Source organism: Yersinia vastinensis (assembly GCF_902726565.1).
Lineage (GTDB): Bacteria > Pseudomonadota > Gammaproteobacteria > Enterobacterales > Enterobacteriaceae > Yersinia > Yersinia vastinensis.
The window spans coordinates 288,357-403,699 of the sequence record NZ_CACVAF010000003.1 but is presented as its reverse complement, the minus strand read 5'-3'; the positions used below and the strand labels follow the sequence as shown (position 1 = coordinate 403,699).

The window sequence follows — 115,343 nt, the reverse complement described above, 5'->3', positions numbered from 1 at the left end:
GGTATTCACCGTCATTGAGCTGGCTGGAGGCCACAATCAGACCATCGACTTGACGCTGCACCAGACTGTTAACGGCCATCATTTCCTGTCCGGGATTTTCATCCGTACAGGCGATAAGTAGCTGTAACCCTGCTTCACGACATAGCATTTCCAACTCACGAGAAATCAGGGCAAAACCGTGGTTGGTCATCTCCGGCACCACAAGCCCGATAGTATGGCTGCGGCTTGAGCGTAGTGAACGGGCGTGGAAACTGGGTTGATAATTGTGTTCGCTTGCCAAGGCAATAATACGATCCCGCGTTTCATCTGAAACACGATATTCCTTGCTGCGTCCATTGAGCACCAGGCTGGTGGTCGACTTCGACACACCCGCCATCTTGGCAATATCGTTGATGGTAATACGTTTGTTGTTTTTCACCGGTTATTGTTTTTCACTGAGTGAATCTGTCGCCTTGAAAGATAGCTCATTCTAACATGGGCGAAGACAACAACCAGTGTTGCAGGCACAGTTCGGCACTTCCGGTCAATATTGCCTGCGGCGGCTCTGGTGGGAAGTAACTTGATGTCATTACGGCTTCCCCCTGATTAATAAAGATTTCTATGCTGCAACGATCGCAAAGTAATTGTAATTGCTGCAACTGTCCACGCCAGTAGCGGAACTCCCGTAACCCGGTGCGCAGGTTATTGCGGCTTAACGTTATGCGAGAGCCATCCCATTCCAGCATGAGCGTTTTGCCTAATTCAAGAGCAAAGGGCGCGTTCACGTCGATAACCATTTCAGCGCTACTGATGGAAAAATGTGGTGCATCTTGAGCGCGACCTTGCCACTGGCGATATTCGCGGCGCAGCGCGGTTAATTCGCGAGCGGGTTGCTGAGTCAGTTTGCCTCCTTGCAAACTTAACTCGCGCGGGCAGGTCATGGTGTGGATCCAGCCATAGGCCACGGTTGGCTGATATAGCTCATCTTCATCTGGAATACCCATCCAGCCGAATAGCAGACGACGACCATCTGCGGCTAGTGTGGTTTGTGGTGCATAGAATTCAAAACCAGCATCCAGTTCATGAAAATCTTGATGATTGAACGTTGCATGAGAATAATCCAATTTGCCGAGCAGATAGCCCGCTTGGAAAGTATTACGATAATGTTCAGCTTCAGCCGGAATGCCTTGTGGGCAGAAGAGCAAAACATCCTGCTCAGCTAACCTAAATAAGTCCGGGCACTCCCACATATAACCAAAAGGCCCAAGACCACCGAGGCCAGAGCCAGCAATCTCGCCTAAATTATGCCATTGATGCAAATCATCTGAACGTAGTAGTAAAACTTTGCCTTGCAGTTGCTTATCTTGCGCCCCTAGCACCATGTACCACAGGCCGTCGTGCTGCCAGACTTTGGGGTCGCGGACATGGCCGGTATAACCCGCCGGTAGTGGGAGCACAGGCCCCAGTTTGTCGAATTCTCCCCGCTCATTTTCCTGTGCCAGACATTGGAATGCGGTACGAGAGCCATCGGGATATTTCACATTGCCAGTGTAAATCAGGGTGATGAGGCCATCAGCAATGACGGCAGAACCAGAGTAACAACCGTGACTTTCGTAGGTTTCACTAGGCACTAAAGCCACGGGTTGATGTTCCCAATTCACCAGATCAGTGCTGCGCCAGTGGCCCCAATATTTACTGCCGTGGCGGCAATCCAGTGGGTTCCATTGATAGAACAGATGATAAAAGCCAGCATGATAAATAAACCCATTGGGATCATTTAGCAGCCCGACACAGGGGGCCAGATGCCAGTCTGGCCGATGTGGGTCTTGGGATGCGCGAATCTGACCGCGCATCACTGCCAGCGTAAGATGTTTAAGTAAACTGGCTTCTTGCATTATTCGCTGTCCGTTTTGTATTTAAGGAGCAAAGAAATAACGAAGGCGGTGCCAAAGGCAATCACCAACCCAATCAGATAGTTAACAATAGAGTTGCCCTGAACAATGGCGATACCCGGAATTCCGGTTAAGCCAACGGCCGTCATATTGACATGATTTGCTACCACCCATGCGCCACCGAATGCCCCACCTGCCAACGCCGCCAAGAACGGTTTTATAAAGCGCAGGTTAATCCCGAAAATAGCCGCTTCGGTAATCCCCAGCATGGCAGAAAATGCCGACGGGATCGCAATCGCCTTAATCTTGGCATCACGAGTTTTAAAATAGACCGCCAGACAAGCCCCGCCTTGTGCAACGTTCGCCATTGACCAAATCGGCAGCAGGAAGTTAACGCCGATATTCGGATTGCCCAGTAAGCCTGCTTCGATAGCATGAAAACTATGATGGATACCGGTTATGACAATCACCGAATAAAGCCCACCGAACAGTAATCCGGCCAGCCAACCGGCATGCGTAATTAATGTGCTGAGTATGAGTGAGATTCCATCCCCCAGTACTCGCCCGGCAGGGCCGATAAACAGCAATGCAACGAAGCCGGTGATGATCACGGTGAGGAACGGCGTGAGGATCAAATCCAGTGCATCTGGAATGACTTTGCGCAGGCGCTTTTCCAGTATGCTCATAAACCACACCGCGAGCAGCACTGGGAATACCGTGCCTTGATAGCCAATCATCGCCACCTCCATACCAAAGAAATTCATGGTATGGAACCCGCCAGCGACTCCCCAAGCATTGGTGAGTGCCGGATGGGTTAAAATGCCGCCCAGTGTTGCGCCCAGATAAGGGTTGCCACCAAATTCTTTAGCGGCGGTGAAACCAATCAAAATCGGCAAAATGATAAAGGCGGCGGAGCTGAACATATCCAGCATAATAAATAGCGCGCTGTTAGCGTCGGCCCAGCCATAGGTTTTCACCATGCCGAGCAAGCCCATCAACAGGCCAGAGGCTACAATTGCTGGAATAATAGGAACAAAAATGTTGGATAACAGGCGAGCAATGCGCTGGAATGGGTTCAGTTTCCGCGCTGCGGCATCAGCCGCTTCTGATTTACTGGATTCATTGATGCCCGCGACTTTGATAAATTCAGCATAAACTTTATTCACCAGCCCGGTGCCGAAAATAATCTGTAATTGCCCAGCATTACTGAAGCAGCCCTTCACTCCCTCAAGTTTTTCTACTGCCGATTTTTGTACCAACGTGTCATCAGCCAGCACTAAACGCAGGCGGGTAGCGCAATGGGCTGCACTGACAATATTTTCTTTACCGCCGAGCAACGGGAGTAGAGCCTTTGCGGTCTCATTAATATTCATTATATCCCTCGCATAATCATTCCGCGTCCTGTGCCGTGGTTTATCTACGCCCGCAGGATATTATCGCGAAATTGTCATCAATTAGGTTTCCCGTCGCAGCAGCCAACCCCCTGCACACGACGGGGGATTATCAGAACCAGGTTTCCATTTGAATACCGAAGTTCCACTGGCCACCGGCTGCGAAATCGCTTTTACCGAAGGCATCATCCTTGGCGTAGTTATCCAAGTCTTGGCTCCAATCCATATAGGTGGCAAAGACACGTATTTCTGGTCGACTAAAGAAATTACTGATATCTCCAGCTTTAAAGGTTGGGGCAAAGGTCAATTTATAAAAACCGCCACTGACTTTGTGATAATCCTTATAACCTTGCGGGTCCAGATTCATATACTGGTAACTGCCCTCATAAGCCAGTGCAAAGTTTTCGGTGATCTCTTGGAGCAGACGGGCATTGAATGTCACCCATTTATAGCTATCGCCCGCAACATAACGATCTTTACTTTGCTGGGCTAAAATAGCGGGTGCCAGGCTCCAATTCTTGCTCAGTGCCGTAGTACCGTAAGAGGCCAGACGCCAAGTATCGGCACCGCTGGTCAGATTGCCATCGGAACCAATGGATTTCACCTCGGCCCCTAAGCCATGACCATACAGTAACGCGGTTTTCGACGTTCCTTCGCGTAACCCATAGAAGCTGTCGCCGTGGTAGGCCACCATGCTGTGGACACCTTTATCCGCCGCATGAGTATTGACGGTTTCGCCGCTATTCTGACGTGCTTCATTATCTTTGGCGCGTAGACCACTCAGCATCCACTGGAACTTACCACCGCCATTATTTACGGCAATATAGTTATTAGTGGTGAAAATATAGCTTTGAATATCACTGTTAACATTTTCAATCTCACCATAATTACGGCCATATAACGAGAAGTTGCTTTTCAGATTATCAGTCCACTTGATGTCATAAATACCGCCACCGGTGCCGGCGAGGAAGACGACATCAGAATCGAGCCAATGAATATCAAAGTTATCGCGATCGAAACGTTTACCTGCCCATAGGGTACTGTCTTTGAAGATACCGTTGAACGTTGGCAAGGTGCCCAACTCGACAAAAGCCTGACGGACATTGAGGTCGCTGCTGTCGGCTGTCCAGTCGTTATAGCTACGCTGGCCATCGGCCAGCATCACTTTGTAGCGAGTGGTCGCGCCATTATCCAGCGTCTGTTTTTTCTCTAAATTGACTTCAACATAAGTATCGGGTTCATTGCCTAAACGGCCTATGGCTCCACCGGTGCTACCGGCTGGGGAAACATAAGGGCCACCTTGTGTACCGGTACCGGAGCTGTTCATCAGCAAACCGGAACGGGCATAGCCGTGAAACTCAAAACCATTGTCGTTCTGTGTTTTGCTTTCTAATTTCTCGGTACGCTTAGCGACTTGAACGGTTTTTTCTTCCGCCGCCAGTGTGCGAGTTTCTAGTTTTTGCGCTTGTTTTTCTGCTATTTCGGCACGTAATTCTGCATTTTTTGCTCGAAGTTCAGCTTGTTGTAGTCGCTGTTCTAAAGCATTAAGACGGGCTTCGATATCCCTGTCCGAAGAGGAGGCTGCTGAGGCGGAGGTCGCTGCACAAGAAAGGATAAGTCCTATTGATACAGCAAGATAGCTTGGTTTTATCATCATTTTTATATCACTCGGTATGTGATTGATTGTATTTATGCTAAACAGCTAAACCGGTTTTTCATGGCTAACATAAGGGTGAACCTTGGGGATTAGCAAAACATTTTGCTAACCCGATTCAGCTATTGTGATCTGGACTGCAAATCGAGTGATATGGCGTGTGACATGAGGTGGTGAAAGGGGGAGATATCAGGCAAAACAGGGTGTTTAGCAAAATTGACCAAGTTAAAGAGGAAGCCGGATGCTGACTCAGGACGGCATCCGGTCACTTTTTAAGTGGTTAGCGATTGCATTGTAAGAATGAGGCCAGTTCTTGCGCATTCGGCAACGCGGTCATAGCACCTTTGGCAGTCGTGGCTAAAGCACCACAAGCCTGTGCCTGGCTGATGACGGCAGAAAGGTCTGGGCTAAGATGCCAGTCTGGTTTTTGTGCCAGCGCTGCCAGCAGCCCAGCAACAAAAGCATCGCCCGCGCCGGTGGTGTCTATCGGGGTTATCTTCCTGCTCGGATATTTTTGCAGGCCACGGCGGTTATGTACCCAAACCCCCTCAGCCCCTAATGTGACCAGCAGTAATTTACAAGAATAGTCAGCCATGAGTTGCTCCATAGCCGTCGCGATATCCTGCTGTGGGCAGATAAAATTCAACTCCTCCAAAGACAGCTTGACTACATCAGCCAACTGCAATGCGTGTTGCAGGCAGGGGAGTAACTCCTGTGGTTGACGCCAAATATCAGCACGAATATTGGGGTCAAAACTGACCCATCCCCCATCAGCTTTAATACGACGCATAGCCTCAAATGCGGTACTGCGGCAAGGTTCCTGACTTAAAGCGATAGAGCACAAATGTAACCACTGGTTAGGTTTAAATTCAGGTAAATCATCAGGTTGTAGGAATAGATCAGCACTTGGCGTTACCATGAACGTGAAAGTGCGTTCACCGTGCTCATCTAAATCAACCACCACCGTCGAAGTATGATGCTGTGGATCCAGCTTCATTGCGCGGGTATCAACATTTTCCTGCTGCAACACCTGCTGCATAAAGTGGCCAAAGCTATCTTGCCCAACCCGACCAATAAAGGCACTTTTCCCGCCAAGTCTGGCAATACCGACAGCAACATTGGCTGGCGCACCGCCCGGACACTTTAGGTAACTATTTGAATTTTCTGGGACAAGATCAATAACTGCATCGCCTAAAACCCAAATGGTATTTTCCATGATAAACCCCTACTTTCATCAATTCTATTTGCTGCTAAAAGTAGAAGAATCGGTTTAGCAAAGCAACAAAATATTCTGTGATGGAGAAAAACACCGGTAAATGCCATTAAAAAGAATTTATCGCCATAGCGCAGAGAATGATTCAAGTTATGAAATGATATGGATTATCATTCTCCTCATCATTTTTTAAAATGCAGAGCTGTTGTCTGCCATTATTTGCCCAATTCATTGAGTTATCTCAACTTGTTGAGTTCGCTCAGTTGTCGCTAGGCGACAACTCGGAATCTGTTGGGGAAAGCATTTTATTTTTCAAAGGACATTTCATGCTAGGTCATACTGTCAGCCGATTTTTATTATCCGTCGCTATATTTTTCACGATAACGGCCTCATTTTCTGTTTTAGCCACACCTATTGTGGTGACTGATATTGCTGGCCGGCAGGTGACATTAGCCCAGCCAGCTTCTCGCGTGATATTGGCTGATGCCAGAGCTTTGATGGCACTGAATATTCTTCACCCGCAAACCCCACTTAAAAGTATCATTGCTTGGGATAATTCACTGAAAGTGAAAGCCGCCGACTTGGTGGAGGCATATGCCAAAAAATTCCCGGAAGTGAATGATATCCCTATGTTTGATAACCCCTACGTGACGGATTTTAGCGTCGAACGAGCGGTATCATTGCAGCCTAACCTCATCATTTTTGATACCGGATTGCTGGCAAAGCTTAAAGCCAGTGGTGTATTAGCCCAACTGGATAAGTCCGGTATTCCTGTACTGTTTATTGATTTTCGCCAGCAACCGTTGACCAATACTGTCCCCAGCATGCAGCTACTCGGCAAAGTGTTTGGCGAAGAAAAGAACGCTGAAGATTTTGTGCGGTTCTATCAGCAACGCCTTGATTTAATTCGACAACGAGTGGCAACGCTGAAACCGGAACAGCGTCCTAGTGTCTTCATTGAACGCCATGCCGGGATGACCGGTGAGGAATGTTGTTCTACTTTCGGTAAGGGGAGTTTTGGGCAATTTATTGCTGAAGCGGGCGGAAATAATATTGGTAGCCAACTGTTTGCGGAAATGGGCGGAGAGATTAACGTCGAGCAACTTATTGTCAGTAATCCTGATTTCTATTTGATGACAGGGGCTGACTGGAGTCGCGGTCACAAAGGTTCGGTCGCTGTACCTTTGGGCTACAACACGGATGCAGGGACAACACAGAAAAAATTGGCACATTTGATGGAGCGTACGGGCGTTAGCGTATTGAAATCGGTGCAGGATAAGAAAGTGATGGCGGTCTATCATCAGTTCTATGACAGCCCGCTCAATGTGGTTGCGGTGGAAGCGATTGCCAAGTTTCTTCACCCGGAATTATTTGCAGATCTGGATCCGCAGGCCGATTTGGAAATGATTCATAAAAAATATACCGCGATTGATTATTCCGGGGTGTTTTGGGTGACTTCCCATCCCTAAATTGAATAAGAACGTCATTCTAATTATTCACAGTAACGGCCTATAACCATTTAATTTTTAATGGTTATTATTATTTGCCGCCCTTTGAAGATGGCGGCAAATAATCTCCCTCTCTGCGACAAAATTGATTTACTTGGTAAGCGTAATCATTAAGATTAGCGTTTCCAAAAAAACAATTAGACATACCTCCTTTCGCAATAGGCTCAAAATGTTAACGTTTTCCCGTCTGTCCCTGCTGGCTGCTTCTGTCATGCTGGCATTACCTGCTGTTGCCGCGGAGAAGTCTTCCCAGCCCGTTGCTGCTCAGTCAGCCGAACCTAAAACAGATAAGAATGACCAGCTTTCTGTCGTCGGCAACTGGCTTGATAATACCGACAACAGCACTGTTGTTCTGAATCACCCCGGTGCTCGTACTATCGTGACCCAACAACGTATTCACGAAAAGGGCGCTCAGACTATTGGGGATTCGCTTCGTGGTATTCCTGGGGTACAGGTGCGCGAAAGTAATGGTACGGGAGGGAGTGATATCTCGCTGAATGTCGGCGTGCGTGGGTTAACCTCTCGTTTGTCTCCTCGCTCGACGATTCTGATGGACGGCATCCCGCTGGCCGTGGCCCCTTATGGTCAACCCCAACTTTCGATGGCCCCTTTATCCATTGGTAATCTGCAATCGGTCGATGTGATTCGTGGCGGCGGCGCGGTGCGTTATGGGCCGCAAAATGTGGGCGGAATCATTAACTTTAATACCAAAGCTATCCCACAGGATTTCAGTGGAGCAGTCAGTGCGCAGACACAAGGTGCCAATCATGGTGGGTTAAAAACCCTGAGCAGTGCTTCACTCGGTGGTACCGCAGATAATGGTTTTGGTGCAGCAATACTCTATTCTGGTTTGCATGGTCAGGGATATCGCGACAATAACGACAACACTGATATTGATGATTTCATGTTGAAAACGCGCTATCAATTAACTGAACATGATGAGCTACAAGCTAACTTCCACTATTACGAAGCCCATGCCGGCATGCCGGGTGGGTTGACCCGCGCGCAATACGCTGAGAATCCTTTCCAGTCCACCCGACCTTATGATCAATTTGATGGACGTCGTCGTGATATGTCATTCAAATATACTCATCAGGAAGATGATAAGCAGTTTGAGTTACTGACGTATTTCACCAAAAGCTTCCGTGGTAGCAACATTGAATCTGAAGGCACTGGGGCTAATCAGGGCCAAAAACGCATGGTGGCTTATCCACGTAATTACACCACCTATGCTATTGAGCCAAGTTATTCACAGTTATTCAGAATGGGTAGCAGCGCCCATGAGGTGACGGTAGGGTATCGCTACCTGAATGAAACCATGGATGAGAAAGCCTATCGCTCCCCTTGGTATAGTCCGGCAACAGTGACCTCCACGCCGGCTACACCACAGTATTATCAGCATACCTCCGGCGGTACTGAAGCCCATGCTGTGTATATTGATGATGCAATCAATATCTCTGACTGGACTATCACACCGGGTCTACGTTATGAAAATATACGCACCAATGTGGATGATTCTTTTGCTAATACTCGACGTGAAAAGCAATACAGCGAGCCATTACCTTCACTGAACGTCATGTACCATCTGTCCGATGAGTGGAAGTTGTTTGCTAATGCCAACACCTCCTTCGGCAGCATGCAGTATTTCCAACTCAGTAAAGGGGGCAATGGTAACGCGCCCGCGCCGGGTCTGACGGCGGAAAAAGCCCATAGCTATGAAGTGGGTACCCGTTTTGATGATACAGTAATGACCGGTGAATTGACGTTGTTCTACATCGATTTTGATAACCAACTGCAATACATCAGCAATGATATTGGTTGGACAAATTTGGGTGCGACAACGCATGAAGGTGTGGAGTTGGCGTTTAGCTATGACTTAAGTGAAGTGAACCCGCTGCTGAATGGGGTGAGTGTTTACTCCAGCTACACCTATACCAAAGCCACTACCAAAAGCGGTGATTTTGCCGGTAAGGATTTGCCGTTCTATTCACGTCAGGTATATACCGTCGGTACGCGTTATGAGACGGGTAACTGGGTCTGGAATTTGGATAGTTATGCGCAATCTCAACAGCAGTCTCCAGGAGCAGGTCCGCAGTATATTACTGCCGAAAGTGCTGATGGTCAGTTTGGCCGCATTCCGGGATATATGGTGTGGAATACCCGCGCTGAATATAATTTCGGACCAGCTTGGTCTAATTTGACAATTGGCGCAGGGGTGAAAAACGTGTTTGATCAGCGCTATTTCACGCGTTCTAACGACAATAACTCCGGGAAATATGTGGGAGAACCGCGCACCTTCTTCGTCCAAGGGTCTGTGGCATTCTGATCCCATCATTGCAAGCGGCTGTACAACAGCCGCTTAAACCCAGCGGCTATGCCATTTGCTGGGCTGAGTATTCACCTCGTGTTCTCCCTGCGTAGTGGGTTCTTTTACTTGAATTATCCATTATTTATATAAATGATAATCATTATTGCACTCGTATTATCGAGTGTGAATATTATTCATCTTCTTAACCGATATGTAAGACAAGATCACTTGGTCGACGGATAGGAATAATGGAGTGAATTATCAATAAAAAGCTAATTATGTGCTAAACGAAATGACTATAATGATTAGCTTAAATAGAGGTATCTACCAATAAATTAGCCGACCATTTATTTTTACCTATGACATGGAGCGATTTAATAACAGAATTAAAGATAAATATAATAGTGCCAAACTCAACTATTAACTGAAGAAATAATAGTTGAGTATTGTGCTCGGTGATTTTATCAGGGCGAAGATTCAACCTTAGATAATTTATCTTCGGCAAAGGCAACTTTATTGCGTCCATCCTTTTTAGCCCGATACAGTGCTTCATCTGCGGCTTTGAGTGACGATGCCAGATCATAGGATTGTAAGGGCGAAATCCCAGCACTCAATGTGACTGTCGTAGAGACTTTGTGGTTAAAAACATGTGGAATATCAAGGCCTAAAACTTTCTGTCGGACTCTTTCAGCCAACTGGCTTGCGTACTCTTCGCTCACATGTGTCAATAATACCAAAAACTCCTCACCACCATAGCGCACAACGATGTCCCGTGAACGAACAGCATCGCGAATAGCGGCAGCAACCCGCACCAATGCTTGATCTCCCATGGTATGACCATAGTTATCGTTATAAGCCTTGAAATGATCGATATCGAGTAGCAGTACGTAATGATTGCCAGGAGACTGCGCTAATAGTGTTTCAAGTTTATTTTCCAATCCCCGGCGATTATACAAGCTGGTTAAAGGGTCTATCATACTTAAATCACTGAATTTTTCTCTTTCATTATAAAGGCGTGCGACAAGTTTTCGAGTGAAGTCATCGCTGCGGCGTAGCATCAAATGATGTAAAGAGAAGCCAATGAGCGGCAGCATGATAGTAAATATAATGCGGGAAATATTTTGAAAATCATCCAGAAAAATAACGGTTAGTGCCGAAGGTGCCGTGTGCAGACAAAAGGCAAGAAAGTTATCTGATAGCGCAATCGTGCTGATGAAGAAAATCGTAAACAAGCTGAGTAATAAGTAATTATTTTCATTGGTTCCCAAATATTCATATTTAAGAATGATTTGCCAGGCCCAGAGTACGCCCATGATAATTGCAAATAAATTCAATTTATCGGCATAATTCTTCGAAATAAAATATAAATAAGCAGCAGAACCGAGGCTGATAACGGTGATCAGCACGACAGGTAATGTGATCGCCGGTGTTTCTGACGAGGGTAATATCATACTGAAAATAGCTGACGCCGCATTAAGAAATAGAAAAAGCAGTAAAGAGAGCCGATGCTTACTTTTCAAAAGCTGATCGTAGGAATGGCTATTCATATTCAATTCACTCTGCATAATGGCGTGCTGTCAGTAGACAAATAAACAATATCCTCATGAAGCCATTTTATTCAGGCATCACGATAAATAGTTCTTATAAGTAATTATCTTTGTTTGAATCGTTTTTATGGCTTTAGGAATTTTCTTAGTCAAAATTACCATTTTTGTTTCAGCCTGTCATCATGATGTCGATCAACTCATCAATTTACTCTTCGAAATCTGATATCCCGGTCGTGTCAACAAGGCTATTTCAGTTAAATAATGCTTTTTTTAATGACAACTTCCTGGTGCAGATTGCTCAGTAGTGATATATGATATTAGTTATCATTATCATTTCTATTATCATTTGAGCGAGGCGTCATGATGATTACAGCCAGATTAGCAGCTTATCGTTCATGGGGAATCAGCGGTGTTTTGAGTCGCTTAATGTCCAGTGGTTGGGGAATTTTGCTGCCTTTTGCTTTGCTGCCGGTGCTCGAGTGGGCTGATATTACGGTGGGGCAGTTGCGGGTGCTGATCATTATCGCGATGCTAGCAACGGTCAGTATGCTGTATCACTCTCGATTACGGCATTTCCTGTTATTACCCTCTTGCATAGCGCTATTGGGCGGTCTGGCTGCCATATTGATGCACAACGGAATTCATTGATTGATGGTATTGAAAAGTAGTGTGTCTGGCCTGAAGTCGCTAAGAGATTTGACGAGTTTGCGGACAGTAATAATTGAAATCATCGTGGTGCGAAGGGAGGGACTTGAACCCTCACGTCCGTAAGAACACTAACACCTGAAGCTAGCGCGTCTACCAATTCCGCCACCATCGCATGTGCTGTGCAATATAAATCTTTACTGCTGAAGTTGTTCATTGAGAAAGAAATGTTTGGTGCGAAGGGAGGGACTTGAACCCTCACGTCCGTAAGAACACTAACACCTGAAGCTAGCGCGTCTACCAATTCCGCCACCATCGCATGTGCTGTGCAATATAAATCTTTACTGCTGAAGTTGTTCATTGAGAAAGAAATGTTTGGTGCGAAGGGAGGGACTTGAACCCTCACGTCCGTAAGAACACTAACACCTGAAGCTAGCGCGTCTACCAATTCCGCCACCATCGCGTACCGGAAACATGACTTTTTGATGCAACCACGGAGGCGAATTCTAGAGATTTTCACGTACAGGTCAATACTTATTTCCCCTAAGCGGGACGTTTGCTGTAAAAAGCATCATATGTTGAGTAATTGCTTTGATTACTCAAGCATTTCAAATTTTAAGCGCTGTTCTCTATATCGGAAGGGCTGGGTGGGTAATGAGCAAATAGCGCGATTAGCCAGTCTATAAGGACTCTAACGCGCGGGGCCAAAAAACGCCCCGGTGGGAACATAATAAACAATGGCATTGCCGGTGGCGGCATATCGGGTAATACCTCTATCAGTTCACCTTGTGCTAATTGGTGATGAATTCCAGGGGTAGGTGCTTGAATCAGGCCCAGACCCGCGACACCTGCGGCGATATAGGCATCAGCACCACTAACACTCAACATACCGGGCAATACGCGGCGTTCAACTTTCCCTTGGTGAACAAATTCCAATGGATAATCACGGCTATTGAGTTGCGAGAAATACCCTACGGCTTGATGGCCCGCTAAATCCTCAAGTGACGTCGGAACGCCATATTTTTCGAGGTACGCAGGAGAGGCGCAGGTTATTTGGGGTTGCTGACCAATATTGCGCGCGACGAGTTGTTCATCATGGGGGATCCAGGCACGTAATACACAATCCGCGCCTTCACGCATTAAATCGATGGTGCTGTCATTAGCGCTGAGACTCAGTGTGATATGGGGATAGCGCTGGTAAAAGTCACTCAGTGCTGGGATAACCACATTGCGCGCCAGTGAATGTGGCATATCGATGCGCACTTTTCCTTCTGGTTGCAGCCGTTGATGACTGAATAGCGCGTTTGCTTCTTCAAATGCGGAGAGTAATTGTAAACAGCGCTGATAATAGAGCGAGCCTTCAGCGGTGATATTCACTTGCCGGGTGGTACGAACCAGCAAGCGGACACCGAGCCGCTGCTCGAGCCTCTTTAAGGTATGGCTGACCGTGGCGCGTGGCAACTGCAGTTTTTCTGCCGCTCGACTGAAACTGCCCAACTCAACAATGCGAACAAAAATCTGCATGGCTTGTATTTGGTCCATAATCGTGTCCGCCTATTGTTGGTGTTTTTTGAACAGTGATGAGCTATCTGCATTATTTATCTTTCTCTACGAAACAACCACACTTTCCTCCGACATCACTAATGGGGAATATCACAATGCAACAACGCCAATTAGGTTCGAATGGCCCTCTGGTTTCTGCTCTTGGCCTTGGCTGCATGGGCATGAGTGATTTTTACTCAACCAATCAGGACGTCAATGAGTCCATTGCGACTTTGCATCGAGCACTGGAACTGGGTGTCACGTTACTGGATACCGCGGATATGTATGGCCCGTTTACCAATGAAGAGTTGGTGGGGCGGGCAATCAAAGGAAAGCGAGAGCAGGTCTTTTTAGCCACTAAGTTTGGTATTGTGCGTGATCCAGCAAACCCAGCGGCTCGTGGCGTGAGCAGTCATCCTGATTATATCCGCAAATCTGTTGATGGCAGTTTGAAGCGGTTAGGTGTTGATGTTATCGATCTTTATTATCAACACCGTGGTGATCCGAGTGTGCCGGTGGAGGACGTAGTAGGGACGCTGGCTGATTTGATCACCGCCGGTAAAATTCGGTATATCGGCCTGAGTGAAGTCTCGGCGGCAACATTGGAAAAAGCTCATCAGGTACATCCGATTACTGCTGTACAGAGTGAATACTCACTGTGGACGCGAGATGTAGAAACGTCAGTCTTGGCAATGTGCGAACGCTTAGGTGTGGGTTTTGTTGCCTATAGCCCGTTGGGTCGTGGTTTTTTGACTGGGGCTATCCGCAGCCCAGAAGATTTAGCTGCTGATGATTTCCGTCGTAATAATCCACGTTTTCAGGGGGATAACTTTGCCTTGAATCTGGCACTGGCGGATACCGTGATAAAAATGGCGCAAGAGAAAGGGGTTAAACCATCACAATTGGCATTGGCATGGGTACTGGCACAACGAAGTTTCATTGTCCCTATCCCCGGAACCAAGCGCCGAACCTATCTGGAAGAGAATTTAGCGGCAGCTGATGTGCTACTCAGCCCACAAGAGTTGGCAACACTTGATGCAGTATTCCCCTTCCATGCCGCAGCAGGTGAACGCTACGGCGCAGAAGGGATGGTCTATCTTAACGCCTAATATTAACGTTTTTTCTTAGGATCTCGTGGTGGGCGCCCGACCGTTGCCTGATACACCTTAAAGCGGCCATTCTGTGCCAGTACTTCATGGCTGCCAAATGCAGCATCCAGCAGCGCAGGATAAGGCAAGAAGGCGTTCGCCACGATACGTAATTTACCGCCGACATGCAGGTGCGCGGTCGCCCCTCGGATCAACATCTCCGCCGCTGTCAGGCTGGTTTGAATTCCATCATGGAACGGCGGATTTGAAATAATCATCTCGAAACGGCCTTTAATGTCAGAGTAGACATTGCTGGCAATCACTTGCGCTTCAATATTATTCGCCGCCAATGTTGCTCGGCTAGATTCAATGGCTGCCGCACTGACATCACTCAATGTCCATTTGATTTTCGGCGATTGCTGCGCCAGAACTGATGCTAGCACCCCGGCACCACAGCCAACATCTAACACGCTGCCTTTAAACGGCTCGCTGAAAGTGGACAGCAGCAGGTGACTACCAGAATCAAGCGAATCACGGCTGAATACGCCCGGCAAGGTTTTTACTGTTACATCACCGATCTGATAGCTTTCCCACCAAGCATCGGCATCAAATTCGGGCTGCTTATCCAAACGGCCATGATAGAGACCACAGCGGCGAGCACTGTCAATTTTGGTCAGTTGCGCAAACTCAGACAGCATTTCTTCTGCACTGCGCACACCACTACGGTTCTCACCCACCACAAAGATATCGCTACCCACCGGCAATAAAGAGAGCAGATTAGCCAGTTGGAACTGGGCTTCTTGCTTGCTTTTTGGCCAGTAATAAACCAGCGTATCGCAGGTTGCGGCCGTTTCCGCTGTTGCCAAAAGACCGAATTGAACATTCTCTTCCAGCGTATTGCTCAGTAATTGCCAGTGGTGATATTGATTGGTGTGAACCCGTACCCCGGCGGCATCAAATTGCGCTGGCAGCGCATCCTGCAGGTCACCGGCAAATAACACGTGGCGGGCTATAAATTCATCACTATGGCGCAGTATCACTTCACTGGCTGGGGTTAATGCTGACATCAGTCTTTGGCTCCTCAATAATATAATCGGGGATTATAGAGGTTTGTTGGCGCATGTTCGATGGGTTTGCTAGCATAGCGCCGAAATAGGGGTCGCTTTGATAGGAAAGGGCATGGCATCAAGACGAGACTTGCTGTTACAACAGCTTGGCATTACGCAGTGGACATTGCGCCGCCCGGCCGTTTTGCAGGGGGAAATCGCCATCCGCTTGCCTGAAGATACCCGTCTGTTGATTGTGGCAGACCCGCTTCCTGAATCAGATGACCCGCTGTTGTGCGACGTATTGCGTAGCTTAGGGCTGACTCCGCATCAGGCTTATGCGCTGACGCCTGATCAGGTTGCGATGTTACCCGAAGAAACACAGTGCAACAGTTGGCGATTGGGCATCAGTGAACCTCTTGCCGTTGCAGGCGCACAATTACACAGTCCGGCACTGGCCGGGCTTTATCAAGACGCAAGCGCGAAGCGCGCACTTTGGCAGCAGATTTGTCATCATGAAGCAGATTTCTATCCTGACGCCAGCCGATCTGGCCACAGCGTATCAAATTGAACAAGCCAGCCACGCTTTTCCGTGGACGGAAAAAACCTTGGCGAGCAATCAGGGTGAGCGCTACCTCAATTTTAAACTGAGTGTTGATCAGCAAATGGTCGGCTTTGCCATTACCCAAATGGTATTGGATGAAGCAACGCTGTTTAATATTGCCATTGATCCGCAGCATCAGCGCCAAGGTTATGGCCGTTTGCTGCTTGAGCATGTGATTGCACAGTTGGAAACGCGTAATATCTTCACTCTTTGGCTTGAAGTTCGGGCCTCAAATGCAGGCGCGATAGCCTTGTATGAAAGCCTCGGGTTTAACGAGGTTTCCGTGCGCCGCAACTATTATCCAAGTGCGAATGGGCGTGAAGATGCCATTATGATGGCGTTGCCTATGGGGTAGTGCCGTTTTACGGATAATAAATTGTCTATCCCGGTTAAATCAGGGAAAATACCGCGCTATAACACTGATTCTCGCTTTCCTGAATCGCGCATGGCACCAGATGTCATGCCAGAGCAGGGGGCCTAAAAGTAGAAACTTCAAACTATGTCTCCAAGTGAATATGCACAGGAAGTCGCGAAAAGACGTACTTTCGCGATCATTTCTCACCCCGATGCCGGTAAAACCACCATTACCGAAAAAGTGTTGCTGTTCGGACACGCCATTCAGACCGCTGGTACGGTAAAAGGCCGTGGCTCTAGCCATCATGCCAAATCTGACTGGATGGAAATGGAAAAACAACGTGGTATCTCCATCACTACGTCCGTGATGCAGTTCCCGTATGGTGGCTGTCTGGTTAACTTGCTGGATACCCCGGGGCATGAAGACTTCTCCGAAGATACCTATCGTACTCTAACGGCGGTTGACTGTTGTCTGATGGTGATTGATGCAGCGAAAGGGGTAGAAGATCGAACCCGTAAGCTGATGGAAGTCACCCGTTTGCGTGATACTCCGATCCTGACCTTCATGAACAAATTGGACCGCGATATTCGTGATCCTATGGAAGTCCTGGATGAAGTGGAGCGCGAGCTAAAAATTGCGTGTTCACCGATAACCTGGCCGATTGGCTGCGGTAAGTTGTTTAAAGGGGTTTACCACCTTTATAAAGATGAAACTTACCTGTATCAGACCGGTAAAGGCCACACCATCCAAGAAGTTCGCATTGTTAAAGGACTGAATAACCCAGACTTGGATATTGCTGTGGGTGAGGATTTGGCGAAGCAGTTCCGCCAAGAGCTTGAACTGGTACAGGGCGCGTCGCATGAATTTGACCATGAAGCATTCCTGTCCGGTGACTTAACCCCAGTCTTCTTTGGTACTGCACTGGGCAACTTTGGTGTTGACCATATGTTGGATGGCTTGGTTGAGTGGGCTCCTGCGCCAATGCCACGTAAAACAGACACGCGCGAAGTGGTTGCAGCTGAAGAGAAATTTACCGGTTTTGTCTTTAAGATTCAGGCTAATATGGATCCAAAACACCGTGACCGCGTTGCTTTCTTGCGTGTGGTTTCTGGCCGTTTTGAAAAAGGGATGAAACTGCGTCAGGTACGTATTAAGAAAGATGTGGTTATCTCAGATGCTTTGACCTTTATGGCGGGCGACCGTTCGCATCTTGAAGAAGCTTATGCGGGCGACATTATCGGCCTGCATAACCACGGTACTATTCAGATTGGTGATACCTTCACTCAAGGTGAAGATATGAAGTTCACTGGTATTCCGAACTTTGCCCCTGAATTGTTCCGTCGCATCCGTTTGCGTGATCCGTTGAAACAGAAACAGTTACTGAAAGGATTGGTTCAGTTGTCAGAAGAGGGAGCGGTGCAAGTCTTCCGTCCATTGACCAACAACGATCTGATCGTCGGGGCAGTCGGTGTTCTGCAGTTTGAAGTCGTTTCTTCACGACTGAAAAGTGAATACAACGTGGAAGCGGTGTATGAATCCGTTAACGTTTCGACAGCCCGTTGGGTTGAATGTGACGACGTGAAGAAATTCGAAGAGTTTAAACGTAAGAATGAAGTTAATCTGGCATTAGATGGCGGTGATAATTTGAGCTATATCGCCCCTACGATGGTTAATTTGAATATTACGCAAGAGCGTTACCCGGAAGTTCGTTTCCGTAAAACTCGCGAACATTAATCAAGCTGCAAGCCGCATTCTATCGGGGTACTCAGTGCCCCGATTCATTAATATATCTCACTATTTTTCCTCTAAGATAACTCCGACTTAGTAATAAAATTCCTGCTTTAGTCCTATTCCGACTGTCTTTCTCCTGAGATGCTCTATCTTTATAGATACCAGCAGGATTGACTTGCATCAATTTTAGGTCAGTTAACCTGCAGTAATCGTAAAGTATTCATCAAGTACCCACCGATATAAGGTGGCGTAAGAATCAGTAAATTGGGCGTTATATCCAATTTGGGGTTCAAAACAAAAAAGGAAGAAATCGATGACAAACACAAAATTTGCCCGTTCAGTGATGGCTATTGTTTTAGGTACTGCGTTGATGAGTAGTGGCGCATTTGCTGAAGAAACGATGCTAAATAAAGCCTCCAACGCTGTGGACAGTACCGGTGCTAAACTCGATAGTTCCATGAAGAAAGTTGATAATTACATGGGGGATAGTGCAGCAACGGCAAAAGTAAAAAGTGCCTTGCTGGAAGAAAAATCCCTTAAAAGCACAGATATCTCTGTCGAAACCAACCATGGCGTTGTCACGCTCAGTGGTTTCGTTACCTCTCAGGCCGAAGCTGAAACCGCCGTTGAAATCGCCGGTAATGTTGAAGGTGTTAAATCGGTCAGCGATAAGCTCCATGTAAAAGATCAAAAAACGCAATCAGTCAGCGAATATGCTGGTGATGCTGCAACAACCAGCTCAATCAAAGCCAAACTACTGGCCGATGACATCGTCCCTTCACGTAAAGTGAAAGTAGAAACAACGGATGGTGTCGTGCAGTTATCTGGTGATGTTGAAAATAAAGCACAATCCGAGCGTGCAGAGAGCATTGCTAAAGCGGTTGATGGCGTGAAAAGCGTTAAAAACGACCTCAGCATCAAGCCTTAATTATTATCAGGCGGTTAGGTATTTCGTGGCTCCGTCATATTATCCACGAAATACCTTTAATCAGTCCGTCAGCTAAATAACCCATCCAATAAACCCAATAAAACGACTTCTGTTAAATACGCTACTGTTAAATAGACAGAGGTCATTAAAGAATGGTTCTTGAACGAGAGTTTACGAAGTCATTTTTCAAATGGTAAGGAGAAGCTTATGTTTCGCTGGGGCATTATATTTCTGGTCATTGCGTTAATCGCTGCGGCATTAGGTTTTGGTGGGCTAGCCGGTACGGCAGCTTGGGCCGCAAAAGTTGTTTTTGTCGTGGGTATTATCCTATTTCTCATCAGTTTGTTTACAGGACGTAAGCGCCTTTAGTAAAGCGTAATGGTTACAGCAAAGGTAAGAAGGGGTATCCTCGACACCTGTTGTAATGGAATTAAGGATGGATGGTGGGATACAGAATACCTATCACGCTCGGCAATATTGAGCCACTCGCCTATAAACCATACCAACCCGGTAAAATGGCGTTGGTCTGCGAGGGGGGCGGGCAGCGAGGAATTTTTACAGCCGGTGTGCTGGATGAATTCCAACGTGCCCGCTTTAACCCTTTTGATCTGATGATCGGAACCTCCGCAGGGGCACAAAACCTTTCTGCTTTTATCTGCGGTCAACCCGGTTACGCTCGCCGTGTGATTACTCGTTACACCACCACCGCCGACTTCTTCAATCCATTGCGTTTTGTGCGTGGTGGGCACTTAATTGACCTTGATTGGTTGGTAGATATCACCTCTCAGCAGTTACCTCTGGCAATCGACAGCGCCGAACAACATCTCCAGAATGGTCGTGAGTTTCTCATGTGTGCTTGCCGCAGTGAGGATTTCGAACCCACCTATATTTCTCCAACTCGGGAAAGCTGGTTACCGGCAATTAAAGCCTCCAGTGCTATTCCGGGGTTGTATCGCCAAGGCGTTGAGCTAGACGGCGTAAGTTATCAGGATGGCGGAATCAGTGATGCTATTCCTGTCGAAGAGGCTTATCGGCGTGGGGCGGATACCATTGTGGTCATTCGAACCGTACCTTCGCAGGCTTATTATACACCGCAATGGATGAAGCGGATGGAGCACTGGTTGAGTGAAAGTAGCTTGCAACAACTGGTGCGCATTATGCAGCAGCATGAGCAGAGCTATCATCGTATCCAGCAATTCATTGAGAAACCGCCAGGTGATTTGCGTATTTTTGAGATTTTCCCTCCGAAACCACTGGCGAGTAGCGCACTGGGTAGTCGGGTTGCAGCCCTAAACCGGGATTACCATTTAGGTCGTCGCTGTGGCCGCTATTTCTTGGCAACGGTTGGACACTGGTTACTGCCACAAGATCAGATGGACTCCGCTGAAATCAAAGAGAACAAGCCTTCGATCTCCCTTTCTCGCCGTATGATCCAGCCACAAGATATTAACCAGACAGATGAGATGGCCGAGTTGATCGACACTGATGAGTCCACTTTTGATATCAATCAGTCGCCAGATATCATCACATCGGTTGATACTGCAAACGCCACAGGAAATCATCTTTCTGCTCAAATGACGGTGGCAGACAGTGGGCTGATTATTCCCACCACGACACGCAATAAAAAGAAACCGCTACCCGCGGAGATCATTTTACCTGCGGGTGTGGCGAAAACTAAAGGTGATACAGCCTAATGGCGCAAACTGGCGAGCCGATGCCGTATTTTGTCGATACGCATTGTCACTTTGATTTCCCCCCCTTTAGCGGTAGAGAGGTTGCCAGTTTAGCCAGTGCTGCACAGGCGAATGTGCAGCAAGTCATTGTGCCCGCGGTCAGCGCAGCTTACTTTTCTCGTATTGTTGATTTGGCTGCGAACTACCCGCCGCTCTTCGCCGCGCTCGGTATGCATCCACTCTATATTGCCCAACATCAGGAAGCTGATTTAGCGCTGCTGGCATCATTGCTGGAGAATAAAACGGAAAAATTGGTGGCGGTGGGGGAGATTGGCCTAGATCTCTACATGGATGAGCCGCAGTTGCCATGTCAATTAGCGTTATTACGCGCTCAGTTGACGCTAGCCAAACAGCATGATTTGCCGGTGATATTGCACTCGCGCCGCTCGCATGATCAGCTCGCTTCCGCCTTGCGTAAAGCTGACTTGCCACGCACGGGCGTAGTACACGGTTTTGCCGGGAGCTTAGCGCAGGCGCAGGCATTTATTCGTATGGGCTATTACATTGGCGTGGGCGGTACCATCACTTATGAACGAGCGCAGAAAACACGAAATGTCATGGCAACATTACCGCTGTCAGCATTGTTGTTAGAGACCGATGCCCCGGATATGCCCCTTGCGGGTTTTCAGGGGCAGCCTAACCGGCCAGAGCGGGCGGCAAATGTATTTGCCGTATTATGTGAATTACGCTCAGAAACACCACAAGAGATTGCTGCCCATCTATTGGAGAATAGTCAGCGTTTATTCCAGTTGCCGCCGGTCGAGAAATGCGTTCTGTAGACTGAGCGAACACATGCAAATCACACTAATAGTTAGTCTGCTTGCACCTACCTCACCTTTATAATGTGATGTTAATCACATTAACTGTCTAACAGTTGCTTCCAGTTGTGTTTATTTGTGACAGAGATTGTTTGATAGCGAGATCATGCCAGTATAATCCCATCCACACACATTATTTAAATATAAATCATTAACAGGATTATCGACATGCTCATGAGTTTAGTCGGAATGGCAGTACTGATATTAATAGCCGTGCTTCTTTCAAGCAATTTTAGGGCGATTAATATCCGCACTGTAGTTGGGGCATTTATTATCCAGGTTGGTATTGGTGCGCTGGTGTTATATGTGCCAATCGGTCGTCGTATCCTTGGCGGGATGTCTCAAGGGGTAGCGAACGTTATTGCATATGGTAATGACGGTATTTCATTTATGTTTGGCGGGCTAGTTTCCGACAAAATGTTTGAAGTTTTTGGCGGCGGTGGTTTTGTATTTGCCCTGCGCGTATTACCCGTTATTGTTTTCTTCTCTTCACTAATCGCCGTTTTATATTATCTCGGCATTATGCAGCTTGTGATTAAGGTATTAGGTGGCGGGCTGCAAAAACTTTTGGGCACATCGCGTACCGAATCTCTTTCTGCGACGGCGAACATTTTTGTCGGCCAGACCGAAGCCCCATTGGTTGTACGCCCTTACATCTCTACCATGACGCAATCTGAATTGTTCGCTGTAATGTGTGGTGGTTTAGCCTCGGTTGCGGGTTCAGTATTGGCCGGTTATGCGCAAATGGGGGTGCCATTAGAATATCTGATCGCCGCTTCCTTTATGGCCGCCCCCGGTGGGTTATTGTTCGCGAAATTAATGGTGCCAGAAACTGAAAAAACGCACGATAAAGTCGATGCTATTACGCTGATTGATAAAGACGATCGCCCTGCTAACGTTATTGATGCCGCGGCATCTGGTGCGGCTTCCGGTATGCAACTGGCACTGAATGTCGGGGCAATGTTATTAGCCTTTATTGCATTGATTGCATTGCTCAATGGGATTTTGGGCGGGATTGGCGGCTGGTTCGACTATCCGCAGCTGTCAATGGAATTAATTCTCGGCTGGGTATTCTCGCCAATTGCTTATCTGATCGGCATTCCGTGGGATGAAGCGATGGTGGCTGGCTCCTTTATCGGCCAGAAGATCATTGTGAATGAATTTGTGGCGTTTATGAACTTTGGCCAATATCTCCAGGCCGAAGAGTTAGTGAAAGCCGCAGGTTTGCAGGTGCTTTCTGAGCATTCAAAAGCCATTATTTCTTTTGCTCTCTGTGGTTTTGCCAACTTGTCATCTGTCGCTATCTTGTTGGGTGGGTTAGGCAGTATGGCACCTAATCGCCGCCATGATATTGCACGCTTTGGTCTGAAAGCCGTAGCCGCAGGGACGTTGTCGAACTTAATGAGCGCGACTATTGCCGGTTTCTTCTTGGCTCTCTGATTAAGTTTGGTGACTTGATACTGTTCGGTCATCAGTAGGGCGAATGGACCGCGCTCATCACCGTCATATACTGTATGTATGTGACGGTTTTGTGTGTTTTCCGCGCCCAAACTTTCGGTATTACTCTCATTTATTCGTATTGTGGTTCATATCAATAATCAGGTGGATTCCTGCCCATAAGCTATTCTTGATGCGAGTGGGCATTTACTGTCTTTAAGGCATAAATCAGGTTATTTTGTGACTTTAATCACATATAATACTGTTGCGTTACAAGTTGCTATCAATTTATGTGAATTTGAACACATCTCATGACCGTGTAACGTGTTCAAATAGAGCTATAAGTTAGTGCGGTGAGATGGATCTCAATTGCTCCCCAAGGGTTATCTCCGTGGGGCTATCTTCAAGGAACCAAGTCCGCTCGCCAACGTATTGAGCAAGATAGTTTTTTTCATCATCAAAGAGGTCTAAATGATCTCTTTGTCCGCTCATAAATACATACTCAGTCTTGGTAATGTGCCGGGACTGAAATAGTGTTGGAGAGTTTTATGACCGATTTAACCGCCTGTGCGAGTCTAAAAGATTATGCTAAACGCGCACTGAGTTTGATGGATTTAACCACCCTGAATGACGACGATACCGACGACAAAGTTATTGCTTTGTGTCATCAGGCAAAAAGCCCTGCTGGCAATACGGCAGCAGTCTGTATTTATCCTCGCTTTATTCCTATTGCTCGTAAAACATTACGTGAGCAGGGAACACCTGAGGTCCGTATAGCCACGGTGACCAACTTCCCTCATGGCAATGATGATATTGACATTGCGCTGGCTGAAACCCGCGCCGCAATTGCCTATGGTGCAGATGAAGTGGACGTGGTTTTCCCTTACCGTGCCTTAATGGCGGGTAACGATAAAGTGGGCTTCGAATTAGTCAAACAGTGCAAAGATGCCTGTGCTGACGCGAACGTGTTGTTGAAAGTGATTATTGAGACTGGCGAGTTAAAACAAGAACATTTAATTCGTCAGGCTTCTGAGATTGCTATCAAAGCAGGGGCTGATTTTATTAAAACCTCCACCGGTAAAGTTCCCGTCAATGCCACGTTGGAAAGTGCCGACATCATGATGCGTACCATTCGTGACTTGGGTGTCGGGGAAACCGTCGGCTTCAAGCCCGCCGGTGGCGTACGTACCGCTGAAGACGCTGCACAATTCTTGCAACTGGCCGATAAATTGATGGGTGACGGTTGGGCTGATGCTCGCCACTTCCGCTTTGGCGCATCTAGCCTGTTGGGCAGTTTGTTGACAACTCTGGGTCATCAGAGTGAGAGCAACACCAGCGGTTACTAGCGGTTATCGCAGACTTTGAACTGAGCAGATGCATTGTGGGCTATTTTGCCCACAGTGTGGCTTTTTCCATATTTATGCCCCGGCCTCGAGTGTGAGGGGCGTATGTCAAGCAGGGGGATGCCTTGTTTCTGGCACAAGAAATTATCCGTAAAAAACGCGATGGTCAGCCACTGAGCGAAGAAGAAATTCGTTTCTTTATCAATGGTGTTCGCGACAACGTCGTTTCCGAAGGTCAAATAGCTGCTTTGGCGATGACCATCTATTTCCATGATATGAGCATGCCAGAACGTGTGGCACTCACCATGGCAATGCGTGACTCTGGCACCGTGCTGAACTGGAAGAGTCTGAACCTCAATGGCCCAATGGTGGACAAACACTCCACTGGCGGTGTCGGTGATGTCACGTCTCTCATGCTTGGCCCGATGGTTGCTGCCTGCGGTGGCTATGTCCCGATGATCTCTGGCCGTGGTTTAGGTCACACTGGCGGGACATTGGATAAATTGGAAGCGATTCCTGGGTTTGATATTTTCCCCGATGACAGCACATTTCGTAAGATAATTCAGGATGTTGGTGTTGCCATTATTGGCCAAACCAGCTCATTGGCTCCGGCAGATAAGCGCTTTTATGCCACCCGTGATATCACCGCAACAGTGGACTCCATCCCACTGATTACCGCCTCTATTTTGGCCAAGAAACTGGCTGAAGGTTTGGATGCGTTGGTGATGGATGTCAAAGTCGGTAGTGGTGCTTTTATGCCGACTTATCAGCTATCTGAAGATCTGGCGCAGGCTATCGTTAGTGTCGCGAATGGTGCAGGGTGTAAAACTACGGCGCTGCTGACCGACATGAACCAAGTGCTGGCATCCAGTGCCGGTAATGCGGTAGAGGTGCGCGAAGCCGTGCGCTTCCTGACGGGCGAATATCGTAACCCGCGGCTGCTTGAAGTGACGATGGCCCTGTGTGTGGAAATGCTGCTGTCGGGTGGATTGGCACAGGACGATGCCGATGCCAGAGCCAAGCTGCAAACGGTATTGGACAACGGCAAAGCGGCGGAAGTTTTTGGCCGCATGGTGGCGGCACAAAAAGGCCCGAGTGATTTTGTCGAACGTTATGACCATTACTTACCCGCAGCCATGTTGAGCAAGCCAGTATTTGCCGAACGCCCGGGGATTATCACTGCGATGGATACGCGTGCACTTGGTATGGCTGTCGTTTCCCTTGGGGGAGGCCGTCGCCTTGCATCAGACCCTATCGATTACAGTGTGGGTCTGACCGATATGGCCCGTTTGGGGAGCTGTGTTGACGGTCAGCAACCACTCACTGTAATTCATGCCAATAATGAAGATGATTGGCAACTGGCGGCAGATGCGGTACGAGCAGCTATTACTTTGGGTGATAAAGTGCCGGAAGAAACCCCCGTGGTTTATCGCCGTATCACTGAATAAACGCCATATTTTATGGGACGCCGCTACGCGTGCGAACCGATGCAGGAGAGAATGATGAAACGTACATTTATTATGGTATTAGACTCATTTGGTATTGGCGCTAGCGCCGATGCTAAGAAATTTGGCGACGAAGGGGCTGATACGTTGGGCCATATCGCCGAGGCCTGCGCCCGTGGTGAAGCCGATATTGGTCGTAGCGGCCCATTGAAATTGCCTAACCTGTGCCGTTTAGGTCTGGGTAAAGCTGCCGAAGAATCGACCGGTAAATTCCCGGTAGGTCTGGATAAGAATGCAGATATCATTGGTGCTTATGGTTATGCCAGTGAGTTATCTTCTGGTAAAGACACGCCATCAGGCCACTGGGAAATTGCTGGCGTACCGGTCTTGTTCGACTGGGGTTATTTCAGTGATGTGGAAAACAGCTTCCCACCAGAGTTACTGGATAAACTGGTCAAACGCGCCAATTTGCCGGGTTATTTGGGCAACTGTCACTCTTCAGGCACCGTGATCCTTGATCAACTGGGTGAAGAGCACATGAAAACCGGAAAACCGATTTTCTATACCTCTGCCGACTCGGTGTTCCAGATTGCCTGCCACGAAGAAACATTCGGTTTGGATCGCTTGTATGAGTTGTGTGAGATTGCTCGCGAAGAACTGACCGAGGGCGGTTACAATATTGGTCGTGTGATTGCGCGCCCGTTCATTGGTGATAAACCGGGCAACTTCCAACGTACTGGCAACCGCCACGATCTGGCTGTTGAACCGCCAGCACCGACTATGTTGAAAAAACTGGTGGATGAGAAGGGCGGCGAAGTGGTGTCTATCGGCAAAATCGCCGACATCTATGCGCATGTTGGGATCACGCATAAAGTGAAAGCCACAGGTCTGGATGCCTTGTTTGATGCCACTATCGAAGAGATGAAGAAAGCCGGTGACAACACTATCGTGTTCACTAACTTTGTTGATTTTGACTCTTCTTACGGTCACCGCCGTGATGTTGCAGGCTATGCCGCGGCTTTGGAATTGTTCGACCGCCGTCTACCAGAGTTAATGGCGCTGGTGAAAGAAGATGACATCCTGATCCTGACGGCAGACCATGGTTGTGACCCAACTTGGCCGGGCACTGACCATACTCGTGAGCATATTCCGGTCTTGGTTTACGGTCCGAAAGTTAAGCCGGGTTCACTGGGGCACCGTGAAACCTTTGCCGATATTGGGCAGACGGTTGCCAAGTATTTTGATTTGTCACCCATGGATTACGGAAAAAGTATGCTGTAGGGCCAAGTTGGGCGTGTCATTTTGGGCGTGGGAAGTGCTAAAAATCCTCGCGTACTGCGTGTACGCACCGGTTTTTGCGCGCTGGCCGCACCCAAACTGCCTATGCTCATCTAGGTCTTCTAGTTAATAGAATTCTACTGAATTGGGATTGTGGGAAAACACTAACATTTCAGTGATATAAATTTTAATTCTCTGATTTTTAAGGAAAGTGATTATGGCAACGCCACATATTAATGCTGAAATGGGTGATTTCGCTGACGTTGTTTTGATGCCAGGGGATCCACTGCGCGCAAAGTTTATCGCAGAAACCTTCCTGAAAGATGTGCGCGAAGTGAACAATGTGCGCGGCATGTTGGGCTTCACCGGCACCTATAAAGGGCGTCCAATCTCTGTGATGGGCCACGGCATGGGGATCCCGTCCTGCTCCATTTATGCGAAAGAGTTGATCACTGATTTCGGTGTAAAGAAAATTATTCGTGTGGGTTCCTGTGGCGCGGTGCGTGCTGACGTTAAACTGCGCGATGTAGTCATCGGCATGGGCGCGTGTACGGACTCCAAAGTCAACCGCCTGCGTTTTAAAGACCACGATTACGCGGCAATTGCTGATTTTGAAATGACCCGTAACGCGGTTGATGCAGCTAAAGCGAAAGGGATTGATGTCCGTGTGGGTAACATCTTCTCCGCTGACCTGTTCTATACGCCAGATCCACAAATGTTTGATGTTATGGAAAAATACGGCATTTTAGGTGTAGAAATGGAAGCAGCAGGTATTTATGGTGTAGCTGCTGAGTTCGGTGCTAAAGCCCTGACTATCTGTACCGTATCTGATCATATCCGTACCGGTGAGCAAACCACCGCAGCCGAGCGCCAGACCACGTTTAACGACATGATTGAGATAGCATTAGAATCTGTGTTACTGGGCGACCAAGCGTAATTTCGTTAACCTAACAGAATCGAACTACAGTATTTCGGTTCTGTTAGGCGTTATTTTAATCTTCACTAATCTATTCATCTGTCCTTTTGATTTTCACCTCCTTCCTTTACATATCATATTATTAGCGATATAAATCTATTCACAGTTCTATTCATTTTTCTATTCATGGAGCTATTCAAATGCCTTCCTTGGAAATGTTATTACGACAAGGCCCCGCTACGGCAAGCTCCTTGGCACAGGCTTTGGCCATTAGCCAGCCGACCGTATCTCGTCTAATCAATGGGTTAAAAAGTCGAGTGCTAAAGATCGGGAAAGGAAAATCGACCCGTTATGCTTTACTTCGGCTGGTTACAGGCATTAGTGAATTCCCACTCTACAGAATTGACCGCTTCGGGAATGCCAGCCATTTTGCCAATTTATACCCGATCTATCCGGCAGAAATGTGTTGTGTCCATCAATTGGATGACAATACATGGCAACAATTTGACAGCCTCCCTTGGTATCTGGCAGATATGCGGCCACAGGGGTTTCTTGGCCGAATTTGGGGCAAGTCTGTCGCTGAACATTTGCAGCTTAATAAGGATATTCGTGGGTGGAATGAAGATAATATCCTGCTCGCGCTATCTTGCATGGCGGATGACAGTAACGGCAATATTTTGCTCGGGCAAGAAAGTTATCAGCATTGGCTCGTTAAGCCCGATGCTGTTCCCATTCCACCATCAGACAAGCTGCAACGTTATAATGAATTGTCTCTAATGGCGCTTGCGGGGGAAATGGTGGGTTCCTCAGCTGGTGGGGAGCAACCTAAATTTACTTGTTATGCCGGATATGAGGAAAAGCCTCCGTCATATGTTATCGTCAAATTTACTGCTGCGCAGGATAACCCTAACGCGCAGCGTTGGGCGGATTTACTTATTGCCGAGTCTTTGGCGTTAAATACCTTAAGAAATGCAGGATATTGCGCCGCTGTCAGTCACATATTGCAATATCAGGATAGACAAACTTTTCTGGAAGTTGAGCGTTTTGACCGTTTTGGTCAGCGTGGCCGTATTGGCATGGTGTCTTTGGAGGCAGTAAATGCCGAGTTTATCGGCATACCTGTAGCCAGTTGGCCGAAAGTATGTCGAGAATTGGCCGAGATAGGTTTACTGAGTATGGTTGACCTTGAGCAAGTCAGACTGTTTTGGGCTTTCGGGGTGTTAATTGCGAATACTGATATGCACCATGGAAATCTATCTTTCCTGCATCCGGAAAATCGTCCCTTATCACTTGCGCCTATCTATGACATGTTACCTATGGCTTTTGCTCCATCAGGCACGGGGAATATGCGACAAATGGTGCCGGATATCACGTTATCGGCTGATGTGGGTCGTGAACATTGGCAGCAGGCAAAGCAACTGGCCGAACAATTTTGGGGTACTGTTAGTACCCATCCTAATATCAGTGTGAACTTTAAAGTTATAGCCAGTCAGATGCAGGAGAAGATAGCGTCATTGTCACCTATCATTGAGCGCATGGCGTAATTCCCTGTTCCTGACACCATCCCACTATTTATCATCCGGTTTTTTGTCTGCTTCTGGCGTAGCTGTGGGTGTCTCTGATGCGCCATCGTCATTATCATCTTCTTTGACGGGGGTATTGGCGGTCAGCAGATAAGGTGATTGCTGCCAACGGCTGCGGCGACCTTGTAATAGGGTTCGGGCCAGAATAATGCCCACGGCCAGCGCGACCAATATCATCAGCCGCAACAAATTGGTGGTATTATCCACTTGCTTGGATTCAGTGGCTAGCACGTGAGTGTCCAGTGTCATGCGCAAAAATCCACTTGGCCCGCTTTTACCGGGGATCAGTTCGACAATCTGGTGATTGAAATAACTGCCGGGGCGTTTGCCATCTAAAGCCAGCCGGTCGCGTACTTTTACGTTTTCTCCAGCAGCGGCGACCAGAGTCCCGTCAATCTGATATACGCTGGCATCTAATATGCGGCTTGATTGCGTCAATTGCTGGAGAATGGCATCAACTTTTTGGCTATCAATATCATCATCGCTAGTATCCATAATGGGCGACAGGCTGAAAGTGACTTGTCTTGCCAGTGTCTTCGCCAACTCTTCAACTTGTTCCGAACGGGCCAGTTGATGACTGAGGCTGAAATAGGATGCACCTTGCATAAGCAAAACCAGCAATGCCAAGCAAATCAGCACAATAGCAGTACGGTGCAATCGAAATTTTAATTTAGCCTTGGCCATTCAGGTTCCTTGCCGTATTTGATGACTTTATGTTGCCAGAAGTTATTACGATAGGATAGTTTGATGCACTATTTCTACCCTGCATATTTCACATTGCTGCGGTGTTGGCTTTCTTCACTCACACCCGTTACAGAGTGAAGTAAGCTCTTGGGGATTTTCTCTGTTGCCGCCTTGGTGCAACGCAAAATCTACTGGGTACATGTTGTCGATTTTCGTTTTCTACAGGAGTAGTTCATGTCTAATAGTCTGACCTATTGCGATCTCCCCGCAGAGATCTATCAATGGCCGGGTTTACCACTTTCACTCAGTGGTGATGAAGTCATGCCGCTGGATTATCGTGCTGGTCATACAGGTTGGCTGTTGTACGGCAGAAAACTGGATAAAAAGCGCATTACCCACTTCCAACGTCAACTCGGTGCCGCCATGGTGATTGTTTCCGCTTGGTGTGTTGAAGATTACCAAGTGATTCGCTTGGCGGGCAGTTTGACCCCAAGAATTAAAACGCTGGCCGATGAAAATGGGCTAGATGTAGCCCCGCTTGGCACTATTCCGCATCTGCGCACTCCGGGCCTGTTAGTGATGGATATGGACTCCACCGCCATCCAAATTGAATGTATCGATGAGATTGCCAAGTTGGCGGGAGTGGGTGAGGAAGTGGCAGCAGTCACTGAACGTGCGATGCAGGGTGAGCTGGATTTCTCAGCCAGCTTGCGTCAACGAGTTGCGACCCTGAAGGGGGCCGATGCCAATATTCTTAAGCAAGTGCGTGACGAATTACCCTTGATGCCGGGGTTGACCAGCCTAGTACGTAAACTTCAGGCGCTGGATTGGCATGTCGCAATAGCCTCCGGCGGATTCACCTATTACGCTGAATACCTGCGCGACAAATTGCGGTTGGTAGATGTTGCGGCCAATGAGCTTGAAATCAAAGACGGCAAACTGACAGGCAAGGTGCTCGGGCCGATTGTCGATGCACAATATAAAGCCGACACGCTGCTCAAACTGGCAGAGAAGCTGAATATCCCTGTCGCGCAAACCGTGGCTATCGGTGATGGTGCTAACGACCTGAAAATGATGCAAGCCGCCGGTCTTGGTCTGGCCTTCCACGCCAAGCCGAAAGTGTACGCTAAATCCAAAGTGGCGATTCGCCATGGTGATTTGCTGAGTGTGCTGTGTATCTTGACCGGGAGTCTTAAGCACGAAGAACGATAATCCCCCGCGCCCTTGGCACTACAGCGGTGTTAGCGGCACTCACTTACCCGAATCACTGACTTGTGTCAGCTCATCGGGATGCGTTTGTTTGCAGCCTTGCTGTAGTACCAATGGCTTTGGGGATAGCACTAAGTAAAAAAATAGATTGTTAGGCCGTCATATTGAGGTGAAACGTGGCTAAAGCACCAAAACGGGCATTCGTCTGCAATGAATGCGGGGCTGATTATCCGCGCTGGCAAGGGCAATGCAGCGCCTGCAATGCTTGGAATACCATTACTGAAATTCGGCTCGCCGCTGCGGCGACGTCCTCATCCCGTCATGAGCGTTTTGGTGGTTACGCGGGGGATGCCGGAGTTAGCCGGGTACAAAAACTATCCGATATCAGTCTGGAAGAATTGCCGCGGTTCTCTACCGGCTTTCTTGAGTTTGACCGAGTGCTGGGCGGCGGTGTTGTCCCGGGCAGTGCTATCCTGATTGGTGGCAATCCGGGGGCAGGGAAGAGTACCTTGCTGCTGCAAACCCTCTGCAAACTCTCCGAAAGCATGAAAACGCTGTATGTCACTGGCGAAGAGTCACTACAACAGGTTGCTATGCGGGCGCATCGTCTGGGGTTACCCACTGCTGGCCTGAATATGCTGTCGGAAACCAGTATTGAACAGATTTGCCTGATTGCCGAGCAAGAACAGCCACGATTGATGGTTATCGACTCAATCCAAGTCATGCATATGGCGGATATCCAATCGTCGCCGGGCAGTGTGGCGCAAGTGCGTGAAACCGCCGCTTATCTCACCCGTTTTGCGAAAACCCGTGGTGTTGCCATTGTGATGGTTGGGCACGTGACCAAAGATGGCTCGCTGGCGGGGCCGAAAGTCTTGGAGCACTGCATCGACTGTTCAGTGATGCTTGATGGTGACGGTGACTCACGTTTTCGCACGCTGCGCAGCCACAAAAACCGCTTTGGTGCTGTCAATGAACTGGGTGTCTTTGCCATGACTGAGCAAGGTCTACGCGAGGTCAGTAACCCATCAGCCATTTTCCTCAGCCGTGGCGATGAAGTCACAGCAGGCAGTTCGGTGATGGTGGTATGGGAAGGGACGCGCCCATTGCTGGTTGAGATTCAGGCACTGGTGGACCACTCGATGATGTCAAATCCGCGCCGAGTCGCAGTCGGGTTGGAACAAAACCGATTAGCTATTTTACTGGCCGTTTTGCATCGACATGGCGGTTTGCAGATGTCTGACCAAGACGTGTTCGTCAATGTGGTCGGTGGCGTAAAAGTGACAGAAACCAGTGCCGATCTGGCTTTGCTGATGTCGCTAGTTTCAAGCTTACGTGACCGTCCGCTGCCGCAAGATTTAGTGGTCTTTGGGGAAGTGGGGCTGGCGGGTGAAATTCGCCCAGTGCCGAGTGGCCAGGAGCGTATTTCAGAGGCGGCCAAGCACGGGTTTAAGCGCGCTATCGTGCCGTATGCCAATATGCCAAAGAAACCGCTACCGAATATGCAAGTTTTCGGCGTGAAGAAGCTGGCCGATGCACTGGCAGTGTTGGAAGATTTGTAACGCCATAGCGCACATTTAGTCGTGTCCATCGCGCGGCATACTGTGTTACTTTTGTTTAGTGTGCTAAACAAGGAGGCGGTATGCTGCAGTTCGACTATCTTAAAACAGCGATTAAGCAAAAGGGTTGTACTTTACAGCAGGTGGCCGATGCCAGTGGCATGACCAAAGGTTACTTAAGTCAGTTACTCAATGACAAAATCAAAAGCCCCAGCGCACAAAAGCTAGAGGCTCTGCACCGCTACCTTGAGCTGGAATTTCCGCGTCGCGAGAAAAAAGTCGGCGTGGTGTTTGGTAAATTTTACCCATTGCATACCGGGCATATCTATCTCATTCAACGTGCTTGTAGTCAGGTTGATGAGCTGCATATCATTCTTTGTTTCGATGAGCCTCGCGACCGTGAGCTGTTTGAAAATAGTTCTATGTCGCAGCAACCAACGGTCAGTGACCGCTTGCGCTGGCTACTGCAAACCTTTAAATATCAGAAAAATATTCATATTCATTCATTTGATGAACATGGGATTGAGCCGTATCCCCATGGTTGGGATGTCTGGAGCCATGGCGTCAAAAACTTCATGGCGGAAAAGGGGATTGTCCCCAGCTTTATTTATTCCAGCGAAAGTCAGGATGCACCGCATTACCATGAACAATTTGGTATCGAAACCATTCTGATCGACCCGCAACGTTCATTTATGAATATCAGTGGCCGCCAGATCCGCCGTGATCCTTTCCGCTACTGGGATTATATCCCCACCGAAGTGAAGCCTTTCTTTGTGCGTACTGTAGCAATATTGGGGGGGGAGTCCAGCGGAAAATCCACGTTAGTCAATAAGTTAGCCAATATTTTCAATACCACCAGTGCGTGGGAATATGGCCGTGATTATGTTTTCTCTCATCTGGGGGGCGATGAGATGGCACTGCAATATTCTGATTATGACAAGATTGCATTGGGTCAGGCGCAATATGTTGATTTTGCGGTTAAATACGCCAATAAAGTGGCTTTTATTGATACTGATTTTGTCACCACTCAGGCATTTTGTAAGAAATATGAAGGGCGCGAACACCCGTTTGTGCAGGCGCTGATTGATGAATACCGTTTTGACTTGGTGATTTTGTTGGAGAACAACACGCCGTGGGTCGCTGATGGTTTACGCAGCCTCGGCAGTGATCGTGACCGCAAATCTTTCCAGAAACTACTGGAACAGATGCTGCGCAGCAATAATATTGAGTACGTCCATGTTGAGTCGGCGGATTACGACGAGCGCTTCCTGCGCTGTGTCGAACTGGTTCAGCAATTACTGGCTGCCGATTTGCAAAGGCTAGCTCGCCCATCAGTATTAAGTGAAATACAGCAAGAAGATTGATGTGAATTTTGCATTCAAGGGCGGAATAGTCCTGGCCGCTTGCATGCGGACAGTGTGCAGAATCCAGAGCGCACACAGAATGCGTGAGGATTTCGAGCACTGCCCAAATATCAAATAGCGGCTAAAATAGCCCTTTTGATGAGTAACTCATCACGACCTTACCGCGCATATGCCCACCCGCCACTAGGTCGTGGGCCGCTTTCAAATTCTCGACCGTCAGACCATGCAATGTTTCACTTAGCGTGCTTTGCAGTTTCCCTTCATCAACTAACTGACTGACTTGTTTTAAAATCTCCCCTTGCTGGGCGATATCCGGTGTAGAGAACATGCTGCGAGTGAACATAAATTCCCAATGCAGAGCTGCGCTTTTCAGTTTCAACTGATTCTGATCCAGTGGTTTTTCGTTCTCCACAATGGTACAGATTTGTCCCAGAGGGGCGATCAGTTCGCTGATGGCGGGCCAGTGACCGTCGGTATCATTCAAACAAAGAATATAATCGACTTTATTGATACCTTCTTTCTGCAACTGTGTTTTTAACTCACGATAATCCACGACTAAATCTGCACCGCGTTCACGACACCAAGCCGCTGATTCTGGGCGTGATGCAGTCGCAATCACTTTTACCGAACTACGTAATGCAGCTAGAGGGATCGCCAGTGATCCCACACCACCGGCACCGCCAATGATAAGCAAACTTTTACCTGCACTGGCCTGCTGAATTTTCAGATGTTCAAACAGTGCTTCCCACGCAGTGATAGCGGTGAGTGGTAGGGCCGCGGCTTGCGCCCAATTGAGTGAACTTGGCTTGTGAGCAGCAATACGCGCATCAACCAACTGTTGAGTGGCATTACTACCGGGGCGGGTGATATCACCGGCATACCAAACCTCATCGCCGGCACGAAAATCGGTCACTTTCTCACCGACACTGATGACCACACCTGCGGCATCCCAGCCCAGAATACGCGGTTGTTGTAGGCCATTTTTCTTCAGACCGCCGTGTACTTTGGTATCCACTGGATTGATGGAAGCGGCTTTAACATCGACTAGTAAATCAAAGGGGCCAGGTGTGGGTGAATCCAAAGTGATTTCAATAAAATCAGCGGGTTGTTGTGGGTTTACGGCAATGGCTTTAATGGACATGATGGTATTCCTGCTCCTGTTTAGCGTATCAACTGAGTCTAGACCACTCTGGTGATGGTGATAAGATGGACAATCACTAACGCAGTGTTCGCCTGAGATAAACAATCATGCTTAAGAAGCCTAATCATGTTTAAGCAACTTCAAGATATGGCGCTGTTCGCCAAAGTCGCAGAGTGTGGCAGCTTCACTCGTGCGGCTGATATGGCTGGTTTACCTAAATCTAGCGTCAGCCAGCGCATTAGCCAGTTGGAGCAAAATCTGGGGATTCGGTTGCTCAACAGAACCACCCGGCAATTGAACCTGACTTTTGCCGGTGAGCGCTATCTGGTGCATTGTCAGGAGATGCTACAAGCCGCTGAGCGGGCTGATTTGGCACTGCAACGGCTGAAGGATAATCCCAGTGGGCGTTTGCGTGTTTCCACACCGGCAGGGTTGGGTGCCACATTACTCGCCCGGCTGGCAACAGATTTTCAGCAGCAATATCCTGATGTTCTGCTGGAAGTTTTAGTCTCAGATACCATGGTGGATTTGGTTGAAGATGGTTTTGATGTAGCACTGCGAACCGGTAAACCACAGGATTCGTCACTGATTGGCCGGCGGCTGGGATATGCCCCGCGCTATCTGTTGGCCTCTCCTGCTTATTTGGCACAACACCCGCCACTGATCCACCCGCGCCAATTGGATGCTCATCGCTGTATTGCCCACCGTGCTTGGCAGGCGTTGATTTTGCGTCGCGATGATGAGTTTTATCGCTGGCAGGTACCTGCGCTGCATGTGACTGATAATCTGTTATATGCCCGAGAATGTGCACTGAACGATGGCGGTATTACGCTACTTCCCGCCTTCTTAAGCCGTGAAGTGGTGGCTAATAAGCAATTAATTGAAGTGTTGCCGCAGTGGCAAGCCGAGGGGAATGAGCTGTATCTGGTCTACCCAAGCCGTAAGTTGAACTCACCCGCATTGAGCTGTTTTATCGATGTGGTGATTGGGCATCCAGTGTTTGAGGATTATGTGCAGGGGCTGGACATGTCGTAAGAGAAGTGGAGTACGGGGCTACCGGCTCCACTTTGTTCGCTATTTCAGATTACAACCTTCATTCCAAATAAAACACTTCGCGCAGGGGCTGGCTCACCGGGCTGTTATCCGGGTGACTTGGCATAACATCGGCCATATGTTGCCACCAGCGTTGGCACACCGCGGTTTGTGCTACGGCATCCCAGCGCTCTTCCGATTCAATTTCGACAAAACCAAACAGTAAATTGCGTGCTTCATCGAGGAAAATTGAGTAGTGGTGAGCGCCATGTGCTTTCAGTACCGCTGCTAGTTCCGGCCAAATAGGTGAGTGTCTACGCTGATATTCAGCATGAGAATCTGGATTGACTTGCATAACAAACGCTTTGCGTATCATGAAGTTATCTCCACTCAAAGTGCCTGTAAGTACAGGGTTCTGACTTGCTCACGACTCGCCGGACGCGGATTGCAAGGCGCGCAAGGGTCGGCCAGTGCCTTATCTAACCAGCCTTCAATATCACTTTCCTCAATACCTAAGGCGGAGAATCCATGAGGAATACCGACTTGCAGCGACAATTCACGAATAGCCGCTATCGCCTGATGGCTGGCTTGCTCATCACTCATTTCTTGAGTGTTTACGCCCATGGCCTGCGCAATGCGAGCAAAACGGCTGACGGCTTGTGGGCGATTATATTCTTCAACTACTGGCAGTAAGATAGCGTTACATACACCATGAGGAAGGTTATGTGTGGCCCCGGGCTGATGAGCGAGTGCGTGCACCAAACCTAACCCCGCGCTGTTAAACGCCATGCCAGCCAAATATTGCCCACAGGCCATCATTTCGCGAGCATGCAGATTCTTGCCATCCTCCACAGCTAATGGCAGCCACTGGCTAATTAGGCGGATTGATTCGAGTGCTGAATGGTCAGTTAGCGTATGTGCACCTAGCGAGACATACGCTTCGATTGCATGGGTGAGGGCATCCATTCCGGTTGCGGCAGTGACGCTGGCAGGAATATTGAGCATCACCGAAGGGTCGTCCACCGCAATGTCGGGGATGATATTGGTGTCGATAATCACTTCCTTTACTTGCCGCTGACTATCAATAATAACGGCATTACTGGTCAATTCTGCTGCAGTCCCTGCTGTGGTGTTGATGGCGATTAGCGGAACACCGGTTTGTTTGACCTTACCCACGCCAGAATAAGCTGTAGATGGCCCCGGATTGGCCGTCAGTATCTTAATCGCTTTAGCGGTATCAATGGGGCTGCCACCACCGAAGGCTATCAGATAGTCACATTGATGCTGCGTGAAGGCAGTAAAACCCGTCTGTACTAACTCTTCGGTAGGATTAGGAAATACCTCAGCAAACAGCGCATAAGGTAACTGGTGCTGCTCCATCGCAATAAATAAGCTGTCCAACAATTCCAGCTCGACCAATTGCCCATCAGTCACAATCAGTGCTTTCCCCCACCGTTTGTCGCTGAGTAAGTTAACCATATCGCCGATTGCACCGGTGCCGTGCAAGCTGATTTTCGGCAGTGCCAACATGAAACTCATACTGTACTCCTCAAATAATGCATAGATGATGATGGCCCCGATGTTGGTCGGGGCTTGGGCTGAGGGATTAGGCGTCCAGTGCAGCAGCCAACGGCGTGACATCAAAACGTGCCGCTAGCGCAATCAGTTGCTCGCGTGAAATAGTCTGTTTCTTGCCGCCCATCGACAGAACCTTCACCATGATTTCGGCCGATTTCTCGGCGGTATCAATCAAACCAAAGGCGTCATCCAGCGTAGGCCCACTGCCGAAAATGCCATGGAAAGGCCAAAGCACCAGACTGTGTTCGCGCATTTGTTCCGCCGTCTGAGTGCCAATCCCATCAGTACCCGGCACCATCCATGGCACAATGCCAATTCCATCAGGGAAGACCACCAGACATTCGGTACTGCCTTCCCATAACAGGCGGGTGAAACTGGCGTTCTCGAGTTTTTGTACATAACTCAGAGCAATCAGATTGGTGGCATGACAATGCATAATGACGCGATTACTCCCGCCGCTGACTTGCATCCGCACAATATGAGATTGGAAATGGGCCGCCAGCTCAGAGGTGGGCAGCCCTCCCTGAGTTAGCCCCCAGTGAATGTGATAAGCCATGCCATCATTACTGACTTGCAGCAACACCAGATTTTCAGCCGGATTCAATTCCACATTGCGGAAAAACTTGCCAGAACCAGTGACAAGGAACCAGCTATTTGCCAGTTCGGGCGCGGGTTGCGTCAGCTCTACGTGACGCGGCTGAGGATAAAAATCGCGACGATAAGGTTCAACCTCTTCAGCCAGCAACCGCAAGCTGATATTGCCACCGTTACGTTCGTCCCACCCTTTGCGCCACATATCGCTGGTGGCTTTAATCATTCCTTCAATAAACCAGGAAGATAGAATTGATTGCATCATCATGAGTCCTTAACGTTGGCTGAGAATCTGTTGTTCGTATTCACGGACGGCATCAAGCCAGCGAGCATCGACTGGCACGTCATTACGCTGGCAGTAACCTTCCCAAATGGCTTGCCATGGCAGAGATTTTTGCTCTTCCAGTAGTGCCAACCGAGCGGTGTAATCACCGCGTAATTCCAGTTGGCGCAGCATGTCGGTAGGTTCCAATAAGGCGCGCAGCAAGGCTTTTTTCATGTTACGGGTTCCAATGACCCATGCGGCGATGCGGTTGATAGAGGCATCGAAGAAATCCAGACCGATATGAACGCGATCAAACAGGTTGTGGCGGATGATTTCACTGGCGATGGCCTGTGTTTCATCATCGAGCAAGACCACGTGGTCACTGTCCCAACGAACCGGTCGGCTGACATGCAGCAGCAGGCGCGGGACATACAGCATGGCGCTGGATATTTTGTCGGAAATCACTTCAGTAGGGTGGAAGTGACCGGCATCTAGGCACAGTGCCGTTTGGCGGCTGGCGGCATAACCCATATAAAATTCGTTGGAACCGACGGTATAGCTCTCAGCACCAATACCGAACAATTTGCTCTCAACGGCATCAATATGGTGCTCTGGGCTTAATTTTTCACTGATGACCTCATCCAGTGCTGATAGCAGGCGCTGACGGGGGGCTAGTCGATCAATGGGGGTGTCTTTCATGCCATCGGGGATCCAAATGTTCATGACGGATGGTGTGCTTAATTGTTCACCAAAATAGGCAGAAACCCGGCGGCTAGCCTGACAGTGTTCAATCCAGAACTGACGGATTTCCGGGTCTGGATGCGACAGGGTAAAACCGTCGGCACTCAATGGGTGGGAGAAGCAAGAGGGGTTAAAATCCAGCCCTAAATGATGTTTTTTAGCCCATTCAACCCAGCGGCTAAAGTGGCGTGGTTCGATTTTATTGCGCGCTACCGGGGTATCAGACTCCAGATAGATGGCGTGTAAATTGAGTCGCTTAGGACCGGGAATGAATGTTAGTGCCAATTCAAGGTCAGAGCGTAGTTCGGTCGCATTGCGCGCTTTCCCGGGGTAGTTGCCGGTGGCCTGAATCCCCCCGGTCAATGCGCCTTCTGGGTTTTCAAAGCCGGTGACATCATCGCCTTGCCAGCAGTGCATGGAAACTGGCAACGTATCAAGACGGGTCAGTGCGGCATCGACATCAACGCCGACAGCGGCAAATCGCTGTTTAGCCAGATCCCAGGCCTGTTCAATAGAGTTCGTCATATGCAAAGTTCCTTAGGTAATTGACTCAGTGACTGGAATTGCAACCAATGGGCGGCAAAGTCAGCGTTGTCGTGAGGGGATAAATGATGCAGAGGGAAGTTATTCGCCACGATGCGGCGGTAATGAGTGACATCAGCCACTTCGCCCAATGAGATTAATTGGCTACCAATATTACCGAGTGTTGAAGCCTCAACTGGCCCCATGCTGACATTCAAACCGCAGGCATCGGCGCAGAGTTGATTGAGAAATTGGTTTTGGCATCCGCCACCGACAATATGTAAATGGCTGATAGGGCGTCCGCGTAGTTCTGCCAACTCTTGCGCCACTTGCCGGTATAGCATGGCGAGGCTATCAAAAATGCAGCGGGCCAGTTGAGCGGCTGTGAGGGGGACTGAAAACCCATGTTCCCGACAAGCATCTTGGATCTCGCGGCACATATTAGGCGGATTGATAAATCGACTATCATTGGGGTTGATCAGCGAGCGACAGGCGGGTTGTCGCGCTGCTTGCTCAATCAATTGCGGTAAATCGTCAATCTGTAATTCGTCCGTTGCGCGTTGCAGTAACCACAGACCCATAATATTTTTGAGTACCCGATAGCGACCTTCCGCACCACCTTCGTTGGTGATATTGCTGCATTGCGCTTGATGGTGAGTGAGTGGCGTTGCACTTTCAAAACCCATCAGTGACCAAGTTCCGGAACTAAGATAGGCAGCATCAGCATCAATCAGGGGGGCGGCAAGAACCGCACTGGCTGTATCGTGGGTGGCAACAGCAATGACCGGAACTCGTTGGCCGCGGGGACTGTGCCAGTAGCCGATAGTTCTACCGGGTTTGCTGGGCTTGCCAAACCAATGGGCCGGCACGCCCGCATAAGTCAGTAAGTCGCTATCCCAGTCATCGGTGTCAATGTTGAGTAATTGGGTCGTGCTGGCATTGGTATATTCCCAGTTAAGTTGGCCGGTAAGGCGATAATGCAAGTAGTCTGGGATCAGTAGGAGATGAGCGACATCGGCAAGCAGATGGGGTTGCTGCTCACTGAATGCCCGTAATTGATACAGAGTATTAAATGGCAAGAATTGAATACCGGTGCGGCGATAAATCGCCTTGCTGCTCAGTGTCTGTTGTGCCTGTTCCATGACACCCTGAGTGCGGCTATCACGATAAGAAACTGGCTGCCCGACACGCTGGCCTTGCTTATCTAGCAATACGAAATCCACACCCCAGCTATCAATACCGATGCTGTCCAGCGCTATCCCTTCGCTGTCGAGTTGATTTAAACCCTGACGGATAGATTGTTCAATGGCATCAATATCCCAGACATCTGAGCCATCAATGGATTTAATCTGATTAGTAAAGCGGCAGACTTCCCGCAATGTCAGCTCTTGTTGATCTGGATAATAACTTGCCAGCATCACACGCCCACTAGAGGCTCCAAGGTCAATCGCGACCATGTGCCGTGAGGCGTTTGGTGATGTGGCTGTTGATGATGAACATGTGGATTGTGTGGGCATGATAAGCGGCCTGTTGTTTCTCGATGCCCAACAGTGTAGAAATTTGCCTGATCTACGACCTTCTCATCACTGCCAACCACTATGGCTATCTGGCAGAATGACAAAAGTGAAAGTGAAACAGCTCACAGTTTCGTATTTATGCATACCATCCCCCACCTGTGACCTTGCGCATATTTTTCAACATTGCCGCGCCTATCTAAAAAAAACCGCCGCTAAAGTGGCTTTTAGTGTCAAAAATTGAAGGTTTATTCACCACTGCTGCTTTTACTATCGAGAGATGAAGCAGGGCGATTTCGCCGTGCCTGTCGAAAGAGGGCAAAAGATGACTGTATTGCACAGTATTGATTTTTTCTCTTCCAGCTCATCACCAGTAGCTATTGAAGCTCGTGCACCACAACCTGCATTTCCTGAGCATCATCATGATTTTTATGAAATCGTTATTGTCGAAGAAGGGGCTGGCGTACATGTTTTTAATGGTAATCCTTATACATTAAGCAGTGGTTGTGTCTGTTTTGTTCGTGACCATGATCGCCATTTGTTTGAATCAACGGAGGGCTTATTCCTCACCAACGTGCTGTTTCGTGCTCCTGATGCTTTTCGTTTTTTATCCGGCGTTGGTCATTTTCTGCCCCAAGAGAGTGAGGGCGTTTACCCCTCTCATTGGCGAATAAATGGACAGATTTTGCAGCAGGTAAAATGTTTGATTGCTTGTCTTGAACACGCACCACAAAGTGATTTGGCGGAAGATATTGCTCTGCATGAGAGTGTTTTTATGCAGTTATTGGTGAAACTGTGGCAGGGATGCCGGGCACAAGTAGGAGATGATCAGGAAGGGCGGTTATGCCAACTATTGGATTGGTTGCAGAACAACTATAGCGAGGTAATTGAGTGGCCAGAATTAGCCGACCGCTTTGCATTGCCACTGCGAACGCTACACCGCCAGCTAAAGAATCAGACTGGAATGACACCTCAACGCTATCTTACTCGGTTGCGCTTGCTACAAGCTCGCCATCAGCTATGTTACAGCGACAGCAGTGTTACTGATATTGCCTATCAATGTGGTTTCGGTGACAGCAATCACTTCTCAACCTTATTTAAGCGGGAGTTTTCACAATCTCCTCGTGATTTACGCAGTCAGCTTTAGCACCTTTCTATGCTAACCGATAAGGGCGTGAATGGTATCACGGTAAAAATTGGCAGTTTCAAGATAATGTTCTGCTCATTAATTAATCTATAACAATAAGGCTGTATGCATGCGGACACCACTGCTGTTAGAAAGCCGGGATTATTTACCATCGGAACAGATGCCGGTGGCGGTAACCAACCGATATCCGCAGGAAGTCTTCGCAGAGCACACCCATCAATTTTGCGAAATTGTGATTGTCTGGCGGGGGAATGGTTTACATATCCTGAACGACCATCCTTACCGCATTACCTGCGGAGATGTTTTCTATATCCAGGCAGAAGATCATCATAGCTACGAATCCGTACATGACTTGGTATTAGATAATATTATTTATTGTCCAGAGCGGCTTCGTCTGAATGCGCAATGGCATAAGTTACTGCCACCTTTTGGGCATGAACAGAATCAGGGATATTGGCGGTTAACAACACAAGGAATGGCGCAGGCGAGGCCTATCATTCAGCAGTTGGCGCAGGAGTCGCGCAAGACAGATTCTTGGTCAATACAATTGACTGAGGCATTGTTGCTGCAACTTGCCATCGTACTGAAACGTCATCGCTATCGGGCTGAACAAGCTCACTTATTACCAGATGGTGAGCAACTTGATTTAATTATGTCAGCGTTGCAGCAAAGTTTGGGGACTCATTTTGACATGACTGATTTTTGTAATAAAAATAAATTGGTTGAGCGTTCGCTAAAGCAGCTTTTTCGCCAGCAAACAGGGATGAGTATTAACCATTATCTTCGTCAAATTCGGTTGTGCCATGCCAAGTCTCTCTTGCGGTGTAGTGAGCATCGTATCAGTGATATTGCCGCTCGCTGTGGATTTGATGACAGTAATTACTTCTCTGTCGTTTTTACCCGTGAGGCCGGTATGACACCACGAGATTATCGTCAACGTTTTGTTCGCTCCCCTGTATCGTTGGCTAAAAATGGCAGTGATAACCACAGTGCTCTTGTCTAGCCCCCTCCTTCGCAACGCCTATCCATAAGATAACGGGCAGGTTTTTCAACTCTGCCCGTCCATATAATAACGTTTAATTATGGATATTAAGCCGCCATGCCCAAGCCAACGATATTGGCTGCCAGAATAATCACCAGACAACCAATACATAGTACGGTCACCGGTTTTCTGGTGGAGCATTTCCACTCTTTAAGTAGCAGACCAACAATGCCCCCACACAGGACATAGAAGCTCATGTGTAGCATCCAGCTCATATAATCATATTGTTGTGGGATCTTGGCGTGGCCCCAAGCATAGAAGAAGAATTGCAGATACCACATCAACCCGGCTAATGCTGAGAACAAAATGTTGGTGATCAGCAGTGGTTTGGCAATCGAGAAATCAGCTTTGACTGACAGGTTTTTGAGTGTCGCTAGGCGGATAAAACAATAACTCAAATTAATGAGCGCCCCACCCCCCATAATGATGACGTAGCTAGGTAGTGCGACATAGAGTGGATTGATGCCTAACGCACTGGCCGCTTCATGCATAGGTTTGGCGGCATCCATGGCAAATGACATGCCAGCAGAGAAGATACCGCACATTACAGCCAGTATTAGCCCTTTTTTCAGGTTGAACTCTTCTGCCTGAATCCCCATAGCCCGCTCTTTCAGTAGCCCAGCATAACTAACGATGGCAACACCTATTAGAGCCACAAGCACCCCTAGTAAGGTCATACGTCCGCCTGCGGTACCGAATAGCACATCAAAACGCCCTTGTAGAATCGGTGTCATTAATGTGCCGATAATCAGTGTGATACCGATGGCAATCCCAATCCCCATCGACATTCCAAGGTAGCGCATCGTCAGGCCGTAGTTGATATTACCAATCCCCCACATAGCCCCGAACAGGAATACCGGCAGTAAGGTGGCGATGCTGAAAGAACCGTAATATTGCCAAAAGTCAGGTAATAATAAATAGCTAACTGTCCATGGCAGGATGAGCCAAGAGACGAGGCCACCCACTGACCACATGGTTTCCCATGACCATTTTTTTACTTGTTTAAACGGCGCGTAAAAACACGCCGCACTAGCAGCGCCCACCAGATGCCAAATTATCCCCAATATAATCGCATTGTTCATCTTATTATCCTTCGTTGTGATGGTGCGGGGAGGCGCGGAACGGGAAGGGCGCACAAACCGCTGATGACGAAGGAGTCTAAATAGTGTGCAGTCTTGTCACCTTCGGCTGACTGCCTTAAGACAAGGAAAGCTGGCAAAATTCAGTGGGTAACAATGATGATGATCACAGAATAGAATTCTGGTGACGGACGGCTTAATGGGAGAGGTTATCGCGGCAGGAATTCGGCTCGCCATCGTATTAATAGGCGGTTTTTTCCCATTGAAAAAGGCCTGCAATCGCAGGCCTCTGATATAACTCGGTCATCTTTTTCCGGTTTTCACCGGAAACTCATTACTTGGTCATTTTCTTATACTTAATACGGTGTGGCTCCAGCGCTTCAGCGCCCAGAGTGCGTTTTTTCCACTCTTCGTATTCAGTAAAGTTACCTTCGAAGAACGCCACTTTGCCTTCATCTTGATAGTCGATGATGTGGGTAGCTATGCGGTCGAGGAACCAACGGTCATGGGAAATAACCATGGCGCAGCCCGGGAATTCCAGTAAGGCGTTTTCCAGTGCGCGCAGAGTTTCAATATCCAGATCATTGGTCGGTTCATCGAGCAGCAACATATTGCCGCCAACTTGTAGCAATTTGGCCAGATGGATACGACCGCGTTCACCGCCAGACAGCTCGCCGACTCGCTTGCCCTGATCGATCCCTTTAAAGTTAAAGCGGCCAACATAAGCGCGACTTGGAATTTCAAAGTTGCCGATCTTCATGATGTCCTGACCGCCGGAAACTTCTTCCCAAACGGTTTTGCTGTCATCCATGTTGTCACGGAACTGATCAACCGATGCCAACAGCACAGTGTCGCCCAGTGAAATCGTGCCGGAATCAGGTTGTTCCTGACCAGACAACATGCGGAACAGGGTTGATTTACCCGCACCATTCGGCCCGATAATCCCGACGATAGCACCCTTTGGCAGTGAGAAAGTCAGGTCGTCAATCAGTACGCGGTCACCATAAGACTTGCACAGATGCTCAACTTCTAGCACTTTGTCGCCTAAACGTGGGCCAGGCGGAATGAACAACTCACTGGTTTCGTTACGCTTTTGATATTCAACGCTGTTAAGTTCTTCAAAACGGGCCAGACGAGCTTTGCCTTTCGCCTGACGGCCTTTTGGATTCTGACGAACCCACTCCAGCTCTTTCTCGATAGATTTGCGACGGGCCGCTTCGGAAGAGGCTTCCAGCGCCAGACGAGCATCTTTCTGTTCCAGCCATGAGGAGTAGTTACCTTCCCATGGAATACCTTCACCACGGTCAAGTTCCAGAATCCAACCCGCCACGTTATCAAGGAAGTAACGGTCATGGGTGATGGCGACAACAGTGCCTTCGTAATCATGCAGGAAGCGCTCCAGCCAAGCCACGGATTCAGCATCCAAGTGGTTGGTTGGCTCATCCAGCAGCAGCATGTCAGGTTTTTCTAGCAATAGGCGGCAGATAGCAACACGACGGCGCTCACCACCGGATAAGTTGGCAATTTTTGCATCCCAAGGTGGCAGGCGCAAAGCATCCGCAGCACGTTCTAACTGGTTATCCAGATTGTGGCCGTCATGGGATTGGATAATCGCTTCCAGTTCACCTTGCTCTTTCGCCAGTTTATCGAAATCTGCATCTGGATCGGCATACAGCGCGTAAACCTCATCCAACCGAGTCAGGGCGCGTTTAACTTCGCCAACCGCCTCTTCAACCGATTCGCGTACAGTTTGTTCAAGGTTCAGTTTTGGTTCCTGTGGCAGGTAACCAATTTTGATCCCCGGTTGTGGGCGCGCTTCACCTTCAATATCGGTATCAATGCCCGCCATGATGCGCAAAAGAGTCGATTTACCTGAGCCGTTCAGGCCCAGCACACCAATTTTGGCCCCAGGGAAGAAACTCAAGGAGATGTTTTTCAAAATATGTCGTTTCGGCGGAACTACTTTGCCGACGCGATGCATGGAATAGACGTATTGAGCCACGTTGCGTCTGCCTCTCTATATATCAGTTTTTATTGGATGTCTGGTGCGGAGTGTAGCCCGTTTTACTATACCCGTCATCTTTCGAGTAAAAGCTTACGGCGCGGTGACTATCATTGCCACGCGGCGGTTCTCTGCCCGGCCTTTTGCGGTTCGATTATCAGCTACCGGTTCCAATTTCCCCCTGCCACGCACATCAATATTTGCCCTTGGAATACCGATGGTTGCCAGTGAATCAGCGACTGTTGCGGCTCGCTCGTAGGAGAGTTTCTGATTATAACTGTCTTGGCCAGTGGCATCAGTGTGCCCATCTACCCGTAAATGATTGATACCGACACTGTGCAATGCTTGGCCAATGTTCTGAACAGTTTGTACGCCGGATGAATTCAATTTCTTGACGTCACTGTCGAATAAAACTTTATTGGCTAATCCAAATTCCCAACCATTATCCGTTAATTTAAAGCCTTGCTCCTGTAATGCAGCAACTTGCTCTGGCGTCAGCCCCTGTGGTTTGGTCTGACAACCGGCTAATACCAGCAGAAAAAGTGCAAAAAAACCAATCCAAATGGGATTTCTCTGACGACGACTATTTAAACCCAGCATGTCACCTACCCTAAGATTTCTGTTGGAGAACGTTCTGTGTGAGTCAAGCCCGCCAGTTGCACGATACCTCGTTCAGAAGGGCGGAAACCTTTCTTTGCCTGATACATGGCTTCATCTGCTCGTTGTAATAACTCTTCCGGTGTTTGCGCATGGTCAGGATAGATAGCAATACCAATACTGAGTGAGGTCGTAATTTCACTCCCGTCGGCCAATATTATGGGGTGAGTCATACTCTCTATAATGTCCTCGGCGATGGTGAGAACATCGTGAGTATCATGAATCGGTGCCAATAATACCGCGAACTCATCGCCGCCTAAGCGAGCCACTAAATCGGACTCACGCAATAAAGCACGAATACGGTCGGCGATGGTTGTGAGCACGACATCACCCGCGGCATGACCATAGTTGTCATTAATCTCTTTAAAGCGATCACCATCAAGGAATAAAACGGCGGCGTGTTCGTTGGTTTTGCAATCTTTAAGTGTTCGCGTTAAACGGCCTTCAAAGAACGCGCGATTGGCCAAACCGGTGAGGCTATCATGGGCAGCTCGGTGTGCCAGTGAGTCATTTTCTTGCGTTAAGTGCCGCTGCCAAACTTCAAGTTCTTCCAATAATCCATTGAAGTCATTACTTAATTCATTTAGCTCGGCAATTTGCGCCGAAGGCACACGTTGACCAAAGCTACGGTTACGGCTGACATTATGGGCCACTTCAGTGATTCGATTGAGCGAGCCAATAATGCCAAAAAGCATGCGACGCGACAGAAATAGCGCCACCGCCGAGCTGAGAATCAAGCAGATAAGTAGCCCGGCTAATCCTTGCAGCAGAAAACGCAGCAAGCTGCCACCATGGCCGACAATCACTATTCTGCCGATTTCATTACCCGCATGAACCATTGGCAGTACCACAGGTTCAGGCAGTGCCCAGCGAGCAACACTCTGCTCCATATAGTGTATCGGGCCATCGTCAGGCAGCGTCCAACTAGCGACTTCCCGGCCATTGGTATCTAAAATCTTGGCCTGCGCAATCTCTTCGTTTGCCGCAATCAGGGACAACGCTTCGTTAGCCACCACGGTATCGCCAAAAACAACTGCAGCTTCAGTGGTATAACTGATGGAGCGAGCAATTAAATGTAGGTTATGGTCAGCATAAACTCGTAATGCAAATAACGCCGCTAAGGTCAGGAAAATACCTGCCGTCGCCACCGACACAATAGCTACCGTTAAATGTATTTTGCCCAATACACGGCCCAGTGTGGGGAGCTTGGTCGTATTTGTTTGATTTTTTATCTGACTCGCAGATTTATTTTTTATTGAACTCATAATGCGTCAGCCTTTTTACGGGCAAGTTGCAACACGTTGGGATGAACTCTGACCCCACCGCGTGCTAATGCATCCATATTGACTTTGAAAGAGGCTTGCTTGTCTTCCAGTAGCAAACAAAATGCACTGCCCAAGGTGCATTCGTCATAATTTTCACTGATGGTAAGAACCGGATGCCCAGAGAGTTGGCTTGCCAGCTCCTGGCGTTGTTGCTCTCCAATAAGCCCCAAATAAACGACATCACAGTTGGTCGCTATTGAGTCATTGGGCAGTGAATAGCGCTGTGTTTTAATGGGATGATCAGTTTGCATTAATGCGGGATTAAACAGCTCTTCGGCATAATTTGTTGGAGCAACAACACATAAGCGAGTGACCGGTAGCGGCATAGGCCAGCGAGAATAACTGATAATCCCTAGCACCATTTTGGTGGCGGCATCACTACGGGTATGAACGAGCGTTTCACTGACATTATTGGCTGCCATTAAAGGCACAGAGGCGAATAACAGTGTGAGAAGTAAGAAACCGCAGACACAGGCCCTCCCGATACGCCGTGGCATAATCAGTTTGGACGAATAATTGCGCTTATCATTGCTGACGCCATTAATTGCGCAAGGTGAGGTGTTCATTTTTGCGCTTCCTGTAGGGCGATGAGGCTCACGTGTTCATTGCTACGGTCGAAGAATAAATTGCCGCGATGCTATTATAAGATTTAATTGGCGGAATAATAGCCGTATTATCGGCATGTTAGGATTTATCTTAAGAGTAATACCCAAAAGATTGACGATAAAAAAAGCCCGGCGGTTTTGCCGGGCTTTTTCGGTGGTGACTGATGAATATCAGGCTGGGCTTCTATGCGCGTTTAAAGCGCCCGATAACCCATTTTTCAACCTCAACGATCAGGAAGATCGCGATAGAAACTAGCAATGTCACACCCCAGTAATAAGCCGGTAATGGCTCAGTACCGAAAGCGGTATTCATAAACGGTAGATAGATAATGGCTAACTGCAATAGGATCAATACACCAGAGACTAACCAAAGCCCTTTGTTCACAAAGACTTCTTTGTTCAATGGGAATCTGTCCATGACGCGGCAGTTAAACATATAAATCCACTGCGCGGTCACCAGTGTTTGCATCAACACGGTACGGATAAACTCGGTGCTGTAACCGCGAGGTTCCATATAGGCTTCTAGGGCGAATGCACTACAAGCAATCAATGTACCTACAAACGCAATACGCCAGATGGCATGGCCGTCTAGCACGTGTTTTGATGGGTCACGTGGATTGCGGCGCATGATGCCTCTTTCTGCCGGTTCAAAGGCTAAACCGAAGGAAAGTGTGGTGGAGGTCGCCATGTTTATCCAGAGGATTTGCAATGGTGTCAATGGGATAACAGCACCCACCAATATTGCAAAGATAATTAATAACCCTTGCGCCAAGTTGGTCGGTAACACAAACAGGATGGTTTTCTTCAGGTTATCGTAAACACGACGGCCTTCTTCAACCGCGCTGGCAATGGTGGCGAAGTTATCATCTGAAAGCACCATATCGGCCGCTTCTTTGGTGACTTCGGTACCCTTGATACCCATGGCGATACCCACATCAGCCTGTTTCAGCGCTGGTGCATCGTTTACACCATCGCCGGTCATCCCAACGATTTCACCTTTCTCTTGTAGGGCTTTTACCAGACGCAGTTTATGTTCCGGGCTGGTACGGGCAAAAATATCATAACGAACGGCCGCTTCAGCCAGTTCCTTATCATCCATATGCTCCAACTGACCACCAGTAATGGAGTCTTTCCCATTCCCTATCCCCAGCATGGCACCAATCGCCATCGCCGTTTCCTGATGGTCGCCGGTTATCATCTTCACGCGAATACCGGCCTGCTGGCAGGTGGCAATGGCATCGATAGCTTCAGGGCGTGGTGGGTCCATCATGCCGGCAATACCGACAAACACCATTCCTTGCTGAATATCGCTGTGGCCTAGCTCGCTAATGGCTTGTTCTATTGGGCGGTAGGCAGCGGCAACCATACGCAAGCCTTGCTTGGCATAGCGCGCCATTTCGGCTTCCCAGTAATCACGACGGAATGGTGCAACACCTTTATCCGTCAGTTCTTGCTGGCAGAAGGTAAACAGCACATCAGGAGCACCCGTCAGGAAAATACTGTTTTCGGACTGAACTTGATGGCTGGTGGCCATGTATTTATAAGCTGAATCGAATGGAATTTTACCGTGTTGTGTCACCTGACCCAGCTCAATGCCGGATTTAGCTGCCAACACTTTCAGTGCGCCTTCAGTTGGCCCACCGGTAATGGTCCAGTGGCCTTGGTCATTTTTTTGAATCTGGCTGTCATTACATAGATTCACCGCGGTGATAAATGTTTTTAACGGCCCTTCAAGAGTGGCTTGCTGATCGCTGCCCTCAGGGTAAATATTGCCAACTGGCTCATAGCTTTCGCCTTCTACGCGGTAGCAATGCTCGGCCAGAATCACGGCTTTCACCGTCATTTCATTCATCGTCAGAGTACCGGTTTTATCGGAACAGACGACGGTCATAGCACCTAAAGTTTCTACCGTTGGTAGCTTGCGAATAATCGCGCGGTTACGCGCCATCGCTTGCACACCCAAGGACAGAATAATCGAAATAATGGCCGGTAGCCCTTCAGGAACGGATGCTACTGCCAAGCTTATCAAGGCCAATAACAGTTCATTGACAGGTAGGTCGCGCAAGATAAAGGCGAAGACGAACAAGAAAGCCATCATAACCAGAATCAGAATGAAGATAGCTTTACCCAACCGGTCCATCTGTTGTAGCAGAGGGGTGCGGGTTGATTCGACTGTCGACATCATCTGGTTGATATGACCCAGCTCAGTGTCACCGCCACTGGCAATCACCAAGCCTTTCGCCGTACCCGCACTGATGGTGGTACCAGAGAACAGCAGGTTTTTGCGATCACCAATGACAGACTCATTTTCAATGACATCGATTTGCTTCTCAACGACGGTGGATTCACCGGTCAGAATAGCTTCTTCAATTTGGAGGTTGTGCGCTTCAAGTAGCCGTAAATCGGCAGGGATTTTGTCTCCAGGTTTCAAGGTAACGATATCACCCGGTACTAAATTTTGTGCGTCAATGGTTTGCGCGCTGCCATTACGAATAACGACAGCTTTACTGGAAAGCATGTTTTGAATGCTTTTCAGCGATTTCTCAGCCTTATTTTCTTGAACATAACCAATTAATGCATTAATGACAGCCACACAAAGGATAATAATAGTATCAACAGAGTGACCCATTAGACCTTTGACTAACGCCGCAGCCAATAAAATGTAAATCAGGACGTCATTAAAATGCGCTAAAAACTGAAGTAAAGGATGCTTACTTTTTTTGGCGGGAAGCGCATTAGGACCGTACTGTTTAAGACGTTCTTCTGCTTCTTGTTGAGTTAAACCTTCTTCGCGGCTATTTAAATGCTGCAAAGATTCTTCCGCAGTTAGCTGATACCAGGCCTTTCCCTCTGGGGGTTTCGCTCCGGATGTATGGTTTGATGAGTTTTGCATTGAAAGAACCTTCTTAAAAATTAATAAATCTGAAATCTATCTATCCATTTCATCTAAAATCATCGGACTATTTCACCGATACGGGGCAGAGAGAATAATCTTCTTTCTTCCATGAAAAGAGCCTGCTCCTTCATTATTTGATTTTTATTAAAAGACAAAAAAAATGATTCTGAATGATATATTTACAACAACATAGTTATATTAAGCAAGGATAGTAGATTTTTATCAAAATAGTGTCTTGATCTGAGATAATAAAGTCAGAACATTTAGTCGTAAATAATGGCTAACATAGTGAATAATAAGCCATTAAACACTGAACTATCTTGTCGGTTATCTTCCTTAAATTCCCTCAATTTAATCTATAGCCCGAAAAGATTAAGTTTCCCTATCTATTTGTACGTGTAATCGCTGGCTATCCGGTGAAACTCTTAGTTAGTATGTCCTGCTGCCGGAACTAATTATGACTATGCTAATCAGAAGTTGCGGTAAGTGAAATGCAGTAGCCAACAACCAGTGAGGAAACAGTGAGTATGTATAAGTGGCGATATCTGGCGATTGGCGTGTGTCTGGTGACGACTTCAGGAGTTGCATCCGCAGACTCTATTGATGCCCAACGGCAACGCTATCAACAAGTTAAACAGGCTTGGGACAGCAATCAGATGGATACCGTGGCGCAGTTGATGCCGACGCTACGTGACTATCCACTGTACCCGTATCTGGAATACCGCCAGCTAACACAAGATTTAAGTCAGGTCAGTGCGGCGCAAGTGAACGATTTTCTGAGTCGTAATCCCACATTACCTCCTGCAAGCTCGCTGTCATCCCGGTTTGTGAATGAGCTAGCGCGTCGTGAAGATTGGCGCGGGTTATTGGCATTCAGTCCGCAAGCTCCAAAACCGGCTGCGGCCCGCTGTAACTATTACTATGCCAAATGGGCCACAGGCGAGCAGCAAGCGGCTTGGGATGGTGCCAGCGAGATCTGGCTTAACGGTCAGGCGCTACCCAGTAGCTGCGATAAATTATTCAGTGTTTGGCAGCAAGCCGGGCACCAAACTCCTTTGGCGACACTGGCGCGTATGAAGCTGGCCCTAAAAGAGGGCAATGCCAGTCTGGTGAGTTATTTACTCAAACAATTGCCTGCTGATTATCAGACCATGGGTACCGCACTGGCGAAATTGCAAAGTGATCCAGCCAGTGTCGAAAGTTTTGCTCGTACAGTCGGGCCGACAGATTTCACGCGTTCAGCCACCATTATTGCCTTTACACGATTGGCGCGTCAGGACGTGGAAAATGCGCGGGCAATGATACCGACGTTGGCGCGGTTACAAAAAATGAGTGACAGCGAGAAGCTGGAGTTGGAAGAAGCGGTGGCTTGGCGATTGATGGGCAATGATGCGACTTACGATCAGGCTAAATGGCGGGATCAGGTCACTTTACGCAGCCATTCAACCCCATTACTGGAACGTCGTATTCGCATGTCTTTGGGCAGTGGGGATCGCCAAGGGTTAGCCACTTGGATGGCTCGCCTACCTGCAGAAGCGCAAAATAAAGATGAATGGCGCTACTGGCGGGCTTCGTTGTTGTTAGAGCAAGGTAAGAAAGCGGAGGGCGAGGCTATTTTACGTAGCCTGATGCAGGAGCGCGGTTTTTATCCGATGGTTGCTGCCCAAAAACTGGGGGTTCCTTATCCCATTAATGTTGAGGTTGCCACCAAGCCCGATGCTTCGCTGGCACAGCGGCCAGAAATCGCCCGAGTGCGTGAGTTAATGTATTGGAATATGGATAATCTGGCCCGCAGCGAATGGAGCTATCTGGTTGCCAGCCGCAGCAAGCCGGAACAGGAAGCCTTAGCGCGTTACGCGTTTAACCAAAAGTGGGCGGACTTGAGTGTTCAGGCGACTATCGTGGCTAAATTATGGGACCATCTGGAAGAGCGCTTCCCTCTGGCATGGCCGAAAGAATTCCGTCGGGCGACGGAAGGTAAAGGAATAACGCCAAGTTATGCTATGGCGATTGCGCGTCAGGAAAGTGCCTGGAATCCGAAAGCACAATCACCGGTCGGGGCGTCAGGTCTGATGCAGGTGATGCCGCGAACTGCGGAGCATACGGTCAAGTTGAATAACATCTCTGGTTACGTCAACAGCAGCCAGTTGCTTGACCCCATCACCAACATTGAAATTGGCACCAGCTACTTGGAAGAGGTGTATCAGCAATTTGGCCGTAATCGTATTTTATCCAGTGCGGCCTATAATGCCGGTCCATCGCGAGTCAATACATGGTTAGGTAATAGTGGCGGGCAGGTGGATGCCGTGGCCTTTATTGAAAGCATTCCTTTCTCCGAAACCCGTGGCTACGTAAAAAACGTATTGGCCTATGATGCCTTTTATCGCCACTTTATGAATCGCCCAGCGAAGGTGTTGAGTGATGCTGAGTGGCAGCGGCGCTATTAATTCCCCTTCGTCCTTGAAGACACCGGGGGGCTAGCGGCGCGCACTTACCCGAATCATTGCTTATCGGCGCCTGGCTGTGGCGTCAAGGACTTTGGGTATAAGTGAGGTTATGGTATGCTGCTGTACTAGTTAAATAGTATGGCTGCATATCATGACAAAACTACGATTGACGGATCCAAATCTGTCGACTGAAGATAATCAGCACTGGCTGACTTTCGTTGCGCTGCTGCAAGACGCCATTGCGCAAGACCTCCATCTGCCCCTGTTACAACTGATGCTGACGCCAGATGAGCGTACAGCGTTGGGAACCCGAGTGCGTATTATTGAAGAGTTAATGCGTGGGGAGTTGAGCCAGCGTGAACTGAAAAATCAATTGGGTGCGGGTATTGCAACCATCACCCGTGGTTCAAATAGCCTGAAAGCTGCCCCTCCAGAGTTGAAAAGCTGGCTAGAGGCGCAGTTATTGACAGACACAAAATAAGCCGCTCTTACTGTTTCGGGCGCTGGTAAATTTCATTATGAAACGGCACCAGTGCCAGCAGCAGTGCCTGATGATAGACACTGGTACGGGTCAGTTTGCCATCGGTAAAAATACCAATCGCACCGCCCTGATGTTTTACATTCGATATCCCCGTTAAATCTGCCATTTCGTCGCCCAGCTCACGGCCTTGGCGAATTCCTTGCAATATACTCTCGGGCAACATCAAGCTGGCAGAGCGCGATTCTCCTCGCAGCTGTAAGTGTTCAATTACCATCCATGCAAAGGTCATATTATCTTCAATGCCGGCTTCAACTCCGACCCAAAAATCAGCCTCAGGGCGTAACTGACGTGCATTGCTCACTCGCTGTCTGGCACCTGAGCGTGTCTCGGTGCTGCCTATCGGTTGCAGGGGAACACCGCTATCAACATTAACACCTTCAATGTGATAGTTGCCGGGGCCATAAACATCATCAAACGCGAGGCTAATAGCCTTAATCTTTGCAGGGTTGGTAGTTGCGGCAACAACATGGTACATAATAAGTCTCAGAATAGATTTAATAGGTTTGGCGTATATTTCACGCAGTATAACGGAAAAATGACATGCTACAGGTATATCTCGTGCGCCACGGCGAAACCGTATGGAACGCATCGCGCCAGATTCAGGGCCAATCAGACAGCCCACTGACCGATACGGGTCTACGTCAGGCGCACTTGGTTGCGCAACGAGTTCGCAGCCAAGGCATCACCCATATTATCACCAGCGACCTAGGGCGTACCCAGCAAACGGCAAAAATCATTGCTGATGCTTGTGGGTTGAAAATAGTGACGGACCCGCGTCTGCGCGAGCTGAATATGGGGGTGCTGGAAACGCGTCCGATTGAAAGCCTAACGCCAGAAGAAGAACAATGGCGCAAGCAGATGGTCAACGGCACCGAAGGGGGGCGAATTCCTCAAGGGGAGTCGATGACAGAACTTGGGGGGAGGATGCGTGCAGCACTGGATAGCTGTTTAGAGCTTCCTGCTGGCAGCAAGCCGCTGTTGGTGAGCCATGGTATGGCGTTGGGGTGCTTACTGAGTACGTTGCTTGGATTACCCGCTTACGCTGAACGGCGATTGCGTTTGCGCAACTGTTCACTATCACGTGTCGATTATCAGGAAAGCCCGTGGTTGGCGTCTGGATGGGTCATTGAAAGTGCTGGCGATACCGCCCACTTGGATATGCCAGCACTTGACGAACTACAGCGTTAACGCCTGATTGGAATGAGATATTCGCACTTCAGTGTGGCCGGAGGCCCCTCTTTCGGCCGCCCCTGAGGGAAGAACCGTTCAATATCGTACCCACGTCTACGGGTCAACTCTAATTGCGGCAAGCAGGTGCCGTAGAGGGTCAGAATAAAATTCTGCAACCCTTCCGATGGTCCGTCATAACTGAACTGCACATATTCGCCACCCTGTAAGATAACGGGTTGTCCTTCCTGCACATTGCTCGGTACATGTTGTGGTTCGATGGCTGTAGTGTAGAAAATTTCTTGCTCATCATCCTTTTCCTGATTTGGCCGGGAATGATGTAAGCCATAGAGCACCGGCGGCACTTGATCGGCACCACCAAGATATTGTTGCCAGAAATGAGTCCGTAATTCAGTACGATGAGTCGATATTTGCTCAAGCGTACAGGAATAACTTTGCGTCAACCCCACCAGATGTTGCTCAGGTAAGGTAATGAACTCAGGCTGAGGTAAGGTATATTCCCCCAACCGGATAGGCGGACATATCCCCGCTGAATGCCAATCTTCCGCCCGGCGGTATAGCGCAGGTGTTTGCGCAAACTGTTTCTTAAAGGCTCGGGTAAAAGTTTGCTGTGAGTCAAAGCGATATTGCAAAGCAATATCCAGAATAGGTCGGCTGGTTAATCGTAATGCAACAGCGGCTTTAGACAGCCTTCTGGCACGGATATAAGCACCGATAGCATTCCCGGTGACATCCTTGAACATTCGCTGTAAATGCCATTTTGAATAGCCGGCTTTGGCAGCGACATTGTCCAATGCTAAAGGCTGGTCTAAATGACTTTCTAGCCAGCTAAGCAAATCACGAATGATACTGGCTTGATCCATAGATCTTCCTCGTAAAGCGGCCTAAATTTAGGGTATTAGTAATTTCAAAAGAATAGCTCTGGCGCATAGTAGCAACTTTTTATGTTTCCGACTGCTTAAGAATTTACTGGCATTGTGTGTTAAAAAAGTATCGAAGATTTAAAAAATGGCTTTTTAACGAATGTTTTATTATTCGTTAAAATATTTAACGTTGAATAACGTTATTCAACGTCATGGAGTAAGTGTATGAAAAAAAATTGGATATTCCTTGGTTGCGTGCTTTCTTTCGGGGCAATAACCGCCCATGCGGAGGAAATTGGCTCCGTTGATACGGTGTTTAAGTTACTGGGGCCAGACCATAAAATCGTGGTTGAAGCCTTCGATGACCCTGATGTTAAAAATGTAACTTGTTATATCAGCCGGGCAAAAACGGGGGGTATCAAAGGGGGATTGGGGCTGGCAGAGGATACGTCTGATGCCGCAATTTCTTGTCAGCAAGTCGGGCCAATTGAGTTAAGCGAGAAAATTAAGAATAGAAAATCTGACGGCTCAGTGGTTTTCCAAAAGCGGACATCATTGGTCTTTAAAAAGCTACAGGTGGTTCGTTTCTATGACCCAAAACGTAATGCTTTAGTTTATCTCACTTACTCCGATAGGATTGTCGACGGTTCACCGAAAAACGCGTTAAGCGCAGTGCCGATTATGCCATGGCGTGAACAGTAGAAAAGTAAAAAGCCAGCATTTGCAGCTGGCTTTTTTATTGTAGACGGCTGGCAGAGGCTTACTCTTCCAGGTCACCACAGAAACGATAACCTTCACCGTGGATAGTGGCGATGATTTCAGGTGTGTCCGGTGTAGATTCGAAATGCTTACGAATACGACGGATAGTGACGTCAACAGTACGGTCATGCGGTTTCAGCTCACGGCCAGTCATTTTCTTCAGTAATTCACCGCGGGATTGAATTTTGCCCGGGTTTTCACAGAAGTGCAGCATGGCACGGAATTCACTGCGTGGCAGTTTATAATGCTCGCCAGCAGGGCTGATCAGTGAGCGGCTATTGATATCCAGCTCCCAACCATTGAATTTATAGCTCTCAACCAGACGACGTTCTTCACCTACGCTACCCAAATTCATGGTGCGTGACAGCAGGTTACGTGCCCGAATAGTTAATTCGCGCGGATTGAAAGGTTTGGTGATGTAATCATCAGCACCAATTTCCAAGCCAAGTATTTTATCGACTTCGTTATCACGACCAGTCAGGAACATTAGGGCAACACTTGCTTGTTCACGAAGTTCTCGTGCTAGCAACAGGCCATTTTTGCCCGGCAGATTGATGTCCATGATAACTAAGTTGATATCATTCTCAGACAGAATGTGGTGCATTTCTGCGCCATCATTAGCCTCATGAACAACATAGCCTTCCGCCTCGAAAATGCTCTTCAGGGTGTTACGAGTAACGATCTCGTCTTCTACGATCAGAATGTGCGGGGTCTGCATGTTTGCTACCTAAAATTGCCAACAAATAGAAATAGGAAGTACAGAAGTCTTTGTTATATTAGGATTTTTATTGACTAATTACTCGTCATCCCGTTCATCACATGACTAAAGTACGTAAACGCGTTCTTGATGCACTTTCCATCAACGTCAACAACATCACTAGCTTGGTCGGGGTGTTACTCCCTACAGCCCCAAAGGTGACAAAAGCGGCGCATATCCTAACCCTATTAACAGCAATATAACAGTGTGAGCCGAATCTACCACCCAACAAAACTACGCTTTGTTGACATATATCAATTTCAATTGTAGCACGTTAACACTTTTGTGAAAAAGACTTACAAGAATACCAGCTTAAGCGATAGTTGGTTAAATTATGTGATCGATTCAGTGTTATTAATATTAAAAATTAAGTGTCAGACGTAACAAAAAAATGACTTTTCTAATCTGTTGATTTTTATTGTTTAAAATCAATATTCTTTCGACATAAAGCCAATGAGGCTATTTTTCTTGCCAGCGGTCTATTTCGTCTAGAAGCATAAGAAGAATTATCACTAATGTTGGTGAAATGTAAAGAGAAGTGACGAAGTTTTCATTTTTGTTGTGTTTTGTATCATTTAGGCGAGTGACGAGCCGGTAAATGAATATTTTTCTCTTCATTTAAATTTTTACTCTGCAGATTCACATCAATGATCGGCCTGCATATCTGATGCTATTAAGATAAAAAAGTATTGAAGCTATTTATAGTGAGTAAAGGGAATTTTATGGTTTTATTCTCTGGGAATTAACCCGCAATTTTATTCACCCTCGCTGATAATGCTCCCTGAAATAGACGATTACTCATTATGTAGCAGTTAATTTTTTTGTGTTGGCGGATGAAAAAATTTGACTTGAGAGGACGATTGCTTTAACCAATAGAGGGAGAACTTTATTTATGAGACAGACAGACGACATGCGATACATCAGCCTGAACACAACGATTATTACCACCACCGAAACCACAGGTTACGGGGCGGGCTGACGCGTACAGGAAACAACAGAAAAAAGCCCGCACCTAGACAGTGCGGGCTTTTTTTTTCAATTAAATCTTTGCAAAAAAGTTTGCGATAAAAATAGCGCGAAAGCGGGAGAGAATCAGAAATGCGAGTGCTGAAATTTGGCGGGACATCAGTAGCAAATGCAGAACGCTTTATGCGTGTTGCCGATATCATTGAAAATAATGCGCGTCAGGGACAGGTGGCTACAGTGTTGTCCGCTCCTGCAAAAATTACGAATCATCTGGTTGCGATGATCGACAAAATGGTCGCAGGGCAAGATATCTCGCCAAATATCAGCGATGCAGAGCGAATTTTTGCCGAGTTATTACGTGGGTTAGCTGATGTTCAACCCGGCTTTGATTATGAGCGTTTAAAAGCGTTGGTTGCGCATGAATTTGCGCAACTCAAACATGTTCTGCACGGCATCTCGCTACTGGGTCAATGCCCGGACAGTATCAATGCTGCCATCATCTGCCGTGGCGAAAAACTCTCCATTGCTATCATGGAAGCTGTGTTCCAAGCCAAAGGTTATCAAGTTAGCGTAATTGATCCGGTCGAAAAATTGCTGGCTCATGGGCACTATCTTGAGTCCACGGTTGATATCACTGAGTCTACCCGCCGTATTGGTTCGAGTGCTATTCCTACTGACCATATTATCCTGATGGCAGGTTTCACCGCCGGTAATGATAAAGGTGAACTGGTAGTACTGGGACGTAATGGTTCTGACTATTCTGCTGCTGCGTTAGCTGCGTGTTTGCGCGCCGATTGTTGTGAAATCTGGACGGATGTCGATGGGGTCTATACTTGTGACCCGCGTGTTGTTCCCGATGCGCGATTGTTGAAATCGATGTCATATCAAGAGGCCATGGAGCTTTCCTATTTTGGTGCCTCAGTTCTTCACCCCCGCACTATTGCTCCCATCGCCCAGTTCCAAATTCCTTGTCTGATTAAAAATACCTCGAATCCACAAGCTCCCGGTACCTTGATTGGTGGCGAAAGCAGTGACGATGGTTTCCCGGTTAAGGGCATCACCAATCTGAATAACATGGCGATGATTAACGTTTCAGGCCCAGGCATGAAAGGGATGGTTGGCATGGCTGCCCGCGTTTTCGCGGTGATGTCACGCAGTGGGATTTCAGTGGTACTGATTACTCAGTCGTCTTCTGAATACAGCATCAGCTTCTGTGTGCCGCAGTCAGAGCTATCTCGCGCTAGCCGAGCATTGGAGGAAGAGTTTTATCTGGAGCTAAAAGACGGTCTGCTGGACCCACTAGATGTGATGGAGCATCTGGCGATCATTTCAGTCGTCGGCGATGGCATGCGCACCCTTCGAGGGATTTCGGCTCGTTTCTTCTCGGCACTGGCTCGTGCCAATATCAACATCATCGCGATTGCTCAAGGTTCATCCGAGCGCTCTATTTCGGTGGTGGTCAGTAATGATGCCGTTACCACTGGCGTGCGTGTTTGTCACCAGATGCTGTTCAATACCGATCAGGTCATTGAAGTGTTTGTCATCGGCGTTGGTGGGGTAGGCGGGGCATTAATCGAGCAAATCTATCGTCAACAGCCGTGGCTGAAGCAGCGCCATATCGATTTGCGTGTGTGCGGTATTGCCAATTCCAAAGCCATGCTGACCAATGTGCACGGTATTGAGCTGGACAACTGGCGTCACGAGCTGGCTGAAGTGAAAGAGCCATTTAACTTGAGTCGCCTGATTCGTCTGGTGAAAGAGTACCATTTGCTCAACCCGGTGATTGTTGATTGTACCTCCAGTCAGGCCGTTGCTGATCAATATGCTGATTTCCTGGCGGATGGCTTCCATGTTGTGACACCAAACAAAAAAGCCAATACCTCATCAATGAATTACTACCGTCAGATGCGTGCGGCGGCGGCAAAATCTTGTCGTAAATTCTTGTATGACACCAACGTGGGTGCAGGTTTGCCAGTCATTGAAAACTTACAGAATCTACTTAATGCGGGTGATGAACTGATGCGTTTCTCTGGCATTCTGTCAGGTTCGCTCTCCTTTATCTTCGGTAAGCTGGATGAAGGGATGACATTGTCAGAGGCGACGTTGCAAGCTAAGGCCATGGGCTATACCGAACCGGACCCACGCGATGACCTTTCTGGGATGGATGTAGCCCGTAAATTGTTGATCTTGGCCCGTGAAGCAGGGTACAAACTTGAACTGGCCGATATTGAGGTTGAGTCTGTTCTGCCGGCAAGTTTTGATGCATCGGGTGACGTTGATAGCTTCCTTGCCCGGTTGCCATCGCTGGATGCCGAGTTTGCCCGTTTAGTGGCTGATGCCAGCGAGCAGGGCAAAGTGCTGCGCTATGTTGGCGTTATTGAGGAAGGGCGTTGTATTGTTCGGATGGATGCCGTTGATGGTAACGATCCGCTATATAAAGTTAAAAATGGTGAGAATGCGTTGGCCTTCTACACCCACTATTATCAGCCAATTCCGTTGGTGCTTCGCGGATACGGCGCGGGTAATGACGTGACAGCAGCCGGGGTATTCGCCGATCTTTTACGCACATTATCATGGAAGTTGGGAGTTTAAATATGGTTAAGATCTATGCTCCGGCATCGATTGGCAATGTTAGCGTCGGGTTTGATGTGCTGGGGGCTGCGGTTTCGCCGATTGACGGCACCCTACTGGGTGATTGCGTCAGTGTGACGGCGGCAGAGCGTTTCAGCCTGCGCAATGAAGGCCGTTTTGTTAGTAAACTGCCTGACGACCCGAAAGAAAACATTGTTTATCAATGCTGGGCGCGTTTTTGCCAAGAGATTGGTCAAGAGATCCCCGTGGCGATGGTACTGGAAAAGAACATGCCGATTGGCTCAGGGCTAGGGTCTAGCGCCTGTTCAGTCGTCGCCGGTTTGATGGCGATGAACGAGTTCTGTGGCCAGCCGTTGGATAAAGTCACCTTGCTCGGTCTGATGGGTGAACTGGAAGGGCGGGTATCGGGTAGTGTTCATTTTGATAATGTTGCGCCGTGCTATTTGGGCGGAATGCAATTAATTCTTGAGCAGGATGGCTATATCAGCCAAGAGGTGCCCAGCTTTGATGATTGGCTGTGGGTGATGGCATATCCGGGCATTAAAGTTTCTACTGCGCAAGCACGGGCGATTCTACCTGCGCAATATCGCCGCCAAGATTGCATCACGCACGGGCGCAATGTCGCAGGGTTCATTCATGCCTGCCACACTCAGCAACCTGATTTAGCCGCTAAAATGATGAAAGATGTCATCGCCGAGCCTTATCGCACCCAATTGCTACCGGGCTTTGCGGCTGCCCGGCAAGCTGCGCAGGATATCGGCGCATTGGCTTGTGGTATTTCCGGCTCTGGCCCGACCCTGTTTGCTGTCTGTGATGATAGCGAAACCGCACAGCGCATGGCGAGCTGGCTACAAAATCATTACCTACAAAACGACGAAGGTTTTGTTCATATTTGCCGTCTGGATACTGCCGGCGCACGACTACTGGGATAACGCATGAAACTGTATAACCTTAAAGATCACAACGAACAGGTCAGCTTCGCTCAAGCGATCAAACAGGGGCTGGGCAAACAGCAGGGGCTTTTCTTTCCGCTGGAGTTGCCGGAGTTTGAACTGACCGAAATTGATAAATTGCTGGATCTGGATTTTGTTACACGTAGTAGCCGCATTTTATCCGCTTTTATCGGCAGTGAAATTGCCCCTGAGGTTTTAACCAAACGCGTACAGGCGGCTTTTGAGTTTCCGGCACCGGTAGCGCAGGTTGAGAATGATATCGCCGCACTGGAGCTGTTCCACGGCCCGACGCTGGCATTCAAAGACTTTGGTGCACGTTTTATGGCGCAAATGTTGGCCGAAGTAGCCGGTGATCAGCCAGTCACTATCTTAACTGCAACTTCTGGCGACACGGGAGCGGCGGTTGCGCATGCATTTTATGGTCTGAAAAACGTACGCGTGGTTATTCTCTATCCGCGTGGCAAAATCAGTCCGCTGCAAGAAAAACTGTTCTGCACATTGGGTGGCAATATTCACACCGTAGCTATTGATGGCGATTTTGATGCCTGCCAGGCTCTGGTAAAGCAAGCCTTTGATGATGAAGAGTTAAAGCAGGAATTGAGCCTGAACTCTGCGAACTCAATCAATATCAGCCGCTTGCTGGCGCAGATTTGCTATTACTTTGAAGCGGTCGCTCAATTGCCACAAGAGGCACGCAATCAACTGGTTATCTCGGTGCCAAGTGGTAATTTTGGTGACTTAACGGCGGGCCTGCTAGCAAAATCCTTAGGGTTACCGGTAAAACGCTTTATTGCAGCAACCAATGCCAATGACACGGTGCCACGCTTCTTGGTTAATGGGCAGTGGCAACCTAAGCCGACGGTGGCGACGTTATCAAATGCGATGGATGTCAGCCAGCCAAATAACTGGCCACGCGTTGAAGAACTCTATCGTCGTAAAATCTGGCAGTTAAAAGATTTGGGCCACGGCGCGGTCAGTGATGCGGTCACCAAAGACACGATGCGTGAGCTGGCGGGGTTGGGCTATATTTCAGAACCCCATGCCGCTATTGCCTACCGAGTTTTGCGTGACCAATTGCAGGATGGTGAATTCGGGTTGTTTATCGGTACTGCCCACCCGGCGAAATTCAAAGAGAGTGTAGAAGAGATTCTCGGGCAGGAGTTGCCGTTACCAAAACCATTGGCAGTACGTGCGCAGTTGCCTCTGCTATCCCATGATCTGTCGGCAGATTTTGCAGATTTACGTGGTTTCTTGATGGCTTTGCCAAAGTAGTTTTTATCTATTTTTAGTTAAAAATTATAGATTAGGGTGCGGTTGTTAAGTGTGGGCCACTGTTTCGGTTGATAATCGTTCAGTGGCCATCTTACTTTGGCGGTTGGTTCATCTGGGATGAGGTGAGTTATGACAGCTAAACCTTAAGTTTCACTCCGTTTAAACACTAACTCGTTTTTCGCCGATAACCCGGCATCAAACTCATAGCCTTCCAGATTAAAATCAATCAATTGCTCCGGTTTAGTCAATTTGTTCTGAATGATAAAACGACTCATCAGGCCCCGTGCTTTCTTGGCGTAGAAACTGATGATTTTATATTTACCGTTTTTCTCATCCAAGAAGACCGGTTTAATCAGTGAACCCGCTAATTTAGCGGGTTTTACTGCTTTAAAGTATTCATCAGAGGCCAAATTAATCAGCACATTATCGCCTTGCTGCTCTAATGCCTGATTCAGTTTCTCGGTTATCTGATCGCCCCAGAATGAATAGAGATCTTTGCCGTGTGGGTTTGCCAGCTTAATCCCCATTTCTAGCCGATAAGGCTGCATTAAATCGAGTGGGCGCAGCACGCCGTACAGGCCAGAGAGCATACGCAGATGTTGTTGAGCGAAATCAAAATCAGCGGCACTAAAATCTTGCGCCTGCATCCCGGTATAGACATCGCCTTTAAAAGCCAAAATCGCCTGACGCGCATTCTCTGGTGTAAAATCAGGTTGCCATTCACTGAAACGGGCAGCATTTAACCCCGCCAGTTTGTCGCTAATCCCCATCAGACTGCTAATTTGCGCGGGCGTCAGCTCACGGCAAATCTCGATAAGCTGTTGTGACTTATCCAACATTTCAGGCTGAGTAAATTTCTTGGTCGCCAATGGGCTTTGATAATCAAGGGTTTTGGCCGGGGAAATAATAATAAGCATAACGACATCCTATTTATCCAGATGACACACTGTAGCAAAAAGCCCCTGCCTTCTAAAAGAAGATTGGTCGATTGCTAAGATAGGTAGGCGGCTTTACTCATAAAGGATATAGTTTTAGCTAAATCGTCTCAGCACCACAAGAATGGACGAAGTTGCTATTAACCTGCCGGTTTCCGGCTGTTTTAAAAGGCGAAAACGGTTGCGACCCCAAGATAGCCCATTTGCGCTTTTTTTAATCAATTTTACTGCCTTGCACCGCGGCTTACGCATGTTATTATCAAGACAAGGCAGAGCGTCTAAATAGCCAATTGTGAGAAATGGCTAACATCGAAATGAGATGGTTAGCTGTTTTGACAGAGATAAACAGCGGCGACATGCCAAAAGTTCATGCACAAACGACGAGAAACGACAACATGACCGATAAACTTACTTCCCTACGTCAAATCACCACTGTAGTAGCAGATACGGGGGATATCGCGGCAATGAAACTGTATCAGCCGCAAGATGCAACCACCAACCCATCTCTGATCTTGAATGCTGCTCAAATTCCTGAATACCGCAAACTGATTGATGAAGCTGTTGCTTGGGCTCGCGCGCAAAGCAGCGACCATGCTCAACAAATTGTTGATGCAACAGATAAGTTAGCTGTCAATATTGGTTTGGAAATTTTAAAACTGATCCCAGGCCGTATTTCTACTGAAGTCGACGCTCGTCTGTCTTATGACACGGTTGCTAGCGTGGCAAAAGCGAAACGCCTGATCAAAATGTATAACGAAGCCGGTATCAGCAATGACCGTATTCTGATTAAACTGGCCTCCACTTGGCAGGGTATCCGTGCTGCGGAACAGCTAGAAAAAGAAGGCATCAACTGTAACCTGACTCTGTTGTTCTCCTTCGCTCAGGCGCGTGCTTGTGCTGAAGCGGGTGTGTTCCTGATTTCACCTTTTGTTGGCCGTATTCTTGACTGGTACAAAGCTAACGGTGACAAAAAAGAGTTCGCGCCAAACGAAGATCCGGGTGTTGTTTCCGTTACCGAGATTTACCAGTATTACAAAAAGCACGGTTATAAGACTGTGGTGATGGGCGCAAGCTTCCGTAATCTGGGTGAAATCATTGAGCTGGCTGGGTGTGACCGCCTGACTATTGCACCATCACTGTTGAAAGAATTGGCAGAGAGCGAAGGCCCGGTAGAGCGTAAATTAGCTTATACCGGTGAAATTCAGGCGAAACCAGCACCGCTAACGGAAGCTGAGTTCTACTGGCAGCATAATCAGGATCCAATGGCGATTGATAAACTGGCTGATGGCATCCGTAAATTTGCTATCGACCAAGGCAAACTTGAGAAAATGATCTCTGATTTGCTGTAATCTCTTTTGCTTGCGGTAAGTTATTATCCGCAGCTATTTGATGAAAAGGTGGCGTAAGCCACCTTTTTTATTGCCTGCTATCCATGCTTGAGTGCCGTGTCCATGACGCTGTATATGCTATTATTCGCCACAGATAACAGGATTTTCGTCGAGGTAGTTACATGAATACATTACGTATCGGTTTAGTTTCCATCTCTGATCGCGCATCGAGTGGGGTATATCAGGATAAAGGTATTCCAGCACTGGAAGAGTGGCTGACCAGCGCATTGACCACACCATTTGAAATAGAAACTCGCCTTATCCCTGATGAGCAAACGCTAATTGAGCAAACTTTGTGTGAGTTGGTCGATGAAATGGGCTGCCATTTGGTGTTGACCACCGGCGGAACAGGCCCAGCAAGGCGTGATGTGACTCCAGATGCCACTTTGGCGATTGCCGATCGTCAGATGCCCGGTTTTGGCGAGCAGATGCGTCAAATCAGCCTTCATTTCGTTCCTACCGCGATATTATCCCGCCAAGTCGGGGTTATCCGTAAGCAAGCATTGATTATTAACTTACCTGGGCAACCTAAATCCATCAAAGAGACCCTTGAAGGTGTAAAAGACGCACAGTCAAACGTGGTGGTTGCCGGTATTTTTGCTAGTGTGCCTTATTGTATTCAATTATTGGATGGCCCTTACGTCGAAACTAACAGTGAAGTGGTAGCGTCTTTTCGTCCTAAGAGTGCCATTATTGGTGCATAAGACTAAATTAGAGTTTTTTATAGCATAAAACTCCATTATAACCGTGTGGGGAATTTTGTACGGTATAGTCATGTTTACTTTACAAAAAGTTGGAAATGTTTTTCTTCCCCTACTCTGGTTTACTACGGTGTCATATGCCTCAAGAACACAACTCAACTCAAAACGACTTATCCCAGCCTCATGTTGACCAACAGCATAATCATAATCGCCGGTTAAATAAGCAGGATTATAAAACACTGACTCTGGCTGCTCTTGGCGGCGCGTTAGAATTTTATGATTTCATCATCTTTGTCTTTTTTGCGGCGGTCATTGGGGATCTGTTCTTCCCAACAGATATGCCTGAGTGGCTGCGTCAGGTCCAGACATTCGGCATTTTTGCTGCGGGTTATTTGGCGCGCCCGTTGGGTGGCATTATCATGGCACACTTCGGCGATCTGGTCGGTCGCAAGAAAATGTTTACGCTGAGCATTTTGCTGATGGCATTACCAACATTGGCGATTGGTATGCTGCCGACTTACGCATCAATCGGCATTGCAGCTCCTTTGTTGCTGTTATTAATGCGTGTGTTACAAGGTGCGGCGATCGGGGGAGAAGTTCCCGGAGCATGGGTCTTTGTCGCAGAACATGTTCCACGCCGACGCGTAGGTATTGCCTGCGGTACGTTAACGGCAGGTTTAACCGCAGGGATTTTATTAGGTTCTCTGGTGGCTACCGCGATGAATACCACATTAAGCCATCAAGCCATCTTGGATGGTGGTTGGCGTGTGCCGTTCTTCTTGGGTGGGATTTTTGGCTTATTCGCCATGTACTTACGCCGTTGGTTGCAGGAAACACCTATCTTCAAAGAGATGCAGGCACGTAAAACTTTAGCAGACGAATTGCCTTTGAAATCGGTTGTCGTCAATCATAAGAAAGAAGTGTTTGTCTCAATGCTGCTGACCTGGCTGCTTTCTGCCGGTATTGTGGTTGTTATTCTGATGACGCCAACTTATTTACAGAAACAGTTCGGTGTTCTGCCAGCTCTGGCATTGCAGGCAAACAGTCTGGCCATTGTGGCATTAGTCTTTGGCTGCGTGATTGCGGGGTTGGCTATCGATCGCTTCGGAGCCAGCAAAACCTTTATTGTCGGTAGCTTGATGTTGGCTGCGTCGACATGGTCGTTCTATCACACCAATTTGACTGATCCGAGCCAACTCTTCAGCCATTATATGATGGCTGGATTTTGTGTCGGCATTGTCGGTGCCGTGCCCTATGTCATGGTTCGCGCATTCCCGGCAGAAGTTCGCTTTACGGGTATCTCTTTCTCTTACAATGTGGCCTACGCTATTTTTGGCGGATTGACGCCCATTGTTGTGACCTTATTGATGAAGGTGACACCAATGGCTCCAGCGTATTACATGTTGTTATTATCGCTGGTGGGGTTGTTGCTGGGCGTTTATCTGCGTAACGATATTAACAGCGATGTGAAAGTTCAGATGACAAAGAAAGTGATGGGCTGAGTCGTAACACCATTAATTAATTTTGCTAAATAGCCCATCATGTTATGGGCTATTTTTTTACCCTTAGAATTTAAAATTCGGTTTTAAAATTAAAACCGACCTTTTGCTTGACTCGGGCAGATGGTTGGGAAATGACTTCAGAAAATAATGTTCTGGCACCTTGCTGCTGTAAATATCGAGCTAATTCTCTTACTGCGGTGGTTCCTGCCCCTCTGACTGTACCTTCACGGTTGGGAAATAATACATACTCAGGCTGAGTAGCTGATGCCACGAGTTCAACCTCGTCTCGGCTATTAAAACGGTCAGCAAGAATAACCGCTATAATTCTCCCGCGTAATTTGACAATCACATAGATTTCACCTGGCCGGTGAATCATTAGTCTTCGATGAATGATCCCAGTGACAATATGCCCGGCGTGCAGGGTTTTGCTGAGACCAGAATCTTCGTCACCAGTACTTTGGTCAAAATGAGCCCCTTGATATTGTTGCCCCCATTGAGCAATAGTTTCACTGAGTTTTTTTCGCATGGCTTGAGCATTTTTAATTTCAGCATCTGAGAGTCTTTGTTCTTCTTCTGGAGGAAGTGTTGGCAATATTTCCACTTCAAATTCTAATTCAGGTTGTTCAACAGGTTCTCCTTGAGTCATGATGACAGGATGAGTTGGTACGTATATGAATGTCTCAAGCAATAACTCATAAATACCGAGCGGCAGTAATTCTACGACTGCTGGTGTATCATCAGATGTGTAATAAAAGCTGTAGGTCAAATAACTAAGCTGGGCATAGTCGAAGGCCGTTTTGATGTGACCTAGTTCGTTTTCAGTATTTTGCTGTGTGACTTTTTCTTTTATTGCTTGGCTGAATCGCTTTTCGACTTCTTGGTTTTCTACTGCAACGCCAGAGCTTCCCGTTCTGATAATAGAATCTACGATTCGAGAAAAATATTCAGAATTCCATGTTTCTAAACTCTGACCAAACAATAAAGTGAAGTCAGTCATAATATCTAGCGTCCAATCAATACAGTTAGGTCTTATTTGGCGAGTCTGGCGGGCATTGAGTAAAGAATAGATAGAAACCATACAGGTTTTCGCCGCTGCAGGTAAGCTCAGTGATTGGTTTTGTTTAGTATTATCAATATAGGTTAATGACAGAAAGTTACTTGCATCATCTTTGTTTAACATTTCTATTGTAGAACTGGCCTCTTGCTTAAGGGGAGGGCTGTTACCAGCAATGTGTAGTGTTTTCCCTTTTGTACTGCTACTGAAATATTGTGCTGCATTGAAAACAATCCCATCGAGTTGTTGGCATTTCCCTTGAGTAAGATAGTTATAGATGTTTAAAAATGGAATGAATGCGCATATTATTTGACTGGTTTGGGTCAGATCCCTTTTTCCCCAATGTTTATTACCTGTATCTGCTGTGAGTATGGTTTTAGCTAAGACTAAGGGTTTTCTAACGTTGTAATTTGCTAATTCTATCACTGGATTTTCATTTTCTTTCTTTAACCATTCAAACGATATAATAGGAGATATGTCGATTAACTGATTATTTAATGTCTGTACATATTGAGTTTGTACCGTTCCATTTTTTATTTGTATAATAAACGAAAGTTTGTCTATGTGTTTATAACGGTCAAAAGAAAATTTATTAATCATTTTTTGGTCAGAAAAGATAATTTGCCTATCAATTATGCTAATGTTGGGGCCGTCAAATAAGCTAATACTATAATTATCATCTTCACCTAACCCTTTACTGCTAAACACAAACAGCACTTGTTTGTTCGGTAAACGATCATCATCCCAGTACTGACCAAATGCATCGGACAGCTCCATACTTCGATCGGATATAATGACACATTGCTGGTCACAACTCATATCTGTGCTTTTTGAGGCTCTAACACCAGTTATGTCATCGTGCATTCCCAGTGCTTTTAAATCTTCATCGTTCGCACTCTCTGTTAATTTAAAAAAAGGAATATTAAAATCATCGTTTTTATATATTGTCGCCATCATTCTTTGAGGGATTTTTATCGATTTAGTGCTGTCATTTCTTATTAGTAAGACATGGCGTTCAGAGTCAACTATTCCTTGGCTGTCATGATAGAAATCAATCTGTTGGTTTGATGATAAACAAGTACTATCACCCTGGAATTGATCTTCTGTATAAAAACAAATTGCAGGTTCTACCTGATATGAACCTATTTTTTGGTAAAAACCAGATGATTTTAATGCTTGCAGGTTAATGTCATTTTTAAAAGTTTTTTTTGTACCCGAAAAGTTAGTGCCAGTATAAAGAGTAATAACCATCCCCGGAGGGACTGAAATAGAGGCAATTCCATGATCAAAATCGTCATCATAATGATAAATCGACTTTGACTCACTTTCAACAGCACAAAATGATTTTCCATCAAAATCAGCAAAGGCATAAAAACAGATTTTTGCCTCAGTTGAATAGACGGGGTTTGATATCATGCATATAATGCTTATTAATAGTTTTATGGCTATTTTCATCTGCGCCCCTTGGATTTGTTTGTTTTCGATCCATATTATTCGCTAGATTTTGATATTATATTATGAGCTATTCGTTTGCTTTATCTATTTTCATTATTCTATTTAATTATTTTATAGTATTAATGATTTATTCAATTTTTTAGACTTCATAAGTCAATAATGAGTCTGAGTAACTCATAGCGGTATAAATAAAAATAAGCATAAAAAAGCCCCCTAAAATCATATTTAGGGGGCTGTAAAATATTACTTTGCTAAGTAGGCTGTAATTAAACTACAGCTTGTACCTGTAGCGCTTGGCTTGGTTCACCAATTGGCAGAACGGTACGACCATACTGTTCGTTCAATACTTCTGCCATTGCCAGATAAATGGCGCTCGCACCACAGATAATGCCTTCGAAACCAGCGAACACCAGCAGTGAGTGGTTACCGGTGAAGTTGCCAATGGCCAACAGAGCAAACAGCAGTGTCAGGCTGCCGAAAACAAACTGTAAGGCACGGTTTGCAGGTAGCGTCCCGAAGAACATAAACAGCGTGAAAATACCCCATAGCCCTAAGTAGACGCCAAGGAATTGCGCATCAGTGGCTTCTGCCATGCCCATTTTGGGCAACATCAGCAAACCAACCAGACTCAACCAAAATGCGCCGTATGAAGTAAATGCTGTCGCGGCAAAGGTATTGCCCTTTTTGTACTCCAGCATACCCGCTAGAATCTGTGCCAGACCGCCATAAAAAATTCCCATACTCAAAATAACAGAGGTTAAGGGAAAGAAGCCTGCATTGTGCAGGTTAAGCAAGACGGTAGTCATCCCAAAGCCCATCAGGCCTAATGGGCCAGGATTCGCCAACTTGGTGGTGTTCATAAGTCCTCTGCAAGTAACAGAATGCTAATAAAAAAGGATAATTATCCGAATAAGTATAAAGCGCCTGAATGACTAAAAAGTCGTCTATTCCCTCAGTGCGCGCGGCATCATAATGATCCGCGCGATTGGAAACAATGATCTTGAGGGTGATAAAAAGTAATTTTTTTTCATCTTCCCCCTTGATGCTGAGTTTCGTGGCCCCATCTTATTCCCAACCGCAGGGACTAATCGTGGATCAGCGGAGGCATACATCAGTAGAATTCTGAGTGTGAGAACATTGATTGTAAAAATATGGGCAGTTGAAAATACACAATCCGCCCACATATAGATTAGTAACTTGACCGAATATGACTTTTTAGTGGAGGCGTTCTAGATGGGTAAAATTATTGGTATCGACTTGGGTACTACCAACTCTTGTGTAGCAATTATGGATGGCACTACTGCGCGTGTGCTTGAAAACGCCGAAGGCGATCGCACAACGCCTTCTATTATCGCGTATACCCAAGATGGTGAGATTCTGGTTGGTCAACCAGCTAAACGTCAGGCTGTCACTAACGCAGAGAATACACTGTTTGCGATCAAGCGTTTGATTGGCCGTCGTTTCCAGGACGAAGAAGCGCAGCGTGATAAAAGCATCATGCCGTACAAAATCATTGCAGCTGATAATGGTGATGCTTGGTTGGAAGTTCGGGGCCAGAAAATTGCACCACCGCAGATTTCTGCTGAAGTGCTGAAGAAAATGAAAAAAACGGCTGAAGATTATCTGGGCGAACCAGTGACTGAAGCGGTTATTACTGTACCTGCATACTTTAACGATGCTCAGCGTCAGGCAACTAAAGATGCTGGCCGTATCGCAGGTCTGGAAGTAAAACGTATCATCAACGAACCAACCGCAGCGGCCTTGGCCTACGGTCTGGATAAAGAAGTCGGTAACCGTACTATCGCGGTTTATGACCTCGGTGGTGGTACTTTCGATATCTCAATTATCGAAATCGACGAAGTTGATGGCGAAAAAACCTTTGAAGTGTTGGCAACCAACGGTGATACCCACTTGGGGGGTGAAGACTTCGATAGCCGTCTGATCAACTATCTGGTTGATGAATTTAAGAAAGATCAGGGCATGGATCTGCGTACCGATCCACTGGCAATGCAACGCCTGAAAGAAGCCGCTGAGAAAGCAAAAATCGAGCTGTCTTCTGCCCAGCAGACCGACGTCAACCTGCCGTACATCACAGCAGATGGCAATGGTCCTAAGCATATGAATATCAAAGTGACTCGTGCGAAACTTGAGTCACTGGTAGAAGATTTGGTAAACCGCTCAATTGAACCACTGAAAGTGGCTCTGCAAGATGCTGGTTTATCTGTTTCTGACATTCAGGACGTTATCCTGGTTGGTGGTCAGACTCGTATGCCAATGGTTCAGAAGAAAGTTGCTGACTTCTTCGGTAAAGAGCCACGTAAAGACGTTAACCCAGATGAAGCTGTAGCTATTGGTGCGGCAGTGCAGGGTGGTGTTCTGTCTGGTGAAGTGAAAGACGTTCTGCTGTTGGACGTAACGCCACTGTCACTGGGTATTGAAACCATGGGTGGTGTGATGACTCCGCTTATCACTAAAAACACCACTATCCCAACTAAGCACAGCCAGGTGTTCTCTACTGCAGAAGACAATCAGTCTGCGGTAACCATCCATGTGCTTCAGGGTGAGCGTAAACGTGCTCAGGATAACAAATCACTGGGTCAGTTCAATCTGGACGGCATCCAGCCTGCACCTCGCGGCATGGCGCAAATCGAAGTCACCTTCGATATCGACGCAGACGGTATTTTGCATGTGTCTGCTAAAGACAAAAATACCGGTCGTGAGCAGAAGATTACCATCAAGGCATCTTCTGGTTTGAACGAGGAAGAGATCCAGAAAATGGTACGCGATGCTGAAGCTAACGCCGAAGCTGACCGTAAGTTTGAAGAACTGGTACAGACCCGTAACCAAGCTGACCACCTGATTCACGGTACTCGTAAACAGTTGGAAGAGGCTGGTGATAAGCTGCCGGCAGAAGACAAAACTGCAATCGAAGATGCGATGAAAGCGCTGGAAGCAGCTCTGAAAGGCGAAGACAAAGCTGAAATCGAAGCGAAAACTCAGGCTCTGGTGCAGGTTTCTGGCAAGTTGTTGGAAATGGCCCAGCAGCAGCAAGCTGCCGCAGGTGGTGATGCTGGCGATACCAGTGCTAAGAAAGAAGACGACGTCGTAGACGCCGAATTCGAAGAAGTGAAAGATAAAAAATAATCGCCCTTAAGCGGGCACAGCAGTGGTAGGCCTTACTGTTGCTGGAAACCAGCACGGGCGTCGAGGAAACTCTACGCCCGTGCACGCATGTTAAGGGTAGGAAAAAAAGAGAATGGCGAAGAGAGATTATTACGAGGTTTTAGGCGTTAAAAAGGACGCCGATGAACGTGAAATCAAAAAGGCCTATAAACGCCTGGCGGTAAAGTATCACCCGGACCGTAACCAGGACGAGAATGATACCGGCGAAAATTTCAAAGAAGTTAAAGAAGCTTACGAAATTCTGACTGACCCGCAAAAACGTGCAGCTTACGACCAGTATGGTCATGCCGCCTTTGAACAAGGTGGTATGGGCGGCGGCGGTTTTGGCGGCGGCGGTGCCGATTTTAGCGACATTTTTGGTGATGTTTTCGGTGATATCTTTGGCGGTGGCCGTCGTCAACGTGCCTCCCGTGGTTCGGATCTGCGTTACAACATGGATCTGACACTGGAAGAAGCTGTCCGGGGTGTGACCAAAGAAATCCGTATCCCGACGCTAAATGAATGTGATGTTTGCCACGGTAGCGGTGCTAAACCAGGTAGTTCCCCTGTCACATGTTCGACTTGCCGTGGTGCAGGTCAGGTACATATGCGCCAAGGGTTCTTTACCGTGCAGCAGGCATGTCCGACTTGTCATGGCAGCGGTCAAATCATTAAAGACCCGTGCAATAAATGTCATGGTCATGGTCGTGTTGAGAAATCTAAAACACTGTCGGTTAAGATCCCGGCGGGCGTGGATACCGGTGACCGCATTCGTTTAAGTGGCGAAGGTGAAGCAGGCGAACACGGTGCACCAGCGGGTGATTTATACGTTCAGGTTCAAGTCAAAGCGCACCCAATCTTCGAGCGTGAAGGCAATAACCTCTATTGTGAAGTGCCTATTAACTTTGCAATGGCAGCCTTGGGTGGCGAGATTGAAGTCCCGACGCTGGATGGTCGGGTTAAGCTGAAAGTCCCTGCGGAAACCCAAACCGGCAAGCTGTTCCGTATGCGCGGTAAAGGGGTTAAATCTGTTCGTGGTGGTAGCCAAGGTGACTTGCTGTGTCGCGTTGTTGTTGAGACACCAGTCCATTTGAGCGAAAAACAGAAGCAACTGTTACGTGAGCTGGAAGAAAGTTTTGTCGGTGCGGCGGGCGAGAAAAACAGCCCTCGTTCTAAAAGCTTTTTAGATGGTGTTAAGAAGTTCTTTGACGATCTGACCCGCTAGTCGTGATTTAGTGGTTAATCCGCTAATAAAGTAGATGAAAATTAAAATCCTCGATACATATCGGGGATTTTTTTCATCGTCAAAGATGACTACCTGTGATGTACATCCCTAATCACTCGGCTTTACCGAGCATTTGTTGCTATAAAAACGACTTTTTTCGAGTTAATGATTATCCTAAAATTTATGAATTGATTTGCCGAGCATTTGCTCACTGTCCGATGTAAGGAGTTATTCATTGTGACAAACATGATTCGTCAATTTTTGCGCCAAGAGGCCGCAGGCGGCTTAATCTTGATTTTTGCCGCGGCTGTGGCTTTATTTATGGCTAACAGCCCACTTCACGGGATTTATCAAACATTTCTTGATGTACCCGTGTCGGTAAAGATTGCGTCACTGGATATTAGCAAGCCACTATTGCTGTGGATTAACGATGGCTTAATGGCGATATTCTTCCTGGTTGTCGGGCTAGAAGTGAAGCGCGAGTTAATGGAAGGCTCGCTCGCTGGGCGCGATAAAGCTGTTTTTCCTGCAATTGCGGCCCTCGGTGGTATGTTGGCCCCCGCGCTCATCTATTTACTGTTTAATGGCGCGGATGAAGTGACCCGCCAAGGCTGGGCAATTCCGGCTGCCACCGACATTGCCTTTGCGCTGGGGGTGATGGCCCTACTGGGGAACCGAGTTCCAACCAGTTTGAAAGTCTTTTTACTGGCATTGGCCATTATTGATGACTTGGGCGTGATCATCATCATTGCGTTGTTCTATACCCACGAAGTTTCACTGCCGGCCTTGGGGATTGCCGCCGCAGCCATTGCGTTGCTGGGTTATATGAACTGGCGCGGAGTTGGGAAAACATCGGCTTACCTGTTGGTCGGGTTGGTTCTGTGGGTCTGCATTTTGAAGTCTGGGGTTCATGCAACCTTGGCCGGTGTGATTGTGGGCTTTATGATACCGCTTCATACTAAAGACAAACGTTCGCCTTCAGAATCTCTGGAACATGGGCTACATCCGTGGGTAGCTTATTTGATTTTGCCATTATTTGCTTTTGCCAATGCGGGTGTTTCATTGCAAGGTGTCTCCCTCGCAGGGCTGACATCACTACTGCCTCTTGGGATTGCGAGCGGCCTGTTTATAGGTAAACCATTGGGGATTTTCCTCTTTAGTTGGTTAGCGGTTAAGTTAGGGATTGCTAAACTGCCTGATGCAATAAACTTTAAGCAGATTTTTGCAGTCTCGGTGTTATGCGGTATCGGCTTCACGATGTCGATATTTATTGCTTCGCTGGCATTCGAAGGCGCAGACATTGCTTTGACGACGTATTCTAAGCTGGGCATATTGCTGGGCTCGACCACCGCTGCAGTTGTGGGCTATGGCTTGCTACGTTTGGCCTTGCCAGAGAAGAAAAAGCAACGAGCTGATTAATAGTCATATTGCATGAATAGTTGATAGCCAGTGCCACTTGTCATGGCACTGGCGTTTTATTTGATGGATTTCCCGGCTTTCAATTTGTGAAGTCTCGGAACAGGGAATGTTTGTCGTGCATGGAGCGGTTTGGCTCTGCGATATGTTAAGGAGATAACAACATGCGAATGTCACATATCAATTTCAATCATTTGTATTATTTTTGGCAGGTTTGTAAGGAGGGGTCAGTCGTTGGCGCGGCCGAAGCCTTATTTCTGACACCACAAACGATTACCGGGCAAATTAAAGCATTGGAAGAACGCTTGGACGGCAAGCTATTTAAGCGCCAAGGGCGGGGACTTGTGCCATCAGAATTGGGGCAATTGGTTTTTCGCTATGCCGATAAGATGTTTATGCTCAGTCATGAAATGTTGGATATCGTTAATTACCGTAAAGAATCTAACTTGCTATTCGATGTCGGTGTTGCAGATGCATTATCCAAGCGGCTGGTTAGCCAAGTGCTAGAAACTGCCGTAGCAGACCACGGAGAAATTCATCTTCGTTGTTTCGAATCGACCCATGAAATGCTGCTAGAGCAATTAAGCCAACATAAACTGGATATGATTCTATCGGATTGCCCAGTCGATTCCAGCCAGCAAGAAGGACTGTTCTCCGTGAAACTTGGGGAGTGCAGTGTTAGTTTTTACTGTCGTCAGCCTGTTCCTGATTTACCGTTTCCAGCATGTTTAGAACAAAAACGCCTGTTGATCCCTGGACGCCGTTCAATGTTGGGGCGCAAGTTATTGAATTGGATTAACAGTAAAGGGTTGAAAGTGGAGATTTTGGGGGAGTTTGATGATGCGGCATTGATGAATGCCTTTGCGCTCTATAACAATGCCATTTTTGTTGCACCAACCATTTATGCTGCTGATGCTTATGCCCAAGATGACAAGATTATAGAAATTGGTCGCTTAGATAATGTACAGGAAGAGTATTACGTTATTTTTGCCGAGCGTATGATCCAGCATCCGGCGGTGAAGAGGGTGTGTAACAAGGATTTTTCTGCGCTTTTTAGCAGCTGAGATTTTAGGCTAAAAAAGAATGTAAAAAAACCGGCCTAGGCCGGTCTTTTTACTAAGCAGTCGACGTAATGCAATTACTGCATTGCGTTGATTTGCGCTACTAAGTTTGACTTATGGCGCGCTGCTTTGTTTTTGTGGATCAGACCTTTGCAGGACTGACGATCCACGATTGGTTGCATTTCATTAAATGCTTTTTGCGCTGCGTCTTTATCGCCAGCTGCAATTGCCGCATACACCTTCTTAATGAAGGTACGCACCATTGAGCGACGGCTAGCGTTATGCTTGCGGCGTTTCTCAGACTGTACGGCGCGTTTCTTAGCTGATTTGATATTAGCCAAGGTCCAACTCCCAAATATATTCTATTGAGGACAATTCAAAGGCCGAGGAATATGCCCTTTTAGCCTTCGTTTGTCAATGGATTTGTGCAAATAAGCGCCGTTTGTACGGGCGGCACTTGCTACGTTGTGATGGAGCGGGATTTTACCAGCTTCGCGCTGCGGAATACAGTCTTTCGAAAGAAAATTCCACAGTTCACTGCCTCACAGGGATTCGACGGCGGTTCTTGTAAAAATCTCAACCTGCTTCTGTATTCAACGGCGTGCGTATTCTACAGGATAAAGTCAGTAAAAGGGATTTTACCTGCAGATAATTGGCAAAATGGTATGACTTTCGGTTAAAGGTGCCAATCGCGGGTTAACCTTAACCGCTGTACAAGGTATAATCCGGCGATTTCCACTGTTTTGAGCCAGCTATGGAGCTAATTCGCGGTATACATAATATCCGGGCACGCCACCATGGTTGCGTGCTAACTATCGGTAACTTTGATGGTGTCCATCGCGGACATCAGGCCCTATTGGAGCAGCTAAAGCGCGAAGGTCAGCGTTTAGGTTTGCCCGCTATGGTAATGATATTTGAACCGCAACCACTGGAATTGTTTGCAGCAGAGAAAGCACCAGCACGGCTGACGCGTTTGCGCGATAAAGCGAAATATCTGGCCGAAGCCGGTGTTGACTATTTATTGTGCGTTAAGTTTGATCCGCGTTTTGCGGCGAATACTGCGCAAGCTTTCGTTGCTCAGTTGCTGGTAGAGAAGTTGGGTGTTAAGTTTTTAACCGTTGGTGATGATTTCCGTTTTGGCGCAGGGCGTCAGGGAGATTTTCAGCTATTACAGCAGGCGGGTGCTGAATTTGGTTTTGATGTTATCAGCACGGACAGCTTCTGTGATGGCGGGCTGCGTATCAGCAGCACCGCGATTCGTCAGGCACTTAATGACGACGATTTGGTGTTGGCCGAGACACTGCTAGGCCACCCATACAGTATTTCTGGCCGTGTAGTTCACGGTGACGAACTGGGGCGCACAATTGGCTTCCCGACGGCAAATTTGCCGTTAAAACGTTTAGTTGCTCCAGTCAAAGGAGTGTATGCGGTTGATGTTTATGGCTTGGGTCCAAAGCCATTACCCGGTGTTGCCAATATTGGCACTCGGCCTACTGTTGCGGGTATTCGCCAGCAGCTAGAGGTTCATCTGCTTGATGTAACAATGGATCTTTATGGGCGCCATATTGATGTGGTGCTACGCGCGAAACTGCGCAACGAACAGCGTTTTGCTTCGCTCGATGCGTTGAAGCAGCAAATCGCCAATGATGTGGTGACGGCCCGAACATTTTTCGGGCTAAAGACACCGGTTTAATATTTCTAGCCGAAACGGAACCGAGAATCTAATGAGTGACTACAAGAATACCCTGAATTTGCCTGAAACAGGGTTCCCGATGCGCGGCGATCTGGCTAAGCGTGAACCTGACATGCTGAAACGTTGGTATGAGCAGGATCTGTACGGGATTATTCGTACGGCCAAGAAGGGTAAAAAGACCTTTATTTTGCACGACGGCCCTCCATATGCGAACGGCAACATTCACATTGGTCACTCTGTTAACAAAATTCTCAAAGATATTATTGTTAAATCGAAAGGAATGGCTGGCTACGACTCACCTTATATCCCAGGTTGGGACTGCCACGGTCTACCGATCGAGTTAAAAGTTGAGCAGTTAATTGGTAAGCCGGGCGAGAAGGTCAGTGCTGCAGAGTTCCGTGCTGCCTGCCGGAAATACGCGGCTGAACAAGTTGAAGGTCAGAAAGCAGACTTTATCCGTCTGGGTGTGCTGGGCGATTGGGACCATCCTTACCTGACGATGGATTTCAAGACTGAAGCCAATATCATTCGTGCACTGAGCAAAATCATTGATAACGGTCACCTGCATAAAGGCGCGAAGCCAGTGCACTGGTGTACCGACTGTGGTTCGTCATTAGCTGAAGCAGAAGTCGAATATTACGATAAAACATCTCCGTCAATTGATGTGCGTTTTAATGCCGTCGATACAGCTACCGTGAGCGCAAAATTTGGTGTAACTCAGGTCAACGGCCCGATTTCACTGGTTATCTGGACCACCACCCCGTGGACCTTGCCTGCCAACCGTGCAATCTCACTGAATGCTGAATACATTTATCAATTGGTGCAGATTGAAGGTGAATGCCTGATTTTAGCCGCAGATTTGGTTGAAAGTGTCATGAAGCGTGCAGGTATCGCCCAGTGGACTGTTCTGGGTAGCTGCAAAGGTGCTGATCTTGAACTGCTGCGTTTTGCACATCCGTTTATGGGCTTTGATGTGCCAGCGATTTTAGGTGACCATGTGACTCTGGATGCCGGTACTGGCGCGGTTCACACTGCACCAGGCCATGGCCCGGATGACTTTGTTATCGGCCAGAAATACGGTTTAGAAGTTGCCAACCCGGTAGGGCCGAACGGCTGCTACTTGGCGGGAACTTACCCTACGCTGGATGGCTTGTTTGTCTTTAAAGCTAACGATGTTATTGTTGATCTGTTGCGCGAAAAAGGCGCATTGCTGAAAGTAGAAAAACTGGTCCACAGCTATCCATGCTGCTGGCGCCACAAGACACCAATCATTTTCCGTGCGACCCCACAGTGGTTTATCAGTATGGATCAAAAAGGGTTGCGTAAGCAGTCTTTGGAAGAGATCAAAGGCGTGCAATGGATCCCGGACTGGGGTCAGGCACGTATCGAGACCATGGTAGCAAACCGCCCAGATTGGTGTATCTCACGCCAGCGTACTTGGGGCGTACCGATGTCTCTGTTTGTTCATAAAGAGACGGAAGTGCTTCACCCACGCAGCACTGAGCTGATGGAAGAAGTGGCCAAACGCGTAGAGCAAGATGGTATTCAGGCGTGGTGGGATCTTGATCCTGCTGAGATCTTAGGTGCGGATGCTGCTGACTACGTCAAAGTTCCTGACACACTGGATGTCTGGTTTGACTCTGGCTCAACCCATTCCTCAGTAGTGGATGTGCGCCCTGAGTTCAATGGTCATTCTCCAGATATGTATTTGGAGGGTTCCGACCAGCATCGCGGCTGGTTTATGTCGTCATTGATGATTGCGACGGCGATGAAAGGTAAAGCACCTTATCGTCAGGTGCTAACGCATGGTTTCACCGTTGATGGTCAAGGGCGTAAAATGTCCAAATCCATCGGTAACACCATCAGCCCACAAGATGTAATGAATAAACTGGGTGGCGACATCCTGCGCCTATGGGTGGCATCAACCGACTACACTGGCGAAATTGCTGTTTCTGATGAAATTTTGAAACGCTCTGCTGATTCCTATCGCCGTATCCGTAACACTGCGCGCTTCTTGCTGGCGAACCTTAACGGATTCGATCCCGCACAGCATCAGGTGAAACCGGAAGATATGGTGGTGGTAGACCGCTGGGCAGTCGGGCGAGCGCAAGCGGCTCAGGCCGAGATTATGGCCGCGTATGAAAATTACGATTTCCACTTGGTTGTGCAGCGTCTGATGCAGTTCTGTTCTGTAGAAATGGGTTCTTTCTATCTCGATATTATCAAAGACCGTCAGTACACCGCGAAAGGCGACAGTGTTGCCCGTCGTAGCTGCCAGACCGCCTTATTCCATATCGCAGAAGCGTTGGTTCGCTGGATGGCACCCATCATGTCCTTCACCGCAGATGAAATCTGGAATCAACTGCCAGGTCAACGTCCTCAGTATGTCTTTACTGAAGAATGGTATGAGGGGCTGTTTGGGTTGGCAGGCGATGAAAGCATGAACGATACTTTCTGGGCCGAGCTGTTAAAAGTGCGTGGCGAAGTGAACAAGGTGCTAGAACAGGCGCGCAGCGACAAACGTATTGGTGGCTCGCTGGAAGCAGCAGTAACCTTGTTTGCCACACCTGAACTGGCCGAGCGCCTGAACAGCTTACAAGATGAATTGCGTTTTGTGTTGCTGACTTCCGGCGCTAAAGTTGCAGACTATGCCGACGCGGGTGACGATGCGCAGCAAAGTGAATTAATTGCTGGGCTGAAAATTACCTTTAATAAAGCCGATGGTGAGAAGTGCCCGCGTTGCTGGCATTACACGCAAGACATTGGTTTGGATGCGGTTCATGCAGAGCTGTGCGGCCGCTGTGTCACTAACGTTGCCGGAGACGGTGAAGAGCGTAAGTACGCCTGATGAGTAAACCTATTTGTTCGACCGGATTGCGCTGGTTATGGCTGGCTGTACTGGTGGTGATTTTGGATCTCGGTAGCAAACAGTGGGTCATGACCCACTTTGCTCTGTATGAATCTGTGCCGCTGATTCCTTTTTTCAACCTGACCTATGCCCAGAATTTTGGTGCAGCATTTAGCTTCCTTGCGGATAAAAGCGGTTGGCAGCGTTGGTTCTTTGCGGGGATAGCGATCGGTATTTCAGTCATATTGATGGTGCTGATGTATCGTTCTACCGCCAAACAACGCCTGCTCAATTGCGCTTATGCGCTGATTATCGGTGGCGCATTAGGTAACTTATTTGATCGTATGGTGCATGGTGCGGTAATCGACTTTATCGATTTTCACGTCAATAACTGGCACTTCCCAACATTCAACATCGCCGATACAGCTATTTGTATCGGTGCTGCGTTGGTGATATTTGAAGGCTTTTTAAGTCCGGCTGAAAAAACGGCCATGAATAAAGGTGAGTGATATGTCCGAGCAGGAACAAAGCCATCAAGTACAAGAGGGGAGCGCCGTATTAGTGCATTTCACTCTGAAGCTGGAAGATGGCTCAACGGCAGAATCCACTCATATTCACGGAAAGCCTGCGTTGTTTCGCTTAGGCGATAACAGTCTTTCCGATGCGCTGGAACAGCAGTTGATGGGTTTAAATGTGGGCGATAAGCACGCTTTTACCTTGCAACCTGAAGATGCCTTTGGTTTGGAAAGTCCGGATTTGATTCAGTACTTTACTCAACGTGATTTTGCACAAACCGGTGTACCAGATGCCGGAACCATCATGCTGTTTACCTCCCGTGATGGCAGTGAAATGCCAGGCGTTGTGCGGGAGGTCGCAGATGAGTCCATTACTGTTGATTTTAATCACCCGTTGGCCGGGCATGTCATCAGCTTTGAAATTGAAGTGCTGGAGATTGACCCCCAACAGGAGGCTGTCCATGCAGATATTGCTGGCTAATCCACGCGGCTTTTGTGCCGGAGTTGATCGGGCTATCAGTATTGTTGAGCGCGCGATAGAAATGTATGGCGCGCCAATTTATGTACGTCATGAAGTGGTGCACAACCGTTATGTGGTGGATAGCTTGCGTGAGCGCGGCGCTATCTTTATCGAGGATATCGCAGAGGTGCCAGATGGCTCCATTCTGATTTTCTCGGCCCATGGTGTGTCGCAAGCGGTTCGGGCAGAGGCTCGAGCGCGTGATTTAACCATGTTGTTTGATGCCACCTGCCCATTGGTGACAAAAGTTCATATGGAAGTCGCGCGCGCTAGCCGCAAAGGGAAAGAAGCTATCTTGATTGGCCATGCTGGTCATCCTGAAGTGGAAGGTACTATGGGGCAATACAGCAACCCGAAAGGGGGAATGTATTTGGTTGAGTCTCCGGATGATGTTTGGAAACTGAAGGTTAAAGACGAGAATAATCTCTGCTTTATGACTCAGACAACATTGTCAGTTGATGATACCTCTGCTGTCATTGATGCCTTACAGCAGCGTTTTCCGAAAATAATCGGTCCACGTAAAGATGATATCTGCTACGCCACCACCAATCGGCAGGAAGCCGTGCGGAATTTGGCGAATGATGCGGATGTGGTTTTGGTGGTCGGCTCGAAAAACTCATCTAACTCTAACCGCTTGGCCGAGTTAGCACAGCGTATGGGTAAAGCAGCTTATCTAATTGATTCTGCCGATGATATTAAAGAGTCTTGGTTGCAGGGTGCAACATGCATTGGTGTGACTGCAGGTGCATCAGCTCCTGATATTCTGGTGCAGCAAGTTATTGCACGCTTGCAAGCCTTCGGCGCAAGCGGGTCAGTTGAACTGCGCGGCCGTGAAGAAAATATCGTTTTTGAAGTACCTAAAGAATTACGCGTTGAGGTTAAACAGATCGATTGATTGATGTTTATTCTCTCTGACAAGTATTTGTTACTGTCTATCAAGCAGCCCTTAGTGGCTGCTTTTTTTACGCCTGGAAGGGGGCTTTATCGTTACGACGTATAGAACCGCACTACAAAGTAGTACGAATGATAGAATATATAGCATCATAATTGCATGAATATGCGAAATAGCCGTTATTCCCGAAATGAAGGGGATGGCGCAGGATTAGGATAAATTGAGTATCTGATTAACTGTAGCCCCCGTGGGTTTACGAGTTAATGAATGTAATGTAAGGAATTAAGTGGTTTCACTGATAAAAATGAGTGTATATCATTTTTTTCTAATACAGATTAAATAGGCTGGCAGAGTCCACTGCGGGCAGCTAATCTGAACCCTTGTCAGGGCAGATGACACAATATTGGGAGAACTAATGACTGATTCAACAATTCGTATCGCGGTGGTCGGCGCGGGTGGCCGCATGGGACGACAGCTTATTCAGGCAATTACACAGACGCAAGGTGTTGTTCTGGGGGCTGCTGTTGAGCGCGTAGGCTCCTCATTAGTGGGAAGCGATGCGGGTGAGCTGGCTGGTACGGGTTTACTGAACATCGTGGTTAGTGATGATTTATCTAAAGTGACTGATCATTTTGATGTGTTGATCGACTTTACTCGCCCAGAGGGCACGTTGGAGCACTTGGCAATTTGCCGCCAGCACCGTAAGGCCATGATTATTGGTACGACCGGTTTTGATGATGCAGGTAAAGCCGCTATCGCTGATGCAGCAACTGATATTGGTATCGTGTTTGCCGCAAACTTTAGTGTCGGGGTGAATGTGGTGCTTAAGCTGCTGGAAAAAGCGGCCAAAGTGATGGGCGATTATACCGATATTGAGATTATCGAAGCGCATCATCGTCATAAGGTTGATGCGCCATCAGGTACTGCACTGGCAATGGGTGAGGCGATTGCTAATTCTTTGGGGCGTTCACTGAAAGATTGCGCGGTTTATAGCCGTGAAGGCCATACCGGAGAACGCCAGCCAGGCACAATTGGTTTTGCAACAGTGCGAGCAGGTGACATTGTCGGGGAACATACGGCGATGTTTGCTGATATCGGTGAGCGAGTTGAAATCACCCATAAAGCCACGAGTCGTATGACTTTTGCTAATGGTGCCGTTAAATCAGCTGTTTGGGTCTCTAAGCTTGATAATGGTCTATTTGATATGCGAGATGTACTGAATTTGAATGAACTTTAAAGGTGTAAAGCACAGCCAGTGATGTGGTTGTTTTATCATAATTGTTTGATAACAGGGCGATATTTTATCGTCCTTTTTTATTTCTATTAAAAATATAATCTATGTATCATTTTCTGTATCAAATGCTTACTTTTATATGTCTAATCTCTATTTTCTACTGTTTGTCCTTCTTGTTCAGCACTTACGCTCACTTTCCTCTCTTTAGAATGATATTTTGCAGCCACTCCACCTCGCAACCGTTTACTATGTTAAGTTAGCTTGTGTTTTTGCCGCTATAATCGACTCATTTTAATGAGAAGCGCAAAAAACAGAGAAAAAATGGCACTTTGGCTAGACAAGAGCGTCACTCATCATTAAAATGCGCCCAATTTGCCAAAAATTAGCTTTGAGGGCGGTTTTTGCATTGATTTAGATCGCTAGATATGAATTAATATGCAAATAATGTGACTGTTTATTCCTTGGAGGGTGTTTTGATTAAGTCAGCGCTATTGGTTCTCGAAGACGGAACCCAATTTCACGGTCGGGCCATCGGGGCAGAGGGTACGGCAGTGGGGGAAGTGGTCTTCAATACGTCGATGACCGGTTATCAAGAAATCCTCACTGATCCTTCCTACTCCCGCCAGATCGTCACTCTTACTTATCCCCATATCGGCAATGTCGGCACTAATGCCTCCGATGAAGAATCCTCCGCAGTACACGCCCAAGGTCTTGTTATTCGTGACCTACCATTGATTGCTAGCAATTACCGTAATGAAGAAGGCTTATCCGAATATCTCAAACGCCACAATATTGTGGCGATTGCAGATATCGATACCCGTAAGCTGACTCGGTTGCTGCGTGAGAAAGGCGCACAAAACGGCTGCATTATTGTGGGTGACTTATCTGATGCCGCTTTGGCGCTGGAAAAAGCAAAAGCGTTCCCTGGTTTGAAGGGGATGGATCTGGCGAAAGAAGTGACCACCAAAGAAGTTTATCACTGGCTGCAAGGTAGCTGGACGCTAGAAGGTGATTTACCGGCGGCGAAGCAAGCTGAAGAGTTGCCATTCCACGTCGTGGCATACGACTATGGTGTGAAACGTAATATCTTGCGCATGCTGGTGGATCGCGGTTGCCGCTTGACGGTTGTTCCGGCACAAACGCCAGCTGAAGACGTGCTGAAATTGAATCCAGATGGCATCTTCTTATCAAACGGCCCCGGGGACCCAGAGCCATGCGATTATGCTATCGCAGCGATTAAGCGTTTCTTAGAAACAGATATCCCGGTGTTTGGTATTTGCTTAGGCCACCAGTTGTTGGCTCTGGCGAGCGGCGCGAAAACGGTAAAAATGAAATTCGGTCATCACGGTGGTAACCATCCAGTGAAGGATTTGGATGCAAACTGTGTGATGATCACCGCACAGAACCACGGTTTCGCTGTTGATGAGACGACATTACCGCCCAATTTGCGCACCACACACGTCTCCCTATTCGATGGTTCCCTGCAAGGGATTCACCGCACTGATAAAGCAGCGTTCAGCTTCCAGGGACATCCTGAAGCTAGCCCTGGGCCGCATGATGCCGCTCCGTTGTTTAATCACTTTATCGAACTGATTGAAGCCTATCGCGCATCATCAGCAAGCACTAATAGCAAGTAATCAGGAGCTAAGACCATGCCAAAACGTACCGATATAAAAAGCATCCTGATTCTGGGCGCTGGCCCCATCGTTATCGGCCAGGCTTGTGAGTTTGATTACTCCGGCGCTCAGGCTTGTAAGGCTCTGCGCGAAGAGGGCTACCGCGTCATTCTGGTGAACTCTAATCCTGCAACTATCATGACCGATCCAGAGATGGCCGATGCAACCTACATTGAGCCGATTCACTGGGAAGTGGTGCGCAAAATCATTGAAAAAGAGCGCCCGGATGCCGTGTTGCCAACCATGGGCGGCCAAACCGCACTGAACTGCGCGTTAGAACTAGAACGCCAAGGTGTTCTGGCTGAATTTGGTGTCACCATGATTGGTGCAACCGCCGATGCTATTGATAAAGCAGAAGACCGCCGTCGCTTTGATATCGCGATGAAGAAGATTGGTCTGGATACTGCCCGCTCAGGTATTGCGCATAATATGGAAGAAGCACTAGCCGTGGCGGCTGATGTTGGCTTCCCATGTATTATCCGCCCTTCCTTTACTATGGGTGGCACCGGCGGTGGTATTGCGTATAACCGCGAAGAGTTTGAAGAAATTTGTGAGCGCGGTCTGGATTTATCGCCAACCAAAGAGTTGCTGATTGATGAGTCACTGATTGGTTGGAAAGAGTACGAAATGGAAGTTGTCCGTGATAAAAACGACAACTGCATTATTGTTTGCTCCATCGAAAACTTTGATGCCATGGGTATTCATACCGGTGATTCCATCACGGTAGCCCCAGCTCAGACGCTGACGGATAAAGAATATCAAATCATGCGTAATGCCTCGATGGCAGTGCTGCGTGAAATCGGTGTAGAAACTGGCGGCTCTAACGTGCAGTTCTCGGTTAACCCGAAGAATGGCCGTTTGATCGTTATTGAAATGAACCCGCGTGTATCCCGTTCTTCCGCGCTGGCGTCTAAAGCTACAGGCTTCCCCATCGCCAAGATTGCCGCCAAGCTGGCCGTGGGTTATACGCTTGATGAGTTAATGAATGACATCACTGGTGGTCGTACTCCGGCATCCTTCGAGCCATCCATTGACTATGTTGTGACCAAAATCCCGCGCTTTAACTTCGAAAAGTTTGCCGGCGCGAATGACCGCCTGACCACACAGATGAAATCTGTCGGTGAAGTGATGGCGATTGGCCGCACTCAGCAGGAGTCACTGCAAAAAGCATTGCGCGGCCTGGAAGTGGGGGCAACAGGTTTTGACCCTAAAGTCAGTCTTGATGACCCTGAAGCGTTGACTAAAATTCGCCGCGAATTGAAAGAAGCGGGTGCTGATCGTATCTGGTATATCGCCGATGCATTCCGCGCAGGGATGTCTGTTGATGGTGTCTTCAACCTGACCAATATTGACCGCTGGTTCTTGGTGCAGATTGAAGAGCTGGTTCGTCTGGAAGAGAATGTGGCAGAGTACGGCATCAATGGCCTGACCGCTGAGTTTATGCGCCAGTTGAAACGCAAAGGTTTTGCTGATGCGCGTCTGGCGAAATTGGTCGGTGTGGCTGAAAGTGAAGTGCGCAAACTGCGTTACAAATATGGTTTGCACCCAGTTTATAAGCGTGTAGATACCTGTGCGGCAGAATTCTCTACCGATACTGCCTACATGTACTCGACCTATGAGGAAGAGTGTGAATCCAATCCAACCAGCGATCGCCCGAAAGTGATGGTGCTGGGAGGTGGCCCGAACCGTATTGGTCAGGGCATTGAATTTGACTATTGCTGTGTACATGCGTCACTGGCTCTGCGCGAAGATGGTTATGAAACCATCATGGTGAACTGCAACCCAGAAACTGTCTCCACTGACTACGATACCTCGGATCGTCTCTACTTTGAGTCTGTCACGTTGGAAGATGTACTGGAAATCGTTCGCATCGAAAAACCGACCGGCGTGATTGTGCAGTACGGTGGTCAGACACCATTGAAACTGGCCCGCGAACTGGAAGCTGCAGGTGTCCCTGTGATTGGCACCAGTCCAGATGCTATTGACCGTGCTGAAGACCGTGAACGTTTCCAACAGGCAGTGAACCGTCTGGGCTTGAAGCAACCGGCTAATGCCACTGTTGCGACCATTGAACAGGCCGTTGAGAAGGCTACCGGTCTGGGCTATCCGCTGGTGGTTCGTCCATCTTATGTGTTGGGTGGCCGCGCGATGGAAATCGTGTATGACGAAACTGACCTGCGCCGTTACTTCCAAAATGCAGTCAGCGTGTCGAATGATGCACCTGTATTGCTAGACCGCTTCCTTGATGATGCGGTTGAAGTGGATGTGGATGCTATTTGCGACGGTGAGCGCGTATTAATCGGCGGCATTATGGAGCATATCGAGCAAGCTGGGGTTCACTCAGGTGACTCTGCCTGTTCATTACCTGCTTACACCCTGAGCAAGGAAATTCAGGATGTTATGCGCCAGCAAGTAGAAAAACTGGCCTTTGAGCTTTGTGTTCGTGGTCTGATGAACGTGCAGTTTGCGGTGAAGAATAACGAAGTCTATCTGATTGAAGTTAACCCGCGAGCGGCCCGTACAGTACCTTTCGTTTCTAAAGCAACCGGTATGCCGCTGGCCAAAATTGCAGCCCGCGTGATGGTGGGGCAGAGTTTGGCAGAGCAAGGTATTCTGGAAGAAATTATTCCACCTTACTACTCAGTGAAAGAAGTGGTGCTGCCGTTCAATAAATTCCCAGGTGTTGACCCAATTTTAGGGCCAGAGATGCGCTCCACTGGTGAAGTGATGGGGGTTGGCCGTACCTTCGCTGAAGCATTTTCTAAAGCCATGTTGGGCAGCCAGTCTGGTATGAAAAAGAGCGGTCGTGCGCTGTTATCGGTACGCGAGGGTGACAAACATCGTGTGGTTGATTTGGCGGCAAAACTGCTTAAACAGGGCTTTGAATTGGATGCAACTCACGGCACTGCGGTGGTGTTGGGCGAGGCAGGCATTAATCCACGCTTGGTCAACAAGGTGCATGAAGGGCGTCCACACATTCAGGACCGCATCAAGAATGGCGAATACACATATATCGTGAATACTACTGCGGGGCGTCAAGCGATTGAAGACTCCAAATTAATCCGCCGCAGTGCTTTGCAATATAAGGTGCATTACGACACAACCCTGAATGGTGGTTTTGCCACAGCCATGGCACTGAATGCAGATCCAACTGAACAAGTTATTTCAGTGCAGGAAATGCACGCCAAGATTAAGAATATGAAAGGTTAATACGGGTGACAATCCAGTAAATAAGAGGGCGATGGAGACATCGCCCTTTTTTATGCTCACTATTTAAAGAATTACGGCTTTTAACCATAAAAACAGTATTTTTCATAAACAATAATATTGTTCATAAACAACATTGATCTTTACCAATGTTACCGCTCATTGGATTGTGGATAGTACTTAATAACTAGCGAATCAAAGGCCGATGCGACTAGCTTAAAGCGACTTTGATTCCCAGGCCAATCAACAGGCCGCCCAAAAGTTTATCGACAACTTTTTGTGCCTTCGCCAAACCACGACGTACGGGCGCACTTTGAATCAGAATCACCAGTAAAGGCCACCAGATAACGGCCAGTACCCAGATGATTGAGGCGTACCACAGTTTTTCACCCACGCCGGAGTTAATCTGTAATATTTGCGTAAAGACGGCGAGGAAGAAAAGAGTCGCTTTGGGATTCAATAAGTTGCAAAGGTATCCCTGTAAAAATGCGGCTTTCAACGTGATGGGAGACTGTGCCGCGTTATCCAGACTCAGCTTACTTTCTCCGCGTGACAGCAATGCCTGGATACCAATCCAGATCAAGTAGCAAGCTCCGGCATATTTCAGAAAGTTGAATAGCCACGGGGTGGTGGTGATAACCACTGCCAGCCCAGCCACGCAGTAAGACATATGTGTCGCGACACCCAAAATGACACCGAGGGCCGTCATCATGGCGGCAGGGCGGCGATAGCGGGCGGCATTTTTAATGACCAGAAAAAAATCGGGGCCGGGGGAGATCATTCCCAATGTAGCAATGGTCGCGACGAATATAGAGGTTTCAAGCATAGATATTACCGAGTAAGAAACGGTGCGTTATGGCGATAATAACGCCACTTGGTGTCCTGTGCATTATTGTTATTGATTATCGGTGGTGGTTTTGTTGTCAGCAGTGATGGGATTAAGCCTTTATCTTTTACTCTTTTGACGGATAGTGATGCACGAATATGAGCCAGGCGAATGTAATAAACAGTGAGGAACCACATCAACAGCAACGGGAAATTACTCGATTGTGTATTAAATGTGCCCTGTTACTGCTGCAACATGGGGCCGAAAGTATGCTGGTAGAGCAGTTATCTGCCCGGCTTGGTATGGCACTTGGAATGGATAGTGTTGAGAGTTCTATCTCGGCTAACGCCGTGGTATTAACCACCATTAGCCAAGGGAATTGCCTGACATCGACGCGCAAAAATACGGATCGTGGCATCAATATGCAGGTAGTGACGGAGGTTCAACATATCGTCATTTTAGTTGAACACCACTTACTGGATGCCAAGGATGTGGATAGGCGTTTTGAGAATATTAAACCGCTGCGTTATCCGCGAGCCTTGGTTGTAGTGATGGTTGCTCTGTCATGTGGTTGCTTCAGTAAATTAAACGGCGGTGGTTGGGATGCCTTTTCCATCAGCTTTTTAGCCAGTGGGTTGGCAATGTTTGTGCGCCAAAGTTTGACTGCCCGCCATATGAATCCGTTGATTAATTTTTGTATCACGGCTTTTGTGGCGACCTCAACATCTGGTTTATTGATGCGCTTACCGTTTTTCCATGAAGCATCGAGTGTCGCGATGGCCGCCAGCGTCTTGCTGTTGGTGCCCGGATTCCCGCTAATTAATGCGGTTGCTGATATGTTCAAAGGCCATGTTAATACCGGTCTTGCCCGTTGGGCAATGGCAAGTTTATTAACCTTATCAACCTGCATTGGGGTGGTATTCGCCATGGCATTGTGGGGATTGCGGGGGTGGTCGTGAGTTTACTCTGGGCGTTATTACAGGATATGGTGTTGGCCGCCATTCCAGCATTGGGTTTTGCGATGGTATTTAATGTGCCGGTTCGCGCACTACGTTATTGTGCGTTGCTGGGGGCTATTGGTCATGGTTCGCGCATGCTGATGATCCATTTCGGTATGAATATCGAGCTGGCCTCACTTGTGGCTTCCATTATGATTGGGATCATCGGAATTAATTGGTCGCGTTGGTTGCTGGCGCACCCAAAAGTTTTCACTGTTGCCGCCGTCATTCCTATGTTTCCTGGGATCTCGGCCTATACCGCAATGATCTCGGTGGTGGAGATTTCTCATCTGGGTTACACCGAAGAATTAATGTCGGTCATGGTGACCAATTTCTTAAAAGCTTCATTTATTGTTGGTGCGTTGTCGATTGGTTTATCCTTACCTGGATTGTGGTTATATCGCAAACGTCCTGGTGTATAAGGTTTTTTTTCTACCCTGTTTTTGAGTTGGGCTAAGAGCTGTCTTATATATGCGATTAGCCTGCTTATCTCTATCGACGCTGGATTAGGCTTTACGTATAGTGTGAGCAATTTTTCGGTACTGGCTCTTGCAGCCTACAGGGTTTAATAATGATTATCAGCCTGATCGCTGCATTGGCAGCGGATCGCGTTATTGGTATGGAAAACGCCATGCCATGGCACTTACCGGCTGATTTAGCGTGGTTCAAACGTAACACACTAAATAAACCGGTAATTATGGGTCGTAAGACATTCGAGTCTATTGGTCGTCCTCTGCCTGGCCGCTTGAATATTGTTATCAGTAGCCAACCAGGAACTGATGACCGGGTGACGTGGGCCAGCTCTATTGATGAAGCACTTGCTTTGGCGGGTGATGTGGAAGAAGTGATGGTTATGGGGGGCGGGCGGGTCTATAAGCAATTCTTAGACCGCGCGAACCGTATGTACCTGACGCACATTGATGCTGAAGTGGGGGGAGACACACACTTTCCTGATTATGAGCCGGATGAATGGGAAAGTACCTTCAGTGAGTTCCATGATGCAGACGATGCTAATTCGCACAGCTATTGTTTCGAGATTTTAGAACGGCGCTAAAGATTAATTAAGACATCTTTGATTTTAGTTTAAAAAGCCCATTTTATGGGCTTTTTTTATTTTATCACCCTGTGAAGATTACCTATTAATTAATAATAATCTATCGTTATTGTTTAATGTTTTTAGCTCATTTCCTGAATGCTACTCTCTGGCCGTTGGATTTAATAACGTATTCATTCAACTTAGAATCCTATTATTTATGGAGTGTAGAATGGGAAAGATAAAATATATCGTCACTTCTTGTTTATTTTTATTATCCCCCTTGGCTTCTGCCATCGAAATAACCACATGCCCAGAATCAAATGAAATTACACGGGTTATGAGCACTTATATATCGGACAATCAACGTTGGCATGGTTCCGCACAAGGGGCTGAAAATAAAGGTGATACAGTTCGCTTCCTAGAAGCATTTTACTACCCGCATGGTACAAGTGACCGAGCACTAGGCATATTGGTACAATGCAGTTATCAGCTTGATGCAGGTTTTTTACAAATGAAACTGAGAGACAATAAATCGCTTATTAATAATGGGTTATATATCTCAATAACAGATAAGCCCGCTTGGGTTAAGAATGAAGAAAACTCACCTTACCAGAGTTATACATGTCGTTCCGAAAATGCAAAAGATTGCGTGTTTAGCCGAGTTTCAGATGTATCCATTGCTGCCATTACATCAGATATACCTGTTATTTTGCCGAATACGACGGCTACCAAATAGCGTTTAATACGCATTGGCAAACTCAGTAATTATTTAGTTTTATTGTTATTTTATACATATAGGAAAAGATAAAGGCGCCGAAAAATGGGCGCCTTTAATTGGAATGATTATAAGTAATTAGGAGGATCTTCCGATATATCGGCTAACCCGTCGACAGGGGCTATTTCAGCTGCAACATTGAATGCATGCTGAGTGAAATAACGTTTATCTTCCCAACGAAGTAAGGTTAAATTACCTCCCCAACAGCAACCCGTATCCAGCCCATAAATACCATCAGGCACACCTTTGCCTTCCAGTGATGCCCAGTGACCAAAAATAATTGAATACTCAGGGCTGACTAAGCGAGGTAGCTCAAACCAAGGCTTAAGTGGGGCTGGGGCATTTTCTGGTGTGTCTTTACAGATCATATCCAGTTGGCCGTTAGGGAAACAAAAGCGCATGCGGGTCAATGCGTTGGTACTAAAGCGTAAACGCGCCAGCCCCGTCAGTTCTGGTGACCAGTTGTTCGGCATATCACCGTACATTGCATCAAGGAAGAGTGGGTAACTGTCACTGCTTAGGACTGCCTCAACTTCGCGGGCACACATCTGCGCGGTTTCGATATCCCACTGAGGGGTTATTCCCGCATGGGCCATGATTAGCTTTAGCTCATCATCAACTTGCAAAACGGGCTGGCGGCGTAGCCAATTAATCAGCTCGTCAGCATCGGGTGCTTCCAGCAGTGGAGTGATACGGTCTTTAGGTTTATTACGGCTTATGCCCGCATAAACCGCCAGTAAATGTAGGTCATGGTTACCCAGAACCATACGTACGGCAGGCCCTAATGAGCGAACGTAGCGCAAAACATCCAGCGAAGCTGGACCACGGGCAACTAAGTCACCGGTTAGCCACAAAGTATCTTGCCGCGGATCGAAATTGACCTGCGCTAACAGCGCAAGCAACTCATCCAGGCAGCCATGAACATCGCCAATAAGATAAGTAGACATAATTGAGGTCAGGGTTAGTGGATCAGTGCTGGGATCGCTAAGCGGAAGACCGGAATCGCAGTACGGAAAGCCTGACCAAGGTGATCAACCATTTCATAATGCCCTTCCATGGTACCCAGTGGCGTTTCTAAAACAGCGCCACTGGTATATTGGAACTCATTACCAGGCAGGATCAGCGGTTGTTCACCGATGACCCCTTCGCCCTGTACTTCAGTTTGCCGGCCATTACTATTAGTAATTAACCAATAGCGACCAATGAGTTGCACATTTGAACGGCCCAAATTACGAATCGTCACGGTATAGGCAAAGACGAAGCGCTCTTCGTCGGGTATCGACTGAGTTTCCACATAGATACTTTGCACTTGTACACAAACGCGGGGCTGTTCAATCATAATGTGCTCCTGCTTATTCTTGCGGTGTTGATTGCGCTGAAAGCCAGTTAGCTAACTTACAGTATTGCGCTACCGAAATATTCTCTGCCCGCAGTATTGGGTCAATGCCTAATTCGATTAATTGCTCTGGAGTGAATAGGTCACCCAAACTGTTGCGCACTGTTTTTCTACGCTGATTAAAAGCTTGCGTAGTAATACGGCTAAGCATACGTACATCACCCACAGGGTTCGGCATTTGTACGTGAGGAATCAGACGCACGACTGCTGAATCAACTTTCGGGGCTGGAGTAAATGCCGTCGGTGGCACTTCCAGCACGGGAATGACGTTGCAGTAGTATTGCGCCATGACGGTCAAACGACCATAAGCCTTACTGTTCGGCCCAGCTACCAAGCGGTTAACTACCTCTTTTTGCAACATGAAATGCATATCACGTATAGCATCAGTATAGCTGAAAAGATGGAACATCAGCGGGGTCGAGATGTTGTATGGCAAGTTACCAAACACCCGCAATGGTTGTCCTGCAAGCTTGGCCAATTCAGAAAAGTTGATTTTCATCGCATCTTCTTGATGAATGGTTAGCTTGTCTTTTAGTTGAGGATGGCTAGCCAAACGAGCGGCCAGATCACGGTCCAACTCAATGACGGTCATATGATCCATACGTGCCGCTACTGGCTCGGTCAATGCACCTAAACCGGGGCCAATCTCAACAACCGCTTCACCTGGAACAGGGTGGATTGCGGATACAATGCTGTCGATGACAAACTGATCATTTAAAAAGTTTTGTCCAAAGCGTTTGCGGGCAAAGTGCCCTTGGTGGACTCTATTATTCATTGCTGTTATTTATCATTTTAATGGCTAAGTTTAATGCCGTAATGAAACTGCCAACATCGGCAGAACCGGTTGCGGCGAGTTCTAAAGCGGTACCGTGGTCCACAGATGTGCGGATAAAAGGCAACCCGAGGGTAATATTGACTGCCCGACCAAAACCTTGATATTTCAGTACTGGTAGCCCTTGATCATGATACATCGCAAGCACGGCATCTGCATGTTGCAGATATTTCGGCTGAAATAGTGTGTCTGCGGGTAGAGGGCCAATAAGTTTTATCCCTTGCTGACGCAATGCATCTAATGCAGGAATAATGGTATCGATCTCTTCATGGCCCATATGACCACCTTCACCTGCATGAGGGTTTAGTCCACACACATAAATCTGTGGTTGGCGAAGACCAAACTTGGTCTTCAGATCATTATCAAGAATGGTGATCACTTCATGCAGGCTGGCCTGAGTTATGGCTCCGGGCACGGCTAACAACGGTAAGTGAGTTGTGGCTAGAGCAACACGCAATTCTTCAGTTGCTAGCATCATCACTACCCGTGGGCAGTGGCTGCGATCAGCAAAAAACTCAGTATGCCCGATGAAGGGGATACCGGCATCATTGATGATACTCTTTTGTACCGGGCCGGTAACCAATGCGGCAAATTCGCCACTGATGGCACCATCACAGGCTTTGGCAAGTGTTTCAACAACATAGTCGCTGTTATTGACATCAAGCTTACCAGGGGTCACCTCAGTGGCTGTTTTCACAGGTAAAATAGTGAGGGTTCCAGCTTGCTGCGCCAATGCAGGCTTATCTTGCTGATACTCACGTAATTGCAAGGGTAGGTTAAGCTGATGGGCACGCGCAAGTAGCAAGGCCGGATCCGCGCACACCACCAACTCAACAGGCCAATCTTGTTGAGCCAGAGCGACGACTAAATCCGGCCCAACCCCGGCAGGCTCGCCGGGGGTAATCACGATACGATTATTGTGGTTGTGCATTACTACCATCAAGAATTTTTACATAAGCAGCAGCACGCTGCTCTTGCATCCAAGTTTGAGCTTCTTCAGCAAACTTGCGGCTAAAGAGCATACGGTACGCCCGATCTTTCTGCGCTGCATCGGTTTTATCTACCTGACGGGTATCGACAACCTGAATCAAGTGCCAACCGAAAGAAGAATGAACCGGTGCGCTGATTTCGCCTTTTTGCAGCTTCATGACGGCATCACGGAACGCCGGGTCATAAATGTCCGGAGATGCCCAACCAAGATCACCACCTTGCATGGCAGAACCTGGATCCTGAGAAATCTCTTTGGCTATCGTGGCAAAGTTAGCTTTCCCGCTTTTGATATCTGCGGCAGCAGCAGCTAATTTGGCGCGTGCTTGATCGTCTGTGAGTACTGGTGACGGTTTCAGCAAGATATGACGTGCGTGAACTTCAGTCACTGACACTGTTTTATCGGCACCACGAATATCATTAACTTTCAGAATATGGAAGCCAACGCCTGAGCGGATTGGGCCAACAACATCACCTTTGTTGGCGGATTGCAGCCTTTCAGCAAACAAAGAAGGCAATTCCTGTAATTTTCCCCAACCCATTTGGCCGCCTTTCAGCGCCTGAGAGTCAGCAGAGTTTGCAATTGCTAATTTACCAAAATCAGCGCCGCCTTTAATGTCTGATACTAATTTTTTAGCCAAGTCTTCCGCTTGGTCAACTTGCTGCTGAGATGGATTTTCTGGCAGCGGGATCAGAATATGGCTGAGGTTCAGCTCGGCATCACCACTGGTTTGGTTACCAATTTGTTTGGCCAGAGATTCCACTTCTTGCGGCAGAATGGTAATTCGGCGACGAACTTCGTTATTACGCACTTCTGACGTTAGCATTTCTTTACGAATCTGCTCACGGTAAGTGTTGTAATTCAGGCCATCAGCAGCCAGACGGCTACGCATTTGATCCGGTGTCATGCGGTTTTGCGCGGCGATATCAGCAATGGCTTTATCTAGTGCTTCATCACTGACGGTAATCCCCATCTTTTTAGCCATCTGCAATAGGATATTATCCATGATCAGGCGTTCAAGAACTTGGTGACGTAGCGTCCCATCATCTGGAATCTGTTGGCCAGACTGCTGCGCATTCAGCTTCACTGACTGTAACAGACCGTCGACATCACTTTGTAGAACGACGCCGTTATCAACCACAGCGGCAACTTTATTCATTTCTTGTGGTGCTGCGAACGCGGTATTGGCACAGACAACCAATCCGAGAATAAGCGTTCTCCAGTTCTTCATACCTTTTCCATTTATGTAATCCGCTATTGCGGGTTAAAATTCACTGTATTCAGTGTGTTACACAGTATCAGAATGCACTTTGATAAGGCAGGATACCTGAACCAAGCATTTGTGCAGTACCCAAGCTATGGTCGCTGCTCAGACCACGTAATTCGATGTTAAAGCTAACTCTGTTGTCATATTTGCTGGTTTCGTTTTGTGAATTCCAACCAGTAATCTTACGCTCATAGCCCAAATTAATAGCCCAACAACAGGTGTTGTATTGTACGCCAACCAATTGGCTTGCTGGCTGATTGGCTTTGGTATCGTAGTAATAGGCCCCGACTAATGCCCAACGATCGGCAATCGGCCAACTGGCGGTAGCCCCTACCTGAGAAATGCCCTGCTGATAACCAGGACTTTTCACGTTAGATACTGCGGCTTGAATATATTCCGGACTCGCATAGCGATAGTTCAATTGAACCATACGCTCTGAGTCTTTTCTATACTCCATCACTGCATTACCCAGGGTCAAACTCCCCAGCCGTGTATCATACTGCGCGCCACCTTTCAGGCCCAGTTGATCGTTAATGCGCCAGAATGTGTCACCAGCCCAAACCAAGCTGCCAGTATCATTACTGTTGTCGATGGTTTCACTAATACCGGTGCGCGAACGGCTAAAGTAATAGATTTGACCTACTGAAACGTTAAAACGTTCAACCAGTGCATCATCATATATGCGAGAAGTTAAACCGGTAGACACCTGATTGGCTGAAGCGATACGGTCCAAGCCACTGTAAGTACGGTCGCGGAACAGGCCAGAGTAGTCTGATTGCATCAACGTGGTGTCGTAAATATAAATATCATCCTGATTCCGGTATGGAACATAGAGATACTGTGCACGCGGCTCCAATGTTTGGGTGAAGCCTGTCGCCCAATCCATTGGCCGATCAAATACGACTTTACCATCTACTTTAAACTGCGGCATGACTCGGTCAACTGAGTCTTTTAAGTTAGGTGCAGTCTCACCACCATTGGCATTGGAATAGTAGCGGGCAAAACCTTGCGGAATATCTTGCTGATAATGTGTTGCCAGTAACTTCGCTTCTGTGTTCAGACTGCCCCATCCATTGGATAGAGGCAGATTGACAGAGGGTTCAATATGGAAACGACTGGCTTCCGGATTATTTGGGTTGACACTGGTAAATTTAGCCGCCTGACCATAGACATGCATATCAAACGGACCAATATCATTCTTATAGTAGTTCATATCCAGCTGTGGCTGGGCGCGGTAAGCATTGCTGTTGCCCGCATTAGTAAACACTTGGAACTGTTTGGACGCTAAAGTGGCATCCCAGTTCTGGTTAGCATAACCAACGCTGAATATTTGCGTGGCATAGCCGTCAGTGGTTGAACCGTATTGTGATGTTAAATCAGTAAAATAGTTTGGATCACTGACTCGAGTGTAGTTGACGTTAAAGCGCCAAACTTTATCCATCACACCGGAATGGCCCCAGTAGTACAACCAGCGGGTTGGATCTTGTTCTGTGCCGTCGGCCCCTTTATATAGGCGGTCACTTGGTAACCAATCCAGTGCCATGGTCCCTGAACCAGGGGCCAGCAAGTAGCGGAACTCATTTTGCCACTGCATACCACGCCGTTCCATATAGTGAGGCGTAATGGTGGCATCAAAGTTTGGTGCAATGTTCCAGTAATACGGCAGCATGAACTCAAAGCCATTATTACTGGTATATTTCGCATTAGGGATTAAGAAGCCCGAGCGGCGTTTATCACCGACCGGTAATTGCATGTATGGGCTGTAGAACACCGGTACTTTGCCAATTTTAAACCGGGCATTCCAGATTTCTGCCACTTGTTCTTCACGGTCATGGATGACTTCAGTACCCACCACACTCCAGCTATTATCACCCGGTAAGCAGGAGGTAAAAGTCCCGTTTTCCAGAATGGTGTAGCGGTTCTGACCGCGTAACTTCATTAAATCTGCATCACCACGCCCCTGACGGCCGACCATCTGATAGTTGCCTTTATCCATATCAGTGTCTTTGGTATTCAGATTTGACCAGGCCGCTGGGCCTTTCAGCTTGATTTGTGGATCGTCGTAATTAACGTCGCCAGTTGCTGTAACGGTACGAACCGGGATAGCGTCATCCGGTTTCTGGACTTGGGTCAGTTCAACCTGATCAGCAGTCAGCGTGCGATTACCTTGCTGAACGATAACATTGCCAGTGAACAGCGCGTTATCCGGATAATTAGCCTCGGTTTTATCTGCATTAATACGCACCGGTAGCTGATTTGGATCGCCTGTCACCAGTGGTTGATCATAGGTAGGAACGCCAAGCATACATTGCTCAGCAAGGTCGGCCAGTGAGTGCTGGCTATATAGTGCCGTCCATATCAATGTGGCCAGCAGTGTTGGGAATCTTTTTTTCATACGCGGTTTTGGTGTTCCGTCATCGGGGGGCATCATGCCGGCAAACGGTCTGAGACTATATTACTCATCACAGTTGCGCTAGTGTTAAATCCGGCCGCTTACACGTCTCGCTGTTAGGCACAGAGCTGAATGCCGAGTATGATAATGCAAATTTTGACTGACGGCATGATGAATTGAGGAGTATATGCGGTATTGGGGAAAACTGCTCGGTCTGGTATTGGGCTTTCTGTCCGGTGGAGTCTGGGGTGCGATATTGGGGTTGCTTGTTGGCCATATGGTCGACAGGGCGCGTAGCACTAAGCGTCGCGGCTTTTTTGCCGATCAACAAACACGACAATTAATTTTTTTCCGCACTACTTTTCAGGTCATGGGGCACTTAACCAAGGCGAAGGGACGGGTGACGGAAGTTGATATTCAGCTTGCCAGCCAATTGATGGATAGAATGCAATTGCATGGCGAGGCCCGAACTGCCGCGCAGCAAGCCTTCCGCGAAGGAAAAGAGAGTGGATTTCCGTTGCGTGAAAGGTTGCAGGAATTACGCGGCGTCTGTTTTGGGCGCTTTGATCTGATTCGGATGTTTCTGGAAATTCAGTTACAGGCCGCATTTGCTGATGGCTCTTTACATCCTAACGAGCGGCAGGTGTTGTATGTCATTGCTGAAGAATTGGGAATTTCACGCGGTCAGTTTGATCAATTCCTGAGCATGATTGAAGGGGGGCGTCAGTTTGGTGGTCATGGCGGCTGGCAGGGGCACCAAGGAGGATACTCTCAAGGAGGCTACCAGCAAGCGCCAAATGGTCCAACGCTGGAGGACGCCTGCAAAGTATTGGGAGTAAGCAGTTCTGACGATAGCGTGAGCATTAAACGCGCTTATCGTAAGTTAATGAGTGAGCATCATCCAGATAAGTTGGTGGCAAAAGGTTTACCGCCTGAAATGATGGAGATGGCGAAACAAAAAGCCCAAGAGATTCAAGCTGCGTATGATTTGATCAAGCGCGAAAAAGGGTTTAAATAAAATAGAGCGAAAGATGTCTGGCATTTGGCCTCTTTCGCTCTTTAATTTAAATGCTGAAAGTCGTTTTAAAGTGTTAATGCTGGTGTCACTACGGTTATTTCTGGTGTCACTGGTGGGTTCCCAAAACTTAGTTGCTCCAGAGCGTGCTCATCTTTATTGAAGACGGCAATAGCATCAGGTAATAGATTGTTTTCAGTTAAGGATACCAGACAGCCAGTATTTTCTTCTGTTATTGCAGCCATATATTGATAATGTGTTTCTTTGATATTATCAAAGCTGACTTCAGAGTCATTGATTCCCTCTTTATTTTTCTGTTGGGCAGCGTAAGCACCATACTTACTATAAAATGTCTTTGAATCGAAGGCGCCAAAAGGGGTATCTCGTTGGAATATTGGTTCATCATCAACCCAAATTTTAATCGACGGGTTATCTCGATGCATGATTATATCAATTTTTATATTGTAATATTTCCCCAGCTCAAGTTTATTTAGCGAAAAGTTTTCGTTGCGATAAGTCTTACCATTAGGCTTTGTCGCTATAGAGTTTTGGTCGACAGTGTTTACTGTCGCAATTAACACACCTTCGTGATTTATATGCAGTGAGAAAGATGGGCGGTCTCCCCCTAGAGTGTTCATGCTACCGTTCAGTTCTCTGACTTGAAACACAATCAGATCTTTAGGTAGTGAGATTGCTTTAAAATCAAATGAATAGGATGACTCTGATTTTATTTTTATCTCGCCCGGTGCTGATATTTCACTTCGATAATTTCCTTTCTTTTTGGACAAATAAAAAGTGATCTCTTTATCATTCTTATGCGATCCTTCTTTTTTCCGAATGGAAATGTTTTTCGATTTAATTGCTTTTCTTATCTCTTTTTTTATTTCTGCGAATGTCGTGCTTATCTTATGATGCCAGTCTTGCGAGTCAGTTCCCATACTGACCGAATATCCAGATAATGCCTCCATATTACCTTTGTCAAATCGATGAGTCCGACTTCTTATTTTTTCTCCTTTAATAGGTTTTAGTTTAACACTATTTTCTACGCAACTTTCTGCTACAGACATAATAACACCCCTTCATTTCTATGAAATTAATGGGATATTATTTTTTATATTGTTATTGTTATTGTTATTGTTATTGTTATTGTTATTGTTATTGTTATTTATAACATCAAAATATTATATTTAGTCTTATATTTTTTCGAAAAATAATGAGGCTGTATCCTTATTTAACAGGTAAGCAAGTTATTCAGTCTCATTCTAATGAATAAATATTAAAAGTTTGCTTCACATTTAAAATGCATTTTTGTGCCAAATTCTGGGTGAGTAATGCATAATTCCTGCGCATGTAACTGCAAGCGGGGTGCCATCGCCTTAGCTTCAGGATGTGCATAGAATCCGTCGCCAAGAATGGGGTGACCTATCGCCAACATATGAACCCGCAATTGGTGTGAACGGCCAGTTATCGGGGATAACTTGACTCGCGTACTACCGTCAGCATCGCGTGACAGTACCAAATACTCCGTTTGCGAAGATTTGCCGGTTTCATAACACACTTTCTGCTTTGGCCGATTAGGCCAATCACAAATTAATGGCAGATCAATCAAACCTTCATCCTGAGCCAAATGGCCCCATACCCGTGCAATATAGGATTTTTTTGGCTCACGCTCACGAAATTGGCGTTTAAGCTCGCGCTCGGCAACTTTAGTGAGCGCCACCACAATCACGCCACTGGTGGCCATATCCAACCGATGAACCGATTCTGCGGCAGGAAAATCAGCCTGAATGCGCGTCATGACACTGTCTTTGTTTTCGGGCGCACGGCCTGGTACAGAAAGCAGCCCACTCGGCTTATTGACGACCATGATGTGCTCATCCTGATAGAGGATATGCAGCCATGGGTCGCGGGGGGGGTTGTAAGGTTCCATTATAGTTTCCAATACCCTTCATCTTTCACGTCGCAGCGGTGTTGGCTGCCTTCACTCACCCCAGTCACTTAGTGGACTAAGCTCCTGAGGATTCGTTCAATTGCCGCCTTGCTGCAACGCGAAATCTCTCGGGTCTTATTGTTTTCTGCATCTTTCACGTCGCAGCGGTGTTGGCTGCCTTCACTCACCCCAGTCACTTAGTGGACTAAGCTCCTGAGGATTCGTTCAATTGCCGCCTTGCTGCAACGCGAAATCTCTCGGGTCTTATTGTTTTCTTCATCTTTCACGTCGCAGCGGTGTTGGCTGCCTTCACTCACCCCAGCCACTTAGTGGACTAAGACTAGGCTATTGGAGCTAACTGCGTTTATCAACGTGGATAAAAGAGCCGAATGATTTCGGCTCTCGGCTCTTGCTGATGCTAGAAAATTACTGATGTGTGACCACAACCAGACGGATAGCATCTAAACGCCAACCCGCCTGATTCAAGTTTTCCAGCACCATTTTGCGGTTATGTTCCAATGTTTCTATTTCGTCATCACGAATATTTGGGTTAACCGCTTTCAGGGCCTCCAAACGCGCCAGTTCAGCACTCAGCTTATCATCGGCTTCATGTTTGGCTGCGTCAATTAGCACCCGCGCTTGCTCCTCAACCAGAGCCTCAGCTTGCTGCAACATGGTATGGACTTCTTGCTGAACCGCATTGACCAATTTGCTGGAGGTATGGCGATTTACCGCATTAAGTTGACGGTTGAAACTTTCAAATTCAACCTGTGTGGCCAGATTGGTCCCATTACGATCCATGAGCATCCGCACGGGGGTCGGTGGCAAGAAGCGAGTCAATTGCAGGTGTTTCGGCGCTTGGGCTTCAACGACATACACTAACTCTGCTAATAAGGTGCCAACAGGCAATGCTTTGTTTTTCAACAAAGAAACTGCACAGCTCCCCGTATCCCCGGACAAGATCAGATCCAGACCATTACGGATGATAGGGTGTTCCCAACTGACAAACTGAGCATCTTCCCGCGATAAAGCTTGTTCGCGATCGAATGTCACGGTGCAGCCATCTTGTGGTAAGCCCGGGAAGTCTGGCACCAGCATATGGTCAGAAGGGGTTAGCACAATCAGGTTGTCACTACGGTCTTCCTGATTGATGCCCACAATATCGAACAAGTTGAGGGCAAAGCTGACCAAATTAACATCATTATCTTGGTCGGCAATGATTTGTGCCAACTCTTGTCCGTGCTCACCGCCATTTGAATGCATCTCCAGCAGGCGGTCACGGCCCTGTTCCAACTGAAGCTTCAGACCTTCGTGCTGCTGGCGGCAGGTGTGGATAAATTCATTCAACCCTTCCTGTTCATTCGGTGTTGCCAGATAGCCAATGAGTTCTTGGTAACCACTATCATAGATGGTTCGGCCTGTCGGACAGGTGTGCTCGAAAGCGTCCAAACCTTCGTGATACCAGCGCACTAATATGGCCTGCGCTGTATTTTCCAAGTAAGGCACCATTATCTGAATTTCACGGTTTTGGCCGATCCTGTCCAGACGACCAATACGTTGTTCCAGCAAGTCCGGGTTGAATGGCAGATCGAACATCACCAATTGGCAAGCAAACTGGAAGTTACGCCCTTCAGAACCAATTTCTGAACACAACAGCACCTGAGCGCCATCTTCTTCAGAGGCGAAATAGGCTGCGGCACGGTCACGCTCAATCAGAGATAAACCTTCATGGAATACAGCAGCACGAATAGCTTCGCGCTCACGTAGCACTTGCTCAAGTTGTAACGCGGTGGCGGCTTGCGCGCAGATGACCAGCACTTTCTCACCGCGATTGGCTATCAGATAGTTCAGCAGCCATTCAACGCGAGGGTCGAAGTTCCACCAAGTGGCGTTCTCTCCCTCAAATTCTTGATAGATCTGCTCAGGATAAAGCATATCTTTGGCGCGAGCTTCCAGCGTTTTCTTTGCACCCATAATACCGGACACTTTAATCGCAGTTTGATACTGCGTCGGTAACGGTAACTTAATTTGATGCAAAACGCGGTGCGGGAAGCCTTTCACACCATTACGGGTGTTACGGAACAAAATACGGCTGGTGCCATGTCTGTCCATCAGCATAGTGACCAGCTCTTGGCGCGCTGCTTCACTGTCTTCACTTTGGCTGTTTGCGGCTTTTAGCAGTGGCTCAATATCTTGTTCATTAATCAGCTCGCCGAGCAAGTTCAGCTTATCATCCGTTAAACGCTCACCACCGAGCAGTAGGGTGACGGCATCAGCAATCGGGCGGTATTTCTGCTGCTCATTGATGAACTCTTCATAATCATGGAAGCGATCGGGATCCAGTAAACGTAGGCGAGCAAAGTGGCTCTGCTGACCTAATTGTTCTGGCGTTGCAGTCAGTAACAATACGCCGGGAATATGCTCGGCCAATTGTTCTATAACTTGATATTCACGGCTTGGGGCCTCTTCGCTCCAAGCTAGATGGTGTGCCTCATCCACCACCAGCAGATCCCAGGATGCATCTGCCAATTGTTCCAAACGCTGCTTATTACGCCGCACAAAATCCAGCGAGCAAATCACCATCTGTTCGGTTTCGAACGGATTGGTGCTGTCGAGTAAGGCTTCGGAATAACGACTGTCATCAAATAAGGAGAAGCGCAGATTAAAGCGGCGCAACATTTCGACCAACCATTGGTGCTGTAGACTTTCCGGCACCACAATCAATACACGTTCAGCTCGGCCAGCCAGCAGTTGCTGGTGGATTATCATCCCCGCCTCGATGGTTTTACCCAAGCCGACTTCATCGGCTAGCAATACACGTGGGGCATGGCGTTGACCCACTTCATAAGCGATATGTAATTGATGTGGGATTAGACTGGCACGAATACCACGCAGCCCACTCCATGGCAGACGGAATTGCTCACTTTGATACTTGCGGGCGCGAAAACGCAGGGCAAAACGATCCATACGATCGATTTGGCCGGCAAAAAGTCTGTCCTGCGGTTTGCTAAAAGTCAGTTTGCTATCGAGCAACACTTCACGCATTGAAACGCCGGTTTCCTCAGTATCCAAACGGGTCCCGATATAAGTAATCAGCCCATTTTCTTGAGTCACTTCTTCCACTTTTAGCTGCCAGCCCTCGTGGTTGGTGATGATATCACCCGGATTGAACATGACTCGAGTGATGGGGGAGTCATTTCTGGCGTAAAGGCGGTTTTCACCGGTTGCGGGAAACAGTAAGGTGACCATGCGTACGTCAATGGCAACGACAGTACCCAATCCAAGTTCGCTTTCTGTGTCGCTGATCCAGCGTTGACCAAGTGTAAAAGGCATAAATTATCGGCTCGATTTTTTTGTTGGACAGTTATTGATAGAAAAGTTTTTGGTAAATAGCTACTTATAAAGAACAATACTAAAGTTACTGGCAATAGTTTACCGTCCACGCAGGTGGCGTGGCTTACGAGTCTGTCTGAAAAAGTCACTTATGACAGACAGATTCTGAGTTGGTTTTGTCAATGTGGTTGATGCGAATTTTGGCAAGGGCGCTATGGTAATGGAAGGCGAGCGCTTCGTCACCTCTAAAACAGCCCAATGACGATTAAAATAACCCCATTTGACCAGTTATCAGTGTTGTAAAGTCATCATGCATGAAAGGAAGTATAGCGTCTGCTACCGGTTGCAACTGGCGAGTGAGGTAGTGATCGTAATCAATGGGCGATTGCCGGGTTTCTAAGGGTTCGGGGCCTGCGGTGGTCATAACATAGCTTATCCAGCCGCCATTTTGATATTGCAGCGGCCGGCCTAGCTTGCGGTTGTACTCGTCAGCTAAACGTGCGGCTCTGGCATGTGGCGGAACATTGCGCTGATAGTCATTCAATCGCCGGCGTAGACGCTTGCGGTAAATAAGTTGCTCATCTAACTCACCATTCAGGGTGCGCGCCACGTAATCCCGCACGTAGTCCTGATAAGGTTGTTGTTGGAAAATGCGCAGATACAACTCGCGTTGAAATTGCTGGGCCAGTGGCGTCCAGTCGGTGCGAACCGTCTCCAGCCCTTTGTACACCATCTGATCCCCTGTTGGGGTCGAAATCAGCCCTGCATAGCGCTTTTTGCTGCCCTGCTCTGCACCGCGAATGGTGGGCATTAAAAAACGCCGATAATGAGTTTCAAATTCCAGTTCCAGTGAGCAGGGTAAATCATAAGTTTGCCGAATATGCAGTTGCCACCACTGATTGACATGCTGCACCAGCGCTTTCCCAATACGAGATGCTTGCTCCTCGCTATGGGCGCTTTTCAGCCAAACAAACGTTGAGTCTGTATCGCCATAAATAACTTGATAACCCTGTGCCTCAATTAACTCACGGGTTTGGCGCATGATATCGTGGCCACGCAAGGTGATTGATGAGGCCAGTCTGGGATCGAAAAAACGGCAGCCGCTAGAACCTAACACCCCATAAAAGGCATTCATGATGATCTTTAATGCTTGTGATAACGGCTTGTTTTGTTGCCGTTTGGCCGCTTCTCGCCCCTGCCAAATTTGGTTTACGATGGCGGGCAAACAATGTTTCTCGCGGGAGAACCACGCTCCGCGAAAACCCGGTACTGAATGCTGGTGATCCGGTTGGGACATCCCCTCAACCAACCCTACGGGATCAATCAAAAAGGTGCGAATAATGGATGGATATAGGCTTTTATAGTCCAATACCAACACCGAATCATACAGACCGGGTTGGGAATCCATCACAAAACCGCCGGGGCTATGCTCTTCCGGTAACTCGCCCAAATTCGGGGCTACATAACCAATACGGTGCATCCGTGGCAGATAAAGGTGGGTAAATGCCGCCACTGACCCACCACTGCGATCGGCTGCCAACCCGGTGACTGTCGAGCGCTCAAGCAAGAAGCTGAGTAACTCGGTTTTGGCAAAAATCCGTGTCACTAGCTCGCAGTCTTTTAGGTTATAGCGGGCCAGTGCCGGTTTATCATTGGCAAAGCGTTGGTTAATTTCGTCCATCCGCTGATAAGGGCTATCGCTGGCTTTTCCCTCGCCAAGTAAGGTCTGTGAGACGGATTCCAGACTAAATGACGGGAAATTCCAAGTGGCGGATTTTAGCGCTTCAATACCATCAATAATCAGCCGACCCGCAGCGGAGGCAAAAAAATGGCCCTGTTTAAAACCGTGCTCGCGCCACTCCAGTAAGTTGCCACCACGGCCAAAACGCAGTGGGATCTGATAGCGATCAGCGTGTTTTTGTAATACCCGCAAATCAAACTGCACCAAGTTCCAGCCGATAATGGCATCAGGATCATGCACTTCTAGCCACTGATTTAATTTTTCTAGCAGTAGCGGCCGGCTGGCGACATATTCGAGTTTGAAGTCCAGTGCAGCTTCATCCTTCGGATGACCATTGGGGGGGCCTAGCATGTAGACCTGACGCTGGCCGCAGCCTTCCAGACCAATACAGTACAACTCACCATGTTCACTGGTTTCGATATCCAGCGACAGCAGTTTCAATGTTGGGCGGTAATCTTCGGCGGGTTTCATTTGCGTATTGAGTAGCGGGCCGTTGCCATTTTCGTCCCCGCTAAACCAGACTGGTGCGGTAATAAAACGCTCCATCAGAAAGCGTTCTGGTGGGCGAATATCACCTTCATAGACATTCACGCCACTCTCTCTGAGCAATTTTTCTAAGCGAATAAGCTGGCGATGTTGATTGCAATACAGCCCCAGAACTGGACGTTGGTGGAAGTCGGTTAGCTCAAGAGGGCGCAACTGCCAGTTGCGTTCATTGTGCAGCACCGTTTCAGCCCGCTGCCGTTGTTCCGCCGGGATAAAGGCCACCGAGGGCTGCGGCGGTAATCTAACCCGCTGTGGCCCCTCATCGGTCGCTAACCAGAATTCAACTTCGGTGCCGGCCTGCGTGTCGCGCCAGTGGCGAGTTAGCAGGAAGCCCTGTCGGGTTTGACCCACAAAACTACCTTAATAAGAAAAACGATTAGACTATGTACAGGCTATTTATTTGTCATTTTGGGCTTGGGTTGTGCTCGAAATCCTCACGTACTTATGTACGCTACGGTCTCTGCACGCAGTCCGCATTCAAACTGACTGCAACAATAACGCCTGAAGGTTTTAGATCTTTATTATGGTTATTTATACAGTGATTGTCTATTTTAATGCTTTTTTCCTTTAACTCGTGCGTCGCTAAAGTTGTTGGAGCCACAGCTAACATCCCTCTACTCGATGGATGAAGGGAATGAATTGATGATTGACTCCTTTACCGGTGGGCTGGACAATCCCTTACGTTGTTAACAAACGGACAAATTTATGGAAGCCTATTTATTACATTTACTGACACAATCTCTGGCTTTCACGCTATTTGTCGTCATGTTAGTTACATTTCTTGAATCTTTAGCACTGGTGGGCATGTTATTGCCCGGTACGGTGATGATGACCAGTGTAGGAGCATTGATTGGTAGTGGTGAAGTCGGATTTTATTCGGCTTGGGTTGCTGCCACTGTTGGCTGCCTGATGGGCGATTGGATCTCTTATTTTATTGGCCGTCGCTTCAAAGAGCCGCTGCATCGCTGGTCTTTTCTGAAAAAACATAAATCCATGCTGAATAAAACCGAGCATGCGTTACACAATCACAGCATGGCGACGGTATTGCTGGGGCGCTTTATTGGCCCAGCGCGGCCTATTGTTCCTATGGTGGCGGGGATGCTAAATCTCCCTCCGGTGAAATTCGCATTGCCAAATATTATTGGTTGCCTGACATGGCCGCCTATTTATCTTTTCCCCGGCATATTGGCTGGGGTGGCGATCGATATTCCACCAAGTGCCAATAGCTATATGTTCAAATGGCTATTATTCGTGGTTGTGGTGTTGATCTGGCTGGCATTATGGTTGTCATGGCGCTGGTGGCGCTTTGGTAAACGTAGTCCAGACCGCCTGAGTCAATGGCTGCCTCTGGCCCGTTTGCGCTGGGTGACTGTATTAGCCATTATTGCGGCTATTGCCAGTTTTGTGTGGCTACATATGCAGCCAATTATGCCGGTGTATCGGCATCTTTTGTGGAAGGTTCTGGCTGGATAAATATCCTTCGTCTTTGATGCCGTAGGGGTTAGCTGCGCTCACTTGCCCGAATCACTGACTTGCAGTTGATCTTATTTGAAAAGGCTCATCAGGGGGGAATTGCTTGCTGCCTGCCTACGACAGTCTATAACTTTGGGTATTGAATTATTGCAATATATTCAACAGCTACTGATGTTTGGCAATCCCCAGCACGCTGGCTTCTGGGGCGTTGCCGCTCACTAATGCCTGTGTCGGGCCGTCGTAGTAAATTCGGCCATCGACGACCAATAATGTACGTTCGGCGATGCGCGCTGCATCGTCCAAATTGTGTGACACCATCAGCAGTGTGAGTTGGCGGTTGCCACAAACGTGTTCAACCAATTGCAGCATCTCATTACGTAGCGCTGGATCCAGTGCAGAAAACGGCTCATCCAGCAACAAAATAGGTTGACTACGAACCAAACAACGAGCGAGAGCCGCCCGCTGACGCTGACCACCGGAAAGCTGTGCCGGTAGTCTACTGAGGCACTCTTCCAACCCCACTTGTTGAGCAATTTGGCGTAACAGCAACTTTTGCTCATGATTGAGTTTCAGCCCTGGATGCAAACCCAACCCAATATTTTGTTCGACGGTTAAATGCGAAAACAGGTTATTTTCCTGAAACAGCATAGATACCGGTCTTTGCGCGGGCGCTGTTTGAGTATGGTCTTGATTATTCAGCAGCATTCGACCACTGGCCGGTGCCAAAAAACCCGCAATCAAGCTCAATAAGGTACTTTTACCCGCCCCACTGGGGCCAAGGATAGCCACCCGTTCACCGGGTTGAACGCACAAATCAAAGCGCATCGGTAAGTGGTCGTACACATAGGTGATTTTCTCAAGCTTTAGCATGGCGGCTCGGCAGTCGTTCAATGAGAGTAAACAGCAAGAAGCAGAGTAACAGCAGTAGCAGGGCGGTGACGGCCCCATCATTGCTGCGATAAGAGCCTATCTGCTGATAAAGATAAAATGGCAAGGTGCGAAAGTGCTCATTACCAAACAGGGCTACCACACCAAAATCGCCGATGGAGAGGACACTGGCAAAGGCCAAAGCCTGAGCTAGTGGGCGTTTCAGCGCACTCAACTCAATGTAGCGCAAACGGTGCCAGCCATGAATATCCAGTGATAGGCACAGTGGCGTATAGCGTTCAGCAAGGTCACGCATGGGGTTATCCAGCACTTTCAATGCATAGGGTACCGCCATCAGCGCATTAGTCAGAATCACCAGTGCATAGGGGGATTGCGGCAAACCAAACGTGTCATTGAGCAATAAGAAAAAGCCCGTCGCCAGCACAATACCGGGCATCGCAAGAATGACCATGCCGCTGACTTCTAATGCTTGCCCGTAAGCGGCACGTTGGCGCAGCTTTAGCTCCCGGCTGCTCCACAACAACATCATGGTCAAGGTAACACACAATAATCCGGCACCTATGGCGATGATCAGTGAGGTAGAGAACGCTTGCCATAGTGCAGGTTGCTGCAACACAGTCAATATCGTTTTATTACTACCATCAATGATGACTGCCAGCAGTGGTGGCACCATCAAGAATAATGCGGCGCCAATTAACAGCGTGTCAGTGATGCGTGACCAAGTACAGTCTTGCGGATTACGCCAAATTTGCCCATGGGTATTGCCCACGGCCAACACCGAACTGAGTCGTTGGCTTAACACCACCAACCCAAGACAACAGCCCAATTGAATCAGTGCTAGCAAGGCCGCACGGCTTAGGTCGTAGTCATAACTCAGGGCTTGATAAATGGCTAACTCGATAGTGGTTGCTTGCGGCCCGCCTCCTAGCGATAGCACAGTAGCGAAACTGGCAAAGCAGAGCATAAAAATCAATGCACCAGTGGGTAAAATTTGGCGGCGCAGATAGGGCCACTCGACTAGCTGGAAATGCTGCCAGCCGTTCATACCCAGTTGTGCGGCTAATTGACGTTGTTCCACCGCAATGCTCTCCAATGACTGCAATAGCAGGCGAGTTGCCAGCGGCATATTAAAGAAGATATGCGCCAGTAAAATCCCCTGTAAGCCATAAGGTGAGAAACGGTAATCCACGCCCAACCAGCCCAATAACCCCGCAAGCCAACCTTGGCGACCATAAACCGTCAGGATGCCAAAGAGGGCAACTAACACCGGAAGCACCAGGGTCATTGCGCATAAACGTAGCATCAACTGGCGGCCGGGGAAGCGGCGGCGGTACAAGGCGCGAGCCAGAAAAATTGCAGGGATCACCGACAGCAGTGCGGAGAGAAACGCCTGCCAGAAAGTAAAACGAATGACATGCCACAGATAACTGTCTTGCCAGATGCTGTGCCAATCCGCCGCAGGGGCATGACGCCAGATAGCCGTGAACGCCAGTAGCGCGACACCGACTATCAGCCCTGCCGCCAGCAGCCCCGGCCACAACCAAGCGGAGATCAGCGACTGACGGCGGATTGCCATGCCTGAATCCATTTGCTGCGGTTGTCTGCCACCTCTTTAGCATCAAATTGCAATGCTTTTTGCGGCACAGTTAGGGTTTCAAATCCGGCCGGTAGAGTCATTTTGATCACCGGGTACATCCAGTTGCCGGTCGGAATATTTTCTTGGAAAGCGGGGGTGACAATAAATTGCATAAAACGCTGTGCCAGTTCCGGCTGTTTGCTGGAGGCCACTTGACCTGCGACTTCAACTTGCAAATAGTGACCTTCACTAAAATCTGCCGCGGCATAGTTGCTTTTCTTCTCTTCAATCAGATGATAAGCCGGAGACGTGGTGTAGCTCAGGACTAAATCCCCTTCACCTTTCAGGAACAAGCCATAAGCTTCACTCCAGCCTTTAGTGACGGTGACGGTTTTCTTCGCCAATTGTTGCCATGCTTGTGGGGCCTTATCGCCATATACTTTTTGCATCCACAACATTAAGCCAAGGCCCGGAGTACTGGTGCGCGGGTCTTGATAAATCACTTTCCACGGCGCTTTGCTATCGACTAATTCTTGCAAGCTTTTCGGTGGGTTTTTCAATTTGTCTTTGTT

Annotated in this window: 94 protein-coding genes, 3 tRNA genes, 2 pseudogenes and 1 other annotated feature (2 of these 100 cut by a window edge); of the genes and pseudogenes, 54 read left to right on the top strand and 45 right to left on the bottom strand. The window is 47.8% G+C overall.

All coding sequences use genetic code 11. The features are described from left to right. The 5 genes from HUZ92_RS06600 to HUZ92_RS06580 form a co-directional block, all read right to left on the bottom strand. Positions 1 to 418: the beginning of a substrate-binding domain-containing protein gene (locus HUZ92_RS06600; RefSeq protein ID WP_050100023.1), read on the bottom strand. It extends 617 nt beyond the left edge of the window; only the first 418 of its 1,035 coding nucleotides appear in the window; its start codon is at positions 416 to 418; its stop codon lies beyond the left edge, outside the window. A gap of 46 nt (positions 419 to 464) precedes the next feature. After that, entirely contained in the window at positions 465 to 1,874 is a 1,410-nt protein-coding gene (locus tag HUZ92_RS06595) for a sucrose-6-phosphate hydrolase (RefSeq protein ID WP_050140895.1), read from the bottom strand. Next, on the bottom strand, positions 1,874 to 3,244 hold the full coding sequence (locus HUZ92_RS06590) for a sucrose-specific PTS transporter subunit IIBC (protein WP_050100028.1): 1,371 nt from the start codon (positions 3,242 to 3,244) through the stop codon (positions 1,874 to 1,876). Before HUZ92_RS06590 ends, HUZ92_RS06595 begins: the two co-directional genes overlap by 1 nt. A 130-nt stretch (positions 3,245 to 3,374) precedes the next feature. Continuing rightward, entirely contained in the window at positions 3,375 to 4,919 is a 1,545-nt protein-coding gene (locus tag HUZ92_RS06585; protein ID WP_072086644.1) for a carbohydrate porin, read from the bottom strand. A gap of 277 nt (positions 4,920 to 5,196) precedes the next feature. After that, on the bottom strand, positions 5,197 to 6,132 hold the full coding sequence (locus tag HUZ92_RS06580) for an aminoimidazole riboside kinase (RefSeq protein ID WP_050100030.1): 936 nt from the start codon (positions 6,130 to 6,132) through the stop codon (positions 5,197 to 5,199). A 323-nt stretch (positions 6,133 to 6,455) separates the two neighbouring features. Here HUZ92_RS06580 and HUZ92_RS06575 point away from each other — a divergent pair, with 323 nt between their 5' ends. Both HUZ92_RS06575 and HUZ92_RS06570 read left to right on the top strand, forming a co-directional pair. After that, complete coding sequence (locus HUZ92_RS06575) at positions 6,456 to 7,598, top strand: ABC transporter substrate-binding protein (protein ID WP_145579638.1); 1,143 nt, start codon at positions 6,456 to 6,458, stop codon at positions 7,596 to 7,598. A 208-nt stretch (positions 7,599 to 7,806) separates the two neighbouring features. Beyond that, positions 7,807 to 9,963 (top strand): TonB-dependent receptor family protein, encoded by a 2,157-nt coding sequence (locus tag HUZ92_RS06570; protein ID WP_145579639.1) that lies wholly within the window; start codon positions 7,807 to 7,809, stop codon positions 9,961 to 9,963. Positions 9,964 to 10,409: 446 nt separating this feature from the next. On the opposite strand, the gene HUZ92_RS06565 is transcribed toward HUZ92_RS06570, so the two are convergent. Further along, entirely contained in the window at positions 10,410 to 11,510 is a 1,101-nt protein-coding gene (locus HUZ92_RS06565; RefSeq protein ID WP_050100033.1) for a GGDEF domain-containing protein, read from the bottom strand. A 345-nt stretch (positions 11,511 to 11,855) separates the two neighbouring features. On the opposite strand from HUZ92_RS06565, the gene HUZ92_RS06560 reads away from it, so the two are divergent. Beyond that, positions 11,856 to 12,140, top strand: a complete 285-nt coding sequence (locus tag HUZ92_RS06560) for a DUF1435 domain-containing protein (RefSeq protein ID WP_050100035.1) — start codon at positions 11,856 to 11,858, stop codon at positions 12,138 to 12,140. A gap of 85 nt (positions 12,141 to 12,225) precedes the next feature. Here HUZ92_RS06560 and HUZ92_RS06555 read toward each other — a convergent pair. From HUZ92_RS06555 to HUZ92_RS06540, 4 genes are all read right to left on the bottom strand, one after another. Continuing rightward, a tRNA-Leu gene (locus HUZ92_RS06555) sits at positions 12,226 to 12,312 on the bottom strand. A 57-nt stretch (positions 12,313 to 12,369) separates the two neighbouring features. Continuing rightward, positions 12,370 to 12,456, bottom strand: a tRNA-Leu gene (locus HUZ92_RS06550). A 57-nt stretch (positions 12,457 to 12,513) separates the two neighbouring features. Next, a tRNA-Leu gene (locus HUZ92_RS06545) sits at positions 12,514 to 12,600 on the bottom strand. Positions 12,601 to 12,752: 152 nt separating this feature from the next. After that, positions 12,753 to 13,679 (bottom strand): LysR family transcriptional regulator, encoded by a 927-nt coding sequence (locus HUZ92_RS06540; protein ID WP_050100036.1) that lies wholly within the window; start codon positions 13,677 to 13,679, stop codon positions 12,753 to 12,755. A 116-nt stretch (positions 13,680 to 13,795) separates the two neighbouring features. On the opposite strand from HUZ92_RS06540, the gene HUZ92_RS06535 reads away from it, so the two are divergent. Next, complete coding sequence (locus HUZ92_RS06535; protein WP_050100038.1) at positions 13,796 to 14,788, top strand: aldo/keto reductase; 993 nt, start codon at positions 13,796 to 13,798, stop codon at positions 14,786 to 14,788. A gap of 2 nt (positions 14,789 to 14,790) precedes the next feature. Here the strand turns inward: HUZ92_RS06535 and rsmC are convergent, their stop codons facing one another. Next, the gene (rsmC, locus tag HUZ92_RS06530) at positions 14,791 to 15,834 is read right to left on the bottom strand and encodes a 16S rRNA (guanine(1207)-N(2))-methyltransferase RsmC (RefSeq protein ID WP_050100041.1); all 1,044 of its coding nucleotides are present in this window, start codon (positions 15,832 to 15,834) and stop codon (positions 14,791 to 14,793) included. A gap of 112 nt (positions 15,835 to 15,946) precedes the next feature. Between rsmC and HUZ92_RS06525 the strand changes: the two genes are divergently transcribed. From HUZ92_RS06525 to yjjJ, 13 genes are all read left to right on the top strand, one after another. After that, entirely contained in the window at positions 15,947 to 16,384 is a 438-nt protein-coding gene (locus HUZ92_RS06525; protein WP_050100043.1) for a DNA polymerase III subunit psi, read from the top strand. Beyond that, positions 16,329 to 16,772, top strand: a complete 444-nt coding sequence (rimI, locus tag HUZ92_RS06520; protein ID WP_050100046.1) for a ribosomal protein S18-alanine N-acetyltransferase — start codon at positions 16,329 to 16,331, stop codon at positions 16,770 to 16,772. The genes HUZ92_RS06525 and rimI overlap by 56 nt, the downstream gene beginning before the upstream one ends. A gap of 144 nt (positions 16,773 to 16,916) precedes the next feature. Next, complete coding sequence (gene prfC, locus HUZ92_RS06515) at positions 16,917 to 18,506, top strand: peptide chain release factor 3 (protein WP_050100047.1); 1,590 nt, start codon at positions 16,917 to 16,919, stop codon at positions 18,504 to 18,506. Positions 18,507 to 18,816: 310 nt separating this feature from the next. After that, entirely contained in the window at positions 18,817 to 19,431 is a 615-nt protein-coding gene (gene osmY / locus HUZ92_RS06510; protein ID WP_050100049.1) for a molecular chaperone OsmY, read from the top strand. Between the two features lie 207 nt (positions 19,432 to 19,638). Beyond that, entirely contained in the window at positions 19,639 to 19,800 is a 162-nt protein-coding gene (locus HUZ92_RS06505; protein WP_004389381.1) for a DUF1328 domain-containing protein, read from the top strand. Between the two features lie 71 nt (positions 19,801 to 19,871). After that, positions 19,872 to 21,125 (top strand): patatin-like phospholipase family protein, encoded by a 1,254-nt coding sequence (locus HUZ92_RS06500; protein ID WP_050100051.1) that lies wholly within the window; start codon positions 19,872 to 19,874, stop codon positions 21,123 to 21,125. A gap of 20 nt (positions 21,126 to 21,145) precedes the next feature. Beyond that, positions 21,146 to 21,943, top strand: coding sequence for a TatD family hydrolase (locus HUZ92_RS06495; protein ID WP_072086656.1), 798 nt, complete (start codon positions 21,146 to 21,148; stop codon positions 21,941 to 21,943). Between the two features lie 207 nt (positions 21,944 to 22,150). Continuing rightward, on the top strand, positions 22,151 to 23,422 hold the full coding sequence (locus tag HUZ92_RS06490) for a NupC/NupG family nucleoside CNT transporter (RefSeq protein WP_072086645.1): 1,272 nt from the start codon (positions 22,151 to 22,153) through the stop codon (positions 23,420 to 23,422). A 545-nt stretch (positions 23,423 to 23,967) separates the two neighbouring features. Beyond that, the gene (gene deoC, locus HUZ92_RS06485) at positions 23,968 to 24,765 is read left to right on the top strand and encodes a deoxyribose-phosphate aldolase (protein WP_050100058.1); all 798 of its coding nucleotides are present in this window, start codon (positions 23,968 to 23,970) and stop codon (positions 24,763 to 24,765) included. Between the two features lie 122 nt (positions 24,766 to 24,887). Next, positions 24,888 to 26,210, top strand: a complete 1,323-nt coding sequence (deoA, locus tag HUZ92_RS06480) for a thymidine phosphorylase (RefSeq protein WP_145579640.1) — start codon at positions 24,888 to 24,890, stop codon at positions 26,208 to 26,210. A gap of 54 nt (positions 26,211 to 26,264) precedes the next feature. Continuing rightward, the gene (gene deoB, locus HUZ92_RS06475) at positions 26,265 to 27,488 is read left to right on the top strand and encodes a phosphopentomutase (protein WP_050100062.1); all 1,224 of its coding nucleotides are present in this window, start codon (positions 26,265 to 26,267) and stop codon (positions 27,486 to 27,488) included. 214 nt (positions 27,489 to 27,702) lie between these two features. Continuing rightward, on the top strand, positions 27,703 to 28,422 hold the full coding sequence (gene deoD / locus HUZ92_RS06470; RefSeq protein WP_050100064.1) for a purine-nucleoside phosphorylase: 720 nt from the start codon (positions 27,703 to 27,705) through the stop codon (positions 28,420 to 28,422). A gap of 179 nt (positions 28,423 to 28,601) precedes the next feature. Further along, a complete protein-coding gene (gene yjjJ, locus HUZ92_RS06465) occupies positions 28,602 to 29,945 on the top strand; it encodes a type II toxin-antitoxin system HipA family toxin YjjJ (RefSeq protein ID WP_145579641.1) in 1,344 nt (447 codons plus the stop codon). A 24-nt stretch (positions 29,946 to 29,969) separates the two neighbouring features. Here yjjJ and HUZ92_RS06460 read toward each other — a convergent pair whose 3' ends face one another. Then, entirely contained in the window at positions 29,970 to 30,668 is a 699-nt protein-coding gene (locus HUZ92_RS06460; protein WP_050296348.1) for a YtjB family periplasmic protein, read from the bottom strand. 234 nt (positions 30,669 to 30,902) lie between these two features. Between HUZ92_RS06460 and serB the strand changes: the two genes are divergently transcribed. The 3 genes from serB (at position 30,903) to nadR (ending at position 34,800) form a co-directional block, all read left to right on the top strand. After that, positions 30,903 to 31,880, top strand: a complete 978-nt coding sequence (gene serB, locus HUZ92_RS06455; RefSeq protein WP_050140889.1) for a phosphoserine phosphatase — start codon at positions 30,903 to 30,905, stop codon at positions 31,878 to 31,880. A 173-nt stretch (positions 31,881 to 32,053) separates the two neighbouring features. Then, the gene (gene radA / locus HUZ92_RS06450; protein ID WP_050100073.1) at positions 32,054 to 33,439 is read left to right on the top strand and encodes a DNA repair protein RadA; all 1,386 of its coding nucleotides are present in this window, start codon (positions 32,054 to 32,056) and stop codon (positions 33,437 to 33,439) included. An 80-nt stretch (positions 33,440 to 33,519) separates the two neighbouring features. After that, complete coding sequence (gene nadR / locus HUZ92_RS06445) at positions 33,520 to 34,800, top strand: multifunctional transcriptional regulator/nicotinamide-nucleotide adenylyltransferase/ribosylnicotinamide kinase NadR (RefSeq protein ID WP_050100075.1); 1,281 nt, start codon at positions 33,520 to 33,522, stop codon at positions 34,798 to 34,800. A gap of 121 nt (positions 34,801 to 34,921) precedes the next feature. Here nadR and HUZ92_RS06440 read toward each other — a convergent pair whose 3' ends face one another. After that, positions 34,922 to 35,941, bottom strand: coding sequence for a zinc-binding alcohol dehydrogenase family protein (locus HUZ92_RS06440; RefSeq protein ID WP_050140888.1), 1,020 nt, complete (start codon positions 35,939 to 35,941; stop codon positions 34,922 to 34,924). 126 nt (positions 35,942 to 36,067) lie between these two features. Between HUZ92_RS06440 and HUZ92_RS06435 the strand changes: the two genes are divergently transcribed. Then, positions 36,068 to 36,976: a LysR family transcriptional regulator gene (locus tag HUZ92_RS06435; RefSeq protein WP_050100078.1), complete on the top strand. Its 909-nt coding sequence runs from the start codon at positions 36,068 to 36,070 to the stop codon at positions 36,974 to 36,976. 58 nt (positions 36,977 to 37,034) lie between these two features. Here the strand turns inward: HUZ92_RS06435 and rhaM are convergent, their stop codons facing one another. From rhaM to rhaB, 5 genes are all read right to left on the bottom strand, one after another. Next, entirely contained in the window at positions 37,035 to 37,349 is a 315-nt protein-coding gene (gene rhaM, locus HUZ92_RS06430; RefSeq protein ID WP_050100079.1) for an L-rhamnose mutarotase, read from the bottom strand. A 14-nt stretch (positions 37,350 to 37,363) separates the two neighbouring features. Beyond that, entirely contained in the window at positions 37,364 to 38,512 is a 1,149-nt protein-coding gene (gene fucO / locus HUZ92_RS06425; RefSeq protein ID WP_145579652.1) for a lactaldehyde reductase, read from the bottom strand. A 67-nt stretch (positions 38,513 to 38,579) separates the two neighbouring features. Continuing rightward, complete coding sequence (gene rhaD / locus HUZ92_RS06420) at positions 38,580 to 39,404, bottom strand: rhamnulose-1-phosphate aldolase (protein WP_050100151.1); 825 nt, start codon at positions 39,402 to 39,404, stop codon at positions 38,580 to 38,582. A gap of 12 nt (positions 39,405 to 39,416) precedes the next feature. Continuing rightward, complete coding sequence (locus tag HUZ92_RS06415) at positions 39,417 to 40,673, bottom strand: L-rhamnose isomerase (RefSeq protein ID WP_145579642.1); 1,257 nt, start codon at positions 40,671 to 40,673, stop codon at positions 39,417 to 39,419. Further along, the gene (rhaB, locus tag HUZ92_RS06410) at positions 40,670 to 42,127 is read right to left on the bottom strand and encodes a rhamnulokinase (protein WP_050100087.1); all 1,458 of its coding nucleotides are present in this window, start codon (positions 42,125 to 42,127) and stop codon (positions 40,670 to 40,672) included. Before rhaB ends, HUZ92_RS06415 begins: the two co-directional genes overlap by 4 nt. On the opposite strand from rhaB, the pseudogene HUZ92_RS06405 reads away from it, so the two are divergent. The 3 genes and pseudogenes from HUZ92_RS06405 (at position 42,126) to rhaR (ending at position 44,334) form a co-directional block, all read left to right on the top strand. Further along, positions 42,126 to 42,288, top strand: a pseudogene (locus tag HUZ92_RS06405) (phosphoribosylaminoimidazole synthetase). The gene rhaB and the pseudogene HUZ92_RS06405 sit on opposite strands and share 2 nt — an antisense overlap. Positions 42,289 to 42,509: 221 nt before the next feature. Beyond that, complete coding sequence (rhaS, locus tag HUZ92_RS06400; RefSeq protein ID WP_050140884.1) at positions 42,510 to 43,331, top strand: HTH-type transcriptional activator RhaS; 822 nt, start codon at positions 42,510 to 42,512, stop codon at positions 43,329 to 43,331. A gap of 109 nt (positions 43,332 to 43,440) precedes the next feature. Then, positions 43,441 to 44,334: an HTH-type transcriptional activator RhaR gene (gene rhaR / locus HUZ92_RS06395; protein ID WP_050140883.1), complete on the top strand. Its 894-nt coding sequence runs from the start codon at positions 43,441 to 43,443 to the stop codon at positions 44,332 to 44,334. Between the two features lie 86 nt (positions 44,335 to 44,420). Here the strand turns inward: rhaR and rhaT are convergent, their stop codons facing one another. From rhaT to HUZ92_RS06365, 6 genes are all read right to left on the bottom strand, one after another. Continuing rightward, positions 44,421 to 45,455 (bottom strand): L-rhamnose/proton symporter RhaT, encoded by a 1,035-nt coding sequence (gene rhaT / locus HUZ92_RS06390; RefSeq protein WP_050100092.1) that lies wholly within the window; start codon positions 45,453 to 45,455, stop codon positions 44,421 to 44,423. A gap of 331 nt (positions 45,456 to 45,786) precedes the next feature. Further along, positions 45,787 to 47,454: an energy-dependent translational throttle protein EttA gene (ettA, locus tag HUZ92_RS06385; RefSeq protein WP_050140882.1), complete on the bottom strand. Its 1,668-nt coding sequence runs from the start codon at positions 47,452 to 47,454 to the stop codon at positions 45,787 to 45,789. Between the two features lie 93 nt (positions 47,455 to 47,547). Beyond that, a complete protein-coding gene (locus HUZ92_RS06380; RefSeq protein ID WP_050140881.1) occupies positions 47,548 to 48,054 on the bottom strand; it encodes an OmpA family protein in 507 nt (168 codons plus the stop codon). A gap of 5 nt (positions 48,055 to 48,059) precedes the next feature. Next, positions 48,060 to 49,376, bottom strand: a complete 1,317-nt coding sequence (locus HUZ92_RS06375; RefSeq protein ID WP_050100098.1) for a diguanylate cyclase domain-containing protein — start codon at positions 49,374 to 49,376, stop codon at positions 48,060 to 48,062. Continuing rightward, on the bottom strand, positions 49,373 to 50,002 hold the full coding sequence (locus HUZ92_RS06370) for a YfiR family protein (protein WP_050100099.1): 630 nt from the start codon (positions 50,000 to 50,002) through the stop codon (positions 49,373 to 49,375). The genes HUZ92_RS06375 and HUZ92_RS06370 overlap by 4 nt, the downstream gene beginning before the upstream one ends. 223 nt (positions 50,003 to 50,225) lie before the next feature. Beyond that, positions 50,226 to 52,934, bottom strand: coding sequence for a cation-transporting P-type ATPase (locus HUZ92_RS06365; RefSeq protein WP_145579643.1), 2,709 nt, complete (start codon positions 52,932 to 52,934; stop codon positions 50,226 to 50,228). 530 nt (positions 52,935 to 53,464) lie between these two features. Between HUZ92_RS06365 and sltY the strand changes: the two genes are divergently transcribed. Together sltY and trpR are read left to right on the top strand one after the other, a co-directional pair. Beyond that, positions 53,465 to 55,384 (top strand): murein transglycosylase, encoded by a 1,920-nt coding sequence (sltY, locus tag HUZ92_RS06360; RefSeq protein ID WP_050100101.1) that lies wholly within the window; start codon positions 53,465 to 53,467, stop codon positions 55,382 to 55,384. 172 nt (positions 55,385 to 55,556) lie between these two features. Next, a pseudogene (trpR, locus tag HUZ92_RS06355) lies at positions 55,557 to 55,865 on the top strand (trp operon repressor); the annotation flags it as partial. Positions 55,866 to 55,872: 7 nt separating this feature from the next. On the opposite strand, the gene yjjX reads toward trpR, so the two are convergent. Further along, a complete protein-coding gene (yjjX, locus tag HUZ92_RS06350; protein WP_145525006.1) occupies positions 55,873 to 56,400 on the bottom strand; it encodes an inosine/xanthosine triphosphatase in 528 nt (175 codons plus the stop codon). Positions 56,401 to 56,465: 65 nt separating this feature from the next. Between yjjX and gpmB the strand changes: the two genes are divergently transcribed. Continuing rightward, positions 56,466 to 57,113 (top strand): 2,3-diphosphoglycerate-dependent phosphoglycerate mutase GpmB, encoded by a 648-nt coding sequence (gpmB, locus tag HUZ92_RS06345; protein ID WP_050100107.1) that lies wholly within the window; start codon positions 56,466 to 56,468, stop codon positions 57,111 to 57,113. Here gpmB and robA read toward each other — a convergent pair. Continuing rightward, entirely contained in the window at positions 57,110 to 57,976 is an 867-nt protein-coding gene (gene robA / locus HUZ92_RS06340) for an MDR efflux pump AcrAB transcriptional activator RobA (RefSeq protein WP_050100110.1), read from the bottom strand. The two genes, gpmB and robA, sit on opposite strands and share 4 nt — an antisense overlap. Positions 57,977 to 58,201: 225 nt before the next feature. Between robA and creA the strand changes: the two genes are divergently transcribed. Then, entirely contained in the window at positions 58,202 to 58,678 is a 477-nt protein-coding gene (gene creA / locus HUZ92_RS06335; RefSeq protein WP_050100111.1) for a protein CreA, read from the top strand. A gap of 58 nt (positions 58,679 to 58,736) precedes the next feature. On the opposite strand, the gene arcA is transcribed toward creA, so the two are convergent. After that, entirely contained in the window at positions 58,737 to 59,453 is a 717-nt protein-coding gene (arcA, locus tag HUZ92_RS06330; RefSeq protein ID WP_004706052.1) for a two-component system response regulator ArcA, read from the bottom strand. Between the two features lie 101 nt (positions 59,454 to 59,554). Between arcA and yjjY the strand changes: the two genes are divergently transcribed. The 5 genes from yjjY to thrC all read left to right on the top strand — a co-directional run bounded on the left by yjjY (position 59,555) and on the right by thrC (position 65,275). After that, complete coding sequence (gene yjjY / locus HUZ92_RS20860; RefSeq protein ID WP_004706054.1) at positions 59,555 to 59,695, top strand: YjjY family protein; 141 nt, start codon at positions 59,555 to 59,557, stop codon at positions 59,693 to 59,695. Between the two features lie 689 nt (positions 59,696 to 60,384). Beyond that, positions 60,385 to 60,471 (top strand): thr operon leader peptide, encoded by an 87-nt coding sequence (thrL, locus tag HUZ92_RS06325; protein WP_071598596.1) that lies wholly within the window; start codon positions 60,385 to 60,387, stop codon positions 60,469 to 60,471. After that, positions 60,410 to 60,528 (top strand) — a sequence feature (Thr leader region). Its footprint overlaps the gene before it by 62 nt. Positions 60,529 to 60,590: 62 nt before the next feature. Further along, positions 60,591 to 63,050, top strand: a complete 2,460-nt coding sequence (gene thrA, locus HUZ92_RS06320; RefSeq protein ID WP_050100112.1) for a bifunctional aspartate kinase/homoserine dehydrogenase I — start codon at positions 60,591 to 60,593, stop codon at positions 63,048 to 63,050. A 2-nt stretch (positions 63,051 to 63,052) separates the two neighbouring features. Then, positions 63,053 to 63,982: a homoserine kinase gene (gene thrB / locus HUZ92_RS06315; RefSeq protein WP_050100113.1), complete on the top strand. Its 930-nt coding sequence runs from the start codon at positions 63,053 to 63,055 to the stop codon at positions 63,980 to 63,982. 3 nt (positions 63,983 to 63,985) lie between these two features. Next, positions 63,986 to 65,275 carry a threonine synthase gene (thrC, locus tag HUZ92_RS06310; RefSeq protein WP_050100114.1) on the top strand — a complete coding sequence of 430 codons (1,290 nt, stop codon included), beginning with the start codon at positions 63,986 to 63,988 and terminating at the stop codon, positions 65,273 to 65,275. Positions 65,276 to 65,418: 143 nt separating this feature from the next. Here thrC and yaaA read toward each other — a convergent pair whose 3' ends face one another. Beyond that, positions 65,419 to 66,192, bottom strand: coding sequence for a peroxide stress protein YaaA (gene yaaA, locus HUZ92_RS06305; protein WP_050100115.1), 774 nt, complete (start codon positions 66,190 to 66,192; stop codon positions 65,419 to 65,421). 413 nt (positions 66,193 to 66,605) lie between these two features. On the opposite strand from yaaA, the gene tal reads away from it, so the two are divergent. The 3 genes from tal (at position 66,606) to HUZ92_RS06290 (ending at position 69,801) form a co-directional block, all read left to right on the top strand. Then, positions 66,606 to 67,559: a transaldolase gene (gene tal / locus HUZ92_RS06300; RefSeq protein WP_050100116.1), complete on the top strand. Its 954-nt coding sequence runs from the start codon at positions 66,606 to 66,608 to the stop codon at positions 67,557 to 67,559. Between the two features lie 161 nt (positions 67,560 to 67,720). After that, positions 67,721 to 68,302, top strand: a complete 582-nt coding sequence (mog, locus tag HUZ92_RS06295; RefSeq protein ID WP_050100117.1) for a molybdopterin adenylyltransferase — start codon at positions 67,721 to 67,723, stop codon at positions 68,300 to 68,302. A 134-nt stretch (positions 68,303 to 68,436) separates the two neighbouring features. After that, a complete protein-coding gene (locus HUZ92_RS06290) occupies positions 68,437 to 69,801 on the top strand; it encodes an MFS transporter (RefSeq protein WP_050100119.1) in 1,365 nt (454 codons plus the stop codon). A 70-nt stretch (positions 69,802 to 69,871) separates the two neighbouring features. On the opposite strand, the gene HUZ92_RS06285 is transcribed toward HUZ92_RS06290, so the two are convergent. Together HUZ92_RS06285 and satP are read right to left on the bottom strand one after the other, a co-directional pair. After that, positions 69,872 to 72,310 carry a GNAT family N-acetyltransferase gene (locus HUZ92_RS06285; protein WP_145579644.1) on the bottom strand — a complete coding sequence of 813 codons (2,439 nt, stop codon included), beginning with the start codon at positions 72,308 to 72,310 and terminating at the stop codon, positions 69,872 to 69,874. Between the two features lie 266 nt (positions 72,311 to 72,576). After that, positions 72,577 to 73,170, bottom strand: coding sequence for an acetate uptake transporter (gene satP / locus HUZ92_RS06280; RefSeq protein WP_050101727.1), 594 nt, complete (start codon positions 73,168 to 73,170; stop codon positions 72,577 to 72,579). Positions 73,171 to 73,543: 373 nt separating this feature from the next. Here satP and dnaK point away from each other — a divergent pair, with 373 nt between their 5' ends. The 4 genes from dnaK to nhaR all read left to right on the top strand — a co-directional run bounded on the left by dnaK (position 73,544) and on the right by nhaR (position 79,177). Then, a complete protein-coding gene (dnaK, locus tag HUZ92_RS06275; protein WP_050101728.1) occupies positions 73,544 to 75,454 on the top strand; it encodes a molecular chaperone DnaK in 1,911 nt (636 codons plus the stop codon). A gap of 112 nt (positions 75,455 to 75,566) precedes the next feature. Beyond that, positions 75,567 to 76,697, top strand: coding sequence for a molecular chaperone DnaJ (gene dnaJ, locus HUZ92_RS06270; protein WP_019211140.1), 1,131 nt, complete (start codon positions 75,567 to 75,569; stop codon positions 76,695 to 76,697). A gap of 237 nt (positions 76,698 to 76,934) precedes the next feature. Beyond that, positions 76,935 to 78,116: a Na+/H+ antiporter NhaA gene (nhaA, locus tag HUZ92_RS06265; protein ID WP_050140876.1), complete on the top strand. Its 1,182-nt coding sequence runs from the start codon at positions 76,935 to 76,937 to the stop codon at positions 78,114 to 78,116. Positions 78,117 to 78,277: 161 nt separating this feature from the next. Next, the gene (nhaR, locus tag HUZ92_RS06260; RefSeq protein ID WP_050101730.1) at positions 78,278 to 79,177 is read left to right on the top strand and encodes a transcriptional activator NhaR; all 900 of its coding nucleotides are present in this window, start codon (positions 78,278 to 78,280) and stop codon (positions 79,175 to 79,177) included. A 74-nt stretch (positions 79,178 to 79,251) separates the two neighbouring features. On the opposite strand, the gene rpsT is transcribed toward nhaR, so the two are convergent. Continuing rightward, on the bottom strand, positions 79,252 to 79,515 hold the full coding sequence (gene rpsT, locus HUZ92_RS06255) for a 30S ribosomal protein S20 (RefSeq protein ID WP_002220715.1): 264 nt from the start codon (positions 79,513 to 79,515) through the stop codon (positions 79,252 to 79,254). A 413-nt stretch (positions 79,516 to 79,928) separates the two neighbouring features. Here rpsT and ribF point away from each other — a divergent pair, with 413 nt between their 5' ends. The 8 genes from ribF to carB all read left to right on the top strand — a co-directional run bounded on the left by ribF (position 79,929) and on the right by carB (position 91,762). Beyond that, positions 79,929 to 80,867 (top strand): bifunctional riboflavin kinase/FAD synthetase, encoded by a 939-nt coding sequence (gene ribF, locus HUZ92_RS06240; RefSeq protein ID WP_050101732.1) that lies wholly within the window; start codon positions 79,929 to 79,931, stop codon positions 80,865 to 80,867. A 31-nt stretch (positions 80,868 to 80,898) separates the two neighbouring features. Then, positions 80,899 to 83,715, top strand: coding sequence for an isoleucine--tRNA ligase (gene ileS, locus HUZ92_RS06235; RefSeq protein WP_050101735.1), 2,817 nt, complete (start codon positions 80,899 to 80,901; stop codon positions 83,713 to 83,715). Further along, entirely contained in the window at positions 83,715 to 84,224 is a 510-nt protein-coding gene (lspA, locus tag HUZ92_RS06230; protein ID WP_050101737.1) for a signal peptidase II, read from the top strand. The genes ileS and lspA overlap by 1 nt, the downstream gene beginning before the upstream one ends. A 1-nt stretch (position 84,225) precedes the next feature. Then, complete coding sequence (gene fkpB, locus HUZ92_RS06225; RefSeq protein ID WP_128451288.1) at positions 84,226 to 84,711, top strand: FKBP-type peptidyl-prolyl cis-trans isomerase; 486 nt, start codon at positions 84,226 to 84,228, stop codon at positions 84,709 to 84,711. After that, positions 84,692 to 85,645 (top strand): 4-hydroxy-3-methylbut-2-enyl diphosphate reductase, encoded by a 954-nt coding sequence (gene ispH, locus HUZ92_RS06220; protein WP_050296353.1) that lies wholly within the window; start codon positions 84,692 to 84,694, stop codon positions 85,643 to 85,645. Before fkpB ends, ispH begins: the two co-directional genes overlap by 20 nt. A gap of 412 nt (positions 85,646 to 86,057) precedes the next feature. Continuing rightward, positions 86,058 to 86,879, top strand: coding sequence for a 4-hydroxy-tetrahydrodipicolinate reductase (dapB, locus tag HUZ92_RS06215; protein WP_050296354.1), 822 nt, complete (start codon positions 86,058 to 86,060; stop codon positions 86,877 to 86,879). 470 nt (positions 86,880 to 87,349) lie between these two features. Next, positions 87,350 to 88,513 carry a glutamine-hydrolyzing carbamoyl-phosphate synthase small subunit gene (gene carA / locus HUZ92_RS06210; RefSeq protein ID WP_050101743.1) on the top strand — a complete coding sequence of 388 codons (1,164 nt, stop codon included), beginning with the start codon at positions 87,350 to 87,352 and terminating at the stop codon, positions 88,511 to 88,513. A 15-nt stretch (positions 88,514 to 88,528) separates the two neighbouring features. Further along, entirely contained in the window at positions 88,529 to 91,762 is a 3,234-nt protein-coding gene (gene carB, locus HUZ92_RS06205; RefSeq protein ID WP_050101745.1) for a carbamoyl-phosphate synthase large subunit, read from the top strand. A gap of 208 nt (positions 91,763 to 91,970) precedes the next feature. On the opposite strand, the gene HUZ92_RS06200 is transcribed toward carB, so the two are convergent. Next, positions 91,971 to 92,585: a LysE family transporter gene (locus HUZ92_RS06200; protein ID WP_050101747.1), complete on the bottom strand. Its 615-nt coding sequence runs from the start codon at positions 92,583 to 92,585 to the stop codon at positions 91,971 to 91,973. Between the two features lie 158 nt (positions 92,586 to 92,743). Here HUZ92_RS06200 and HUZ92_RS06195 point away from each other — a divergent pair, with 158 nt between their 5' ends. The 4 genes from HUZ92_RS06195 (at position 92,744) to HUZ92_RS06180 (ending at position 95,355) form a co-directional block, all read left to right on the top strand. Further along, positions 92,744 to 93,544, top strand: coding sequence for a threonine/serine exporter family protein (locus tag HUZ92_RS06195; RefSeq protein WP_050101749.1), 801 nt, complete (start codon positions 92,744 to 92,746; stop codon positions 93,542 to 93,544). After that, positions 93,541 to 94,005, top strand: coding sequence for a threonine/serine exporter (locus tag HUZ92_RS06190; protein ID WP_164908347.1), 465 nt, complete (start codon positions 93,541 to 93,543; stop codon positions 94,003 to 94,005). Before HUZ92_RS06195 ends, HUZ92_RS06190 begins: the two co-directional genes overlap by 4 nt. Before the next feature lie 152 nt (positions 94,006 to 94,157). Further along, entirely contained in the window at positions 94,158 to 94,637 is a 480-nt protein-coding gene (gene folA, locus HUZ92_RS06185; RefSeq protein WP_172667324.1) for a type 3 dihydrofolate reductase, read from the top strand. A gap of 211 nt (positions 94,638 to 94,848) precedes the next feature. After that, positions 94,849 to 95,355 carry a DUF3757 domain-containing protein gene (locus HUZ92_RS06180; protein ID WP_174846800.1) on the top strand — a complete coding sequence of 169 codons (507 nt, stop codon included), beginning with the start codon at positions 94,849 to 94,851 and terminating at the stop codon, positions 95,353 to 95,355. A gap of 107 nt (positions 95,356 to 95,462) precedes the next feature. On the opposite strand, the gene apaH is transcribed toward HUZ92_RS06180, so the two are convergent. The 6 genes from apaH to lptD all read right to left on the bottom strand — a co-directional run bounded on the left by apaH (position 95,463) and on the right by lptD (position 102,272). Beyond that, positions 95,463 to 96,341, bottom strand: coding sequence for a bis(5'-nucleosyl)-tetraphosphatase (symmetrical) ApaH (apaH, locus tag HUZ92_RS06175; protein ID WP_050101755.1), 879 nt, complete (start codon positions 96,339 to 96,341; stop codon positions 95,463 to 95,465). Positions 96,342 to 96,355: 14 nt separating this feature from the next. Beyond that, the gene (gene apaG, locus HUZ92_RS06170) at positions 96,356 to 96,733 is read right to left on the bottom strand and encodes a Co2+/Mg2+ efflux protein ApaG (protein ID WP_005193008.1); all 378 of its coding nucleotides are present in this window, start codon (positions 96,731 to 96,733) and stop codon (positions 96,356 to 96,358) included. 13 nt (positions 96,734 to 96,746) lie between these two features. After that, a complete protein-coding gene (rsmA, locus tag HUZ92_RS06165; protein WP_050101756.1) occupies positions 96,747 to 97,565 on the bottom strand; it encodes a 16S rRNA (adenine(1518)-N(6)/adenine(1519)-N(6))-dimethyltransferase RsmA in 819 nt (272 codons plus the stop codon). Then, positions 97,558 to 98,553: a 4-hydroxythreonine-4-phosphate dehydrogenase PdxA gene (gene pdxA / locus HUZ92_RS06160; protein ID WP_050101757.1), complete on the bottom strand. Its 996-nt coding sequence runs from the start codon at positions 98,551 to 98,553 to the stop codon at positions 97,558 to 97,560. The genes rsmA and pdxA overlap by 8 nt, the downstream gene beginning before the upstream one ends. After that, positions 98,537 to 99,841 (bottom strand): peptidylprolyl isomerase SurA, encoded by a 1,305-nt coding sequence (gene surA / locus HUZ92_RS06155; protein ID WP_050101758.1) that lies wholly within the window; start codon positions 99,839 to 99,841, stop codon positions 98,537 to 98,539. Before surA ends, pdxA begins: the two co-directional genes overlap by 17 nt. A gap of 67 nt (positions 99,842 to 99,908) precedes the next feature. Beyond that, entirely contained in the window at positions 99,909 to 102,272 is a 2,364-nt protein-coding gene (lptD, locus tag HUZ92_RS06150) for an LPS assembly protein LptD (RefSeq protein WP_050101759.1), read from the bottom strand. 184 nt (positions 102,273 to 102,456) lie between these two features. Here lptD and djlA point away from each other — a divergent pair, with 184 nt between their 5' ends. Next, positions 102,457 to 103,287, top strand: a complete 831-nt coding sequence (gene djlA, locus HUZ92_RS06145; protein ID WP_050101760.1) for a co-chaperone DjlA — start codon at positions 102,457 to 102,459, stop codon at positions 103,285 to 103,287. A gap of 65 nt (positions 103,288 to 103,352) precedes the next feature. On the opposite strand, the gene HUZ92_RS06140 is transcribed toward djlA, so the two are convergent. From HUZ92_RS06140 to HUZ92_RS06125, 4 genes are all read right to left on the bottom strand, one after another. After that, positions 103,353 to 104,351: a heparin lyase I family protein gene (locus tag HUZ92_RS06140; RefSeq protein ID WP_145579647.1), complete on the bottom strand. Its 999-nt coding sequence runs from the start codon at positions 104,349 to 104,351 to the stop codon at positions 103,353 to 103,355. 209 nt (positions 104,352 to 104,560) lie between these two features. Beyond that, complete coding sequence (gene rluA / locus HUZ92_RS06135) at positions 104,561 to 105,214, bottom strand: bifunctional tRNA pseudouridine(32) synthase/23S rRNA pseudouridine(746) synthase RluA (RefSeq protein WP_050101764.1); 654 nt, start codon at positions 105,212 to 105,214, stop codon at positions 104,561 to 104,563. Positions 105,215 to 105,640: 426 nt separating this feature from the next. Beyond that, positions 105,641 to 108,547, bottom strand: coding sequence for an RNA polymerase-associated protein RapA (rapA, locus tag HUZ92_RS06130; protein ID WP_145579648.1), 2,907 nt, complete (start codon positions 108,545 to 108,547; stop codon positions 105,641 to 105,643). A 265-nt stretch (positions 108,548 to 108,812) separates the two neighbouring features. Continuing rightward, positions 108,813 to 111,185 (bottom strand): DNA polymerase II, encoded by a 2,373-nt coding sequence (locus tag HUZ92_RS06125; RefSeq protein WP_145579649.1) that lies wholly within the window; start codon positions 111,183 to 111,185, stop codon positions 108,813 to 108,815. Between the two features lie 354 nt (positions 111,186 to 111,539). On the opposite strand from HUZ92_RS06125, the gene HUZ92_RS06120 reads away from it, so the two are divergent. After that, positions 111,540 to 112,307 (top strand): DedA family protein, encoded by a 768-nt coding sequence (locus tag HUZ92_RS06120; protein WP_050101770.1) that lies wholly within the window; start codon positions 111,540 to 111,542, stop codon positions 112,305 to 112,307. Between the two features lie 165 nt (positions 112,308 to 112,472). On the opposite strand, the gene thiQ is transcribed toward HUZ92_RS06120, so the two are convergent. The 3 genes in view from thiQ to thiB are tightly spaced (each overlapping or abutting the next) and all read right to left on the bottom strand, a layout consistent with a single transcriptional unit that may run on beyond the window. Continuing rightward, the gene (gene thiQ, locus HUZ92_RS06115; protein ID WP_050140867.1) at positions 112,473 to 113,177 is read right to left on the bottom strand and encodes a thiamine ABC transporter ATP-binding protein ThiQ; all 705 of its coding nucleotides are present in this window, start codon (positions 113,175 to 113,177) and stop codon (positions 112,473 to 112,475) included. Beyond that, positions 113,164 to 114,771 carry a thiamine/thiamine pyrophosphate ABC transporter permease ThiP gene (thiP, locus tag HUZ92_RS06110; protein WP_050295888.1) on the bottom strand — a complete coding sequence of 536 codons (1,608 nt, stop codon included), beginning with the start codon at positions 114,769 to 114,771 and terminating at the stop codon, positions 113,164 to 113,166. Before thiP ends, thiQ begins: the two co-directional genes overlap by 14 nt. Further along, positions 114,747 to 115,343, bottom strand: partial view of a thiamine ABC transporter substrate binding subunit gene (thiB, locus tag HUZ92_RS06105; RefSeq protein WP_145579650.1) — the 3' portion only. The gene runs 393 nt beyond the window's last position; only the last 597 of its 990 coding nucleotides appear in the window; its start codon lies off the right edge, out of view; its stop codon occupies positions 114,747 to 114,749. The genes thiP and thiB overlap by 25 nt, the downstream gene beginning before the upstream one ends.

Coding starts and splice junctions, on each gene's coding strand:
- HUZ92_RS06595 (WP_050140895.1), bottom strand. CDS start 1,874: ATGCAAGAAGCCAGTTTACTTAAACATCTTACGCTGGCAGTGATGCGC.
- HUZ92_RS06590 (WP_050100028.1), bottom strand. CDS start 3,244: ATGAATATTAATGAGACCGCAAAGGCTCTACTCCCGTTGCTCGGCGGT.
- HUZ92_RS06585 (WP_072086644.1), bottom strand. CDS start 4,919: ATGATGATAAAACCAAGCTATCTTGCTGTATCAATAGGACTTATCCTT.
- HUZ92_RS06580 (WP_050100030.1), bottom strand. CDS start 6,132: ATGGAAAATACCATTTGGGTTTTAGGCGATGCAGTTATTGATCTTGTC.
- HUZ92_RS06575 (WP_145579638.1), top strand. CDS start 6,456: ATGCTAGGTCATACTGTCAGCCGATTTTTATTATCCGTCGCTATATTT.
- HUZ92_RS06570 (WP_145579639.1), top strand. CDS start 7,807: ATGTTAACGTTTTCCCGTCTGTCCCTGCTGGCTGCTTCTGTCATGCTG.
- HUZ92_RS06565 (WP_050100033.1), bottom strand. CDS start 11,510: ATGCAGAGTGAATTGAATATGAATAGCCATTCCTACGATCAGCTTTTG.
- HUZ92_RS06560 (WP_050100035.1), top strand. CDS start 11,856: ATGATTACAGCCAGATTAGCAGCTTATCGTTCATGGGGAATCAGCGGT.
- HUZ92_RS06540 (WP_050100036.1), bottom strand. CDS start 13,679: ATGGACCAAATACAAGCCATGCAGATTTTTGTTCGCATTGTTGAGTTG.
- HUZ92_RS06535 (WP_050100038.1), top strand. CDS start 13,796: ATGCAACAACGCCAATTAGGTTCGAATGGCCCTCTGGTTTCTGCTCTT.
- rsmC (WP_050100041.1), bottom strand. CDS start 15,834: ATGTCAGCATTAACCCCAGCCAGTGAAGTGATACTGCGCCATAGTGAT.
- HUZ92_RS06525 (WP_050100043.1), top strand. CDS start 15,947: ATGGCATCAAGACGAGACTTGCTGTTACAACAGCTTGGCATTACGCAG.
- rimI (WP_050100046.1), top strand. CDS start 16,329: ATGAAGCAGATTTCTATCCTGACGCCAGCCGATCTGGCCACAGCGTAT.
- prfC (WP_050100047.1), top strand. CDS start 16,917: ATGTCTCCAAGTGAATATGCACAGGAAGTCGCGAAAAGACGTACTTTC.
- osmY (WP_050100049.1), top strand. CDS start 18,817: ATGACAAACACAAAATTTGCCCGTTCAGTGATGGCTATTGTTTTAGGT.
- HUZ92_RS06505 (WP_004389381.1), top strand. CDS start 19,639: ATGTTTCGCTGGGGCATTATATTTCTGGTCATTGCGTTAATCGCTGCG.
- HUZ92_RS06500 (WP_050100051.1), top strand. CDS start 19,872: ATGGTGGGATACAGAATACCTATCACGCTCGGCAATATTGAGCCACTC.
- HUZ92_RS06495 (WP_072086656.1), top strand. CDS start 21,146: ATGCCGTATTTTGTCGATACGCATTGTCACTTTGATTTCCCCCCCTTT.
- HUZ92_RS06490 (WP_072086645.1), top strand. CDS start 22,151: ATGCTCATGAGTTTAGTCGGAATGGCAGTACTGATATTAATAGCCGTG.
- deoC (WP_050100058.1), top strand. CDS start 23,968: ATGACCGATTTAACCGCCTGTGCGAGTCTAAAAGATTATGCTAAACGC.
- deoB (WP_050100062.1), top strand. CDS start 26,265: ATGAAACGTACATTTATTATGGTATTAGACTCATTTGGTATTGGCGCT.
- deoD (WP_050100064.1), top strand. CDS start 27,703: ATGGCAACGCCACATATTAATGCTGAAATGGGTGATTTCGCTGACGTT.
- yjjJ (WP_145579641.1), top strand. CDS start 28,602: ATGCCTTCCTTGGAAATGTTATTACGACAAGGCCCCGCTACGGCAAGC.
- HUZ92_RS06460 (WP_050296348.1), bottom strand. CDS start 30,668: ATGGCCAAGGCTAAATTAAAATTTCGATTGCACCGTACTGCTATTGTG.
- serB (WP_050140889.1), top strand. CDS start 30,903: ATGTCTAATAGTCTGACCTATTGCGATCTCCCCGCAGAGATCTATCAA.
- nadR (WP_050100075.1), top strand. CDS start 33,520: ATGCTGCAGTTCGACTATCTTAAAACAGCGATTAAGCAAAAGGGTTGT.
- HUZ92_RS06440 (WP_050140888.1), bottom strand. CDS start 35,941: ATGTCCATTAAAGCCATTGCCGTAAACCCACAACAACCCGCTGATTTT.
- HUZ92_RS06435 (WP_050100078.1), top strand. CDS start 36,068: ATGTTTAAGCAACTTCAAGATATGGCGCTGTTCGCCAAAGTCGCAGAG.
- rhaM (WP_050100079.1), bottom strand. CDS start 37,349: ATGATACGCAAAGCGTTTGTTATGCAAGTCAATCCAGATTCTCATGCT.
- fucO (WP_145579652.1), bottom strand. CDS start 38,512: ATGAGTTTCATGTTGGCACTGCCGAAAATCAGCTTGCACGGCACCGGT.
- rhaD (WP_050100151.1), bottom strand. CDS start 39,404: ATGCAATCAATTCTATCTTCCTGGTTTATTGAAGGAATGATTAAAGCC.
- HUZ92_RS06415 (WP_145579642.1), bottom strand. CDS start 40,673: ATGACGAACTCTATTGAACAGGCCTGGGATCTGGCTAAACAGCGATTT.
- rhaB (WP_050100087.1), bottom strand. CDS start 42,127: ATGGTCGCGATTGACCTTGGAGCCTCTAGTGGGCGTGTGATGCTGGCA.
- rhaS (WP_050140884.1), top strand. CDS start 42,510: ATGACTGTATTGCACAGTATTGATTTTTTCTCTTCCAGCTCATCACCA.
- rhaR (WP_050140883.1), top strand. CDS start 43,441: ATGCGGACACCACTGCTGTTAGAAAGCCGGGATTATTTACCATCGGAA.
- rhaT (WP_050100092.1), bottom strand. CDS start 45,455: ATGAACAATGCGATTATATTGGGGATAATTTGGCATCTGGTGGGCGCT.
- HUZ92_RS06380 (WP_050140881.1), bottom strand. CDS start 48,054: ATGCTGGGTTTAAATAGTCGTCGTCAGAGAAATCCCATTTGGATTGGT.
- HUZ92_RS06375 (WP_050100098.1), bottom strand. CDS start 49,376: ATGAGTTCAATAAAAAATAAATCTGCGAGTCAGATAAAAAATCAAACA.
- HUZ92_RS06370 (WP_050100099.1), bottom strand. CDS start 50,002: ATGAACACCTCACCTTGCGCAATTAATGGCGTCAGCAATGATAAGCGC.
- HUZ92_RS06365 (WP_145579643.1), bottom strand. CDS start 52,934: ATGCAAAACTCATCAAACCATACATCCGGAGCGAAACCCCCAGAGGGA.
- sltY (WP_050100101.1), top strand. CDS start 53,465: ATGTATAAGTGGCGATATCTGGCGATTGGCGTGTGTCTGGTGACGACT.
- yjjX (WP_145525006.1), bottom strand. CDS start 56,400: ATGTACCATGTTGTTGCCGCAACTACCAACCCTGCAAAGATTAAGGCT.
- gpmB (WP_050100107.1), top strand. CDS start 56,466: ATGCTACAGGTATATCTCGTGCGCCACGGCGAAACCGTATGGAACGCA.
- robA (WP_050100110.1), bottom strand. CDS start 57,976: ATGGATCAAGCCAGTATCATTCGTGATTTGCTTAGCTGGCTAGAAAGT.
- creA (WP_050100111.1), top strand. CDS start 58,202: ATGAAAAAAAATTGGATATTCCTTGGTTGCGTGCTTTCTTTCGGGGCA.
- arcA (WP_004706052.1), bottom strand. CDS start 59,453: ATGCAGACCCCGCACATTCTGATCGTAGAAGACGAGATCGTTACTCGT.
- yjjY (WP_004706054.1), top strand. CDS start 59,555: ATGACTAAAGTACGTAAACGCGTTCTTGATGCACTTTCCATCAACGTC.
- thrL (WP_071598596.1), top strand. CDS start 60,385: ATGAGACAGACAGACGACATGCGATACATCAGCCTGAACACAACGATT.
- thrA (WP_050100112.1), top strand. CDS start 60,591: ATGCGAGTGCTGAAATTTGGCGGGACATCAGTAGCAAATGCAGAACGC.
- thrB (WP_050100113.1), top strand. CDS start 63,053: ATGGTTAAGATCTATGCTCCGGCATCGATTGGCAATGTTAGCGTCGGG.
- thrC (WP_050100114.1), top strand. CDS start 63,986: ATGAAACTGTATAACCTTAAAGATCACAACGAACAGGTCAGCTTCGCT.
- yaaA (WP_050100115.1), bottom strand. CDS start 66,192: ATGCTTATTATTATTTCCCCGGCCAAAACCCTTGATTATCAAAGCCCA.
- tal (WP_050100116.1), top strand. CDS start 66,606: ATGACCGATAAACTTACTTCCCTACGTCAAATCACCACTGTAGTAGCA.
- mog (WP_050100117.1), top strand. CDS start 67,721: ATGAATACATTACGTATCGGTTTAGTTTCCATCTCTGATCGCGCATCG.
- HUZ92_RS06290 (WP_050100119.1), top strand. CDS start 68,437: ATGCCTCAAGAACACAACTCAACTCAAAACGACTTATCCCAGCCTCAT.
- HUZ92_RS06285 (WP_145579644.1), bottom strand. CDS start 72,310: ATGAAAATAGCCATAAAACTATTAATAAGCATTATATGCATGATATCA.
- satP (WP_050101727.1), bottom strand. CDS start 73,170: ATGAACACCACCAAGTTGGCGAATCCTGGCCCATTAGGCCTGATGGGC.
- dnaK (WP_050101728.1), top strand. CDS start 73,544: ATGGGTAAAATTATTGGTATCGACTTGGGTACTACCAACTCTTGTGTA.
- dnaJ (WP_019211140.1), top strand. CDS start 75,567: ATGGCGAAGAGAGATTATTACGAGGTTTTAGGCGTTAAAAAGGACGCC.
- nhaR (WP_050101730.1), top strand. CDS start 78,278: ATGCGAATGTCACATATCAATTTCAATCATTTGTATTATTTTTGGCAG.
- ribF (WP_050101732.1), top strand. CDS start 79,929: ATGGAGCTAATTCGCGGTATACATAATATCCGGGCACGCCACCATGGT.
- ileS (WP_050101735.1), top strand. CDS start 80,899: ATGAGTGACTACAAGAATACCCTGAATTTGCCTGAAACAGGGTTCCCG.
- lspA (WP_050101737.1), top strand. CDS start 83,715: ATGAGTAAACCTATTTGTTCGACCGGATTGCGCTGGTTATGGCTGGCT.
- fkpB (WP_128451288.1), top strand. CDS start 84,226: ATGTCCGAGCAGGAACAAAGCCATCAAGTACAAGAGGGGAGCGCCGTA.
- ispH (WP_050296353.1), top strand. CDS start 84,692: ATGCAGATATTGCTGGCTAATCCACGCGGCTTTTGTGCCGGAGTTGAT.
- dapB (WP_050296354.1), top strand. CDS start 86,058: ATGACTGATTCAACAATTCGTATCGCGGTGGTCGGCGCGGGTGGCCGC.
- carB (WP_050101745.1), top strand. CDS start 88,529: ATGCCAAAACGTACCGATATAAAAAGCATCCTGATTCTGGGCGCTGGC.
- HUZ92_RS06200 (WP_050101747.1), bottom strand. CDS start 92,585: ATGCTTGAAACCTCTATATTCGTCGCGACCATTGCTACATTGGGAATG.
- HUZ92_RS06195 (WP_050101749.1), top strand. CDS start 92,744: ATGAGCCAGGCGAATGTAATAAACAGTGAGGAACCACATCAACAGCAA.
- HUZ92_RS06180 (WP_174846800.1), top strand. CDS start 94,849: ATGGGAAAGATAAAATATATCGTCACTTCTTGTTTATTTTTATTATCC.
- apaH (WP_050101755.1), bottom strand. CDS start 96,341: ATGTCTACTTATCTTATTGGCGATGTTCATGGCTGCCTGGATGAGTTG.
- apaG (WP_005193008.1), bottom strand. CDS start 96,733: ATGATTGAACAGCCCCGCGTTTGTGTACAAGTGCAAAGTATCTATGTG.
- rsmA (WP_050101756.1), bottom strand. CDS start 97,565: ATGAATAATAGAGTCCACCAAGGGCACTTTGCCCGCAAACGCTTTGGA.
- pdxA (WP_050101757.1), bottom strand. CDS start 98,553: ATGCACAACCACAATAATCGTATCGTGATTACCCCCGGCGAGCCTGCC.
- surA (WP_050101758.1), bottom strand. CDS start 99,841: ATGAAGAACTGGAGAACGCTTATTCTCGGATTGGTTGTCTGTGCCAAT.
- lptD (WP_050101759.1), bottom strand. CDS start 102,272: ATGAAAAAAAGATTCCCAACACTGCTGGCCACATTGATATGGACGGCA.
- djlA (WP_050101760.1), top strand. CDS start 102,457: ATGCGGTATTGGGGAAAACTGCTCGGTCTGGTATTGGGCTTTCTGTCC.
- HUZ92_RS06140 (WP_145579647.1), bottom strand. CDS start 104,351: ATGTCTGTAGCAGAAAGTTGCGTAGAAAATAGTGTTAAACTAAAACCT.
- rluA (WP_050101764.1), bottom strand. CDS start 105,214: ATGGAACCTTACAACCCCCCCCGCGACCCATGGCTGCATATCCTCTAT.
- rapA (WP_145579648.1), bottom strand. CDS start 108,547: ATGCCTTTTACACTTGGTCAACGCTGGATCAGCGACACAGAAAGCGAA.
- HUZ92_RS06120 (WP_050101770.1), top strand. CDS start 111,540: ATGGAAGCCTATTTATTACATTTACTGACACAATCTCTGGCTTTCACG.
- thiQ (WP_050140867.1), bottom strand. CDS start 113,177: ATGCTAAAGCTTGAGAAAATCACCTATGTGTACGACCACTTACCGATG.
- thiP (WP_050295888.1), bottom strand. CDS start 114,771: ATGGCAATCCGCCGTCAGTCGCTGATCTCCGCTTGGTTGTGGCCGGGG.